The sequence below is a fragment of the Catellatospora sp. NPDC049133 genome (genome assembly GCF_040648455.1).
Lineage (GTDB): Bacteria > Actinomycetota > Actinomycetes > Mycobacteriales > Micromonosporaceae > Catellatospora > Catellatospora aurea.
The window spans coordinates 354,236-465,749 of sequence record NZ_JBEZDT010000001.1 but is presented as its reverse complement, the minus strand read 5'-3'; the positions used below and the strand labels follow the sequence as shown (position 1 = coordinate 465,749).

Annotated in this window: 103 protein-coding genes and 1 pseudogene (1 of these 104 only partly in view); 62 read left to right on the top strand and 42 right to left on the bottom strand. The window is 71.7% G+C overall.

Annotated elements, in window-relative coordinates; genetic code table 11:
- Nucleotides 1–100 precede the first annotated feature (100 nt).
- Nucleotides 101–727 carry a DUF2238 domain-containing protein gene (locus AB0B35_RS02140; protein ID WP_361039597.1) on the bottom strand — a complete coding sequence of 209 codons (627 nt, stop codon included), beginning with the start codon at nucleotides 725–727 and terminating at the stop codon, nucleotides 101–103.
- Nucleotides 728–792: 65 nt separating this feature from the next.
- On the opposite strand from AB0B35_RS02140, the gene AB0B35_RS02135 reads away from it, so the two are divergent.
- On the top strand, nucleotides 793–1,653 hold the full coding sequence (locus AB0B35_RS02135; protein ID WP_361039595.1) for a GNAT family N-acetyltransferase: 861 nt from the start codon (nucleotides 793–795) through the stop codon (nucleotides 1,651–1,653).
- A gap of 247 nt (nucleotides 1,654–1,900) precedes the next feature.
- Nucleotides 1,901–2,071: a hypothetical protein gene (locus AB0B35_RS02130; RefSeq protein WP_361039592.1), complete on the top strand. Its 171-nt coding sequence runs from the start codon at nucleotides 1,901–1,903 to the stop codon at nucleotides 2,069–2,071.
- 118 nt (nucleotides 2,072–2,189) lie between these two features.
- Here AB0B35_RS02130 and AB0B35_RS02125 read toward each other — a convergent pair whose 3' ends face one another.
- From AB0B35_RS02125 to AB0B35_RS02115, 3 genes are read right to left on the bottom strand one after another with little or no spacing between them, the layout of a single operon-like run.
- Complete coding sequence (locus AB0B35_RS02125) at nucleotides 2,190–2,831, bottom strand: hypothetical protein (protein ID WP_361039589.1); 642 nt, start codon at nucleotides 2,829–2,831, stop codon at nucleotides 2,190–2,192.
- 58 nt (nucleotides 2,832–2,889) lie between these two features.
- Nucleotides 2,890–3,627 (bottom strand): alpha/beta fold hydrolase, encoded by a 738-nt coding sequence (locus AB0B35_RS02120; protein ID WP_361039586.1) that lies wholly within the window; start codon nucleotides 3,625–3,627, stop codon nucleotides 2,890–2,892.
- A gap of 35 nt (nucleotides 3,628–3,662) precedes the next feature.
- On the bottom strand, nucleotides 3,663–3,959 hold the full coding sequence (locus AB0B35_RS02115) for an antibiotic biosynthesis monooxygenase family protein (RefSeq protein ID WP_361039583.1): 297 nt from the start codon (nucleotides 3,957–3,959) through the stop codon (nucleotides 3,663–3,665).
- A 57-nt stretch (nucleotides 3,960–4,016) separates the two neighbouring features.
- Between AB0B35_RS02115 and pnuC the strand changes: the two genes are divergently transcribed.
- The 3 genes from pnuC (at nucleotide 4,017) to AB0B35_RS02100 (ending at nucleotide 6,980) form a co-directional block, all read left to right on the top strand.
- Entirely contained in the window at nucleotides 4,017–4,646 is a 630-nt protein-coding gene (gene pnuC, locus AB0B35_RS02110; RefSeq protein WP_361039580.1) for a nicotinamide riboside transporter PnuC, read from the top strand.
- Nucleotides 4,643–5,722 carry an AAA family ATPase gene (locus AB0B35_RS02105; RefSeq protein WP_361039577.1) on the top strand — a complete coding sequence of 360 codons (1,080 nt, stop codon included), beginning with the start codon at nucleotides 4,643–4,645 and terminating at the stop codon, nucleotides 5,720–5,722. The genes pnuC and AB0B35_RS02105 overlap by 4 nt, the downstream gene beginning before the upstream one ends.
- 247 nt (nucleotides 5,723–5,969) lie before the next feature.
- Complete coding sequence (locus AB0B35_RS02100) at nucleotides 5,970–6,980, top strand: TerC family protein (protein ID WP_361039574.1); 1,011 nt, start codon at nucleotides 5,970–5,972, stop codon at nucleotides 6,978–6,980.
- 156 nt (nucleotides 6,981–7,136) lie between these two features.
- Here the strand turns inward: AB0B35_RS02100 and AB0B35_RS02095 are convergent, their stop codons facing one another.
- From AB0B35_RS02095 to AB0B35_RS02085, 3 genes are all read right to left on the bottom strand, one after another.
- The gene (locus tag AB0B35_RS02095; RefSeq protein WP_361039572.1) at nucleotides 7,137–7,850 is read right to left on the bottom strand and encodes a C40 family peptidase; all 714 of its coding nucleotides are present in this window, start codon (nucleotides 7,848–7,850) and stop codon (nucleotides 7,137–7,139) included.
- Nucleotides 7,851–7,866: 16 nt separating this feature from the next.
- Nucleotides 7,867–8,955, bottom strand: coding sequence for a dipeptide epimerase (locus AB0B35_RS02090; protein WP_361039570.1), 1,089 nt, complete (start codon nucleotides 8,953–8,955; stop codon nucleotides 7,867–7,869).
- A 69-nt stretch (nucleotides 8,956–9,024) separates the two neighbouring features.
- Nucleotides 9,025–9,861 carry a serine hydrolase gene (locus AB0B35_RS02085; RefSeq protein ID WP_361039568.1) on the bottom strand — a complete coding sequence of 279 codons (837 nt, stop codon included), beginning with the start codon at nucleotides 9,859–9,861 and terminating at the stop codon, nucleotides 9,025–9,027.
- A gap of 64 nt (nucleotides 9,862–9,925) precedes the next feature.
- Between AB0B35_RS02085 and AB0B35_RS02080 the strand changes: the two genes are divergently transcribed.
- On the top strand, nucleotides 9,926–10,585 hold the full coding sequence (locus AB0B35_RS02080) for a hypothetical protein (RefSeq protein ID WP_361039565.1): 660 nt from the start codon (nucleotides 9,926–9,928) through the stop codon (nucleotides 10,583–10,585).
- A gap of 129 nt (nucleotides 10,586–10,714) precedes the next feature.
- Here the strand turns inward: AB0B35_RS02080 and AB0B35_RS02075 are convergent, their stop codons facing one another.
- Complete coding sequence (locus AB0B35_RS02075; protein WP_361039562.1) at nucleotides 10,715–11,371, bottom strand: lysoplasmalogenase; 657 nt, start codon at nucleotides 11,369–11,371, stop codon at nucleotides 10,715–10,717.
- 312 nt (nucleotides 11,372–11,683) lie between these two features.
- A complete protein-coding gene (gene typA / locus AB0B35_RS02070; protein WP_360529267.1) occupies nucleotides 11,684–13,546 on the bottom strand; it encodes a translational GTPase TypA in 1,863 nt (620 codons plus the stop codon).
- Nucleotides 13,547–13,657: 111 nt separating this feature from the next.
- Between typA and AB0B35_RS02065 the strand changes: the two genes are divergently transcribed.
- From AB0B35_RS02065 to AB0B35_RS02045, 5 genes are all read left to right on the top strand, one after another.
- On the top strand, nucleotides 13,658–14,935 hold the full coding sequence (locus AB0B35_RS02065) for a glucosaminidase domain-containing protein (protein WP_361039559.1): 1,278 nt from the start codon (nucleotides 13,658–13,660) through the stop codon (nucleotides 14,933–14,935).
- Nucleotides 14,936–15,061: 126 nt separating this feature from the next.
- Nucleotides 15,062–18,031 (top strand): ABC transporter permease, encoded by a 2,970-nt coding sequence (locus AB0B35_RS02060; protein ID WP_361039557.1) that lies wholly within the window; start codon nucleotides 15,062–15,064, stop codon nucleotides 18,029–18,031.
- On the top strand, nucleotides 18,028–20,958 hold the full coding sequence (locus AB0B35_RS02055) for an FtsX-like permease family protein (protein WP_361039554.1): 2,931 nt from the start codon (nucleotides 18,028–18,030) through the stop codon (nucleotides 20,956–20,958). The genes AB0B35_RS02060 and AB0B35_RS02055 overlap by 4 nt, the downstream gene beginning before the upstream one ends.
- Nucleotides 20,955–21,779: an ATP-binding cassette domain-containing protein gene (locus tag AB0B35_RS02050; RefSeq protein WP_360529255.1), complete on the top strand. Its 825-nt coding sequence runs from the start codon at nucleotides 20,955–20,957 to the stop codon at nucleotides 21,777–21,779. The genes AB0B35_RS02055 and AB0B35_RS02050 overlap by 4 nt, the downstream gene beginning before the upstream one ends.
- 206 nt (nucleotides 21,780–21,985) lie before the next feature.
- The gene (locus AB0B35_RS02045) at nucleotides 21,986–22,378 is read left to right on the top strand and encodes a VOC family protein (RefSeq protein ID WP_361039551.1); all 393 of its coding nucleotides are present in this window, start codon (nucleotides 21,986–21,988) and stop codon (nucleotides 22,376–22,378) included.
- 6 nt (nucleotides 22,379–22,384) lie between these two features.
- On the opposite strand, the gene AB0B35_RS02040 is transcribed toward AB0B35_RS02045, so the two are convergent.
- The 3 genes from AB0B35_RS02040 to AB0B35_RS02030 all read right to left on the bottom strand — a co-directional run bounded on the left by AB0B35_RS02040 (nucleotide 22,385) and on the right by AB0B35_RS02030 (nucleotide 24,221).
- Nucleotides 22,385–23,065, bottom strand: coding sequence for a DUF6082 family protein (locus tag AB0B35_RS02040; RefSeq protein WP_361039549.1), 681 nt, complete (start codon nucleotides 23,063–23,065; stop codon nucleotides 22,385–22,387).
- Between the two features lie 74 nt (nucleotides 23,066–23,139).
- Entirely contained in the window at nucleotides 23,140–23,346 is a 207-nt protein-coding gene (locus AB0B35_RS02035) for a DUF397 domain-containing protein (protein ID WP_361039546.1), read from the bottom strand.
- An 11-nt stretch (nucleotides 23,347–23,357) separates the two neighbouring features.
- Entirely contained in the window at nucleotides 23,358–24,221 is an 864-nt protein-coding gene (locus AB0B35_RS02030) for a helix-turn-helix transcriptional regulator (protein ID WP_361039543.1), read from the bottom strand.
- Between the two features lie 189 nt (nucleotides 24,222–24,410).
- Between AB0B35_RS02030 and AB0B35_RS02025 the strand changes: the two genes are divergently transcribed.
- Nucleotides 24,411–24,608, top strand: a complete 198-nt coding sequence (locus AB0B35_RS02025; RefSeq protein WP_361039540.1) for a hypothetical protein — start codon at nucleotides 24,411–24,413, stop codon at nucleotides 24,606–24,608.
- 190 nt (nucleotides 24,609–24,798) lie between these two features.
- A complete protein-coding gene (rsgA, locus tag AB0B35_RS02020; RefSeq protein ID WP_361039537.1) occupies nucleotides 24,799–25,857 on the top strand; it encodes a ribosome small subunit-dependent GTPase A in 1,059 nt (352 codons plus the stop codon).
- Between the two features lie 134 nt (nucleotides 25,858–25,991).
- On the opposite strand, the gene AB0B35_RS02015 is transcribed toward rsgA, so the two are convergent.
- Nucleotides 25,992–26,663: a hypothetical protein gene (locus tag AB0B35_RS02015; RefSeq protein WP_361039535.1), complete on the bottom strand. Its 672-nt coding sequence runs from the start codon at nucleotides 26,661–26,663 to the stop codon at nucleotides 25,992–25,994.
- 206 nt (nucleotides 26,664–26,869) lie between these two features.
- Entirely contained in the window at nucleotides 26,870–27,613 is a 744-nt protein-coding gene (locus AB0B35_RS02010; RefSeq protein ID WP_361039532.1) for a 3-oxoacyl-ACP reductase family protein, read from the bottom strand.
- A 116-nt stretch (nucleotides 27,614–27,729) separates the two neighbouring features.
- On the opposite strand from AB0B35_RS02010, the gene AB0B35_RS02005 reads away from it, so the two are divergent.
- From AB0B35_RS02005 to secG, 12 genes and pseudogenes are all read left to right on the top strand, one after another.
- Nucleotides 27,730–28,320 carry a TetR/AcrR family transcriptional regulator gene (locus AB0B35_RS02005; protein ID WP_361039529.1) on the top strand — a complete coding sequence of 197 codons (591 nt, stop codon included), beginning with the start codon at nucleotides 27,730–27,732 and terminating at the stop codon, nucleotides 28,318–28,320.
- Nucleotides 28,321–28,669: 349 nt separating this feature from the next.
- Nucleotides 28,670–31,504 (top strand): annotated as a pseudogene (uvrA, locus tag AB0B35_RS02000) (excinuclease ABC subunit UvrA); the annotation flags it as partial.
- 342 nt (nucleotides 31,505–31,846) lie between these two features.
- Nucleotides 31,847–32,311 carry a Rieske (2Fe-2S) protein gene (locus AB0B35_RS01995; protein ID WP_361039527.1) on the top strand — a complete coding sequence of 155 codons (465 nt, stop codon included), beginning with the start codon at nucleotides 31,847–31,849 and terminating at the stop codon, nucleotides 32,309–32,311.
- Nucleotides 32,312–32,414: 103 nt separating this feature from the next.
- Complete coding sequence (uvrC, locus tag AB0B35_RS01990; RefSeq protein ID WP_361039524.1) at nucleotides 32,415–34,451, top strand: excinuclease ABC subunit UvrC; 2,037 nt, start codon at nucleotides 32,415–32,417, stop codon at nucleotides 34,449–34,451.
- A gap of 231 nt (nucleotides 34,452–34,682) precedes the next feature.
- Nucleotides 34,683–35,531, top strand: coding sequence for an RNase adapter RapZ (gene rapZ, locus AB0B35_RS01985; protein WP_361039675.1), 849 nt, complete (start codon nucleotides 34,683–34,685; stop codon nucleotides 35,529–35,531).
- Nucleotides 35,528–36,496 (top strand): uridine diphosphate-N-acetylglucosamine-binding protein YvcK, encoded by a 969-nt coding sequence (yvcK, locus tag AB0B35_RS01980; protein WP_361039522.1) that lies wholly within the window; start codon nucleotides 35,528–35,530, stop codon nucleotides 36,494–36,496. Before rapZ ends, yvcK begins: the two co-directional genes overlap by 4 nt.
- Nucleotides 36,497–36,564: 68 nt before the next feature.
- Nucleotides 36,565–37,545: a DNA-binding protein WhiA gene (gene whiA / locus AB0B35_RS01975; RefSeq protein WP_120315989.1), complete on the top strand. Its 981-nt coding sequence runs from the start codon at nucleotides 36,565–36,567 to the stop codon at nucleotides 37,543–37,545.
- Between the two features lie 312 nt (nucleotides 37,546–37,857).
- Entirely contained in the window at nucleotides 37,858–38,862 is a 1,005-nt protein-coding gene (gap, locus tag AB0B35_RS01970) for a type I glyceraldehyde-3-phosphate dehydrogenase (RefSeq protein ID WP_120315988.1), read from the top strand.
- Nucleotides 38,862–40,058, top strand: a complete 1,197-nt coding sequence (locus tag AB0B35_RS01965; RefSeq protein ID WP_361039519.1) for a phosphoglycerate kinase — start codon at nucleotides 38,862–38,864, stop codon at nucleotides 40,056–40,058. The genes gap and AB0B35_RS01965 overlap by 1 nt, the downstream gene beginning before the upstream one ends.
- Complete coding sequence (gene tpiA / locus AB0B35_RS01960; protein WP_361039516.1) at nucleotides 40,058–40,837, top strand: triose-phosphate isomerase; 780 nt, start codon at nucleotides 40,058–40,060, stop codon at nucleotides 40,835–40,837. The genes AB0B35_RS01965 and tpiA overlap by 1 nt, the downstream gene beginning before the upstream one ends.
- A 277-nt stretch (nucleotides 40,838–41,114) precedes the next feature.
- Nucleotides 41,115–42,857, top strand: a complete 1,743-nt coding sequence (locus tag AB0B35_RS01955; RefSeq protein WP_361039513.1) for an ABC transporter substrate-binding protein — start codon at nucleotides 41,115–41,117, stop codon at nucleotides 42,855–42,857.
- A 76-nt stretch (nucleotides 42,858–42,933) separates the two neighbouring features.
- Nucleotides 42,934–43,200: a preprotein translocase subunit SecG gene (gene secG, locus AB0B35_RS01950; RefSeq protein ID WP_203696709.1), complete on the top strand. Its 267-nt coding sequence runs from the start codon at nucleotides 42,934–42,936 to the stop codon at nucleotides 43,198–43,200.
- A 67-nt stretch (nucleotides 43,201–43,267) separates the two neighbouring features.
- On the opposite strand, the gene pgl is transcribed toward secG, so the two are convergent.
- The 6 genes from pgl to tkt form a co-directional block, all read right to left on the bottom strand.
- Entirely contained in the window at nucleotides 43,268–44,026 is a 759-nt protein-coding gene (gene pgl, locus AB0B35_RS01945; protein ID WP_361039672.1) for a 6-phosphogluconolactonase, read from the bottom strand.
- 112 nt (nucleotides 44,027–44,138) lie between these two features.
- Nucleotides 44,139–45,134 (bottom strand): glucose-6-phosphate dehydrogenase assembly protein OpcA, encoded by a 996-nt coding sequence (locus AB0B35_RS01940; RefSeq protein WP_360529213.1) that lies wholly within the window; start codon nucleotides 45,132–45,134, stop codon nucleotides 44,139–44,141.
- A gap of 34 nt (nucleotides 45,135–45,168) precedes the next feature.
- Complete coding sequence (gene zwf, locus AB0B35_RS01935; protein ID WP_360529605.1) at nucleotides 45,169–46,704, bottom strand: glucose-6-phosphate dehydrogenase; 1,536 nt, start codon at nucleotides 46,702–46,704, stop codon at nucleotides 45,169–45,171.
- 12 nt (nucleotides 46,705–46,716) lie between these two features.
- Nucleotides 46,717–48,363, bottom strand: coding sequence for a glucose-6-phosphate isomerase (locus AB0B35_RS01930; RefSeq protein WP_361039511.1), 1,647 nt, complete (start codon nucleotides 48,361–48,363; stop codon nucleotides 46,717–46,719).
- 67 nt (nucleotides 48,364–48,430) lie between these two features.
- Nucleotides 48,431–49,546, bottom strand: coding sequence for a transaldolase (gene tal, locus AB0B35_RS01925; RefSeq protein ID WP_360529207.1), 1,116 nt, complete (start codon nucleotides 49,544–49,546; stop codon nucleotides 48,431–48,433).
- A gap of 3 nt (nucleotides 49,547–49,549) precedes the next feature.
- The gene (gene tkt, locus AB0B35_RS01920; protein WP_361039508.1) at nucleotides 49,550–51,628 is read right to left on the bottom strand and encodes a transketolase; all 2,079 of its coding nucleotides are present in this window, start codon (nucleotides 51,626–51,628) and stop codon (nucleotides 49,550–49,552) included.
- A gap of 317 nt (nucleotides 51,629–51,945) precedes the next feature.
- On the opposite strand from tkt, the gene AB0B35_RS01915 reads away from it, so the two are divergent.
- The 3 genes from AB0B35_RS01915 (at nucleotide 51,946) to AB0B35_RS01905 (ending at nucleotide 54,371) form a co-directional block, all read left to right on the top strand.
- A complete protein-coding gene (locus AB0B35_RS01915) occupies nucleotides 51,946–52,848 on the top strand; it encodes a heme o synthase (RefSeq protein ID WP_360529602.1) in 903 nt (300 codons plus the stop codon).
- 217 nt (nucleotides 52,849–53,065) lie between these two features.
- Nucleotides 53,066–53,386 (top strand): hypothetical protein, encoded by a 321-nt coding sequence (locus AB0B35_RS01910; protein ID WP_360529201.1) that lies wholly within the window; start codon nucleotides 53,066–53,068, stop codon nucleotides 53,384–53,386.
- A gap of 82 nt (nucleotides 53,387–53,468) precedes the next feature.
- Nucleotides 53,469–54,371, top strand: a complete 903-nt coding sequence (locus AB0B35_RS01905) for a hypothetical protein (RefSeq protein WP_361039670.1) — start codon at nucleotides 53,469–53,471, stop codon at nucleotides 54,369–54,371.
- A gap of 169 nt (nucleotides 54,372–54,540) precedes the next feature.
- Here AB0B35_RS01905 and AB0B35_RS01900 read toward each other — a convergent pair whose 3' ends face one another.
- Nucleotides 54,541–55,260: a hypothetical protein gene (locus tag AB0B35_RS01900; protein ID WP_361039506.1), complete on the bottom strand. Its 720-nt coding sequence runs from the start codon at nucleotides 55,258–55,260 to the stop codon at nucleotides 54,541–54,543.
- Between the two features lie 76 nt (nucleotides 55,261–55,336).
- Complete coding sequence (locus AB0B35_RS01895; RefSeq protein ID WP_361039667.1) at nucleotides 55,337–56,275, bottom strand: COX15/CtaA family protein; 939 nt, start codon at nucleotides 56,273–56,275, stop codon at nucleotides 55,337–55,339.
- Between the two features lie 178 nt (nucleotides 56,276–56,453).
- Between AB0B35_RS01895 and AB0B35_RS01890 the strand changes: the two genes are divergently transcribed.
- The 12 genes from AB0B35_RS01890 (at nucleotide 56,454) to AB0B35_RS01835 (ending at nucleotide 66,018) form a co-directional block, all read left to right on the top strand.
- Nucleotides 56,454–57,230 (top strand): ArsR family transcriptional regulator, encoded by a 777-nt coding sequence (locus tag AB0B35_RS01890; RefSeq protein ID WP_361039504.1) that lies wholly within the window; start codon nucleotides 56,454–56,456, stop codon nucleotides 57,228–57,230.
- Complete coding sequence (gene sufB, locus AB0B35_RS01885; RefSeq protein WP_360529192.1) at nucleotides 57,227–58,648, top strand: Fe-S cluster assembly protein SufB; 1,422 nt, start codon at nucleotides 57,227–57,229, stop codon at nucleotides 58,646–58,648. The genes AB0B35_RS01890 and sufB overlap by 4 nt, the downstream gene beginning before the upstream one ends.
- Nucleotides 58,648–59,790: a Fe-S cluster assembly protein SufD gene (sufD, locus tag AB0B35_RS01880; RefSeq protein WP_360529189.1), complete on the top strand. Its 1,143-nt coding sequence runs from the start codon at nucleotides 58,648–58,650 to the stop codon at nucleotides 59,788–59,790. The genes sufB and sufD overlap by 1 nt, the downstream gene beginning before the upstream one ends.
- A complete protein-coding gene (locus AB0B35_RS01875; protein WP_360529186.1) occupies nucleotides 59,787–60,122 on the top strand; it encodes a non-heme iron oxygenase ferredoxin subunit in 336 nt (111 codons plus the stop codon). Before sufD ends, AB0B35_RS01875 begins: the two co-directional genes overlap by 4 nt.
- On the top strand, nucleotides 60,119–60,898 hold the full coding sequence (sufC, locus tag AB0B35_RS01870) for a Fe-S cluster assembly ATPase SufC (protein ID WP_155386815.1): 780 nt from the start codon (nucleotides 60,119–60,121) through the stop codon (nucleotides 60,896–60,898). Before AB0B35_RS01875 ends, sufC begins: the two co-directional genes overlap by 4 nt.
- A gap of 16 nt (nucleotides 60,899–60,914) precedes the next feature.
- A complete protein-coding gene (locus AB0B35_RS01865; RefSeq protein WP_360529182.1) occupies nucleotides 60,915–62,207 on the top strand; it encodes a cysteine desulfurase in 1,293 nt (430 codons plus the stop codon).
- A gap of 2 nt (nucleotides 62,208–62,209) precedes the next feature.
- Nucleotides 62,210–62,662 carry a Fe-S cluster assembly sulfur transfer protein SufU gene (gene sufU / locus AB0B35_RS01860; protein ID WP_120315971.1) on the top strand — a complete coding sequence of 151 codons (453 nt, stop codon included), beginning with the start codon at nucleotides 62,210–62,212 and terminating at the stop codon, nucleotides 62,660–62,662.
- Nucleotides 62,662–63,075, top strand: a complete 414-nt coding sequence (locus AB0B35_RS01855) for a metal-sulfur cluster assembly factor (protein ID WP_361039501.1) — start codon at nucleotides 62,662–62,664, stop codon at nucleotides 63,073–63,075. The genes sufU and AB0B35_RS01855 overlap by 1 nt, the downstream gene beginning before the upstream one ends.
- 163 nt (nucleotides 63,076–63,238) lie before the next feature.
- Nucleotides 63,239–63,694: a hypothetical protein gene (locus AB0B35_RS01850; RefSeq protein WP_361039498.1), complete on the top strand. Its 456-nt coding sequence runs from the start codon at nucleotides 63,239–63,241 to the stop codon at nucleotides 63,692–63,694.
- A 42-nt stretch (nucleotides 63,695–63,736) separates the two neighbouring features.
- Nucleotides 63,737–64,477, top strand: a complete 741-nt coding sequence (locus AB0B35_RS01845) for an N-acetyltransferase (protein ID WP_361039496.1) — start codon at nucleotides 63,737–63,739, stop codon at nucleotides 64,475–64,477.
- 157 nt (nucleotides 64,478–64,634) lie between these two features.
- Complete coding sequence (locus AB0B35_RS01840; protein WP_361039493.1) at nucleotides 64,635–65,264, top strand: LysE family transporter; 630 nt, start codon at nucleotides 64,635–64,637, stop codon at nucleotides 65,262–65,264.
- 4 nt (nucleotides 65,265–65,268) lie between these two features.
- Nucleotides 65,269–66,018 carry an HAD family hydrolase gene (locus AB0B35_RS01835; RefSeq protein WP_361039490.1) on the top strand — a complete coding sequence of 250 codons (750 nt, stop codon included), beginning with the start codon at nucleotides 65,269–65,271 and terminating at the stop codon, nucleotides 66,016–66,018.
- Nucleotides 66,019–66,066: 48 nt separating this feature from the next.
- Here AB0B35_RS01835 and AB0B35_RS01830 read toward each other — a convergent pair whose 3' ends face one another.
- Both AB0B35_RS01830 and AB0B35_RS01825 read right to left on the bottom strand, forming a co-directional pair.
- Nucleotides 66,067–66,717: a TMEM175 family protein gene (locus AB0B35_RS01830; RefSeq protein WP_361039487.1), complete on the bottom strand. Its 651-nt coding sequence runs from the start codon at nucleotides 66,715–66,717 to the stop codon at nucleotides 66,067–66,069.
- Between the two features lie 11 nt (nucleotides 66,718–66,728).
- Nucleotides 66,729–67,412 carry a DNA alkylation repair protein gene (locus AB0B35_RS01825; protein WP_361039485.1) on the bottom strand — a complete coding sequence of 228 codons (684 nt, stop codon included), beginning with the start codon at nucleotides 67,410–67,412 and terminating at the stop codon, nucleotides 66,729–66,731.
- A 59-nt stretch (nucleotides 67,413–67,471) separates the two neighbouring features.
- Here AB0B35_RS01825 and AB0B35_RS01820 point away from each other — a divergent pair, with 59 nt between their 5' ends.
- Both AB0B35_RS01820 and AB0B35_RS01815 read left to right on the top strand, forming a co-directional pair.
- The gene (locus tag AB0B35_RS01820; protein ID WP_361039482.1) at nucleotides 67,472–68,509 is read left to right on the top strand and encodes an aminotransferase class V-fold PLP-dependent enzyme; all 1,038 of its coding nucleotides are present in this window, start codon (nucleotides 67,472–67,474) and stop codon (nucleotides 68,507–68,509) included.
- Nucleotides 68,506–69,138: an acVLRF1 family peptidyl-tRNA hydrolase gene (locus AB0B35_RS01815; protein WP_361039665.1), complete on the top strand. Its 633-nt coding sequence runs from the start codon at nucleotides 68,506–68,508 to the stop codon at nucleotides 69,136–69,138. Before AB0B35_RS01820 ends, AB0B35_RS01815 begins: the two co-directional genes overlap by 4 nt.
- Nucleotides 69,139–69,232: 94 nt before the next feature.
- On the opposite strand, the gene AB0B35_RS01810 is transcribed toward AB0B35_RS01815, so the two are convergent.
- A complete protein-coding gene (locus AB0B35_RS01810) occupies nucleotides 69,233–70,261 on the bottom strand; it encodes a neutral zinc metallopeptidase (RefSeq protein WP_361039480.1) in 1,029 nt (342 codons plus the stop codon).
- A gap of 152 nt (nucleotides 70,262–70,413) precedes the next feature.
- On the opposite strand from AB0B35_RS01810, the gene AB0B35_RS01805 reads away from it, so the two are divergent.
- Nucleotides 70,414–72,012, top strand: coding sequence for an ABC-F family ATP-binding cassette domain-containing protein (locus tag AB0B35_RS01805; RefSeq protein ID WP_361039477.1), 1,599 nt, complete (start codon nucleotides 70,414–70,416; stop codon nucleotides 72,010–72,012).
- Between the two features lie 101 nt (nucleotides 72,013–72,113).
- Here the strand turns inward: AB0B35_RS01805 and AB0B35_RS01800 are convergent, their stop codons facing one another.
- On the bottom strand, nucleotides 72,114–73,427 hold the full coding sequence (locus AB0B35_RS01800) for a hypothetical protein (protein ID WP_361039474.1): 1,314 nt from the start codon (nucleotides 73,425–73,427) through the stop codon (nucleotides 72,114–72,116).
- 137 nt (nucleotides 73,428–73,564) lie between these two features.
- On the opposite strand from AB0B35_RS01800, the gene AB0B35_RS01795 reads away from it, so the two are divergent.
- From AB0B35_RS01795 to AB0B35_RS01785, 3 genes are all read left to right on the top strand, one after another.
- Nucleotides 73,565–73,792 carry a helix-turn-helix domain-containing protein gene (locus AB0B35_RS01795; protein WP_120315961.1) on the top strand — a complete coding sequence of 76 codons (228 nt, stop codon included), beginning with the start codon at nucleotides 73,565–73,567 and terminating at the stop codon, nucleotides 73,790–73,792.
- Between the two features lie 45 nt (nucleotides 73,793–73,837).
- The gene (locus tag AB0B35_RS01790) at nucleotides 73,838–74,590 is read left to right on the top strand and encodes an enoyl-CoA hydratase/isomerase family protein (protein WP_360529145.1); all 753 of its coding nucleotides are present in this window, start codon (nucleotides 73,838–73,840) and stop codon (nucleotides 74,588–74,590) included.
- Nucleotides 74,591–74,863: 273 nt separating this feature from the next.
- A complete protein-coding gene (locus AB0B35_RS01785) occupies nucleotides 74,864–76,768 on the top strand; it encodes an ABC transporter ATP-binding protein (RefSeq protein WP_361039663.1) in 1,905 nt (634 codons plus the stop codon).
- Between the two features lie 196 nt (nucleotides 76,769–76,964).
- Here the strand turns inward: AB0B35_RS01785 and AB0B35_RS01780 are convergent, their stop codons facing one another.
- The 5 genes from AB0B35_RS01780 to AB0B35_RS01760 form a co-directional block, all read right to left on the bottom strand.
- On the bottom strand, nucleotides 76,965–77,393 hold the full coding sequence (locus AB0B35_RS01780) for a hypothetical protein (protein ID WP_361039471.1): 429 nt from the start codon (nucleotides 77,391–77,393) through the stop codon (nucleotides 76,965–76,967).
- The gene (locus AB0B35_RS01775; RefSeq protein ID WP_361039468.1) at nucleotides 77,390–78,229 is read right to left on the bottom strand and encodes a DUF692 domain-containing protein; all 840 of its coding nucleotides are present in this window, start codon (nucleotides 78,227–78,229) and stop codon (nucleotides 77,390–77,392) included. Before AB0B35_RS01775 ends, AB0B35_RS01780 begins: the two co-directional genes overlap by 4 nt.
- Nucleotides 78,226–79,152 carry a TIGR04222 domain-containing membrane protein gene (locus tag AB0B35_RS01770; RefSeq protein ID WP_361039465.1) on the bottom strand — a complete coding sequence of 309 codons (927 nt, stop codon included), beginning with the start codon at nucleotides 79,150–79,152 and terminating at the stop codon, nucleotides 78,226–78,228. The genes AB0B35_RS01775 and AB0B35_RS01770 overlap by 4 nt, the downstream gene beginning before the upstream one ends.
- Nucleotides 79,153–79,199: 47 nt before the next feature.
- The gene (ddaH, locus tag AB0B35_RS01765; RefSeq protein WP_361039462.1) at nucleotides 79,200–79,958 is read right to left on the bottom strand and encodes a dimethylargininase; all 759 of its coding nucleotides are present in this window, start codon (nucleotides 79,956–79,958) and stop codon (nucleotides 79,200–79,202) included.
- Nucleotides 79,959–80,428: 470 nt separating this feature from the next.
- Nucleotides 80,429–81,001, bottom strand: a complete 573-nt coding sequence (locus tag AB0B35_RS01760) for a helix-turn-helix domain-containing protein (RefSeq protein WP_360529127.1) — start codon at nucleotides 80,999–81,001, stop codon at nucleotides 80,429–80,431.
- Nucleotides 81,002–81,211: 210 nt separating this feature from the next.
- On the opposite strand from AB0B35_RS01760, the gene AB0B35_RS01755 reads away from it, so the two are divergent.
- The 4 genes from AB0B35_RS01755 (at nucleotide 81,212) to AB0B35_RS01740 (ending at nucleotide 85,521) form a co-directional block, all read left to right on the top strand.
- Nucleotides 81,212–82,690, top strand: a complete 1,479-nt coding sequence (locus AB0B35_RS01755; RefSeq protein WP_361039460.1) for a DUF2637 domain-containing protein — start codon at nucleotides 81,212–81,214, stop codon at nucleotides 82,688–82,690.
- Nucleotides 82,691–82,773: 83 nt separating this feature from the next.
- A complete protein-coding gene (locus AB0B35_RS01750) occupies nucleotides 82,774–83,442 on the top strand; it encodes an HAD family hydrolase (protein ID WP_203699328.1) in 669 nt (222 codons plus the stop codon).
- A 303-nt stretch (nucleotides 83,443–83,745) separates the two neighbouring features.
- Nucleotides 83,746–84,675 (top strand): RIO1 family regulatory kinase/ATPase, encoded by a 930-nt coding sequence (locus AB0B35_RS01745; protein WP_361039457.1) that lies wholly within the window; start codon nucleotides 83,746–83,748, stop codon nucleotides 84,673–84,675.
- A gap of 243 nt (nucleotides 84,676–84,918) precedes the next feature.
- Nucleotides 84,919–85,521: a hypothetical protein gene (locus tag AB0B35_RS01740; protein ID WP_361039455.1), complete on the top strand. Its 603-nt coding sequence runs from the start codon at nucleotides 84,919–84,921 to the stop codon at nucleotides 85,519–85,521.
- A gap of 20 nt (nucleotides 85,522–85,541) precedes the next feature.
- On the opposite strand, the gene AB0B35_RS01735 is transcribed toward AB0B35_RS01740, so the two are convergent.
- Nucleotides 85,542–86,501: a pirin family protein gene (locus AB0B35_RS01735; protein WP_361039453.1), complete on the bottom strand. Its 960-nt coding sequence runs from the start codon at nucleotides 86,499–86,501 to the stop codon at nucleotides 85,542–85,544.
- 155 nt (nucleotides 86,502–86,656) lie between these two features.
- Nucleotides 86,657–89,395 (bottom strand): aconitate hydratase AcnA, encoded by a 2,739-nt coding sequence (acnA, locus tag AB0B35_RS01730; protein WP_361039450.1) that lies wholly within the window; start codon nucleotides 89,393–89,395, stop codon nucleotides 86,657–86,659.
- A 138-nt stretch (nucleotides 89,396–89,533) separates the two neighbouring features.
- Between acnA and AB0B35_RS01725 the strand changes: the two genes are divergently transcribed.
- The 3 genes from AB0B35_RS01725 to AB0B35_RS01715 all read left to right on the top strand — a co-directional run bounded on the left by AB0B35_RS01725 (nucleotide 89,534) and on the right by AB0B35_RS01715 (nucleotide 91,959).
- Nucleotides 89,534–89,896 (top strand): glyoxalase, encoded by a 363-nt coding sequence (locus tag AB0B35_RS01725; protein ID WP_361039448.1) that lies wholly within the window; start codon nucleotides 89,534–89,536, stop codon nucleotides 89,894–89,896.
- A 285-nt stretch (nucleotides 89,897–90,181) separates the two neighbouring features.
- Entirely contained in the window at nucleotides 90,182–90,826 is a 645-nt protein-coding gene (locus AB0B35_RS01720; RefSeq protein ID WP_361039446.1) for a LysE family translocator, read from the top strand.
- A gap of 128 nt (nucleotides 90,827–90,954) precedes the next feature.
- Nucleotides 90,955–91,959 (top strand): pirin family protein, encoded by a 1,005-nt coding sequence (locus AB0B35_RS01715; RefSeq protein ID WP_361039444.1) that lies wholly within the window; start codon nucleotides 90,955–90,957, stop codon nucleotides 91,957–91,959.
- 89 nt (nucleotides 91,960–92,048) lie between these two features.
- On the opposite strand, the gene AB0B35_RS01710 is transcribed toward AB0B35_RS01715, so the two are convergent.
- On the bottom strand, nucleotides 92,049–92,222 hold the full coding sequence (locus AB0B35_RS01710; RefSeq protein ID WP_360529100.1) for a hypothetical protein: 174 nt from the start codon (nucleotides 92,220–92,222) through the stop codon (nucleotides 92,049–92,051).
- A 258-nt stretch (nucleotides 92,223–92,480) separates the two neighbouring features.
- On the opposite strand from AB0B35_RS01710, the gene pulA reads away from it, so the two are divergent.
- Nucleotides 92,481–98,228, top strand: coding sequence for a pullulanase-type alpha-1,6-glucosidase (gene pulA / locus AB0B35_RS01705; protein WP_361039441.1), 5,748 nt, complete (start codon nucleotides 92,481–92,483; stop codon nucleotides 98,226–98,228).
- A gap of 103 nt (nucleotides 98,229–98,331) precedes the next feature.
- Here pulA and AB0B35_RS01700 read toward each other — a convergent pair whose 3' ends face one another.
- Together AB0B35_RS01700 and AB0B35_RS01695 are read right to left on the bottom strand one after the other, a co-directional pair.
- Nucleotides 98,332–98,916 (bottom strand): hypothetical protein, encoded by a 585-nt coding sequence (locus AB0B35_RS01700; protein ID WP_361039438.1) that lies wholly within the window; start codon nucleotides 98,914–98,916, stop codon nucleotides 98,332–98,334.
- A gap of 288 nt (nucleotides 98,917–99,204) precedes the next feature.
- Nucleotides 99,205–100,650, bottom strand: a complete 1,446-nt coding sequence (locus AB0B35_RS01695; protein WP_361039435.1) for an aminopeptidase P family protein — start codon at nucleotides 100,648–100,650, stop codon at nucleotides 99,205–99,207.
- Nucleotides 100,651–100,722: 72 nt separating this feature from the next.
- Between AB0B35_RS01695 and asnB the strand changes: the two genes are divergently transcribed.
- The 4 genes from asnB (at nucleotide 100,723) to AB0B35_RS01675 (ending at nucleotide 104,420) form a co-directional block, all read left to right on the top strand.
- The gene (asnB, locus tag AB0B35_RS01690) at nucleotides 100,723–102,738 is read left to right on the top strand and encodes an asparagine synthase (glutamine-hydrolyzing) (RefSeq protein ID WP_361039433.1); all 2,016 of its coding nucleotides are present in this window, start codon (nucleotides 100,723–100,725) and stop codon (nucleotides 102,736–102,738) included.
- A 178-nt stretch (nucleotides 102,739–102,916) separates the two neighbouring features.
- Nucleotides 102,917–103,402 carry a hypothetical protein gene (locus tag AB0B35_RS01685; protein WP_361039430.1) on the top strand — a complete coding sequence of 162 codons (486 nt, stop codon included), beginning with the start codon at nucleotides 102,917–102,919 and terminating at the stop codon, nucleotides 103,400–103,402.
- A gap of 9 nt (nucleotides 103,403–103,411) precedes the next feature.
- Nucleotides 103,412–103,846, top strand: a complete 435-nt coding sequence (locus AB0B35_RS01680; RefSeq protein WP_361039427.1) for a hypothetical protein — start codon at nucleotides 103,412–103,414, stop codon at nucleotides 103,844–103,846.
- Nucleotides 103,833–104,420 carry a hypothetical protein gene (locus AB0B35_RS01675; RefSeq protein WP_361039424.1) on the top strand — a complete coding sequence of 196 codons (588 nt, stop codon included), beginning with the start codon at nucleotides 103,833–103,835 and terminating at the stop codon, nucleotides 104,418–104,420. The genes AB0B35_RS01680 and AB0B35_RS01675 overlap by 14 nt, the downstream gene beginning before the upstream one ends.
- A 1-nt stretch (nucleotide 104,421) precedes the next feature.
- Here the strand turns inward: AB0B35_RS01675 and AB0B35_RS01670 are convergent, their stop codons facing one another.
- Nucleotides 104,422–105,273 (bottom strand): MBL fold metallo-hydrolase, encoded by an 852-nt coding sequence (locus AB0B35_RS01670; protein WP_361039421.1) that lies wholly within the window; start codon nucleotides 105,271–105,273, stop codon nucleotides 104,422–104,424.
- Entirely contained in the window at nucleotides 105,270–105,656 is a 387-nt protein-coding gene (locus AB0B35_RS01665) for a hotdog domain-containing protein (protein WP_203694549.1), read from the bottom strand. The genes AB0B35_RS01670 and AB0B35_RS01665 overlap by 4 nt, the downstream gene beginning before the upstream one ends.
- Before the next feature lie 180 nt (nucleotides 105,657–105,836).
- On the opposite strand from AB0B35_RS01665, the gene AB0B35_RS01660 reads away from it, so the two are divergent.
- Nucleotides 105,837–106,463: a hypothetical protein gene (locus tag AB0B35_RS01660; protein ID WP_361039418.1), complete on the top strand. Its 627-nt coding sequence runs from the start codon at nucleotides 105,837–105,839 to the stop codon at nucleotides 106,461–106,463.
- Here AB0B35_RS01660 and AB0B35_RS01655 read toward each other — a convergent pair whose 3' ends face one another.
- The 4 genes from AB0B35_RS01655 to AB0B35_RS01640 all read right to left on the bottom strand — a co-directional run bounded on the left by AB0B35_RS01655 (nucleotide 106,464) and on the right by AB0B35_RS01640 (nucleotide 108,780).
- Nucleotides 106,464–106,634 carry a hypothetical protein gene (locus AB0B35_RS01655; RefSeq protein WP_361039415.1) on the bottom strand — a complete coding sequence of 57 codons (171 nt, stop codon included), beginning with the start codon at nucleotides 106,632–106,634 and terminating at the stop codon, nucleotides 106,464–106,466. It abuts the gene before it with no gap.
- A gap of 68 nt (nucleotides 106,635–106,702) precedes the next feature.
- Complete coding sequence (locus AB0B35_RS01650; protein ID WP_361039412.1) at nucleotides 106,703–108,034, bottom strand: PH domain-containing protein; 1,332 nt, start codon at nucleotides 108,032–108,034, stop codon at nucleotides 106,703–106,705.
- Nucleotides 108,031–108,561, bottom strand: a complete 531-nt coding sequence (locus AB0B35_RS01645; protein WP_361039409.1) for a PH domain-containing protein — start codon at nucleotides 108,559–108,561, stop codon at nucleotides 108,031–108,033. The genes AB0B35_RS01650 and AB0B35_RS01645 overlap by 4 nt, the downstream gene beginning before the upstream one ends.
- A gap of 18 nt (nucleotides 108,562–108,579) precedes the next feature.
- Nucleotides 108,580–108,780 (bottom strand): acetone carboxylase, encoded by a 201-nt coding sequence (locus AB0B35_RS01640; protein WP_361039406.1) that lies wholly within the window; start codon nucleotides 108,778–108,780, stop codon nucleotides 108,580–108,582.
- 294 nt (nucleotides 108,781–109,074) lie between these two features.
- Between AB0B35_RS01640 and AB0B35_RS01635 the strand changes: the two genes are divergently transcribed.
- The 3 genes in view from AB0B35_RS01635 to AB0B35_RS01625 are tightly spaced (each overlapping or abutting the next) and all read left to right on the top strand, a layout consistent with a single transcriptional unit that may run on beyond the window.
- Nucleotides 109,075–110,115 carry a MoxR family ATPase gene (locus AB0B35_RS01635; protein WP_361039660.1) on the top strand — a complete coding sequence of 347 codons (1,041 nt, stop codon included), beginning with the start codon at nucleotides 109,075–109,077 and terminating at the stop codon, nucleotides 110,113–110,115.
- Complete coding sequence (locus AB0B35_RS01630; protein ID WP_361039403.1) at nucleotides 110,112–111,059, top strand: DUF58 domain-containing protein; 948 nt, start codon at nucleotides 110,112–110,114, stop codon at nucleotides 111,057–111,059. The genes AB0B35_RS01635 and AB0B35_RS01630 overlap by 4 nt, the downstream gene beginning before the upstream one ends.
- Nucleotides 111,056–111,514, top strand: partial view of a VWA domain-containing protein gene (locus tag AB0B35_RS01625; protein ID WP_361039400.1) — the beginning only. The gene runs 501 nt beyond the window's last position; 459 of the gene's 960 nt are visible here — the first part of the coding sequence; its start codon is at nucleotides 111,056–111,058; its stop codon lies beyond the right edge, outside the window. Before AB0B35_RS01630 ends, AB0B35_RS01625 begins: the two co-directional genes overlap by 4 nt.

Genomic DNA, 111,514 nt, shown 5'->3' with positions numbered 1-111,514 from the left:
CCACAACGCCAGCGCCTGCCCCAGGGCGTCACACCCCCCCGGGCGGGCCTACATCTTTTTTGATGTGCCCACATCAAAAAAGATGTAGGCCCGCACAGTCCTATGCCTCCCGGCCGGGCCGCAGCGCGGCGGCAGTCGCGCCCAGGGCCGCGCCGAGCAGGGCCAGGGCCATGTCCTTCTGGGCATCCCACAGGTCACCCTGCTGGCCGTTGTAGGCCTCGGCGGCGTCCGGGGCCAGGGTCAGCGCGATGCCCCACTCGAACAGCTCGTACAGCGCGCCGGTCGAGACGATCACCTGCACCGCGTGCAGCCAGGCCCGGCCGCGCCCCGCGCCGCGCTCGCGCCAGGCGAGGACCAGCGCGGGAGCCAGCAGCAGCCCGTATCCGAAGTGGACCAGCCGGTCGAAGTGGTTGCGCCCGCCGGACGGGGCGATCCCGGTGACCGCCTGCCACCACTGCTCGTACGGGACGTACGAGTAGATCCAGCGGGCGGCCACCGTGTGCAGCGTCAGGAATACCAGCACCAGCACGAACGAGCCGAGTGGCAGCCGCAGCCGCCGTTGCGCGAGCAGCAGCCCGGCCACGGCCAGCACGGTGAGACTGTGGTGCAGTGCCTGCTCGACGGGCCAGCGGGGCCGCCACCACGACACGGCGACGATGACGGCGAAGACCAGCAGCGCGACCAGGTGGCCGCGGGGCAGCCGGGCGGTCGGGGAGGGGGTGTCCACGGCTGTCCATGCTGACAGGGCAAATCCAGTGCCGCCCGTCCCGAACTCGTCTAGGCTCGCGTCCCGTGACCGACGCTGACGCTCTCTTCGCCCCGCTGGCCGCCGACGCCGTGCCGGCCGTGTCCCGCTTGGCCGCCCGGTGCCTCGCCGTCGACGGCGGCCTGCCGCTGGCCGCGGGCGAGGGCTTCACCGGACGGCGGTACGCCGCCGAGGGCGGGCTCGCCATCGGCGCGTACGACCCGGACGGCACGCTCGTCGCCGCCGCCGCGATCCGGCCCACCGGCAGCACCGTCACCGGCACCGCGCTGGTCGACCCGGCCGCCCGCGGGCGCGGCCTGGGGGCCGCCGCGCTGGACTGGTGCCTGGCCGGGGCGGAGGTCATCGAGACCGAGTCGCTGACCGACGCCGCCGCGGCCCTGTTCGCCGGCCGCGGGCTGACCCAGACCTTCGCCGAGGACGTGATGCGCCACGACCTCAAGGAGATCCCCGACATCCCACCGCCCGACGGCGTACACCTCGTCGGCTGGGCCCCGGACACGGTGAGCCGGTTCCACGCCGCCTACCGGGCGGCGTTCGCGGACCGGCCCGGCTTCCCGGACTGGGACCTGGACCAGTGGACCGGCTGGCTGGTCGACGACGACTTCCGGCCGCCGTGGTCGCTGCTCGCGGTCGGCCCCGACGGCAGCGACCTCGGCTTCGTGGTCTGCGGCGACGGCTGGCTGGTGCAGGTCGGCACCACGCCCGCGGCGCGCGGCCAGGGCGTCGGCGCGGCCCTCACCGTCGCCGCGTTGCGGGCGGCCGCCACGGACGGCGCGTCCGAGATGCTGCTCGACGTGAACGTGAACAACCCCGGCGCGGCCACGCTCTACCACCGCCTCGGCTTCACCACCCTGGGCCGCCGCGCCCGCTTCGCCCGCCCGGCCTGACCCCGCCGGGTCGCGGCGTGGAGCCCATGCGCGGCGAATGAGGCGGGTGAAAGGTTTCGGCATCGACGATGCGGCAATAGGAGTGGCAAGGGCGGGCTGATTCCGCGACAGGCGATCGATGTGGATCGCCGTTCTCCTCGCGGGGTCGGCGCGACGCCCACATGCAGTGGGGCGGTTCGTGAACCGCGTACTCCGGGCTGCTTCGCTGCCGGTGTCGGCGCCCTCGGCAGACACCGAGGAGGTTTCGATGACCGAAGCCAGGCACAGCCGCGCGCAGTCGCCGGACGAGGCGGTAGCGGCGCGATCGCTGATGGCCGAGCAGCGGCGCATTGCCGCCGAGACGGGCTGGAGCACGTCCGGCGATGCCCTGCAGGCCGTCCGCAACCATCTGGTCGCCGTCATGGCGGCGACCAGATGACCGGTCCGCGGCGGGCAGAACGGTCCGCACGCGGCCGAGACCGTCGCGGGAGCCGATACGTCGGCTCCCGCGACGGCGTTTCGGCCATGTCGCCGTAGCGGGGACGGGTGGTGGCCGGTCAGATCCGGACGCGGGCCGCGTCGATCCAGGCGAGCACCCCGTGGGCGCGACTGCGGGCAGCCGCGGTGCGGGCCTGTTCGAGCAGCTCCGCCGCCTCCTCGTCGCGGCCCTCTTCGTAGGCGAGCTGGCCCAGTGCCAGTTGCGCCGCCGCGAGGCCCGGCAGGAATCCCAGTTCCTGGCGGATCCGGGCGGACTCCTCCAGCTTCTCCCGGCCACTCGCGCGGTCGCCCGCCTCCAGGTCGGCGAAGCCCAGGTGGCGCACCGCGTACGACCGCGTCAGCTCGTCACCGCTGTGCTGGGCCAGGTCGTAGGAGCGCTGCAGCAGCGGCCGGGCGGTGTCGGCGTCGTCGCGCACCACCTGGTGGAAGCAGCCGAGCCAGAACAGCGCCTCGCACTCGCCGCGCGCGTCGCCGAGCCGGGCGTAGAGTTCCGCGGCGCGCTCGAATGCGGGCAACTCGCCCGGGTCCTCCTCGCGCCGGTGCAGGAAGTCGGCGTGCAGCAGGCGGCCGCGGGCCAGCGACAGGTCGGCTTCGAGGCTGTCCAGGTCGCGGTGGGCGGGCTCGGTCGCCGTGGTGTCGCCGCCGAAGACGGCGTTCTCGTACGACTCGCCGGCGCGGGTCAGTCGTTCGTCCCCGTTCATGTCCACCAACCTAGTTGGACGGACGGTGCGCGCGCAGCCCCTGAATGAGCTGCCCGGATCAGTTCCGGGCGCGCGCGAGCGCCCATGCGCCGATGCGTTCCAGCAGCTCGTCGGGGGCGGCGTTCTCGGCGTGGCCGAAGCCGGACTCCAGCCACAGCTCCTTGGGCTCGGCGGCGTTGCCGTAGAGCTGCTCGGCGTGCTCGACGGGGAAGTACGCGTCGGCGTCACCGTGCACGACCAGCAGCGGGATCGGGGCGATCAGCCCGGCCACGGCGTACGGCGGGTCGGGCACCGGGTTCCAGCCGCCGGACGCGATCCGGGTGCGCAGCGCGACCCGGCCGACGAGCCGTCCCAGCCGCCGTTCCAGCACCCAGTGCACCCGCCGCATCGGCGGGGTGCCCCGGTAGTACCAGCGGGCCGGCCCGCTGACGGCCACCACGGCGTCGACGCCGCGGTGCAGCGCCGCGTGCCGGACCACGACGGACGCGCCCATGGAGAAGCCGACGGTGACGATGCGGCGGTAACCCAGCTCACGGGCCCAGGCGACGGCCGCCTCGACGTCGTGGATCTCCAGGTCGCCGACCGTGGACAGGCCGCCGGAACGGCCGTGGCCCCGGAAGTCGAAGCTGATCACACCGGCGTTCCGGCCGAAGACCCCGGCGGCGCGGCGGACGGCCTCGCGCCGCCAGGAGCCGGTGAAGCCGTGCGCGACGACGATCGCCAGCCCGGGGTCACCCGGGTCGTGGTGGGCGTCGATCCGTACGCCGTCGGCGGTGGTGAGGGTGCGGTCGGTCATGTCGGCGGTGCGCAAGCGGCCGGGCTCAGCGCGCGTCACTCACCGGCCAGGTCGGCGTAGTGCTCGACGAACGGCGGCTTGGCGAAGAACGGGCTGAGGATCGTGCGCCACTGGGTGAAGCGGTCCGTGTTGCGGAAGTTCTCCACGTGCGCCTCGACCGACTCCCACTCGACCAGCAGCACGAAGCGCGACGGCGACTCGACACCGCGGGTCATCCGCGTGGTGAGGCACCCCTCGGTGTCGGCGAGAATGGGCCGGGCCTGCGCGTACGCGGCGGCGAAGCCGTCCTCCTGGCCGGGCAGGACGTCGATCTGGGCGATCTCTAGCACCATGTCGATGATCCTCGCACGGCCGTCCGGCCCTGGCATGGGTGCCCTAGGGTGTCGCCCATGCTCGACTGGCTGCTCAGCACCGCTCTCACCGTGGCCGGCACGCCGATGACCTGGGCCGAGGTGCTCGGCTTCGGCACCGGGGTGCTCAACGTGTGGCTGCTGGTGCGCCAGAACGTCGCCAACTGGGCCGTCGGCATTCTCAACGTGGTGCTGTTGGGCGTGGTGTTCGTCACCTACGGCCTGTACGCCGACGCGAGCCTGCAGGTGGTCTACGTGGCGCTGGGGCTGCTCGGCTGGTGGCAGTGGCAACGCGGCGGGGAGCGCGGCGGCCGGCTGGAGGTGTCGCGGACCACCCGCGGCGAATGGACGGTGCTCGCGGTGGCGGGCGTGGCGGCGACCGCCGGGCTGTGGCTGATGCTGGACCGGGTCACCGACTCGACGGTGCCGCTGCCCGACGCGCTGACCACGGTGCTCTCGCTCGTCGCGACGTACCTGCAGACCCGCAAGAAGCTGGAGAGCTGGTGGATCTGGATCATCGCGGATCTGATCTACATCCCGCTCTACCTCTACAAGGACCTGTGGCTGACCGGAGCGCTCTACGTGGTGTTCCTGGGCCTGTGCGTGGCGGGCCTGCTGGCCTGGCAGAACGCGCTGCGGGCCCGGGTGGCCGAACCGGTGGCGGCATGACCCGCCCGTATGCCCACGGCATGGTGGTGGGCAAGTTCTACCCACCGCACGCCGGCCACCACCTGCTGATCCGGACGGCCGCCGCGGCCTGCGCGGCCGTCACCGTGGTGGTCGCGCCGTCGCGGCAGGAGTCGATCCCGCTGGACACCCGGCTGGACTGGCTGCGCGAGGAGCACGCGGACACCCCGTGGGTGCGCTTCGCGGGCCGCTACGACGACCTGCGGGTCGACTACGACGATCCGGCGGTGTGGGACGGGCACTGCGCCGTGTTCCGCGAGGCGGTCGGCGACCGCCCCGTGGACGCCGTGTTCAGTTCGGAGAAGTACGGCGACGAGCTGGCCCGCCGGTTCGGGGCGGTGCACGTGGAGGTCGACACGCCCCGCGTGGCCTGCCCGGTGTCGGGCACCGCGGTGCGCGCCGACCCGGTGGCGCACTGGGACCTGCTGTCGGCCCCGGTGCGGGCCTGGTTCACCCGCCGGGTGGTCGTGCTGGGGGCCGAGTCGACGGGCACCACCACGATGGCCGCGGCGCTCGCGGAGCACTACGCCGCGCGCGGCGGGGTCTGGGCGTCCACCCGCTGGGTCGCCGAGTACGGCCGGGAGCTGACCGCCCGCAAACTGGACCTGCTCCAGGCGGCCGATCCGGCGGCCACGGTGTTCGACGTGACCTGGGACCGTGCCGACTTCGTCGAGGTGGCACGGGCGCAGTCGGCCGCCGAGGACGCGGCCGCCCGGTCGGGCTCGCCGCTGTTGATCTCCGACACCGACGCCCTGGCGACCCAGGTTTGGGAAGAGCGTTACCTGGGCAGTTCGTCATCGCAGGTGCGCGCGCTGGCCCGGCGTCCTGATCTGTACCTGTTGACCTCGCCTGTCGGGGTCGCCTTCGACGACGACGGGCTGCGGGACGGGGAGCACCTGCGCGGCTGGATGACCGGCCGGTTCCGCGAGGTGCTCGCGGGCTCGGCCGCGCCGGTCGTGGAGTTGTCCGGATCACACGAGGTGCGGTTGAGGACGGCGGTGGCGGCGTGCGAGCAGGTGCTGAGCGCGGGCTGGAGGCTGGCTGCACCACTTGGCTGACCTGGCCGGATGTCCCGGATGACCCGATCGTCCGCCCGTGCGGGCGACCCCGTCTGGGTTTACAGGTTCGCGTGGTAAACAATAGAGAGACGCGGGAGGGGAGTATCCCTCACGACGGTGTCGTCAGCACGGCTCCCCCCGGCCACCATAGGCCTGGTGTGATCCCGGCATCGTCGGTCATCGGTGGCACACCGGTGGCAGGAGAGACCTCCGGGGCAAAAATGATGCCGACCGGAGGTCTGTTCATATGAACGTGTCCACTTGGGAATGGGCCGCCACCCTGATCGGGTTGCTGGCGCTGCTGACCTTCGACTTGATGATCATCGGGCGGCGCCCGCATGAGCCTTCAATGAAGGAGGCCACCGGCTGGGTGGTCTTCTATGTCGCACTGGCCTGCGCGTTCGGCGCCTGGATCTTCTACAACCACGGCTCGCAGTACGGCCAGGAGTTCTTCGCCGGCTGGGTCACCGAGTACAGCCTCTCCGTGGACAACCTGTTCGTCTTTGTGATCATCATGAGCCGGTTCGCGGTGCCCCGGATCTATCAGCAGAAGGTGCTGCTCATCGGCATCGTGCTGGCGCTGATCATGCGTGGCGCGTTCATCGCGGCAGGCGCTGCGCTGGTGTCGCGGTTCGTGTGGGTGTTCTACATCTTCGGCGTCTTCCTGATCTACACCGCGTACACGCTCACCAAGCACGGTGAGAGCGACGAGTCGGACTTCAAGGAGAACGCGCTGATCCGGTGGAGCCGCCGGGTGCTGCCGATCAGCAAGGAGTACAACGAAGCGAAGATGACCGTGGTGCAGAACGGCAAGCGCTTCTTCACCCCGATGCTCATCGTGATGATCGCCATCGGCACGACCGACCTGATCTTCGCGCTCGACTCCATCCCCGCGATCTTCGGCCTGACCAAGGAGCCGTTCCTGGTCTTCACCGCGAACGTGTTCGCCCTGATGGGCCTGCGCCAGCTGTACTTCCTGCTCGGCGGCCTGCTGGACCGGCTGGTCTACCTGTCGCTCGGCCTGGCCGCGGTGCTCGGCTTCATCGGCGTGAAGCTGATCATGGAAGCCCTGGCCGGCAACAACGTCCCGTTCATCAACGGCGGCGAGCCCATCACCGCGGTCCCGCACATCAGCATCGGCGTCTCGCTGGGCGTGATCATCGGCATCCTGGCCATCGCCACGGTCGCCAGCCTGATCAAGTCCTCCCGCGAGGCCAAGAACAACCACGAGGAGAAGTCCCCCACCCCGGTGGGCTGACCCGCGTCCGCACCCCAGAGAGCCCCGCCCCGGTCCGCCGGGCGGGGCGCTCTTATGCCCATGATCGCGATGATCTTGCGTGAACTGTTCCCGCTATGACCGCTTCGCTCGTGTCGTACCCACGGTTCGCACAAGATCGTCGCGGGGTGGGGGAGGTCAGGGGGTGAGGCGGCCGGCGCTGACCAGGGTGGCGACGCGGTTGGGGCGGAGTTGTTCTTCGACGACGGCGTAGGCGTCGCCGCAGGCGTGGAGCATGTGGCGACGGCCGTCGGGGGTCGGTGGGGTGGTCACGAAGCCGACGTGCTGGATGCGGCCGTCAGGGCGGGAGAAGAAGTAGAGGTCGCCGGGGCGTTCGGCGCCCAGCGGCACGTCGGCGGCGGCGGCGTGCTGGTCGTAGGCGTCGCGGGGCGTGGTCACGCCGAGCTGGCGGAAGGCCAGGTGGACCAGGCCGGAGCAGTCGATGCCGTACGGGGTCAGCCCGCCCCAGACATAGGGGACACCGAGCCAGGCACGGGCCACCTCCAGCGCGGCGAGGCCGTCGACCTCCGTGCCGCCGTCGGCGGACTCGCGCACGCTGAGCTGGTCCAGCGGCAGCCAGCCGGGGTAACCGCGTGGGTCGAGCCTGGCTGCGGGCTGCGCGGTGGCGACCACGCGGGCCCAGCCGTCGCGGATCTCCTCGATCAGCACCGGCTCGCCGTGCAGCAGCTGGGTGAGCACGCCGTCGTACAGGCGGCCGGTGTCGTCGAGGCCGGCCGCCCAGGACCGGAGGTCGCACTGCGGGCCGAGGGCCGCCGCGTCGACGCCCGGGCGAGGCGCGTCGGGGCGGGACCAGAGGGTCGCCACCGGGGCGGTCACCGTGGCGATCTTCATGCGGACACCTCGCGAATCACTCGGCCGAGCCCGGACTCGGCAGCGACACACCCAGGCCGGGGGCGTCGGGCAGGACCACCGTGGCGCCCTCGTAGCGGATGCCGCCGGAGACCGGCGAGGCCGACAGCCACCAGGCCGCGTCGAGGTCGCTGACGACCGTGGTCGGATGGGCCGCGACCAGGCTCGCCGCCGCGCCGATGCCGACCGGGCCCTCCATCATGGAGCCCACGCAGGTGCCCAGGCCGTGGGCGGTGGCCAGCTCCAGCAGCGTACGGGCCACGGTGAGCCCGCCGCTCTTGGCGAGTTTCACGTTGACCAGGTCGGCCGCCCGGCGGCGGATCACCTCGACCAGGTCGCGCAGGCCGAACACCGACTCGTCCGCCATGATCGGCAGGTCGGCGCGGGCGCTGACCCAGGCCAGGCCGTCCAGGTCGTGCCGGGCGACGGGCTGCTCGACCAGCTCGACCGGCAGGTCCAGCGCGGCGATGCGGTTGACGATGGTCACCGCCTCGCGCGGGGTCCAGCCCTGGTTGGCGTCCAGGCGCAGCCTCAGGCCGGGCTCCAGGGCGTCGCACACGGCGCGGATCCGGGCCAGGTCGCCTGCGGCGTCGGTGCCGACCTTGAGCTTCAGCACGGTGAAGCCTTCGGCCAGGCGCTGCTTGGCGGCGACGGCCAGCGCGCCCGCCTCGCCCGCGGACAGCGTCACGTCGGTGGGCACCGTCAGGTTCGTGCCGCCGAGCAGGCGTACCAGCGGAATGTCCAGACGGCGCGCGGCCAGGTCGTGCAGGGCGATCTCGACGGCCATCTTGGCGGCCTCGTTGCCCACCACGGCGCGGGCCATGTCGCGGCAGCGGGCGGCCAGGTCGTCGGGGTCGCGGCCCAGCAGCAGCGGGGCCATCATCTCCTCGACGCAGGCCTGCGAGCCGGCCAGGCTCGCCCCGGTCACCGCCCAGACCTGCGGGGCCTCGCCGAAGCCGGACCGCCCGTCGGCGTCGACCACCTCCACCAGCAGCGTCTCCACGGCGGTGGCCCGGCGCAGCGCGGTCACGAACGGGGTGTGCAGCGGCGCGGAGATCCGGCGCGTGCGAACTGCGGTGATCGACACGCTTTCGACCCTACTTCTGAAGCGGATGCTGCAGAAGCACCGATCGGTAACGACTGACCAGGGTGGCGGTCAGTTCGCGCCGAGCTGCGCCCAGCTCGCCGCCGCGATGCGGCCGAGCAGCGCGCAGGCGTCCGCGTCGGACACCTCGCCGGTGGTGCAGGCCGCCAGCAGGTACGGCGCGGCGTCCGGCGGGAAGATCAGCGCGCTGCTGTGCCGCTCACCGGTGACCCAGCCGTTCTTCAGCGCCACCCGGGTGCCCGCGGGCAGGCCCAGGTGCAGGTCGTCGCGGCACTGCTGGGCGGTCAGCACGTCGATCATCGCGGCGGACCCGGCGGCCGACGCCAGCCGCTCGTCGGCCAGCGCGCCGAACAGCGCGGCCAGGTCGGCGGCGGTGACCTCGTTGCTGATCCCGCTCTCCCGCGCCGGGTAGTCCTCGATGCCGCGGTCGGTGTGCGCCCGGGACGCGCCCGCGACCTGCCACACCTCGTTGACCTGCGCGAACGCCTGCTCGTTGGGGCCCAGCGCGCCGAGCACCAGGTTGGTGGCGAGGTTGGACGAGCGCACGATCATCCGCTCGATCAGCCAGCGCAGCGGCGCGCTGCCGCCGAGCCGGTCCCACACCTGCTGGTCGCTGTCGTACGCCGGGTCGTTGGTGTAGACCGGGGTGCCCGGCGCGGCGGAGCGGTGCTCGTTGTGCACGGGGATCTCGGCGTCCAGGTCGAGCCGGCCGGCCTCGGCGGCCCGCCAGGCGGCCGCCATCACCCCGACCTTCATGGTGCTGGCCGCGTAGTGCAGGTGGTGCTCGGCGCGCGCGAACACCGCGGACCCGTCGAGCGGGCCGCACCAGACCGAGGCGGTGCCCGGGAAGGCGTCGAGTTCGGGCGTGAGGCTCTGCAGCGTGATCACGGTTTGGCAGCGTACCCACTTCCGGGGCGGCGGCATGCCCCGGGCTGCACTAGAGTCCCGCGCCGTGACCGAACTGATCCCCTCATACCTCTCTTCACCGGTGCAGCAGCCGGACCGCACATACCGCTGCCAGAACTGCGGCTGCAGCCCGGCCGCGGAGATGACCTTCCGCGGCCACCGCGGCTTGATCATCATGATGCAGTTCCTCAAGGAGCGCGGGACCTACTGCCGCACCTGCGGACTGGCGATCTTCCGCACCATGACCAGCCGCACCCTGGTGCAGGGCTGGTGGGGCTGGGCGTCGTTCATCATCACGCCGTTCATCCTGCTGATGAACCTGTTCGCGCGCCGCAAGCTGGACCGGCTCACCGAGCCGGTCCCGGCCCCCGACGGCTCGTCGGGTGTGCCGTGGAACCCGGGCAAGCCCGTCTACCAGCGGGCCACCATCGTCGGCCTGCTCGTCCCGCTGGCTCTGGTGGGGCTGGTCGCGGTCGCCGTCGTGGCCGGTGACCCGGCGAACAAGATCGGCAAGTGCGTCGTCGCCAGCGGCTCCGACGTCGAGTTCGTCGACTGCGGCCAGCCGAACCAGGGCATGGTGACGAAGGTCGTCGGCGACGAGAGCCAGTGCCCGTCCGACACGATCGGCGTCGTGGAGGAGACCCACACCCGGCGCGGCCGGACCACCAGCGTCGACATCTACTGCCTCGCCGCCGACCCGTCCTGACGGCTCCGGGCGTCGCGCTTGTCATAGACGCTGGCCTATGGCATCGACTGTCCGTCCCGCGGAGTCGACGTCATAGGCCAGCGTCTATGAAATTCGGGCCGGGGCCGTGTCGTGCGGCCCCGTACGCGGTCAGGCCGGGCGGCGCTCGGCCCAGCCGGTGGCCAGCAGGAACTGCGCCGCGATGTAGGTGACCATCACCCAGACCGGCGGGCCGGGGATGGTGAACGCGTCGGCGACGCGCACCGCGATCAGCAAGTCGGAGATCAGGAACAGGCCGCCGCCGAGCGCGGTGCGCCAGCCGAAGGCCGACGCCAGCGCGGCGGTCGACGACAGCAGCGTGCCGTAGACGGCCATCGGCACGGCCAGCCCCGCCTCGGACAGCGCGGGCCACAGCCAGGTCAGCGCGCCGACCAGGAAGATCGCGTACCCGATCGGGACCAGCAGCATGGGGAACCGGCGCACCCGGGCGAGCGCCCCGTTGCGGACGAAGGTCGTCACGTAGCAGACGTGCGCGGTGCCGAACAGCGCCATGCCGGTGATGAACGCGGTGCTGCCCTCGAACTGCAGTGCCACGTCACCGGCCCAGGAGAACAGCAGCGCGGCCAGGATGCCGGTGGTCGGCGGCACGCCCTTGCCTCGCTGGTTCAGGAAGTACCACAGCGCCAGCAGGGGCAGCAGCAGCGGCTTGGTCGCCCAGTCCAGCGGCTTGCTCCCGATACCGGCGGCGAGGATGTTGAGCACCGAGGCGAGGCCGAAAAGCCCCAGCACCAGCCGGTCTGCGCGCATTGTGGATCTCCCGAGGGTCGAGGGTCCGCGCAGCATACCCACCAGTAGCCCTCGCCCGACACCCCCGCCCCGGCCCGCCCCGCGCCTCGGGTTGATCATGAACTTATGGCACGGCTCGACGGCGAGTCGTGCCCATAACTTCATGATCGATCGTGGTCGCCGGCGGCGCCGGGGCCCGTACCGTAGATGATCATGAGGTTGTGGCAGTGACGCGCCGTTGACCCGTGCCATAAGTTCATGATCAACGCGACGGGGAAGGCCCCCGCTGCGCGTGGGGCGCGGCGGGGGCCTTGGCGGTTGGTGCGGGGTGGGTCAGGCGTGCTTGCGGCGGGCGGCGATGCGGCCGCGCTGGGTCTGGTCGAGGATGACCTTGCGGATGCGTACCGCGGCCGGGGTGACCTCGACGCACTCGTCCTCGCGGCAGAACTCCAGGGCCTGCTCCAGGGAGAGCTTGCGCGGCGGGATCAGCTTCTCGGTCTCGTCCGAGGTGGAAGCCCGCATGTTGGTGAGCTTCTTTTCCTTGGTGATGTTGACGTCCATGTCGTCGGAGCGCGAGTTCTCGCCGACGATCATGCCCTCGTACACCTCGACGGTCGGCTCGACGAACAGCGTGCCGCGCTCCTGGAGGTTGGTCATCGCGAACGCGGTCACCACGCCCGAGCGGTCGGCGACCAGCGAGCCGTTGTTGCGCGTGCGCAGCTCGCCGAACCACGGCTCGTACTTCTCGAAGACGTGGTGCAGGATGCCGGTGCCGCGGGTGTCGGTCAGGAACTCGGTCCGGAAGCCGATCAGGCCGCGGGCCGGGACCAGCCACTCCATCCGGATCCAGCCGGTGCCGTGGTTGACCATCTGCTCCATGCGGCCCTTGCGGGTGGCCAGCAGCTGGGTGATCACACCGAGGTGCTCCTCGGGAGAGTCGATGGTCAGGCGCTCGACCGGCTCGCACAGCTTGCCGTCGATGTCCTTGGTGACCACCTGCGGCTTGCCGACGGTCAGCTCGTACGACTCACGGCGCATCTGCTCGACCAGGATGGCCAGCGCCAGCTCGCCGCGGCCCTGCACCTCCCAGGCGTCGGGGCGCTCGGTCGGCAGGATGCGCAGCGACACGTTGCCGATGAGCTCCTTGTCGAGCCGGTCCTTGACCATGCGCGCGGTGACCTTGGCGCCCTTGACCCGGCCGACCAGCGGCGAGGTGTTGGTGCCGATGGTCATCGAGATGGCCGGCTCGTCGACGGTGATCAGCGGCAGCGGGATCGGGTTCTCCGCGTCGGCCAGCGTCTCACCGATCATGATGTCGGCGATGCCGGCGACGGCGATGATGTCGCCGGGGCCCGCCTCCTCGGCCGGCTTGCGCTCCAGCGCCTCGGTCATCAGCAGCTCGGAGATGCGCACGTTCTGCTGGGTGCCGTCGGTCTTGCACCAGGTGACGGTCTGGCCCTTGCGGATGCGGCCCTCCCGGACCCGGCACAGCGCGAGGCGGCCCAGGAACGGCGAGGCGTCGAGGTTGGTGACGTGCGCCTGCAGCGGCGCGCCCTCGGTGTAGGTCGGCGCCGGGATGGTGTCGAGCAGCGCCTGGAACAGCGGCTGCAGCGAGTCGCTGTCGGTGGGGACCTTGCCGTCCTCCGGCTGGGTCAGCGAGGCGATGCCGTCGCGGGCGCAGGCGTACACGATCGGGAAGTCGATCTGCGACTCGTCGGCGTCGAGGTCGAGGAACAGCTCGTAGGTGTCGTCCACGACCTCCTTGATCCGCGCGTCGGGCCGGTCCACCTTGTTGATGACCAGGATGATCGGCATGCGGGCCTTGAGCGCCTTGCGCAGCACGAAGCGGGTCTGCGGCAGCGGGCCCTCGGAGGCGTCCACCAGCAGGATGACGCCGTCGACCATGGTCAGGCCGCGCTCGACCTCACCGCCGAAGTCGGCGTGGCCGGGAGTGTCGATGATGTTGATGGTGACCTGCTCGCCGCTCTCGCCGACGTACTTGACGGCGGTGTTCTTGGCGAGGATCGTGATGCCCTTCTCCCGCTCCAGATCGCCGGAGTCCATGACCCGGTCAGCGGCCGCGGCGCGCGCGTGGAAGGCGCCGGCCTGCGTGAGCATGGCATCGACGAGCGTGGTCTTGCCGTGGTCGACGTGGGCGACGATCGCGACGTTACGGAGATCGGGGCGGGTAAGCATGGCTCCATTGTCCGGCAGGCGTGATCCAAAATAGCGGTCGGGGTCGTTCGGGTGGCGGGTATCACCCGGATGAATGGGTGTCTTTCGCGCCTAAGTTCCGTTATTGGTGGTATGTCGGCCACGCCGCGTACGGTCCTGCGCACCGCTCTGTTGACGCCCTTCCTGCTGCTCGCCGCGATTCCGGCCCCGCTGGCCGCGGCGGCGGCCCCCCGCGCCGTGCCCGCCGCGGCGGTGCCGGCCGTGTCCGGTGGGCTGCCGGCCGCGATCGCCGATCCGACAGCGCCGAGCGCGCGCATCAACACCGACGGCGGCGTGGTGAGCGTGCGGTCCGGCCCCGCCACGGACAAGCGGGCCATGGCCTCCCTCGGCGACGACACCCGGGTCGCGGTGCACTGCAAGGTGTGGGGCGAGCAGATCACGGGCACCGAGCGGCGCTCGGCGTACTGGATGCGCGTCGGGGCGGACCGCTACCTGCCGGACGCGTTCCTGGCCTGGCCGGCGGCCCGGCCCGAGGTGGCCTGGTGCGGGTCCGGCAGCACCGGCGCGGTCACCGCGCGGGTCGCCACCGGCGGCTCGGTGCTCAACATGCGCCGCGAAGCGGGCACGGGCGCGGCGCGGCTCGGCACGGTCGACGACGGTCAGGCGCTGGCCGTGCTGTGCCAGGCCACCGGGGAGCAGGCCGCCGGTTCGGCCGTCTGGCTGCGGCTGGCCGGCGGCCGGTACGTCGCCGAGTCGTTCGTGCGCTGGTCACCGCAGCGGCCCTGGCTGCCCTGGTGCGGGCAGGAGCCCGTGCGGGTGCCGCCTACGTCGTCGGGCGACTTCGTCGAGCAGGCGTCCGCCCCGGCGCAGGCCGCGGCGCGTACGAGCGGCGTACCCGCCTCGGTGCTGGTGGCCCAGGCGGTCGACGCGTCGGACTGGGGCCGGGCCGCGCCCGCCCGCCGCGACCACAACTACTTCGGCACGGCCTGCGCCGCTCCACCGGAGATCCGCCCGGCCGCGGCTGACGGGCAGCCCGCCGAGAACCCCTCGAACGGGGCGGCGTCGCCTGGAGCCCCGCACCGGTCCGCAGGCCCGCAGCCGGGAACTGCTGCGCAGCCGGGCGCGAATCCGCGGGCCGACGCGCGGCACGCGGCCGTCATGCTGGGCTGCCGGGCCTACGAGGGGACCTCGCTGCGGGCGTACCGCGATGAGGCCGACTCGTTCGCCGACCACGCGGCGCTGCTGGCCCGCGTGCCGCAGCACGTCCGGGCGCTGGGCCACGCCGGTGACCCGGAGCGCTTCGTGCGGGAGTTGCAGGCCGCCGGATATCCGGGCGGGGCCCGCCACGCCGACCGGATCATCGACCTGATGCGCCGCTACGACCTCTACCGGCTGGACGCCGTGCGTTAGCCAGTCACCCGTCCGGGCGACCCGCCACCAGCCGATCGGCCACAAACGGCACGCGGCGTCAACCGCCTGTCGGGCCTTGATCGCTTATGGCATGGCGGTCACCACGGGTTCGGGCAGAGGTTGGCGATGGTTCGGCTGGTATTGAGCGCGATCCGGGAGCGGCTGGGCGAGACGGCGCTGCTGGGTGTGCTGGCCGCGCTGGTGGTGGCCGTGGGTGTGGCGGGTCCGCTGTACGCCGACGCCGCCGCCCGCAACGTTCTGGCCGCCTCCGCGGCGGCGGCCACTCCGGGCGAGCAGAGCCTCACCGTCACCGTGGAGATGACCGCCCGCAACGGGATCGCGGCCGCGCTCGCCGAACTGCGCGGCTCCATCGCGGTGGTCCCGGCGGGCCCTGGCGTGCGCGAGATCCGGGGCGGCTACCGCCGCGGCGCGGTCACCCCCCGGGAAGCCGGTGCGCCGATCGAGATCCTGCTCGCCGCCCGCGACGACGTCTGCGCGCACCTGGCCCTGACCGGCTCCTGCCCGGCGCAGCCGGGCGAGGTGGCGCTGGCCGCGACGACCGCGCGCCGGCTCGGGCTCGCCGCGGGCGACACGTTCGCGTTCCAGGTCCAGCCCACGGCTCCACCGGCCACGCTGCGGGTGACCGGGGTGTACGACGTGGACGGCGCCGGGGGTGGGCTCACCGACCCGTACTGGGCGGGCCGGCGCGAGCTGACCCCGGTGCCCCTGCGCGTGGAGAATCCGGTCTTCACCGTGCCCGACACCCTGCAGACGCTCGGCGCAGACACCTTCCAGGCGACCCTCGACCACGTCGCCGACCTCACCGCGATGAGCCCCGACGACGTCGACGCCCTGGCCCGGACGCTGCGCTCGGCCGAGGAGCCGGGGCGTGGCATCGCTGTCACCGGAGGCCTGTCGCGGCTGCTCCCGCAGATCATCGCGGACCGTGACAAGGTCGCCGTGCCCGTGGTGGTCGGGGCCGTGCTGCTGCTCGGGGTCGCCTGGTGGGTGCTGCTGCTCGGGGCCGGCCACGCGGCCGCCGAACGGCGTACCCAGGCGGTGCTCGGGGCGCTGCGTGGCGCGCCGGCCCGGCACCGGGCCGCGCTGACGGCCGGGCCCGGGGTGCTGACCGTGCTGGTCGCCCTGCCGGTCGGGCTGGTTCTGGGCCGGCTGCTGGCACAACTGCTGGCGTGGGCCACCATGTCCGCGCCGGGGCCGGTGCCGCTGTCGGCGACCGCGCTGGCGGTGGCCGGCGGGCTCACCCTGGCCGTGCTGGTCAGCGTGGTGTTCGCGCAGGTCCGGGTGCACCGGGGCGGCGTGCTCGACGCGCTGCGGCAGGTGCCCGCCCGACGCGGCGCGGCAGGCGGTGCCGCGGTCGTCGTCGTGGTGGTCCTTGCCGTCGCGGCGACCTGGCAGCTGCGCAACGGCGACGCCGAGGTGCTCGGTCTGGCCGAGACGGTGCTGCCCGCCGCCGCGCCGGTGCTCGTCCTGGTCGCGGCGGGACTGGTCGCCGCGCGGTCGGTGCGCCCGCTGGCGGGCCTGCTCGGCCGGGCCGCGCTGCGGGTGGGACGGGTGGGCACGGCGCTCGGCGCCCTGTCGGCCGCGCGCCGGCCCGGCATGGACCGGCTGGTCGCCCTCGTCGTCATCGTGGTGGCGCTGCTCGGCCATGCCGCGTACGGCTGGCAGGCGCTGCAGGCCGCCGAGCAGGAGCAGGCCCGGCTGGCGCTGGGCGCGGCCGAGGTGGTCCGGGTCCGCGCGCCGTCCCGGGCCGCGCTGCTGCACCTGGTGCGCGAGGCCGACCCGGCGGGCGACTGGGCGATGGCGGTGGCCCGTCAGGAGTCGTCGACCGGCACGACCGTCGCCGTCGACGCCGCCCGCCTGGCCCGGGTCGCGTACTGGCCGTCCGGCGCCGGTGTCGCGGCCGACCGGGTGGCGCGGCAGTTGCGCCCGCCCGCCAATCCCTCGGTCCGGATCACCGGGGCGACACTGCTGCTCGACCTCACCATGCCGGACACGATGCACATCGACCTTCCGCTGACCGCTGTGCTGGACGGGCCGGGCGGCGAGCCGGTCACCGCCACGGCGGCCGTCGTCCCCGGTTCGGGACGGCACACGCTGCGGCTGGACGTGCCGGTGTGCGCGGGCGGCGGCTGCCGGCTGGCCTGGTTGAGCTTCCGCCTCGACCCCGGCGGCCTGGTGCTGCACGGCATCGCCCAGGCCGCCCCGGACGCGGTGGTCGCCGACGCGGCCGCGATGACCGACCCGGCCCGCTGGCGGACCACGATCGGCGCGGCGGGGGTGACCCTGTCGCCACTGCCCGGCGGGCTGTCGGTCGACTACGAGCCGGTCGACCCGCGCTACCCGGACCCGGAGGTGCGGGTGCAGGTCGCCGACGTGCCGCTGCCGGTGCCCGCCGTGCTGGCGGGGGAGGAACGGCTCGCGCACGACCGCACCGTGGTCCGCGGCGAGCTGCTCAGCCCGCTGCGCCGCCCCGTCGACGTGGTCGCCGCGGCACCCGCCCTGCCCGGGGTCGGCACGCAAGGGCTGCTGGTCGACCTGGAGTACGCCGACCGGGCGAACGACAGCACCGACAACATCGCCGACCTGCAGGTATGGCTCGCGCCGGACGCTCCCGCCGACGCGGTGGACCGGCTGCGCGCCACCGGCCTGGTGTTCGTGTCGGCGGAGACCGCCGCGCAGCGCACCGAGCAGCGGCTCGCCGTCGGGCAGGGGCCGGGTTCGCGGTTCCGCTTCGGCGCGGCTCTGCTGGCGGTGCTGCTGGTGATGGTGGCGGTGGTGCTGGTGGGCGCCGTCGACGGGCCGCGGCGCGGGGCCGAGCTGGCCGCGCTGCGGACGCAGGGCGTGCCGCAGCGTTCGGTGCGCCGGGCCACCCGCAGCGGCTACCTGCTGATCGTCGCCGCGGCGGCCGCCGGTGGCGGGCTGCTCGGCGGGGCGGCCGCGGACGACTCGCCCGCCTCATCGGTGTTGCCGATCTCCGTGCTGGTGGCAGCGGGTCTGCTGCTGACCGCCACGGCGTACGTCGTGGGCACCCGGCTGTCCCGGGTCACCGGACTGGACCTGGAGGACGGCCGATGACGACGCTGCTGTGGGAGATGATCCGCGAGCGGCGCGCCGCCGCCCTGATCACGTTCCTGCTCACCCTCGCCGCGGCCGCGGCCGCCGCCGGTGGCCCGGTCTACCACGCCGCGGCGGCGCAGTCGCTGCGGCTGGACCAGATCGCGCAGGCCCCGGTGACCGAGCGCGTCCTGACGGCCTCGCAACTGACCAGCGCCGACGAGGCGACCGAGGCCCGGTCCACCACGCTGCCCTACGTCGCGCACATGCGCACCGTGTACGGGCTGCAGCTGCAGGGCGCGGCCGGCGGAGCACAGGCGACCGACGCCCTGCTCGCGGCGCGCAGCGGGGTGTGCCGGGAACTGGCCGTGACCGCGGGGCGGTGCGCGGTCGCCGACCGGGAGGCGGTGCTGCCCGACGGCGCGCTGGAGCTGCTGGGCGTACGCCTCGGCGGGGTGCTGGCGTTCAGCGCCCCGGGCGGGGACCCGGTGCGATTCACCGTCGTGGGCACCTACCGCCGCCCGGACGCCGCCGACCCGTACTGGGCCGACCGGGTCTCGCTGCTAGGCGTCGAGCAGCCGGTGCTGTTCGTCACCGACCGCTCGCTGGAAGGCTTCGGCGGCCAGGCGACCAGGACCGTCGACCTGGTGGCCGAGCCCGCGGCGTTCGCCGACACGGCGGGGCTGGCCGGGCGGATCGAGGAAGCGTTCAAGCAGCTCAGAGCCGGGGGGTACGCCGGGAGCACGCTGATGCCCGACCTCGGCGAGCGCATCGAGCAGGGCGACCGGATGCTGGCGGACACGGTCACCGTGGCCGCCGTGCCGCTCATTCTGATCTGCTGGTTCGTGCTGTTCCTGGCCGTCGCCGCCGGCGTCGACCAGCGGCGTGAGGAGCTGGGCCTGGCCGCGTTGCGCGGCACGCCCGGCCGGCTGCGCTGGGCGCTGCCGTTCGGCGAGGTGGCCGTGCCGGTGCTGGCCGCCGCGGTGCCCGGCCTGCTCGCCGGGTACGCGGCCACGGCGGCGCTGGTCAAGGTGGTGCTGCCCGGCAGCACGGTGCAGTGGGACGGAACCTCGCTGCGCTACACCGCGCTGGCGGTGCTCGGGGCCCTGCTCGCGGGTGCGTTCGCCCAGGTCGGCGCGTTGCGTACGCCGGTGCTGGGGCTGCTGCGGCGCAGCGGCTCCCCGCGGCGGGGCCGGTTCGCGACGGCGCTGGAGGTGGCCGTGGGCAGCCTCGCCGCGGTCGCCGGTTACCAGGCCGCCGCGGCGGGCGACGCGGGCGGCATCGGCCTGCTCGCGCCGGTCTGCCTCGGGCTCGCCTGCGGTCTGCTCGGGGCTCGGCTGCTGCCCCTGGTGGCGGCGCGGGTGGCGCGCTCGGCGCTGCGGCGGGGCCGCTGGCGCACCGGTCTGGCCGGGTTCGCGCTGGCCCGGGTGCCGGGCACGGGGCGGCTGGTGGTGCTGGTGACGGTCGTGTTCGGGCTGCTCGGCTTCGCGGTCACCGCGTACGACACGGCCGGGCGGGCCTGGGACGAGCGGGCGCGGGTGCAGACCGGCGCGGCCCGGGTGGCCGTGGTGCAGAACGCGTCCGCGGTGCAGCTGCGCTCGGCCGTGGACGCGGCCGACCCGGACCGGCGCTTCGCGATGGCGGTCGCCCGGTACAAGGGCAACCAGCTGCCGAACATCATCGCGGTGGACACCACGCGGCTGGCGCGGGTGGCGAACTGGCCCGACAGTGCCGGCATGGCACCCGGTGCGGTGGCCGGCCTGCTGCGGCCGGTCGAGCCGACAGCGATCATGTTCCGCGCGCGCAAGCTGGTCGTCGAGGTGACCGTGGACAGCCCCGACCCCGAGCTCTCGCTGCAGCTGCGGGTGCTGGTGATCTCGGACCGCGGGCTGCGGCACGACCTGCGCATGCCCGGTCTGCGGCCCGGCCCGCAGCGGCTCGAAGCAGACGCCACACTCTGCGACCCGGAGCCGTGCCGCCTGGACGAGATCCAGCTCCAGAACATGCGGACCGACCAGCCCCGCTTCGACGCCACCATCCACGCGATCCGCGACGAGACCGGCCGGGTGCTGCTGGACGCCGCCGCGCTGGGCGACGTGCGGCGTTGGTCGCAGCCGCCCGCCAGCGCGGCCCGCCCGGTCCCGGCACTGCGGGGCACGCCGGAGGGCCTGCGGATCTCGGTCGACTCCGCGGTCGCCGCGGACATGCGGCTGTCCTCGGCGGCGCTGCCCGGCCCGCTGCCGATGGCGGTCACCGGCCCGCTGCGCTCGCCGCTGCTCACCGCCACCGGCGGCATGGAGCTGCCGGTGACCGCGGTCGCCACGCTCGGCGCGGTGCCCCGCTTCGGGCCGCAGGGCGCGCTGCTCGACTTCGACGTAGCCGAGTACGTGCTAGGCCGCGGCACCGCGCTGACCCAGCCGGAGGTGTGGCTGTCCGCCGACGCGCCCGCCGACGCCGTGGACCGACTGCGCCGGGCCGGGCTCACGGTGTCTGAGGAGTACACCGTGGCGCAGCGGCGCGCGCAGATCAGCGCCGCGCCTCGGCTCGGGCTGTGGTTCGCGCTGGCGGTGGCCGCGTTCGCGGTGCTGTTGGCCGCGATCGGGCTGCCCGCCCTGGCGATGTTCGAGCGGCCCGGTGGCGACAGCGGGCTGTCGGTGCTCGGCGAGCAGGGCGTCCGGACCCGTACCCTGCTGCTGGTCTCGGCCGGCAGCCGGAGCGCGCTGGCGCTGGCGGCAGCCGTGGCGGGCCTCGGCTCGGCGGCGCTGGCCTGGGCGCTGGCGCGCACGGTGCTGCCGGTCTTCTCCGACGGCGACACCACGTTCACCCCGCCCGTGCTGCCGGAGCCCGGCGCGGTCGCGGGACCGGTGGCCGCCGCGTGCGCGGTGCTGCTGTTGGGCTGCTGGTCGGCGGCGCACGTGGTGCGTCGGCGCAGGGAGGAGGAGCAGTGACGGGACTGGCCGTGCGGTGCCGCCGGGTGCTGCACATCTACCGGGCCGACGGCGGCGACGTGGTCGCGCTGTCCGGCGTGGACCTCGACATCGCGGCGGGGGAGAAGCTCGCCCTGGTCGGGCCGTCGGGTTCGGGCAAGTCGACGCTGATCGCGCTGCTGTCCGGCCTGATGCGGCCCAGCGCCGGGCAGGTGCGGATCGGGCCGGTCGACATCGGCCGGGTCAGTGACGCCGAGCTGGCCCGGATGCGGGGGACCGACCTGGGCGTGGTGCTGCAGGGGGCGCGGCGCAACCTGCTGCCGTACGCCTCCGTGCTGTCCAACATCTGGCTGGCCCAGCGCCGGGCGGCGCAGGTGCGCCCGGCCGACGTGGAGCGCCCCGAGCGCATCCTGTCCCTGCTCGGGCTGGTCGGCATGGGCCACCGCCGGGTGCGCGACCTGCCGCCAGGAGCCGCGCAGCGGGTCGCCATCGCGGTCGGCGTGGCCGCCTCGCCTGGCCTGCTGCTCATCGACGAACCCACCAGCCGCCTCGACCGCGAGGCCCGTGACGAGGTGCTCGACGCGCTCGACACCATCAACCGGGAACGCGGCACCACCATCGTGGCGGTCACCCACGACCCGGACGTCGGCGCGCGCCTGGGCCGGGCGGTGACCATCCGGGACGGCCGGGTCGGCGCGGAGGGCCGCGAGGGCCGCGAGTTCGCCGTGGTCGCCTCCGACGGCACCGTGCAGCTCCCGCCGGAGGTCCTGGAGAACGTGCCCCCCGGCACGCTGCTCGTGGTCGAGCAGGGTGACGGCCGCCTGAGCCTGGTCATCGAGTGACGGTCCACCCGCCGCGCCGCGGTCCAAGATCGTTCGATTTGCCTGGCACACGTGGGTAAGCGGGCCCAAGATACGCACAGGTGCCCGGCAAGCCGGATGATCATGGCGGCGCGAGGCCCGGTACGCGTCGGATGACCTTGGGCGGGGGTGGGCGTTCCGGGGCAGGGGTGGGCCGGGGGCGGTAGCGTCGCTGGTGGGAGGTCGAGATGTCGGGTGCAACGGTGATTCCCACGCTGCGCTACCGCGACGCGGTGGCCGCGATCCGGTTCCTGCGGGACGCTTTCGGGTTCCGGGAGGTGCTGGTGGTGCCGGGCGCGGACGGCACGGTCGCGCACGCCGAGTTGACCCACGGCACCGGCATGGTCATGGTCAGCTCGACCACCGACGGCGGGGACGGCCGCACGCCGTTCGAAGCCGGTCCGGCCTGGCTGTACGTGATCGTCGAGGACGTCCAGGCGCACCACGACAAGGCCGTGGCCAACGGTGCGGAGATCGTCTCGCCGCCGAAGGCGGAGGAGTACGGCGGCAGCAGCTACACCGCCGCCGACCCCGACGGCAACCAGTGGACGTTCGGGTCCTACCGGCCCGAGGGTTGGTGAAGTACGTCAGCTCTTGTGCCTGCCGACCTGGAGCGGCTGTTCGGCCGGATCCGTTCCGGGCGCAGCCGCGCTCTCTGTGTTCGCGGTCGCTTTGCGGTATTCGTCGTCGACGATTGCCACGAATTCGCGAGTACGCCTCGACCCGCGAAGTGCCCTGCGATACGGGCCGGCCACATGCCAATAGCGTCGACCTGGGTCACGCTTGAACAAGGCGGCGGTAAGTTGCCGCAACTCATCCTCGGGTAGTTCGTCCACCTTGTGGAGCATCGACCAGAACGACACGATCTGGTTGACATAAACGTGCTGACGGTGTTCGTCGTGGCTGTAGGACGGGGGTACCACCTCACCCCAGCACTCCAGCAGCGACGGGTCGTCGAAGGCCATCGCGTACAGATTGAGATGGAAACTCCGGCGCGTCTGTTCGCGGTTCAGCTTGTTGTCGCGAGCCTGCATCATCAACGAGACGGCCACGCCGCCGAGCGTCAGGGCGCCGATCAGGGTCGCTATCGCTCCGAAGGTTTCGGCGACATCGCTCATCCTGGCCCAGTCGGTGTTCGGCATGTCGCCGAGATAGCTGAGAGCGAACGGTGTCGCGAGAAGTAGGACCATGGTTGCCGTCGACAGGAGAACGGCGACGGCAACCCGGCCATAGGGTGATCTGAAAGTGCCACGAAGACCCAGTCGCACATCGACTCCTCTGACTCGCGGTAATCGCTTGTCCGAGAGGGTATCGATCGATGTCTAGTGTGGGCGATGGTTGGTCAGCGGTCGAACTCGCCCGCCTTGGTGCCCTCCAGGAAGGATCGCCAGTCACTCAGGGAGAAGAGTAGGACGGGCCCGACCGGGTGCTTCGAGTCGCGCACTGCCACCGATGTCTGGACCTGTGCGACTTCCACACAGTCACCCTGGGCTGCACCACTGCGGGTGCTTTTGCGCCACCCAGCGCCTGACAGGTCGACATCGCGCATAGGTCGTCTCCTCAAACATGCTCAGCAAGACTCTGCGCAACGGCGAGGATCCGTTGACGTGACAGTTGTGGACTGAGCGCCGCCGCACAGAGATGGTCGAAAACTAGGCTATATCGTGCGATATCGCGCGTGTCATCCAGGTAGACGGTTCCACCGAAGCCTTCGAGGTAGACGGTGTCCGGGTCGCGGTGATCCGGAAAGCGCATGACCCTGAACGTGCCGGTCATGGCCTCGTACTCGCCGTGCTCAAACGGCAGGACCTGCACGGTGATGTTCGGCCGCTCGCATGCCGCCGCCAGCGCATCCAGCTGATCTTTCATGGTCGCCACGCCGCCGATGTGGCGGTGCAACGCTGCTTCGTCGAGTACCACCCAGAACTCCGGCGGATTCGGCCGGTACAGGATTTCCTGCCTTGTCAGCCGAATGCCGACCCGGCGCTCCACCTCCTCGTCCTCATCCGGGCTGGCCGTTCGAATCAGCGCGCGTGCGTAGTCCTCTGTTTGCAGAAGTCCGGGTATCAGCGTCAGCTCGTTGCCTCGAATCGATGCTGCTTCGGATTCGAGCTGAATCAGCTTCAAATACGGGTGGGTGAGTTCGCCATACTGAAGCCACCAGCCGCCCCGGCGCTTGGACTCGCGGGCCAGCTCGATCAGCTCCTCGCGCTGGCCGGCGTCGTCGAGGCCGTACAGGTCCAGCAGCACCAGCAGGTCGCTGCGGCGTACGCCGACCTCGCCGTTCTCGATGCGGCTCAGTTTCGAGGGGGAGCAGTCGAGGGCGGGGCCGACCTGCTGGTGGGTCATGCCGGCGCGTTCGCGCAGCTCCCGCAGGGCCACCCCGAGGCGGCGGCGGCGTAGCGAGGTGCCCGAGGTCGCCACGGCCCTCCTTCGACCTGATCATCCATTGCCGACAGTGCGAGGAACAGTCTGCTGCCGTCCCGTCGGCTCAGGCAAGGGGACGCCACGAGCGGGCGATCTGGAGACTTCTTCGCGCGCCGGGTTGCAACTTGCATCTCGCGCGTGCACTGTGGAGTCAGAGCCCTGGTGACGGTTGTGCCGGGAGGCGACGTGCACACTGGACGCATCACTGACGCGCAGGCGGCGGGATACCGGCGGATGCTGCGCGACCACCTGCCCGATCCCGGGGCGCCCGGGGCCGCCTGCCGGCTGTGCCACCGCCCCGGCTGCGCCGACTACCACTACGCGTACCGCACCCTGCTCGTGGCCGGGCGGTCGACGGCGGTGGACGCGCCACCCGGAGAATGACCCGGCCGGGTGACGCCCGAAATCGCGTGGCCCGGCCCCGGCGGCACGCGTACCGTGGCAGCGAAGGTGAGGACAGCTCGCCACGATGACTTCGAGGGAGGTGGCGACATGTCTGTCGAGGTATCCAGCACGCCACCCTCCCGGATGGCGTGACCCCCGTTCCACTCGCGCATCCATGACAAGGAATCCGATGACAGTCTCCCTGTCGTCCCTCGGCTGGGACGACCACTTCGCATCCGCGTACCCCCTGTTCGACCGGCCGGACCACGTGCCGGGCCGGGTGGTGCGCGCCGACCGCGGCGTCTGCACGGTGCTGACCGCCGCCGGCACGGCCCGGGCCGGGCTCGGCGGGCCAGCCATGATCGCGGCCGCGGCCGACCCGGTCGCGCTGCCGTGCGCCGGTGACTGGGTGGCGCTGCGGCACTGGCCGGACAACCGCACCACCATCGAGGCGGTGCTGCCCAGACGCAGCGCGATCGTGCGCCGCACCGCCGACAAGGACGCCACCGGCCAGGTGCTGGCCGCCAACGTCGACACCGCCGCGGTGATCGCCTCACCCGACCCGCTGCCCGAACCGTCGACCATCGAGCGCCTGCTCGCGCTCGTCTGGGACTCGGGCGCGCGGCCACTGCTGATCATCACCAAGGCCGACCTGGTCGCCGACCCGGACGCGCTGGCCGATCAGCTCGCCGAGCTGGCCCCGGGCGTCGAGGCGATCGCGGTCAGCGCCGAACACGGCACCGGCCTGGACGCGCTGCGCCCCCTGGTCGCCCACGGCCGCACCCTCGGACTGGTCGGCGCGTCCGGAGCGGGCAAGTCGACGCTGGTCAACGCCCTGATCGGGGCGACCGTGATGCAGACCCAGGCGATTCGCAAGGTCGACGGCAAGGGCCGGCACACCACGACGTACCGCGCGCTGGTGCCGGTGCCCGGCGGCGGGGCGGTGCTGGACACCCCCGGCATCCGCGCGGTCGGCCTGCTCGACGGCGAGCAGGGCCTCGACCGCACCTTCGCCGACATCGTCGCGCTGATCGAGCAGTGCCGCTTCCACGACTGCGCGCACGAGAGCGAGCCCGGCTGCGCGGTGCGCGCGGAACTGGCCGACGGCGGCCTGTCCGCGCGCCGCTGGGAGAGCTGGTGCAAGCTGCAACGCGAGCTCGCGTTCGAGTCCCGCCGCGCCCGCGCCCGCCGCACCGGCCGCGGCGGCCCCGCCACCCGCCCCGCCCACTGGAACTTCCGCTCCCGCTGACGAGACACCCCCGCACGCCGACCCGGACCGACGTCCGGCCGGGCGGCGTGCAGTTTCGGGGAAACTGCGGCTATCGGCGCACGGATTCGTGCAGTTTCCTGGAAACTGCGGCGGTGCGAAGATCGGGGGCGGGGTCAGGGCAGGTTGATGAGGGGGGCCGCGCCGGGGGCGGGTTCGAGGCAGTAGTAGTGGTAGAGCTTCTCGACGTAGGGGCCAGGGCAGTCCTGCCAGGTGTTCTCGATGCTGGTGATCACCGCGTCGTGGTCGCCGTCGCAGCGGACGAAGTCCGCGCTGTCGACGTGCAGGACGCGGTCGAACTTGACGCAGCCGCCCACCACGTCGAGTTTCTCCGCCGACGGCAGGTCGGCCAGCGCCACGAACGCGATCACGGCGGCCAGGACGGCGGGGGCGAACCAGGACTTGAACCGGTGGAACACCGGTCGGGTCGGCAGCAGCGGTGCCAGGTTCGACTCGGGTTGCCCCGGGCGGGGGACCGGCTTGTCCAGGGCGAGCACGGTGCGCCGGCCGATCAGGTTGCGGATCAGGGCCAGCGGCGCGAGCACGAACGAGACGGGGCTCCACAGTCCGCTGGTGATCGTCTCGGCGGTGGCGTCGCGCATCTTGGCCAGGCCGCAGTCGCGGCAGAATGGACCCTGGATCCGGTTGAAGCGCACGTAGAGCACCAGACCGACGTGCCGGTAGAAGGTCACCTCGGTGGCGGGAACGTGGCCGCAGACCACGCAGTCGGGCTTGGCCGGCCCCGTCTCGGGCCGGCCGGTGAGCTGCGAGTCGATCAGATCCGTCACGATCGCGAATGGTATGCGCTGCTGAGGGCCTACGCACACCCGTATTCGGACATCGGTCGAAGGCGGGCGGCAGTGCGCGTCGCGCTCGGCTCGGGCCTGCCGGGGCGTGATCGCCGTTTCAGGTCACTTTCCGAGGTGCGACCGCAGCCGCAGATCATGACCGGAAACAGCGATCTTCACGGAGCCCGGCAGGCCCCGGCGGTGGGTCAGGCGAGGAAGCCGCCGTCGATGTCCAGCGTCGCGCCGGTGACGTAGCCGGCCTCGGGGCCGGCCAGGTAGGCGACCGCGGCCGCGACCTCGTCGGCGGTGCCGTAGCGGCCGACCGCGAGCGCGGGCAGCAGCGCGCCGGACATCGGCCCGTCGGCCGGGTTCATGTCGGTGTCGACCGGGCCGGGCTGTACCGTGTTGACGGTGATGCCGCGCGGGCCGACCTCGCGGGCCAGGCCCCGGGTGAAGCCCGCGACCCCGGCCTTGGTCAGCGCGTACAGGCTGCCGCCCGCGAAGGGCATGCGGTCGGCGTTGACGCTGCCGATGGTGATGATCCGGCCACCCTCGCCCAGGTGGCGCAGCGCCGCCTGGCTGGCGTGGAACACCGCGTGCAGATTGACCCCCACGGTCTGGTCGTACACCTCGTCGGTCAGCTCGCCGATCGGCCCGAACCCGACCACGCCCGCGTTGTTGACCAGGATGTCGAGCCGCCCGGACCGCCGCGCGACCTCGTCCACCACCCCGCGCACCGCGTCCCGGTCGGCCGAGTCGGCCCGTACCGCGTACGCCGTGCCGCCTTCGGCCTCGATCTCCTTGACCACCGTCGCGGCCGCGTCGGCGGAGGACTGGTAGGTCACCGCCACGGTGGCTCCCTCGCGGGCCAGGCGGCGGGCGATCCCCGCGCCGATGCCGCGCGACCCGCCGGTCACCAGGGCCACCTTGCCGTTCAGTTGCTGCGTCATCACTCACTCGCTTCCTCGTTCGAATTCTTGAGTACTCATTCAATATGGCACCGGGAGCCGAGGTTTGCCACGTGATATATTGAACATTCACTCAAAAAATTGCCGGAGGTGGCGAGATGGCGGTGGGCAGGCCGCGGGAGTTCGACCTCGACCGGGTGCTGGGGGCCGCGCTCGACGTCTTCTGGGCCAAGGGCTACGAGGGCACCACGATGGCCGACCTGACCGTGGCCACCGGGCTGAAGCCCGGCAGCGTGTACGCCGCCTTCGGCTCCAAGGCCGGCATGTTCTCCCAGGTGCTCGACCGCTACGAGGAGTCGGTCTTCCAATACGCCCGTGACGCGGTCAGGGAGCGGACGGTGCGCGAGGTGGTCCGGCACTGGCTGGAGGGCGTGGCACGGGCCACCACCGGCCCGGACACCCCGCCGGGCTGCCTGCTGGTGCACGGCGCGCTGGCCGCCGGGGACGGCGCGGCCGCCATCCGGGCCGAGCTGGCCCGCCGCCGTGACAGCGGCGAGCAGCTCCTGGTGACGCGGCTGGAGCGGGCGCGCGCCGAGGGCGACCTGCCGGCCTCGGTCGATCCACAGGCGGCGGCGGGCTTCGTCTTCGCGCTGTCCTCCGGGCTCGCGGTCGACGCCGCGGGCGGCGCGGACCGCGAGCGGCTGCTGCGCACCGTCGAGCTGGCCCTGCACCGGCTGCCCTGGGAGTGACCCGCGACGGGGTCGGCCGAGCCGGGGGTGACCGGCGCCACCCGGGAATCGGCGACGGGCGTCGCTCTGTTCACACTCCTGGGTGACCAGCTCGGGGGGCTCCCGTGCGCCGAACGGGTGGTTCGGGCCGCCTGCGGCGGCTCGCGGGACAGCCGCGAATCGCCGGGTTAGCACGTGTGTTCGTGGCGCGAAACGAGAATGTCGGGGGCCGGGGCTAGAGTTGCCCAGGCACGCGACTGCACTGCGTGCTGAGCGTGTCGTGCTGCCCCGACCCATGCCCTGAGCTGGGCCGTCGCCGTGGCGGACCGCCCGAAGACATCGCCGAAAGACCGTGTGGGGAGAGCCTCCTGTGAGCGACCGACTGATCATCCGTGGGGCGCGCGAGCACAACCTGCGCGATGTGAGCCTGGACCTGCCGCGCGAGGCGATGATCGTGTTCACCGGGCTGAGCGGCTCCGGAAAGTCGAGCCTCGCCTTCGACACGATCTTCGCGGAGGGGCAGCGGCGCTACGTCGAGTCGCTGTCGTCGTACGCCCGGCAGTTCCTGGGCCAGATGGACAAGCCCGACGTCGACTTCATCGAGGGCCTGAGCCCCGCGGTCTCCATCGACCAGAAGTCGACCTCGCGCAACCCGCGCTCGACCGTGGGCACCATCACCGAGGTGTACGACTACCTCCGCCTGCTCTTCGCCCGCGTCGGCCAGCCGCACTGCCCCGTCTGCGGCCACCTGATCAGCCGGCAGAGCCCGCAGCAGATCGTCGACCGGGTGCTGGCCATGGCCGAGGGCACCCGCTTCCAGGTGCTCGCGCCGGTGATCCGCGGCCGCAAGGGCGAATACCTCGACCTCTTCTCCGACCTGCAGAGCAAGGGCTTCGCCCGGGTACGGGTCGACGGCGTGGTGCACCCGCTGGGCGAGGTGCCGAAGCTGGCCAAGCAGAAGAAGCACGACATCGAGGTGGTCGTCGACCGCCTCGCCGTCAAGGAGAGCTCCAAGCAGCGGCTCACCGACTCGGTGGAGACCGCGCTGGGCCTGGCCGGCGGCATCGTGATCATGGACTTCGTCGACCTGCCCGAGGACGACGAGCACCGCGAGCGCAAGTTCTCCGAGAACCTGGCCTGCCCCAACGAGCACCAGCTCGGCATCGAGGACCTGGAGCCGCGGGTCTTCTCCTTCAACTCGCCGTACGGCGCGTGCCCGGAGTGCACCGGCCTGGGCACCAAGAAGGAGGTGGACCCGGAGCTGGTCATCCCCGACCCGGAGAAGAGCCTCGGCGAGGGCGCGATCTCCCCGTGGGCGGGCGGCCAGACCCAGGAGTACTTCTCCCGGCTGCTGGAGGCCCTCGGCGAGGAGAACGGCTTCGACATGGACACCCCGTGGCGGGCCATCACCGCGCGGGGCCAGAAGCTGATCCTGCACGGCGCGGAGAACCAGGTGCACGTGCGCTACCGCAACAAGTACGGCCGCGAGCGCTCGTACTACTCCGGCTTCGAGGGTGTGATCCCGTGGCTGGAGCGCCGCCACTCCGACACCGAGAGCGAGTGGTCGCGGGAGAAGTACGAGGGCTACATGCGGGAGGTGCCGTGCTCGGTCTGCTCGGGCACCCGGCTCAAGCCCGAGGTGCTGGCGGTGACCCTGGACGGGCGCAACATCGCCGAGCTGTGCGCGCTGTCGGTCGGCGAGGCCGCGGTGGTGCTGGCCGGGCTGGAGCTGGACGACCGGCAGCGCTTCATCGCCGAGCGGGTGCTCAAGGAGATCAACGCCCGGCTGCGCTTCCTGGTCGACGTCGGCCTGGACTACCTGTCGCTGAACCGGCCGTCGGGCTCGCTGTCCGGCGGTGAGGCCCAGCGCATCCGGCTGGCCACGCAGATCGGCTCCGGCCTGGTCGGCGTGCTGTACGTGCTGGACGAGCCGTCGATCGGCCTGCACCAGCGGGACAACCACCGGCTGATCGAGACCCTGGTGCGGCTGCGCGACCTGGGCAACACCCTGATCGTGGTGGAGCACGACGAGGACACCATCCGCACCGCCGACTGGGTGGTGGACATCGGTCCGGGCGCGGGCGAGCACGGCGGGCGCATCGTGCACAGCGGGCCGTACGACAAGCTGCTGGTCAACGAGGAGTCGGTGACCGGGGCGTACCTGTCGGGCCGCAAGGAGATCGCGACCCCGGCGCACCGCCGACCGGCGACCCCGGGCCGCGAGCTGACCGTCGTCGGCGCGCGCGAGCACAACCTGCGCAACGTGTCGGTGGCCTTCCCGCTGGGGCAGTTCATCGCGGTCACCGGCGTGTCCGGGTCGGGCAAGTCGACGCTGGTCAACGACATCCTGTACACGGTGCTGGCGAACCAGATCAACGGGGCGCGCATGGTGCCGGGCCGGCACACCCGGGTCACCGGTCTCGAGCACGTGGACAAGGTCGTGGGTGTGGACCAGTCGCCGATCGGGCGCACCCCGCGCTCGAACCCGGCGACCTACACCGGCGTGTTCGACAACATCCGCAAGCTGTTCGCCGAGACGACCGAGGCGAAGGTGCGCGGCTACGGGCCGGGGCGCTTCTCGTTCAACGTCAAGGGCGGGCGCTGCGAGAACTGCGCCGGCGACGGCACGATCAAGATCGAGATGAACTTCCTGCCCGACGTGTACGTGCCGTGCGAGGTGTGCAAGGGCGCCCGGTACAACCGGGAGACCCTGGAGGTGCACTACAAGGGCAAGACCATCGCCGAGGTGCTGGAGATGCCGATCGAGGAGGGGGCCGAGTTCTTCCAGGCCATCCCCGCGATCCACCGCCACCTCAAGACGCTGGTCGACGTCGGCCTGGGCTACGTGCGGCTGGGCCAGAGCGCGCCGACCCTGTCCGGCGGCGAGGCGCAGCGCGTGAAGCTCGCCTCCGAGCTGCAGAAGCGCTCCACCGGGCGCACCGTGTACGTGCTCGACGAGCCGACCACCGGCCTGCACTTCGAGGACATCCGCAAGCTGCTGCTGGTGCTGCAGGGACTGGTCGACAAGGGCAACACGGTGATCGTGATCGAGCACAACCTCGACGTGATCAAGTCCGCGGACCACCTGATCGACATGGGCCCCGAGGGCGGCCACCGCGGCGGCACCGTGCTCGCCACCGGCACCCCGGAGCAGCTCGCGGCCGTCGCGGAGAGCTACACCGGCCAGTTCCTCAAGCCGATGCTCGCCGCGCACGCCCCCGCCCCGGTCACCCCGCCCCGCGCCCGCAAGGCCCGCACCAAGGCCGCCGTGGCCTGACCCGGCCACACCCCGCACGACCCGTCCCGGCGACCACCTCCGCGGTCGCCGGGACTTTCCGCGCGCCCCGTCGCCGCGTGCGTCCTGCCAAGATCGCCCGACTTGCCTGGCAAGTGGGCGAAAGCGGGCTCAAGATACGCCCAGGTGCCGGGCAAGTTGGGCGATCTTGTTGGCGCTGGGTGAAGAAAATAGTTGAACTCGCAGCTAAATTTCAGAACGGGCCGCTAGGTTGATCCAGAGAAAACCTCACCTACACCTGGAAGGCCTCTCATGAGTGACGTGACGACCTCCGGCGCGACCTCGCGCCGGGTCCTGCTGGCCTCCGCGGGCGTCGTCGGCGCCGGTGCGCTGCTCGCCGCGTGCGGCTCCGAGGCCCCGGCGACCGAGCCGACCGGCGGGGCGACCGACCAGGGCGCCCCCGGAGCCAGCGGCGCGGCCGTCGGCGCGGGCACGGTGCTCGGCAAGGCCGCGGACATCCCGGTCGGCGGTGGGGTGATCTTCAAGGAGCAGGGCGTCGTCGTCACCCAGCCCACGGCGGGCCAGTACGCCGCCTTCAGCGCGATCTGCACCCACCAGGCCTGCCCGGTGAGCCAGGTGGAGGCCGGGAAGATCAAGTGCCAGTGCCACTTCAGCGAGTTCTCGATCACCGACGGCTCGGTGCTCCAGCCGCCCGCCCCCCGCGCGCTGGACAAGAAGGAGATCAAGGTCGAGAACGGCGAGATCAAGCTCGCCTGAGCATGCCCGGCCCGCCGGGCTGCCGGATCTCATGTGGACCCGCGTCCGGTCCCCGGATTGCGGGCCGGGAGGCGTGTCGGACTGATCGTCTAGGCTTGGCGGCGTGGCTGATCCGTCCCAGTACCGGCCCGCGCCGGGCACGATTCCCGACGCGCCCGGTGTGTACCGGTTCCGCGACGAGCAGGGCCGGATCATCTACGTCGGCAAGGCCAAGAGCCTGCGCAGCCGGCTGAACTCCTACTTCGCCGACGTCTGGACGCTGCACCAGCGCACCCAGCAGATGGTCACCACCGCGGCCGGCGTGGACTGGGTCGTGGTCGGCACCGAGGTCGAGGCGCTCCAGCTGGAGTACTCCTGGATCAAGGAGTACGACCCCCGCTTCAACGTGAAGTACCGCGACGACAAGTCGTACCCGTACCTCGCGGTCACCCTCGACGAGGAGTATCCGCGGCTGCTGGTCATGCGCGGGGCCAAGCGCAAGGGCGTGCGCTACTTCGGGCCTTACTCGCACGCCTGGGCCATCCGGGAGACCCTCGACCTGCTGCTGCGCATCTTCCCGGCGCGCACCTGCTCGGCCGGGGTGTTCAAGCGGGCCGGCCAGATCGGGCGGCCGTGCCTGCTCGGCGACATCGGCAAATGCTCCGCGCCGTGTGTCGGCCGGGTCAGCGCCGCCGAGCACCGCGGCATCGTCGAGGACTTCTGCGACTTCATGGCCGGGCGCACCGACACCATGCAGCGCCGCCTGGAGAAGCAGATGCACGAGGCGTCGGCGGCGATGGAGTACGAGCGCGCCGCGCGCCTGCGCGACGACCTGATCGCGCTGCGCCGGGCCATGGAGAAGCAGTCGATCGTGCTGTCCGACGGCACCGACGCCGACGTGGTCGCCTTCGCCGACGACCCGCTGGAAGCCGCGGTGCAGGTCTTCCACGTACGCGACGGGCGGGTGCGCGGCCAGCGCGGCTGGATCGTGGACAAGACCGAGGAGCTGAGCATCGGCGACCTCGTGCACCACTTCTGCACCCAGATCTACGGCGGCGAGACCGGCGAGGCCGACGTGCCCCGCGAGCTGCTCGTGCCGGAACTGCCCGCCGACGCCGACGCGCTGACCGACTGGCTGTCGCAGCACCGGGGTTCGCGGGTGACCATGCGGGTGCCCCAGCGCGGCGACAAGAAGACGCTGATGGAGACCGTCGCGCGCAACGCGCTGCAGGCGCTGGCCCAGCACAAGCTGCGCCGGGCCGGTGACCTCACCGCCCGCAGCAAGGCCCTGGAGGAGATCGAGGACGCGCTCGGGCTGGCCGCGGCCCCGCTGCGGATCGAGTGCTACGACATCTCGCAGATCCAGGGCACCGACGTGGTGTCCAGCATGGTCGTCTTCGAGGACGGCGTGCCGAAGAAGTCCGACTACCGGCGCTTCATCATCAAGGGCGCGACCGACGACGTTTCCGCGATCAGCGAGGTGATGCGGCGGCGGTTCGCCCGCTACCTGGCCGAGGGGCCGGTGGACCCGACCGAGGAGGCCGCCGCCGGCCGGCCGAAGCGCTTCGCGTACCCGCCGCAGCTGGTCGTGGTCGACGGCGGTGCGCCGCAGGTCAACGCCGCGGCCGCGGTGCTCACCGAACTGGGCGTCACCGACGTGGCCATCTGCGGCCTGGCCAAGCGGCTGGAGGAGGTCTGGCTGCCCGACGACTCGATGCCGATCATCCTGCCCCGCACCGCCGAGGGCCTCTACCTGCTCCAGCGGGTCCGCGACGAGGCGCACCGCTTCGCCATCCGCTTCCACCGCGAGCGGCGCTCGGCCCGGATGACCACCTCCGACCTCGACAGCGTGCCCGGCCTGGGCGAGATCCGCCGCAAGGCCCTGCTGCGCCACTTCGGCTCGCTCAAGCGCCTGGCCGCGGCGAGCGTCGACGAGATCGCCGAGGTCCCCGGCATCGGCCCGCGCACCGCGGTCGCGGTGCTGACGGCGCTGGGCGTGTCGCCGGAGGCGGCCCCGGCGGCAGCCGCCACGCCCACCACGGAGGCTGTGCCCACGCCGCCGGAATCGGCGCCGGTGGCGCCCGCGCCGACGGTGCCGCAGGCCACGCCCGCCCCGGGTGCGGCGCTGGCCACGGCGGAGGAACCGGGCACGCCTGGCTAGGATGTTCTCTCGTTGCCGACATCCTTCGGCAACGTGCCCGCCCGCCGCCTGAGGTTCGCTGGACCCGGTGGCCGTCGCGGGCGGCCGCCCCGGCAGGCGGCGACGACAGCAGTGGGGGCACACGTGAGCGTGGACACACCGGCCCGGCGCAGTACGCCGGGCGAGCGCGGTGAGCAGCAGGGCGAGCCCAGGGGGAGCGGGGACGAGTCCGGCGAGGGCCCGGCCACGAACCTGGTGGTGGTGACCGGCGTCTCCGGCGGCGGGCGCAGCACCGTGGCCCGCGCCCTGGAGAACGTCGGCTACTACGTGGTCGACAACCTGCCGCAGGCGCTGCTGGTGCAGCTCGCCGAGCTGGCCGCGAAGGCCGGCGGCGCGGCCCGGCACACCGCGATGGTGCTCGACGTGCGCAGCCGCGTCTTCTCGACCGACCTCGCCGGCGCGATCCGCGACCTGCGCGAGAAGGGCTTCTCGCCGCGGGTGGTCTTCGTCGACGCCGACGACGAGGTGCTGATCAGGCGGTTCGAGAGCGTACGCCGATCGCACCCGCTGCAGGGCGACGGCCGCCTGTCCGACGGCATCGCCGCCGAGCGCTCGCTGCTGGCCGAGGCCCGCGAGCAGGCCGACGTGCTCATCGACACCTCGCACCTGAACGTGAACCAGCTCCGGGCCCGGGTCGAGGAGCTGTTCGCCAGCCCTGAGGCGCTGCGGCTACGGGTCACGGTGCTGTCGTTCGGCTTCAAGTACGGCCTGCCCCCGGACGCAGACTTCGTGCTGGACGCCCGCTTCCTGCCCAACCCGTACTGGGTGCCCGAACTGCGCGAGCACACCGGCCGCGAGGAGGACGTCAGCCGGTACGTGCTGGGCCAGCGCGGGGCGAACACGTTCGTGGAGACGTACGCGCGCCTGGTGACCGCGACCGCGCCCGGCTTCGAGCGGGAGGGCAAGCGCTACCTGACCGTGGCCGTCGGCTGCACCGGCGGCAAGCACCGCAGCGTCGCCATCGCCGAGGAACTGGCCAAGCGGCTGCGCGAGCTGCGCGTTGTCGCCCATGCCCAGCACCGCGACCTGGGACGCGAATGAGCGAGGTCGGTTTCAGGCCGCAGGCGGGCGGCGACCGGATCCGGGTGGTGGCGTTCGGCGGGGGGCACGGGCTGAGCGCGAGCCTGCGTGCGCTGCGCGCGACCGGGCTGCCCCTGGAGATCACCGCGGTGGTCACCGTTGCCGACGACGGCGGCTCCAGCGGCCGGATCCGCGCGGGCCGCGACGTACTCCCTCCGGGTGATCTGCGGCAGGCGCTGGCCGCCCTCGCCGGGGACGACGATCTCAGCGACCGCACCGCCCGGCTGATGCAGTACCGCTTCGGCGGTGCCGACGAACTGGCCGGGCATCCGGTCGGCAACGTGGTGCTGTGCGGCCTGATGGAGCAGCTCGGCGACCCGGTCGCGGCGCTCGACCTGGCGGGGGCGATGCTGCGCGCGGTGGGCCGGGTGCTGCCGATGTCGAACAAACCGCTGGGCATCGAGGCTGACCTGTTCGTCGACGGCCGGCAGGTCACCGTGCGTGGCCAGCACCAGGTCGCGGTCGCCCAGGGGCGGGTGCTGGAGGTCCGGCTGGAGCCGCCGGAGCCCGACGCGTGCCCGCAGGCCCTGGCGGCGATCGCCGACGCGGACTGGTTGGTGTTCGGGCCCGGGAGCTGGTACACCAGTGTCATCCCGCACCTGCTGGTGCCGCAGCTGGCAGCCGCGGTCACCGCGAGCGCGGCACGTCGGCTGGTGACCCTGAACCTGGCGGCGGACTCCGAGACGGTGGGCCTGTCGCTGCCTGATCACCTGGGCGCGCTGGGTCGGTACCTCCCGGACCTCAAGGTCGATATTGTTCTGGTCGACAGGAATGCCGTGGGAGACCCCGAACCGGTCGCGAATGCGGCAGAATCACTCGGTGCTCGCATCGCGATCGCTCCGGTGGCCGTCCAGGACGGCACCGCGCGACACGATCCGGTCCGATTGGGCCGCGCACTGGTGCCACTCTTGGCCACCGCTCGTTAAGCACGTACGACAAACCGCACGACACAATCAGGCATCACAGCCGCGACCGGCCACGAGGTGACGACACGATGGCGATGACCGCTGCGGTCAAAGACGAGCTCAGCCGGGTCGACGTGCCCAAGCCGTGCTGCCGGCGCGCGGAGATGGCGGCACTGCTGCGCTTCGCGGGCGGGCTGCACATCGTCTCGGGCCGCGTCGTGGTGGAGGCGGAGCTGGACACCGGAGCGGTGGCCCGGCGGCTGCGCACCACCATCGCCGACCTGTTCGGCTACCCGAGCGAGGTGCACATCCTCGCGTCGGGCGGGCTGCGTAAAGGCAGCCACTACATCGTGCGCATCGTCAAGGACGGCGAGGCGCTGGCGCGCCAGACCGGCCTGCTGGACGTGCGCGGGCGGCCGGTGCGGGGCCTGCCGCCGAACGTGGTCTCGGCGAGCGTGTGCTGCGCCGTGGCCGCCTGGCGCGGGGCGTTCCTGGCGCACGGCTCGCTGACCGAGCCCGGCCGCTCCTGCGCCCTGGAGATCACCTGCCCGGGTCCGGAGTCGGCCCTGGCGCTGGTCGGCGCGGCCCGCCGACTCGGCATCACCGCCAAGGCCCGCGAGGTGCGCGGCGTCGACCGCGTCGTGGTCAAGGACGGCGACGCGATCGCCGCCCTGCTCACTCGTATCGGCGCGCACTCCAGCGTGCTGGCCTGGGAGGAGCGCCGGGTGCGCCGCGAGGTCCGCGCGACCGCGAACCGCCTGGCCAACTTCGACGACGCGAACCTTCGGCGTTCGGCGCGGGCGGCGGTCGCCGCGGCGGCCCGGGTCACCCGCGCCCTGGAGATCCTCGCCGACGACGCCCCCGGCCACTTGACCAGCGCGGGCCGCCTGCGCCTGGAGCACCGCCAGGCCTCCCTGGAGGAGCTGGGCGCGCTGGCCGACCCGCCGCTGACCAAGGACGCCATCGCCGGCCGCATAAGGCGTCTGCTCGCCCTCGCCGACAAGCGCGCCCGCGACCTGGGCATCCCCGACACCGAGGCGGCCGTCACCGCCGAGATGCTCACCGTCTGAGCCGCCGTCCCCGAGATCGCCGCGACCCGCCCGGGTCGCGGCGATCTGCGTTTCGGCGTACCCGCGTGGCGATCTTGGGGGTGGGGTCGTTGTGGTTTCGTGTGACAGGGGACACGGGGGTGAAACAAAGACCCCGGCGGGGATGTCTGCCACAGCTCAGCTAGGGTCGGAACCGTACGGCGACGCTGCCGGCAGCTCGGCCGCGACGCCGTCCGCCAGGTGTGTTGGCGGCGTGACCGGGCGAGTGACCTATCGGCCGCCGCACTGGGCGAACTGCCGCCAGTCGGCGCACATGGCGAGGAGATGGGACCTGTGACCATCCGGGTTGGCATCAACGGCTTCGGCCGGATCGGGCGTAACTTCTACCGGGCGCTGCTCGCGTCCGGCGCGGACATCGAGCTGGTGGCCGTGAACGACCTGACCGACAACGCGACGCTGGCGCACCTGCTCAAGTACGACTCGATCCTGGGCCGCCTGCCCTACGAGGTGAAGGCGACCGAGACCGAGCTGACGGTCAACGGCAAGTCGTTCAAGGCGTTCGCCGAGCGCGACCCGGGCAAGCTCCCCTGGGGTGACCTGGGCGCGGACGTCGTCATCGAGTCGACGGGCCTGTTCACCGACGCCGCCAAGGCGAAGGTGCACGCGGACAACGGCGCCAAGAAGGTCATCATCTCGGCTCCGGCCAAGGGTGAGGACATCACGATCGTGCTCGGCGTGAACGGCGACAAGTACGACGCCGCCAAGCACACGATCATCTCGAACGCCTCCTGCACCACGAACTGCCTCGCCCCCATGGCGAAGGTCCTGAACGACACGATCGGGATCGAGAAGGGTCTGATGACCACGATCCACGCGTACACCCAGGACCAGAACCTGCAGGACGGCCCGCACAAGGACCTGCGTCGCGCCCGCGCCGCGGCCCTGAACATCGTGCCGACCTCGACCGGCGCCGCCAAGGCGATCGGCCTGGTGCTGCCGGAGCTCAAGGGCAAGCTGGACGGCTTCGCGCTGCGCGTGCCGATCCCGACCGGCTCGGCCACCGACCTGACCTTCACCGCCGCTCGCGAGACGTCGGTCGAGGAGGTCAACGCCGCGATCAAGGCCGCGGCCGAGGGCCCGCTCAAGGGCATCCTGGTGTACACCGAGGACGAGATCGTCTCCTCGGACATCGTGACCGACCCCGCCTCCTGCATCTTCGACGCCGGCCTGACCAAGGTCATCGGCAACCAGGTGAAGGTCGTCGGCTGGTACGACAACGAGTGGGGCTACTCGAACCGCCTGGTGGACCTCACCAAGCTCGTGGGCGCCTCGCTGTAATGCGCGGCCTCGACGAATTGCTCGCCGAGGGTGTCTCGGGTCGGCGCGTGCTCGTGCGCGCCGACCTGAACGTGCCCTTCGTCAAGGACAGCCCCGGGACGATCGCCGACGACGGCCGGATCCGGGCGGTGCTGCCGACCATCACGGCGCTGCGGGACGCGGGCGCCTCGGTGATCGTCATGTCGCACCTGGGCCGCCCCAAGGGCGAGCCCGACCCCAAGTACACGCTCGCGCCGGTCGCGACGCGCTTCGCCGAGCTGCTGGGCTCGCCGGTCACCTTCGCCGGTGACACGGTCGGCCCGTCGGCGCAGGACGCGGTGGCGGCGCTGACCCCCGGCGGCGTGGTGCTGCTGGAGAACCTGCGCTTCAACGTGGGCGAGACCAGCAAGGACGACGCCGTGCGCGGCGCGTTCGCCGACCAGCTGGCGGCGTTCGGCGACGTGTACGTCGACGACGCCTTCGGCGCGGTGCACCGCAAGCACGCCAGCGTCTACGACGTCGCCTCCCGGCTCCCGCACTACGCGGGCGGCCTGGTGCTGCGCGAGGTCGAGGTGCTCAAGCGGCTCACCGAGAACCCGGCCACGCCGTACGTGGTGATCCTCGGCGGCTCGAAGGTCTCCGACAAGCTGGCCGTGATCGAGGCCCTGCTCGGCAAGGCAGACAAGCTGCTCATCGGCGGCGGCATGTGCTTCACCTTCCTCAAGGCCCAGGGCCACGAGGTGGGCGCGTCGCTGCTGCAGGAGGAGATGCTCGACACCTGCCGCGACCTGCTGGCCCGCGCCGGCGACCGGATCGTGCTGCCGACCGACGTGGTGGTGGCCGACAAGTTCGCCGCCGACGCCGCGACCGACACGGTCGCCGCGGACGCGATCCCGGCCGGCTGGCTCGGCCTGGACATCGGCCCCGAGTCGGTGGCCCTGTTCACCGAGGCGCTGTCCGGCGCGAAGACGGTCTTCTGGAACGGCCCGATGGGCGTGTTCGAGCTGGCCCCGTTCGCCAACGGCACCCGGGGTGTGGCCGAGGCCATCACCAAGGTCGACGGCTTCACCGTGGTCGGCGGCGGCGACTCGGCCGCGGCCGTGCGCGCGCTCGGCATCGACGAGGCCGCGTTCGGCCACATCTCCACGGGCGGCGGCGCCTCCCTGGAGTACCTGGAGGGCAAGTCGCTGCCCGGTCTCGAAGCCCTGGAGGCGTGATGGCAGAGGTCAAGCGCCGGCCCCTGATGGCCGGCAACTGGAAGATGAACCTCAACCACCTCGAAGCCATCGCGCTCGTGCAGAAGCTGGCCTTCAGCCTGACCGAGAAGCAGCTCGAGGACGTCGAGGCCGCGGTGCTGCCGCCGTTCACCGACATCCGCAGCGTGCAGACGCTGGTGGACGGCGACCGGCTGCTCATCAAGTACGGCGCGCAGGACATCTCGGCGCACCCCTCCGGCGCGTACACCGGGGAGATCTCCGGCGCGATGCTGGCGAAGCTGGGCTGCTCGTTCGTGACGGTGGGCCACTCGGAGCGCCGGCAGTACCACAACGAGTCCGACGCGCTGGTCAACGCCAAGGTCAAGGCGGCGCTGGCCAACGAGATCACGCCGATCCTGTGCGTGGGCGAAGGCCTGGACATCCGCGAGAAGGGCGAGCACGTCGAGTACACGCTCGCGCAGCTCGACGGCGGCCTGGCCGGGCTCACCCCGGCCGAGGTGGAGAAGGTCGTGGTGGCGTACGAGCCGGTCTGGGCGATCGGCACCGGCAAGACCGCCACGCCCGAGGACGCCCAGGAGGTCATCGGGGCGATCCGCGCGCAGCTGGCCAAGACCCAGGGCGAGTCCACCGCGCAGGCGGTGCGGGTGCTCTACGGCGGCTCCGTGAAGGCGGGCAACGTCGCCGCGATCATGGCGCAGCCCGACATCGACGGCGCGCTGGTCGGCGGGGCGAGCCTCGACGCCGACGAGTTCACCCGGCTCGTGCGCCTCGGTCTCTGAGCCACCGGTACGAACCTGCTCCGCCCCCGCGGCTCCGGCCGCGGGGGCGGACCTCGTCTATGGCCGGACCGCCTGACGTACACGCTAAGTGATCTTTCGGATGCCCGCAGTCCTGCTTTGTTGCGATCTGACTCCCGGCTGCCGCGCCGGTCCCCGTAGTGCCTAGAGTGTGCGCGTGGCCGGGCGACCGAGACGTCGTGCGGCTGCGAGCGGTTCACCCCCCGACCACCCCTGAGATCCTTGGCGGGCCACCCCCACGCCCGCTGGGAGGACGACGATGCCATACCTCAAGCACCGCATGCGGCAGATCACCGCCGCCGCCGTCGCGGTCATGGCGCTCGGCGCCGCCTCCGCCTGCGACTCGGCGGCCGACGCCAACGACACGGTCTCCACGGGCGGCACCCTGCGCGTCGTGTTGCCGCAGCTCCCCGAGCACCTGGACCCGCAGCGCATCGCGGCCGCGATGGACAACAACATCAGCCGCCTGATGTCGCGCACCCTGACCACCTACAAGGCCGAGTCCGGCGCGGCCAGCAGCGAGCTGGTGCCCGACCTGGCCACCGACCTCGGCCGGCCGAGTGAGAAGAACACGGTCTGGGAGTTCAAGCTGCGCGAGGGGGTGAAGTGGGAGGACGGCTCGCCCGTCAACTGCTCGCAGGTCAAGTACGGCGTGGAGCGCAACTTCGCGGCGCTGTTCGACTCGGGCCTGCCCTACGCGGAGCTGATGCTGGCCGACAACGCCACCCCGTACGAGGGCCCGTACAGCGGCAAGGGGCTGGACTCGGTGGTCTGCGAGGACACCCGGACCATCAAGTTCAAGCTCAAGCAGCCGGCCGGCGACTTCAACTACACGGTGGCGCTGCCGATCTTCTCGCCCGCCAAGCAGGGCGCCGACGGTGACAAGGACGCCTACGACAAGCGTCCGCTGTCCAACGGCCCGTACCGCATGGAGCCGCGGTCCGGCGACAAGGGCTTCACGCTGGTCCGCAACGAGCACTGGTCGTCGAGCCTCGACTCGGTGCGCAAGGGCCACCCTGACAAGATCGTCTTCGTGGTCGACTCCAACGACCCGGCCGTGACCAACGCGCTGATCCAGGACCAGGGCGCCGACCGCAACACGATCATGTTGCAGAGCAACGTGGCGCCGAACTTCCTGCAGCAGGTCATCAACGACCCCAAGCTCTCGCAGCGGGTGGCGACCGGCCCCAGCGGCTCGGTGCGCTACTTCGCCATCAACACGGTCATGGTGCCGAACCTGGACTGCCGCAAGGCACTGGCGTACGCGTTCAACAAGCGCAAGTACCGCCAGGCCATGGGCGGCTCGGTGATCGGTGAGCTGGCCACCTCGATGATCCCGCCGAACCTGGCGGCGCACGCCAAGTTCGACCACTACGGCACCCTCACCGACAGCGACGGTGACGAGGACAAGGCGCTCGCGCTCATCGACAAGGCGCGCAAGGACGGCAAGCCCTGCCCCGAGAAGATCTCGGTCTCGCTGCCGGAGAACGACACCATCGCCCGCTACGTCAAGACGATGGTCGACGCCTACGTGCGCATCGGCATCAAGGTCGAGCTCAAGCGGCTGCCGGCGGACCAGTACTGGGGCCGCATCGCCGACGTGGGCCACGGCAACCACCTGGTCTACGCGGGCTGGATCCCGGACTGGGCGAACGGCTCGGCGGTCATCCCGCCGCTGTTCGACGGCAAGCTGGTCAAGCCCACCGGCGAGCAGAGCGGCTCGAACTACTCGTTCCTGAACGACTCGGACGTCAACAAGGCGATCGCCGACGCGCTGGCCGAGCAGGACCTGAACCGGCAGTACAAGCTGTGGGGCGAGATCGACAGCAAGCTGTCGGAGATGGCCGTGACCATCCCCGTGCTGTACCCGAACTCGATCCGCATGTACGGTTCGAACGTCGCGGGGGCCTTCATCCACGCCCAGTTCGGCGCGCCCGACCTGGCGTCGCTGGGCCTGAAGGACCCCTCGATCCCGGTGGATGTGACCTCCTCGGCCTCCTAGCCGGTACGATGGACCGCTATTGTTGACCGACACCCAAGGCCGCGCGAGCGGCCACCGAGCCTAAGGACACCTGCTCATGCCGATCGGCTTCGCCTACACGTTGATCGTGTTGCTGATCATCACCAGCGCCCTGCTGACGATGCTGGTCCTGCTGCACCGGGGCAAGGGCGGCGGCCTGTCCAGCATGTTCGGCGGCGGTGTGTCGTCGAGCCTGGCCGGGTCGTCGGTGGCGGAGAAGAACCTCGACCGCTACACCGTGCTGGTGGGCATCGTCTGGTTCGCCTGCATCGTGGGGCTCGGCCTCTGGCTGAAGCTCGAAATGGCCGCCGGCGCCGTCGGCTGACGAACGCAAGCACGCGAAAGGGCGGCTGACCTTCGGGTCGGCCGCCCTTTCGGCGTTACTCGGCTGATCAGCGCGGGGCGAAGTGCGCCGGGGCGTTCGCCGCCGCCGCCCGGTCGAGCAGCCAGACGGTGCGCGAGACGCCGTGCACCCGGGCGGCCGGCAGCAGCGCCGGCCCGGTCAGCGCCGCACCGACGGACTCGGCCTTGTCCGGCCCGGCGGCGATCAGCCAGACCTCGTCGGCGGTGTCCAGGGCGGGGATGGTGAGCGTGGTGCGCAGCGGCGGCGGCTTCGGGCTGTCCCGGACCGCGCAGACCGGCCCGGGTTCGGCCGAGCTCGGGTGGCCCGGGAACACCGACGCCACGTGGCCGTCCTCGCCGACGCCGAGCAGCACCAGGTCGAAGCGCGGCAGCGCGCCCCCGTCGGGCGCGTGCCGGGCCAGCTCCGCGGCGTACCGCGCGGCCGCCAGTTCCGGGTCTGCGCCGTCGGGGCCGTCCGAGGGTGGCATCGGGTGCACCCGCGCCGGGTCGAGCGGCAGCGAGTCCAGCAGGGCCGCGCGCGCCTGGGTCTCGTTGCGGTCCGGGTCCCCGGCGGGCAGGAAACGCTCGTCCCCCCACCACAGGTTGACCCGGGACCAGTCGACCGCGTCGCGGGCCGGGGCGGCCAGCACGGCCCGGTACACGGCCGCCGCGACCCGGCCGCCGGTCAGCACGACGTCGGCCGTGCCCCGCGCGGCCTGCGCGTCCTGTATCCGCACGACGAGCCGTGCGGCAACCGCTGTGGCCAGCAGGTCCGCGTCGGCGTGCACGACCACGGTCGGTGCCGGCACGGACCCGTCGGCGGCATGCGCGCCGGGTGCGGTGTCCGTGCTCATGCCTTCTCCTCGCTTCGCTCGTCGGCGGCATGGACACCGGGCCTCTGATTCGCTCGCTGACGCTCGCTCATGCGGCCACCGGTTCCCACGCCGGGTCCTGCCAGATGTGGGTACGGGTGGACGCCCGGTCGCCGAGGTTCTCGATTCCCGTCGCCGCGGCCAGCGCCGCCGCGTACGGCTGGTCGGCGTCGAGGCGCTGCAGCTCCTCGGCCAGCACCTCGCCCAGGCGGCGTTCCACCAGCGGCAGCACCTGGTCCAGCGAGCCGGACTTGCGCAGCAGGGCCATGCCGTCGCCGGTGCTGTGCAGGCTCAGCGAGCCGCCGTCGGCCAGCGCGAAGTCGACCCCGTGCAGCGGGCCGGAGACCTCGGCGAGCTGCACCGGGACGCCCATCCGGGCCATGATCCAGCCGCGCAGCAGCGCGCCCAGCGGGTCGCCCGCGGCGGCGTGCACCGTCGCCGACAGCGCGCCCGCCGACGCGGTGTCGAAAGCGCCCGCGATCAGCGAGCGCCAGCCGGTCAGCCGGGTCCAGGACAGGTCGGTGTCGCCGGGGGCGTAGTCCAGCGCCCGCTGCCGCAGCGCCGCGGCCGGGTCGGGGCACTGGGCGATGTCGGTGACCCGGCGCTCCGCGACGACGCCCAGCGGGTCGTATGCGATGTGCTCGGGCGGGCAGCCGTGCCACCAGGTGACCACCGGCACGTCCGGGGCCAGCAGCGGCATGACCACCGACTCGCTGTGCAGGGCGAGCCGGCCGTGCATCCGCATGATCACGGCCTCGCACGGTCCGAGCCGCCCGCCGACGACGATCTCGGCGTCGAGCCGGTTCTTGGCGTTGGCGGTCGCCGCGTCGACGCCCGCGACCGGGCCGCGGCTGACCACGAGCAGGCGGCAGGGGTGCGACGCGGCGGCGATGGTGGCCGCGTCCTCGACCTGGCGCACCCGGCCCTCGTCCACGATGACGACCAGGTTGAGGGCGAGGCCGCTGGCGACGCCGCCCGCGTTGCGCCGCTCCGAGGCGAGCTTGCGCACCACCTCGTTACCGGTGGTGTCCCACAGGGCTAGCATTCCGTCCCACTTCCCAGCGTGATCAACAGCTCGCTCATGCCCGCCGCCAGGTGCGGCCCTCGCGGGCCAGCATCTCGTCGGCCTCGCGCGGACCCCACTCGCCCGCCCGGTACGTTGCGGGCTTGGTGCCCGCCCAGGCGTCCTCCAGCGGGTCGATGATGCGCCAGCCCTCCTCGACCTCCGCCGCGTCCGGGAACAGCGTCCGGTCGCCGAGCAGAACGTCGAGGATGAGTCGCTCGTACGCCTCGGGGCTGGACTCGGTGAAGGCCTCGCCGTAGGCGAAGTCCATGGTGATGTCGCGCAGCTCCATCTGGGTGCCGGGCACCTTGGAGCCGAACTTCAGCATCACGCCCTCGTCCGGCTGGACCCGGATGACCAGCTGGTTGTTGCCCAGCAGCTCCACGTCCTCGGGGTAGAACGGCAGGTGCGGGGCCTTCTTGAACAGCACCGCGACCTCGGTGACCCGCCGGGGCAAGCGCTTGCCGCAGCGGATGTAGAACGGCACGCCCGCCCAGCGGCGGTTCTGGATGGTCAGCCGCACCGCCGCGTACGTCTCGGTGTCCGAGTCCGGCGGGACGTCCGACTCCTCCAGGTAGCCCGGCACCCGGGCCCCGGCGACCCAGCCGGTCAGGTACTGCCCGCGCACGGTCTCGGCGGCCACGTCCTTCGGCGGCACGGTCGCCCGCAGCACCTTGAGCTTCTCCGCGCGGATCTCGGAGGCGTCGAACGTGGTCGGCTCCTCCATGGCGACCAGCGCCAGCAGCTGCATCAGGTGGTTCTGCATGACGTCGCGGGCCGCGCCGGTGGCGTCGTAGAAGCCGGCCCGGGTGCCGATGCCGACGTCCTCGGCCATGGTGATCTGCACCGAGTCGACGTACTTGGAGTTCCACAGGGGCTCGAACAGCGAGTTCGCGAAGCGCAGCGCCAGGATGTTCTGGACCGTCTCCTTGCCCAGGTAGTGGTCGATGCGGAAGACGTCCTCCGCGCTGACCACGTCGTCGACCAGGTCGTTGAGCGCCTTGGCCGACTCCAGGTCCTCGCCGAACGGCTTCTCCACCACGACCCGCCGCCAGCCGCCCGACTTGGCGTTGTCGGCCATGCCGGTGCGCTCCAGCTGCTTGAGCACGGTCGGGAAGGCGGCCGGGGGGATGGACAGGTAGAACGCGGCGTTGCCCATGATGCCGTGCGAGTCGCGCAGCTCGTTCAGGCAGTCGTGCAGCCGGTCGAAGGCGGCGTCGTCGTCGAACGCGCCGCCCACGAAGCGGAAGTTGCCCGCCAGCCGGGCCCAGACCTCCTCGCGCCACGGGGTCCGCGCGTGCTCCATGGCCGCCGTGCGGGCCACGTTCTCGAAGTCGCCGTCGCCCCAGTCACGCCGGGCGAAGCCGGCGATCACGAAGCCGGGCGGCAGCAGGCCGCGGTTGGCCAGGTCGTACACGGCCGGGATGAGCTTCTTGCGGGCGAGGTCGCCGGTGACCCCGAAGATGACGAGCGCGCAGGGCTCCGGGATCCGCGGCAGTCGGCGGTCCTGGGGGTCCCGCAGCGGATTGCGCCGCTGCGGGTCGGACGACACGGTCACGTGACGTCACCTCTCCTTGTCCGGCTGGAGCCGGGCCGCGGCGTCCAGCAGCTGGGCGATGCCCTTGGCCCGGTCGGTCAGGTGCAGGTGCAGCAGCGGGCGGTCGCGCCCGGCGAGCGCCTGCCGATCGCCCGCGGCCTGCGCCGCCTGCAGCCGACCGAAGGTGTACGGCTTGCCCGGCACTGCCAGGTCCTCGGCGGCCTCGCCGGTGATCTGCAGGAACGCGCCGTTCTGCGGGCCGCCCTTGTGGTACTGGCCGGTCGAGTGCAGGAAGCGCGGGCCCCAGCCGAACGTCACCGGGCGGCCGCTCGCGCTCGCCAGCAGCTCGCGCAGCTTGGCGGTGTCCGCGTCGGCGAACCGGTCGAGGTAGGCCATCACGGCGACGTAGCCGTTTTCGCCCGTGGCCCCGAGCAGGGCGCGCAGCGCGTCTTCCAGGGAGCTCGCGTCGCCGTACCCGACGACGGCGCCCTCGGTGAACGACGGTGTCGCCGCCGGTAGGCCCGCCTCCAGGATCTTGTTCGTGTTCTGCTTGGACTCGGTGACGTTGGGCTGGTCGAACGGGTCGATGCCGAGCACCCGTCCGGCCACCGCGGTCGCGACCTCCCAGCACAGGAACTGCGCGCCGAGCGGCCCGTTGACCGAGACGTGCGGCACGACGCCGCTGCCCGGCACGGCGCCGACGCCCAGCGACCCGCCGACCGTGGCGGTCAGCACGTCGGAGCCGGTCGCACCGGCGCTGATCGGGGTCTCCACCACGACCGGCAGGATGCCCTTGCCGTCCTTGCCGGTGGACTCGGCGATCAGCTGCTCGGCCCAGTCGCCCAGGCCGGTGATGCCGCTGCCGTCGTCCACCAGCGCGATCTTGTCGCGGCCCGCCAGGGCTGCCGCGCCCATCGCCGCGCCGAGCAGGAACGCCGGGTTGTCGAGGTCGCCGGTCAGCGTGGTCGCGAACTCCTCGGCCTGGTCCAGCAGTTCGGCCACGTCCACCCCGGTCAGCGCCGTCGGCACCAGGCCGAACGCGGTCAGCGCCGAGTAGCGGCCGCCCACGTCCGAGTCGGCCAGCAGCACGGTCGCGCCCATCTCGCGGGCGGTCGCCTCCAGCGGCGAGCCGGGGTCGGTGACGACGACGAAGCGCCGGCCGGCCTCGGCCGGGCTCAGCCCGGCGTCGAGGAACGCCTGCAGGTACGCCCGGCGGTGGCTGTCGGTCTCCACGGTGCCGCCGGACTTGCTCGACACCACCACCACGGTGCGGTCCAGCCGGTCGCGCAGCGCGGCGGCGACCTGGCCGGGGTCGGTGGTGTCCAGCACGGTGAGCCGCTTGCCCAGGGTGAGGGAGATCACCTCGGGGGCCAGCGAGGAGCCGCCCATGCCGGCCAGCACCACGTGGTCCAGGTCGCCCAGCTCGTCGTGCAGCTCGGCGAGCTGCGGCAGCAGCGCCCGGCTGCGCTGGAAGGTGTCCACCCAGCCGAGCCGGATCGACGCCTCGGCCTCGGCGGCCGGGCCCCACAGCGTGGCGTCCTTGGCCGCCAGCTTCGCGGGCACCCCGTCGGCCAGCAGCTGCGCCAGCACGGGCTCGGCCGCCTCGGCGACCTCGCGGGACACCCGCACGGTCAGCCCGCCGCCGAACACGACTTCCTCAAAGTTGTCCGTCACGCCTTCTCCTCGCTGCGCTCGTCGGCGGCGTGTCCTACCTGCACCATGGTTCGCTCGCTGCGCTCGCTCACGCCTGCTCCAGCTTCGCCTGCACGCCCGCGAGCAGTTCCTTCCAGCTGGCGTCGAACTTGGCGACACCGTCCCGCTCCAGGAACTCCACCACGTCGTCGTAGTCGATGCCGACCTCGCGCAGCGCGTCGAGGGTCATCTCGGCCGACTGCAGGTTGCCGGTGACCGTGTCGCCGGGCACCTTGCCGTGGTCGGCGAAGGCCTTCATGGTCTTCTCCGGCATGGTGTTGACCGTGTTCGGCGCGATCAGCTGCTCGATGTAGAGCGTGTCCGGGTAGGCCTCGTTCTTGGTGCCGGTGGAGGCCCACAGCGGCCGCTGCGGCTTGGCTCCGGCGGCCTTGAGAGCGGCCCAGCGCTGGCCGTTGACGACGTCCAGGTGCGCGCCGTACGCCAGCCGGGCGTTGGCGACCGCGGCCTGCCCGCGCAGGGCGAGCGCGTCCGGAGTGCCGATCTTCTCCAGCCGCTTGTCGATCTCGGTGTCGAAGCGCGATACGAAGAACGACGCCACGGACTCGATCTTCGAGATGTCGTGCCCGTTGGCCTGCGCCTGCTCCAGGCCGGTCAACCAGGCGTCCATCACCGCGCGGTAGCGCTCCAGCGAGAAGATCAGCGTCACGTTGACGCTGATGCCCTCGGCCAGCGCCGCTGTGATCGCGGGCAGGCCGGCCAAGGTCGCCGGGATCTTGATGAACAGGTTGGGCCGGTCGACCAGCCACCACAGCTGCTTGGCCTCGGCGATGGTCGGCTCGGTCTGGTCGGCCAGCCGCGGGTCGACCTCGATGGACACCCGGCCGTCGGCCCCGCCGGAGGCGTCGAACGCCGGGCGCATCACGTCGCAGGCCCAGCGGATGTCGTACGTGGTGAGCATGCGCACGGCCTCGTCGACCGTGACGCCGCGCACCTTCAGGTCGTGCAGCTGCGCGTCGTAGTCGTCGCTGCCCGCCAGCGCGCCCGCGAAGATGGTCGGGTTGCTGGTCACACCGACGACGTGCGACTCGTCCTGCAGCTTGGCCAGGGCGGTGTGCTTGCCGCCCTCGGTCAGCCGCTCACGGGAGATGTCGTCGAGCCATACCGCGACGCCCGCGGCGGAGAGCTCGCCCAGTGGATCAGTCATGTGTCACTCGCCTGCCTTGTTCAGGGAGCGGCGGGCCGCGGCCGCGACCGCCTCCGGGGTGAAACCGAACTTCTCGAACAGGGTGGCCGCCGGGGCGGACGCGCCGTAGTGCTCCAGGCTCACCGACTCGCCGGCGTCGCCGACCAGGTCACGCCACGACATGGCGATACCGGCCTCGACGCTCACGCGGGCCTTGACGTTCGCGGGCAGCACGGACTCCCGGTACCCCGCGTCCTGGGCGCGGAACCACTCCTGGCACGGCATGGACACGACCCGGGTGGGCACGTCCTCGTCCTCCAGCAGCTCCTGGGCCTTGAGGCAGATCGAGACCTCGGAGCCGGTGCCGATGAGGATCACCTGCGGCGTGCCGGTGGAGGCCTCCTCCAGGATGTAGCCGCCGCGCTCGAAGCCGGTGATCTTCGCCGGGTCGAGCGTGGGCACGTTCTGCCGGGTCAGCGCCAGCGCGGTGGGCCGGTCGCTGTGCTCCAGCGCCATGCGCCAGGCGTGCGCGGTCTCGTTGGCGTCGGCCGGGCGCACCACGTCCAGGCCGGGGATGGCGCGCAGCGCGGTGAGCTGCTCGACCGGCTGGTGGGTCGGGCCGTCCTCGCCGAGGCCGATCGAGTCGTGCGTCCAGACGTACGTCACCGGCAGCTTCATCAGCGCGGCCAGGCGCACCGGCGGGCGCATGTAGTCGGAGAAGACCAGGAACGTGCCGCCGTACACGCGGGTGCCGCCGTGCAGGGCGATGCCGTTCATGATCGAGCCCATGCCGTGCTCGCGGATGCCGAAGTGCAGCGTGCGGCCGTACTCGTCGCCGGGGAACTCCTTGGTGGCGAACTCGGCCGGGACGAACGACGGCTCGCCCTTCATCGTGGTGTTGTTGCTCTCGGCCAGGTCGGCCGAGCCGCCCCACAGCTCCGGCAGCACCGGCGCGAGCGCGTTCAGCACCTGGCCGGACGCGGCCCGGGTGGCCAGGCCCTTCGGGTCGTGCGGGAAGGACGGCAGCGCCTTCTCCCAGCCCGCGGGCAGGGTGCGGGTGCTCATCCGGTCGAACAGCGCCAGCCGCTCCGGGTTGGTCTTCGCCCAGTCGTGGAAGGCCTCCTCCCACTGCTCGTGCAGCAGGCGGCCGCGCTCGGTCACGGCGCGGGTGTGCGCGATGACCTCGTCCTCGACCGGGAACGCGACGGCCGGGTCGAAGCCGAGCAGCTCCTTGACCGCGGCGGCCTCGTTCGGGCCCACCGCCGAGCCGTGGATCTTGCCGGTGTTCTGCTTGGTCGGCGCGGGCCAGCCGATGATCGTGCGCAGCGCGATGAAGCTGGGCCGGTCGGTGACCGCCTTGGCGCGCTGGATCGCCGCCCACAGCGCCGGGATGTCCTCGTGGTAACCGGTGTCGCCGCCGGTCCAGTCCACCCGCTCGACGTGCCAGCCGTACGCCTCGTAGCGCTTGCAGACGTCCTCGGACTTCGCGATGAGGGTGTTGTCCTCGATCGAGATCTCGTTGTCGTCGTAGAAGACGATGAGGTTGTCCAGCTTCTGGTGGCCCGCGATCGAGGAGACCTCGTGGGTCACGCCCTCCTCGATGTCGCCGTCCGAGCAGATCACGTAGATGTGGTGGTCGAACGGGCTGGTGCCGGGGGCGGCGTCCGGGTCGAACAGGCCGCGCTCGCGGCGCGCCGCCATCGCCATGCCGACGGCGTTGCCCAGGCCCTGGCCCAGCGGACCGGTGGTGGTCTCCACGCCGCGGGTGTGCCCGTGCTCGGGGTGGCCCGGGGTCAGCGAGCCCCACTGGCGCAGCGCCTGCAGGTCCGACAGCTCCAGGCCGTAGCCGGCGAGGAAGAGCTGGACGTACTGGGTGAGGGAGGAGTGGCCGGCGGACAGCACGAAGCGGTCGCGGCCGGTCCAGTCCGGGTCGTTGGGGTCGAGCCGCATGGCCCGCTGGAACAACAGATAAGCCAGGGGCGCGAGGCTCATCGCGGTGCCCGGGTGGCCGTTGCCGGCCTTCTCGACGGCGTCCATGGCCAGGACGCGGGCGGTGTCCACCGCGCGGCGGTCGATGTCAGACCAGATCAACTGCTCGGTCACAGCTGTGCTACTCCTAGCGGCTCGTTTCCGTCACGCCAGGCCGTGGAAGGTTCGCCACGCCCAGGGGCTCCGGCAGGTACAAAGCATCGTCGTCCGGGCGGCCACGGTGTCGCCGGCGTCGGTGTTGACCCTACTCATACCGCGCACGACGCATGTGCGAACCCGTCCATTCCGCGCGTGGTGGCGCGCCCGCAGGGGTTGACCAGCGTTGCCGTACCCTGTTGCGGGTGAGCACGCTCGCCGCAGAGTCGCCTGAGGCGGCCACCGTAGATCTCCCGTCCCCCCGCACCGCCGCGATCCCGGTCCAGCCGGGCGCGGTGGCCCGTGCCGCGCTGCTGCAGCAGCGCAAGGCCAGATGGGCCGTGGTGGGGGCATACGTGTCGCTCACCAAGCCGCGCATCGTCGAGCTGCTGCTCATCACGACGATCCCGGCGATGATGCTGGCCGCGCAGGGGCTGCCGTCGATCTGGCTGATGCTGGTGGTGCTGGTCGGCGGCTCGTTCGCGGCCGGCGCGGCCAACGCGATCAACTGCTACATCGACCGCGACATCGACCCGCTGATGGGCCGCACCTCGCGCCGCCCGCTGGTCACCCACAAGATCTCGCCGAAGAACGCCCTGGTGTTCGGCCTCACTCTCGCGGTCGCCTCGACCGTGCTGATGGCGGCGTTCACCAACTGGCTGGCAACCGCGCTGACCGTGGCGGCGATCGTCTACTACGACGTGATCTACACCGCGTGGCTGAAGCGCACCACGCCGCACAACACCTTCTGGGGCGGCGTGTGCGGGGCGATGCCGGTGCTCATCGGCTGGGCCGCGGTCACGAACTCGCTGGCCCCGGCGGCCTGGCTGCTGTTCGGCGTCGTCTTCTTCTGGCAGATGCCGCACTTCTACGCGCTGGCGATCCGGTTCAAGGACGACTACGCCAAGGCCGGCATCCCCATGCTGACCGTGGTGGCGACCCCGCGTCGCGTCGCGATCGAATCCGTGGTCTACTCCTGGCTCACGGTGGCCGTGTCGCTGGCGGTGTGGCCGCTGGGCATGTCGTCGGTGTACGGCGTTCCCGCGCTGATCTGCGGCGGCTTCTTCATCCTGGAGGCCCACGGCCTGTACAGCCGCACGGTCAAGGGTGAGGACGTCAAGCCGATGCGGCTGTTCCACTGGTCCACGGCGTACCTCACGATCGTGTTCGTGGCCACCGCGGTCGACGTGTTCATCTGAGCGGTTCTTACCTGTTTCGGCCGGACACGCCCTTTTTCGGTAACGAGTGTCGGCCAGCTGACTGATTTCTGTCCGTTCTGTGACGCATTGACGATGCTATTTCCGGGCGAACCCGGACAGTCGATCTCTGTACATCGGGTTGCGATCACGTAACAGGAATCACAAAAGCTCATCACCATCCCTCCACAGGACACCCGTTCTGCTTATCGTGCTTGGCATGGCAGAAGGTTCAGATACGACGACGACCATCGAGCACCCCACCGCCACGCTTGTGGCGGGCCTGCGCGCTTTCGCGAGCGAGCACGGGGGAGCGAAGGGAGTCGTCGAGTACGTCGGACGGCGCGGTGCGCGCATCGTGCTGGTGGGCAATGACGGGGCATGGGGCGACCGGATGGCCGCCAGCACCGACATCGCCCGAGCCGCCTGCGAGAAGGCCGGCATCACCGTGGAGAACGAGTGGGAGCGCGAGCTGATCGAGCTCATGCGCCCCACGAACGACCTCTGGCGTTCCATGTCCAAGCGAGTCATGGCGCGCTGAGGTTCTTTCAGATCCCGCGTTATATTCGGATCTTGTGAGCACATCCCTTGACCACGCGACCCGGGCCCAGGCCCGGGTCGCCCTGGTTTCTGAAGCAGGTTCCACCCCGGCCGGAGGGCGCCCGCGCGTCGCGATCGTGACCTGCGCCGAGATTCCGCTGCTGGAGGCGGACGACCAGTTGGTGCTGCCCGCGCTGGCGGCCCTGGGCGTCGACGCCTCGCCGGTCGTCTGGGACGACCCCGCGGCCGACTGGTCCGCGTACGACCTGGTCGTGCTGCGCTCCCCGTGGGACTACGCGCAGCGCCACGACGAGTTCCTCGCCTGGGCTGCCGGTGTGCCCCGCCTGGTGAACCCGGTCGGGACGGTGGCCTGGAACACCGACAAGCGCTACCTCGCCGAGCTGGCCGCGGCCGGGCTGCCGGTCACCCCGACGACCTTCCTCGCTCCCGGCGACACCTGGACGCCCCCGTCCGGCGACGGCGAGTACGTGATCAAGCCCGCGGTCAGCGCGGGCAGCCGCGACACCGGCCGCTACGGCCCCGGTGACGCCGCGCAGGCCGTCGCCCACGTCCGCCGCCTCCAGGCCGCCGGCCGGATCACCATGATCCAGCCGTACCTGCCCGCCGTGGACTCGTACGGCGAGACCGCCCTGCTCTTCTTCGCCGACCCGGAGACCGGCCGCCTGGCCTACAGCCACGCCATCCGCAAGGGCCCCATGCTCACCGGCCCCGACGAGGGCCTGGAGACCCTGTACAAGCCCGAGGAGATCACGCCCCGGGTGCCCACCGCCGCCGAGCGCGCCGTCGGCGAGGCCGTCGTGGCCACCCTCCCCACCGGCCTGGTCTACGCCCGCGTCGACCTCATCCCCGACGAGCGAGGCAACCCGCTGCTCATCGAACTGGAACTCACCGAGCCGTCGGTCTTCATGCTCCACGACGAGGGCTCGGCTGCCCGGCTGGCCGCCGCCATCTGCTGGGCCATCTGACCCGGCCCCGCGCCGTCGCGGCGCCCCGCTCCACCGCGTGGCCGCCGCAGTCCGCCCAAGATCGTCCGACTTGCCTGGCACCTGTGCGTATCTTGACGCCGTATTCGCCCACGTGCCTGGCAAATCGAACGATCTTGGTGTGGTCGACGCCCCGGCCGAACCAATCGGGTCAGTGGGGGGTGCGGGAGAGGAAGTCGCGGAGGCCGGCGCCTGGAGGGTCGTCGGGGTGGGCGGCGAGGCCGCGTTCGGCCCAGGAGCGGGCGGCGAGCGGGTCGCCGATGTCGGCGAGGGCGCGGGCGAGGCGGCCGTACTGGGCGGCGTGTTTGAGGTCGCCGCCGATGACCTCGATGAGGGTGGGGACGTCGCGTTCCCAGCGGGCGAGGCGTTCTACGGCGTCGCGGGCGGACAGGTCGCCGGGGTCGGCGGCCCAGCGGCGGCGGACCACGGCGCGGTAGTGGTCCAGGCCGCCGGGGCCGAGGGCGGGGCCGTACGCCCAGATGTCGACGGGGCACCAGCGGCCGGTGTCGAACTGCACGGTGACCAGCCAGTCGGCCAGGTCGACGGGGTCGGGCGGGGACTGGCGGCACGCTTCGGCGTGGGTGGCCAGCAGGCGGTTGAGCAGGTTGTCCAGGGCGCCGGAGGCGTCGTCGGCGTGGTCGAGGGTGCTCAGCAGCAGTTCGACGGCGTGGGCGAGGGGTTCGCGGGCGACGGCGGGCCGGCCGGTGCGCACCAGGGTGGCCAGTTCCTCGGCGACGTGCGCGGCGCTCTCGGCGTGCCGGACGCTCGCCCAGTAGTCGAGGTCGCCGGTGGTGGTGAAGGTCCGGGTCACCACGCCGGGAAGGGAGTCCTCGGGGTGGGCCTGCGGCGCGCGGCGCAGAGAGGTGGGCACCCCGTCATCATCGCTCCGACGGGCGGTCCGTGAGGCCCTCGCGCGACCGGTTGACGACCGGATCGGAATCTGGCGGTTACCGGACGGTGACCAATGTCCGGTTCGTTTCGTCGCTGGTCACACTGGACGCGCTCCCATCACCCGTGGCGGCGTCGAACCCGGTGCGCCAGACCACGGCCAGCGTCGCGACCCACACCGCGCAGGCCCCGGCCATGTGCGCGCCGACCAGGATGGCGGGCAGGTGGGTGAAGTACTGCACGAAGCCGATCACGCCCTGGGCCAGCAGCACGGCCAGCAGGGTCGCGCCGGTGCGGGCCATCGCCGGGGCGCCGACGGCGCGGGCGGCGAACCAGCACGCGACGGCCAGGCCGAGCATCAGGAAGACGGCGTCCACATGCAGCTGCGAGATCATCTCGGGGTTCAGGCCGGTGCGGTGCGCCTTCTCGTCGCCGGCATGCGGGCCGCTGCCGGTGACCACGACGCCGATCACGATGACGACGGCGGACGCGGCGGTCAGCGCCCAGGTGAGCGGGCGCAGCCGGTCCGCGGCGGGCTCGGCGGGCAGGGGAGCGGTGCGCCGCCAGAGCAGGTACGAGCCGCCGATCATCGCGGCGGACAGCAGGAAGTGCAGGCCGACGACGTACGGGTTGAGGTCGGTGAGCACCGTGATGCCGCCGACCACGCCCTGCCCGGGGATCCCGAGGGCGAGGATCACCGCGGGGCGGCGCAGCCGGGCGTGCCGCCACACGGCCACGACGAGCAGGATGGCGATGGCGGACAGCACGAAGGTGAGCAGCCGGTTGCCGAACTCGATCGCGCCGTTGATCCCCATCGCCTTGGTGGCGGTGTACGAGTCCTCGGTGCACTTGGGCCAGGTCGGGCAGCCCAGGCCGGAACCGGTCAGCCGGACGGCGCCGCCGGTGATCACGATGCCGATGTTGCCGATGAGCCCGGCCAGGGCCAGCCGTCGGCGGGTCACCGGTTCGGCGTCGAGCAGGTGCCGAGCGCCCGGCACTCGCTCCAGGACCCGGGTTACCCGGGGCACGAATCCGGCTGCTTCGACGGTCTCGACATCACGCACGAACCGATGGTAGGCGCGTGTTCCGGACGCGCCGAGTTAGGGCAGCCTGGGTGTCAGGGGTCACGCCGGGGGCGGTTTGCGCACGTCGAACTAAATAAGTAACACTGGTGTAGTGAAAAAGGGCGGGGTGATCACAGAGGCATCCGACCGCCGCGTGGGCCATCCTGCCACGCGCGGCCGGGTGATCGAACTGCTCGCTCAGGGCCCCGCGACCGCGGCGGCGCTGAGCGAGGAACTCGGTCTCAGCCCGGCCGGGGTGCGCCGCCACCTCGACGCCATGTACGCCGAGGGCCTGGTCAGCGCCCGCGAGCAGGTGATCCGCGGCCCGCGCGGCCGGGGACGCCCCGCCAAGGTCTTCTCGCTCACCGACGCCGCCCGCGACGGGCTCGGCCGGCACGCCTACGACGGGCTGGCCACGGCCGCGCTGCGCTGGATCGCCGAGCGCGGCGGCGAGCGCGAGGTGGCCGCCTTCGCCGCGGCCCAGATCGCCTCGCTGGAGCAGCGCTGCGAGGACGCCGTACGCGACTCGGGTGATGATCCTCTCGCCCGCGCGGAGGCGCTCGCGGAGGCGCTGACCGCCCAGGGATACGCTGCGAGCGCGTCCACGATCGCCACCGGCGGGCAGCTGTGCCAGCACCACTGCCCCGTCGCGCACGTCGCCGCCGAGTTCCCGCAGCTGTGCGAGGCCGAGACCGAGGTGATCGGTCGCCTGGTCGGCACGCACGTGCAGCGGCTCGCGACGATCGCGCACGGCGACGGGGTGTGCACCACTCACATACCTCCGAAGTTGGCCCGTCCCGGAGCGCCGCCAGGTGGCGCGCCGGCTCCGGCGGGCCGGACCGAACTTGTTCAGATCCACGATGGCGTCACGATGAGGACGGACTCATGACCGAGCAGATCACCACGACCGAGGACCAGCTCGCTGGCCTGGGCAAGTACGAGTACGGCTGGGCCGACCCGGACCTGGCCGGGAGCAACGCACGGCGCGGTCTGAACGAGGCCGTGGTGCGCGACATCTCGGAGAAGAAGAGCGAAGCCGACTGGATGCTCGACCTGCGGCTGAAGGGCCTGCGCCTGTTCGGCCGCAAGCCCATGCCGAACTGGGGCGCGGACCTGTCGGGCATCGACTTCGACAACATCAAGTACTTCGTGCGCTCGACCGAGAAGCAGGCGGCGAGCTGGGAAGACCTGCCCGAGGACATCAAGAACACGTACGACAAGCTCGGCATCCCCGAGGCGGAGAAGCAGCGCCTCGTGGCCGGTGTCGCCGCGCAGTACGAGTCCGAGGTCGTCTACCACGCGATCCGGGAGGACCTGGAGCAGCAGGGTGTGCTGTTCCTGGACACCGACACGGCGCTCAAGGAGCACCCGGAGCTGTTCAAGGAGTACTTCGGCACCGTCATCCCGGTGGGCGACAACAAGTTCGCCGCGCTGAACACCGCGGTGTGGTCGGGCGGCTCCTTCATCTACGTGCCGCCGGGCGTCAACGTGGAGATCCCGCTGCAGGCCTACTTCCGGATCAACACCGAGAACATGGGCCAGTTCGAGCGGACCCTGATCATCGTCGACGAGGGCGCGTACGTGCACTACGTCGAGGGCTGCACCGCGCCGATCTACTCGTCGGACTCGCTGCACAGCGCGGTCGTCGAGATCATCGTGAAGAAGAACGCGCGCTGCCGGTACACGACCATCCAGAACTGGTCGAACAACGTCTACAACCTGGTCACCAAGCGCGCCGTGTGCCACGAGGGCGCGACCATGGAGTGGGTCGACGGCAACATCGGTTCCAAGGTCACCATGAAGTACCCGGCCGTGTTCATGGTCGGCGAGCACGCCAAGGGCGAGGTCCTGTCGGTCGCCATGGCCGGTGAGGGCCAGCACCAGGACGCCGGCGCCAAGATGGTGCACGCGGCCCCGCACACCTCCAGCACGATCATCAGCAAGTCGATCGCCCGGGGCGGCGGCCGCACCTCGTACCGCGGCCTGGTCCAGGTCATGGAGGGTTCGCACCACAGCAAGAGCACGGTCAAGTGCGACGCGCTGCTGGTCGACACCATCTCCCGCTCGGACACCTACCCCTACGTCGACATCCGCGAGGACGACGTGGCGATGGGCCACGAGGCGACCGTCTCCAAGGTGAGCGACGACCAGCTCTTCTACCTGATGAGCCGGGGCCTGTCCGAGGACGAGGCCATGGCGATGATCGTGCGCGGCTTCATCGAGCCCATCGCCAAGGAACTCCCGATGGAGTACGCGCTGGAACTGAACCGACTGATCGAACTGCAGATGGAAGGCGCCGTCGGCTGATGAGCACCGAAGTTATCGCACCGCCCAAGACCAAGTCGCAGGCGTTGCGCTCGTTCCACGTGGCCGACTTCCCGGCACTTACCGGACGCGAGGAGGAGTGGCGCTTCACGCCGCTCAAGCGCCTGCGCGGCCTGGCCGCCGGGGACGTAACCGCCGTGGCCGCGCCCAAGCACGAGCACGGCGAGCTGCCCGCGGGCGTCACCGTGTCGACGGTGTCGCGCTCCGACGCGCGCATCGGCGGGGTGCTCACCCCGTTCGACCGGATCAGCGCCTGGGCGTACGAGAACGCCGCCGACGCGCTGCTGGTCGAGGTCGCCAAGGAGACCGTGCTCGCCGAGCCGGTGTTGCTGCGGCTGAACGGCCACGGCGCGGACGGCGCGGCGGCCGCCCACACCTACCTGGCCGTCGGCGCGTTCGCCGAGGCCACGGTGGTGCTGGAGCAGACCGGCAGCGTCACGCTGGCCGACAACGTGGAGATCGCGGTCGCCGACGGCGCGAAGCTGACCCTGGTCACGGTCGCCGACTGGGCCGCCGACGCGGTGCAGGCGCAGCACGTCAAGGTCAAGCTCGGCCGCGACGCGAAGATCCTGCACGTGCAGGTGTCGCTCGGCGGTGATCTGGTGCGCCAGTTCACCAGCGTCGACTACACCGGCCGCGGCGGCGAGGCCGAGCTCTACGGGCTCTACTTCGCCGACGGCGCGCAGCACATCGAGCACCGCCTGCTGGTGGACCACTCGGTGCCGGACTGCCGCTCGTACGTGGGCTACCGCGGCGCGCTGCAGGGCGACGGCGCGCACACGGTCTGGGTCGGCGACGTGCTGATCCAGGACCAGGCGACCGGCACCAGCACCTACGAGGTCAACCGCAACCTGCTGCTGTCCGACGGGGCGCGGGCCGACTCGGTGCCGAACCTGGAGATCGAGACCGGCGAGATCGTCGGCGCGGGCCACGCCTCGGCGACCGGCCGCTTCGACGACGAGCAGCTGTTCTACCTGATGGCCCGGGGCATCCCCGAGGCCGAGGCCCGCAAGCTGGTCGTGCGCGGCTTCTTCGCCGAGCTGCTGGGCAAGATCCCGGCCGAGGACCTGCGCGAGCGCCTCGGGGCGGCGATCGAGGAGCGGCTGGAGAAGGCGGGATCGTGACCGATTTCGTTAGGGCCTGTGCCGCCGACGAGGTCGCCAAGGGTGCGGCGCTCGCGGTGGACCTCGCCGGCACGCCGGTGGTGGTGGTGCACGCGGAGGACGACGGCTTCTACGCCGCGTACGACGAGTGCTCGCACGCCGCCGTGGCGCTGTCCGAGGGCGAGGTCGACGGCTGCACGCTGGAATGCTGGCTGCACGGCTCGCGTTTCGATCTTCGTACCGGTGAGCCGACCGGCCTGCCCGCCACCGAACCCGTACCCGTCTTTCCCGTCGAAGTCCGTGACGGTGATGTCTACGTCAGCATGACGCCAAGCAATGGAGTGACCCGATGAGCAAGTTGGAGATCCGCGACCTTCAGGTGTCGGTGAAGCTGCCCGAGGGCGAGCTCAAGCCGATCCTGCACGGGGTCACGCTGACCGTGGAGTCGGGCCAGACGCACGCCATCATGGGCCCCAACGGCTCCGGCAAGTCGACCCTGGCCTACTCGATCGCGGGCCACCCGAAGTACGAGATCACCGGCGGCACGGTGACCCTGGACGGCCAGGACGTGCTGGCGATGACCGTGGACGAGCGCGCCCGCGCGGGCCTGTTCCTGGCCATGCAGTACCCGGTCGAGGTCCCCGGCGTGTCGGTGGCCAACTTCCTGCGCACCGCCAAGACCGCGATCGACGGCGAGGCCCCCAAGCTGCGCACCTGGGCCGGCGAGCTGAAGGGCTCGATGGAGAAGATGGGCATGGACCCCGCCTTCGCCCAGCGCAACGTCAACGAGGGCTTCTCCGGCGGTGAGAAGAAGCGGCACGAGATCGTGCAGCTGGAGCTGCTCAAGCCGAAGATCGCGATCCTCGACGAGACGGACTCCGGCCTGGACGTCGACGCGCTGCGCGTCGTCTCCGAGGGCGTGAACCGCGTCAAGGAGAACAACGACAGCGGCGTGCTGCTGATCACGCACTACACCCGGATCCTGCGCTACATCAAGCCGGACTTCGTGCACGTGTTCGTCGCGGGCAAGATCGTCGAAGAGGGCGGCCCGGAGCTGGCGGACAAGCTCGAGGCCGAGGGTTACACGCGCTACGGGGCGGACGCCGACGCGGCCGTCGCGGCTGCCTGAGGGAGCTGAGCAGAAGATGACCGCCCTGACCATCCCGGCCGGGATGCCGCAGTACGACGACAAGCCGCGCTTCGACGTGGAGCGCGTGCGCGCCGACTTCCCGATCCTGGGCCGGGAGGTCAACGGTCACCCGCTCGTCTACCTCGACAGCGGCAACACCTCGCAGAAGCCGCGCCAGGTCATCGACGCGGTGGCCCGGTACTACGCCGAGCACAACGCCAACGTGGCCCGTTCGGTGCACACGCTGGGCACCGAGTCGACCGAGGCGTACGAGGGCGCGCGCGCCAAGGTCGCCGCGTTCATCGGCGCGCCGAGCGTCGACGAGGTGGTGTTCACCAAGAACGCCACCGAGTCGCTGAACCTGGTCGCGCACGCGTTCGGCCCGCACGCGCGGGACGAGCGCTTCCGGCTGGGCCCCGGCGACGAGATCGTGATCTCGGAGATGGAGCACCACTCCAACATCGTGCCGTGGCAGCTGCTCTGCGAGCGCACCGGCGCGACGCTGCGGTGGTTCGGCCTGACCGAGGCCGGCCGCCTCGACGAGTCGAACCTCGAAGAGCTGGTCAACGAGCGTACGAAGATCGTCTCGATCGTGCACATGTCGAACGTGCTCGGCACCGTCAACGCCACCTCGCGCATCACCGCGCGGGTGCGCGAGGTCGGCGCGCTGCTCATGCTCGACTGCTCGCAGTCGGTGCCGCACCTGCCGATGGACGTCGTCGACTACGACGTGGACTTCATCGCGTTCACCGGGCACAAGATGCTGGCCCCGACCGGCATCGGCGTGCTGTGGGGACGCGGCGAGCTGCTCAACGCCATGCCGCCGTTCCTGGGCGGCGGGTCGATGATCGAGACGGTGAAGATGACCGGCTCGACCTTCGCCCCGGCCCCGGCCCGGTTCGAGGCCGGCACCCCGCCGATCGCGCAGGCGGTCGGGCTGGGCGCGGCGATCGACTACCTGACCGAGATCGGCATGGACGCGATCGCCTGGCACGACAAGGAGCTGACGGCGTACGCGCTGGACGCCCTGGACACCGTGCCGGGCCTGCGCATCTACGGTCCGCGGGTGCCGGTCGGACGCGGCGCGACCATCTCGTTCACGCTCGACGGGATCCACCCGCACGACGTGGGCCAGGTGCTCGACTCGCTCGGCGTGCAGGTGCGGGTGGGCCACCACTGCGCCAAGCCGATCTGCGACCGGTTCTCCGTGCCCGCGCTCACCCGGGCCTCGTTCTACCTCTACACGACGACCGACGAGGTCGACGCGCTCGTGCGCGGCCTGGATCAGGTGCGGAAGGTCTTCGCTTAGTCATGCAGCTCGACCAGCTCTACCAGGAGATCATCCTGGACCACTACAAGCGCCCGCAGGGGCGCGGGTTGCGCGAGCCGTTCGCGGCCGACGTGCACCACGTCAACCCGACCTGCGGCGACGAGATCACCCTCCGGGTCGCCCTGGACGGGGAAACCATCAGCGACATCTCGTACGACGGCCAGGGCTGCTCCATCAGCCAGGCGTCCGCGAGCGTGCTGTACGAGCTGCTCAACGGCCGCAAGGTCGACGACGCGCTCGCGGTGCACGCCGCGTTCGTCGAGCTGATGGGCGGCAAGGGCCAGGTCGAGCCCGACGAGGAGGTGCTGGGGGACGCGGTCGCGTTCGCCGGCGTCGCCAAGTACCCCGCGCGGGTCAAATGCGCGCTGCTGTCCTGGATGGCGTTGAAGGACGCGGTCGCGCAGGCCGTCGCCCTCGAGAAGGAGGAAGTGTGATGAGCGAGACCGACATCGTCGACAGCGCCGTGGAGTCCGTGCGCGCCGAGGCCGCGCCGGTCGAGGCCGCCGCGCCGAAGTCCGGCAAGAAGGCCGAGGTGGACGACGTCCGCGAGGCCATGAAGGACGTCGTGGACCCCGAGCTGGGCATCAACGTCGTCGACCTGGGCCTGGTGTACGGCGTGCACATCGACGACGAGAACGTCGCCACCCTGGACATGACGCTGACCTCGGCGGCCTGCCCGCTGACCGACGTCATCGAGGAGCAGACCCGCGCCGCGCTGTGCACCGGCCCCGGCGGTGGCCTGGTCAACGACATGCGCATCAACTGGGTCTGGCTGCCGCCGTGGGGCCCCGACAAGATCACCGACGACGGCCGCGACCAGCTCCGCTCGCTCGGCTTCAACGTCTGACCGACGTCCCCGAAAGGGCGCCCACCCGTGAGGTGGGCGCCCTTTTCGCGCGACCCGCCCCAAGGTCATCCGACTTGCCTGGCACCTGGGCGTATCACGCTTCATGATTCGCCCACCTGCCGGGCAAGTCGAGTGATCATGGCCGGCCGCCTACGCTCGGGGCGTGGGGAGTGTGCCCGAGGGGCCGTCGGCGGAGTTGCAGGCATGGACGTGTGCGGTGTGTCCGGCGCAGGAGCTGGCTCCGGGGCGGTTCGACGTGGTCGCGCGGCCGGGGCCGGACAGCCGTTACGAGCCCGCGATCGGGTGGCGGGTGGACGGGTCCACCGGAGCGCCCACCTGCGTGCACCCGTACCGCGTGGGGCTGCCGCCGGGCGCGTACGCCACCGGGGGTGTGCCCCTGCCACCGCGGGCCCCGCAGCCGCCCGACCCGCGTGACCTGGTCCTGCCCGACGACCCCACGCTGCTGGAGGCGTGGTTCGTCGCGGTGCTGCGCGACGCCGAACCGGCCCGGATGCGGGCCGCCCTGGCGCGGGCGGAGCAGGTCGCGGGTGAGCGGTTCCCGGGGCGGGTGGTGGTCGCGGCCGTTCGCCGGGTGATGTCCACCGAACTCGCGAGATAATGCGGTTGATCGTCCACCGGCAGGCGGAGGAGGCTCGCGGTCATGCACATCGCCACCCTCGACCAACGCCCCGACCTCGTCGACGCCCTGTGGGACATGCCCACGGTCTGGCCCGAGTTCATGCGCCACGACCCCATCTCGAACCTCTACTACGGCCTGTGCACCGAGCAGTGGCCCGAGTACATCCTGGTCGCCGAGGACCCCGACGAGCCCGGCCGGCTCGTCGCCAAGGGCCACAGCGTGCCGTTCTTCCTGCCCGAGGGCGACGAGCTGCCGATCGACGGCTGGGACGGCGCGCTGCGCCGGGCAGTGCGCGCCCGGGTGGCGGGGGACAAGCCGAACATCGTCTCCGCGATCGAGATCGCGGTGCGCCCCGACCGGCAGGGCACCGGGCTGTCCGCGCTGATGCTGGCCGCGATGCGGGACAACGCGGCCCGGCTGGGCTTCGCGGACCTGGTCGCGCCGGTGCGGCCGAACGGGGCCAAGGACCCCGACGAGCCCATGACGTCGTACGCGTACCGCACGCGCGACGACGGCCTGCCCGTGGACCCGTGGCTGCGCGTGCACGTGCGCGCGGGCGGCGTCATCGAGAAGATCGCCACCCGGTCGATGGTCATCCCGGGCACCTGTGCGGAATGGCGCGAGTGGACCGGGCTGCCGTTCGACACCACCGGGCCGGTCCACGTGCCGAAGGCGCTCACCCCGGTGCACGTCGACGCCGAGCACGACTGGGCCGTGTACGTCGAGCCCAACGTGTGGATCCGGCACCGCACCGGGGCCTGAGACATCGACGAGAAAACAGGTCGCAGGCAGGATCGGCAAGGCCCAGAATGTTGCGCATGACGACTACCTGCCTGCGCCTCGCGCCCCTGTCCGCTTCGGCGGAAGGACGGCGTCGACAGCAGCGTGGGCCCGTGGCCGGAACGAGCCGCCCGCAGTCGTGAGCGCCGCCCTCGTGGGCGGTCTGCTGGCGGGGTACGGCGTAGCCGTGCCCGTCGGCGCGATCGCGCTGCTGCTGATGAGCCTCACCGCCCGCACCTCGCTGCGGATCGGCGCCGCCGCCGCACTGGGCGTGGCGGCCGCCGACGGGATCTACGCCCTTGTCGCCGTTCTCGGCGGAGCCGCCCTGGCCCGCTGGATCGAACCGATCTCCACTCCGCTGCGCTGGATCGCGGTGGCCGTGCTGCTCTACATCGCGGGCCACACCGCGTGGAGCGCGATCCGGCACTACCGCGACCCGGCGCGGGCCCGCGAGACGAAACTGCTGGACACCCCGGGCCGGGCCTTCCTGGCACTGCTCGGGCTGACCCTGCTCAACCCGATGACGATCGTGTACTTCGGCGCGCTCGTCCTCGGGGGTCAGCAGGCGATGGACGGGCTGACCGGGCCGGAGGGCGCGGTGTTCGTGACCGCGGCCTTCCTCGCCTCGGCGAGCTGGCAGCTGACCGTCGCCGCGGGCGGCGCGCTGGTGGGCAAGGTGCTCGCCACGCCCCGGGGACGCCTGGTCACGGCCCTGGTGTCCAGCCTGGTGATCTCGGTCCTCGCCGTGGCGCTCGTCGTGGCAGAGTAGGCCCATGCTGCCTACCCCCTCCGCTCTGCTGCTCGACTTCGGTGGGGTGATCGTCGAATCCGGACGGTCACCCCTCCCGGAGGACGCCACCCCTCGGCACGCCGACCTCGTCCGGCGCGTCCACCGGCTCACCGGCGGCGCGGTCGGCGAGCAGGAGATCCGCGACGCGCTGGACAGCGCGAAGAAGGCCCGCTCGCGGATGCGCGAGAACACCGAGGAGTGCCTGGAGATCAGCCACGAGCAGCTCTGGGGGGAGCTCATCGCCGTTGAGTGGCCGGCGGTGGCGCGCGCGACGGTGCTGGTGCACGCCAGCGACCTGACCAGGCAGTGGGCGCGGCGCGACGACTGGCGGCTGCGGCCCGGCATCGCCGACCTGCTGGACTTCACCGTGGGCCGGGGCATGCCGGTCGCCGTGGTCAGCAACACGCCCTGCGGCCAGGCGCACCGCGAGGCGCTCGACGAGTTCGGGCTGACCGGCGCGATCGCCGCCCAGATCTACAGCGACGAGCTGGGCGTGTACAAGCCGCATCCGAGCATGATCTGGGCCGCCGCGCGAGACCTGGGCGTTGCCGCGGCCGACTGCTGGTACGTCGGCGACCAGCCGCACCGCGACGTGGTGTGCGCCCGGCGGGCCGGGGTGGGCGCCGCCATCCTCATGCCCGAGGGCGAGCCCCGCGAGGTCGGCGACAACACCCCCGACGCGACCGTCGCCGACGGCACCGAGCTCCTCGCCCTCCTCCGCCAGTCCCTCTAGCAAGGAAGGGCACCTTCACATCGCCATGCGTTGTAGAAGGTGCCCCTCCTAACCTTTCCGGTGGTCGGTAGCAGCTCCGGGGTGGTGGCGGTGGGCTCGGCGCTCCGCCGCGGCCTGCACCAGGGGCATCAGCGCCAGCAGCGGCAGCGCCAGGTTGGCGAGGAAGAGGGCCGCGACCAGGGTGGCCACCATGGCGCTGGTCGCGATCACGCCCCGGCGCACCGCACGATCCACCGCCTCGGCCCGCCCGGGGCGCTGCAGCGGCACCCGATCGCGGATGCGCAGCGACAGCAGCAGGCCGCTCAGCGCGATGAACACCAGGTTGACCATGTACAGCAGGGTCGCCCCGCGCCCCTGGTTCACCTCGTACGTCAGCACCGCCGTGGGCACCGGCAGGAACACCACGCCCAGCAGCCACATGCTGTTGAGCAGCATGATGCCCTCGCCGACGTCGACGAGGTTGTCGAACACCCGCCGGTGCACCATCCAGAACAGCGACACCACCGCGAACGACATCACGAACGCGGCGAAGTCACCGGCGTGCTCGCGCACGAGGTCGCGGACCGACTCGGTCTGCGCGTCGCGGGCGGTGTCGACCAGCGGCAGCACCAGCAGGGTCAGCGCGATCGCGACGACTCCGTCGGTGTACGCCGTCAGCCGGACCAGCGAGCGGGACTCCTGCACACCTCTGGTTACCACAACGGCGCTGGTCAGCTCAGGTGCTTGAGCGCTTCCCGGCGGGACAGCCCGGACAGCTCGGCAGCGTGCGCGGCGACGAACGCGCGCACCGCCGCCGGATCGGTCTTGCCGTACTCCCGCAGCGCCCAGCCGATCGCCTTGCGCACGAAGAAGTCCGGGTGCCCGGCCTGCGCCGCGCAGTAGCGCAGCAGCCGCGGAGCGTCGGTGGCCGCCTTGTACGTCAGCTGGTGCAGGATCGCCGTGCGCACCAGCCACAGGTCGTCGTCGGCCGCCCAGGCATCCATCGTCGTGACCAGACCCCGGTCCCGGGCCACCAGCGGGCCGACCACGTGCGCGGCGAGCGCGTCGACGGTGTCCCACCAGGGTTTCCCGGTGATCAGGCACCGCGCCGTGTCGAGGAACCCGCTGTCCAGCACCCGGGCGTGCCGGCGCAGCAGCACGCACGCGGCGTACTGGTACTCGCGCTCGTCGCGCGTCCAGCACGTCAGCGCGACCTCACGCAGCGTCGCCGCGTCGGGGCGGGGCTGCCCGGCCAGCGCCGCCCGTAGCACCTGCTGCACCGCCGGGGCGGGCACGCCCAGGAACGGGAACCGGTCACGCATGTACGCCCGCATCGCGGTGGCCCGCACGGGGTCGGCGGCGGCGGCCAGCCGCTCGTCCAGCCGCGCCATCAGCTCGACGGCTCCCGACGCCATGCCACCTCCCGTGTATTGGCCTGCGGTGATCGCCCACCACCGGTGGAATACTGCGAATCATGGACAGTATCGACCTCGCCTCCCTGTGGTCCGCGGAGCCGGGCTACCTGAACACGGCCAGCTTCGGGCTGCCACCGGACCGGGCCTGGGACGCCATGCAGGCGGCGCTGGCCGACTGGCGGGCGGGCCGCACCTCGTGGGAGGGATGGGGCGAGTCGACCGAGCGCGCCCGGCAGTCGTACGCCCGGATCATCGGGGTCGACGCGGCCGACGTGGCGGTCGGCGCGCAGGTGTCGCAGCTGCTGGCCCCGGTCGCCGCGGCCGTGCCCGACGGCGCGACCGTGCTGGTCCCCGAGCTGGAGTTCACCTCGGCGGTCTTCCCGTGGGCGGTGCACGCCGACCGGGGCGTGACCGTGCGCACCGCGCCCGCCGACCGGCTCGCCGAGCGCATCGACGCGAGCGTGGACGTGGTCTCGTTCGGGCTGGTGCAGTCGTCGGACGGGGCGGTCGTCGACTACGCGGCGGTCGTCGCCGCGGCCCGCGCCGCGGGCGCGCTGGTGGTCGTGGACGCCACGCAGGCCTGCGGCTGGCTGCCGTTCGACGGCTCGCTGGCCGACGTGGTGGTGACCGTCGCGTACAAGTGGCTGATGTCGCCGCGCGGCACCGGTTTCGTCTACCTGAACCCGGCGGTGCGCGAGCGCACCCGCCCGCTGGCCGCCAACTGGTACGCCGGTGAGGACGTGCACAGCTCGTACTACGGCCTGCCGCTGCGCCTGGCCAAGGACGCCCGCGCCTTCGACATCTCGCCCGCCTGGCACGCCTGGGTCGGCACCGCGCCCGCGCTGGAGATCGTCGAGGAGATCGGCGTGCCCGCGATCCACGCGCACGACGTCGGCCTCGCCAACAGCTTCCTGGCGGGCCTCGGGCTGCCGCCCGGCGACAGCGCCATCGTCACCGTGGATGTGCCCGGCGCGGACGCCAAGCTGGCCGCCGCGGGCATCCGCACCGCGGTGCGCAACGGCCGGATCCGCGCCTCGTTCCACGCGTACACCACGCAGGCCGATGTGGACGCCGCGCTGAACGCCCTGGTGGGCTGATGCCCGCCAAACCCGCCGCGGGCGGGGGCCGCTGGGCCGACGTCGAACCGCGACGGCTGCGCCGCTGGCTGGACGGTTTCTACTCGCGCCACGACGGGGCCGAGGAGGAGGGCCTGAAACTGGTCGCCGCCAACGGGGACACCGCCGAGCTGCTGCCGCCGCCCGGCGTCGGCCCGGTCGCCGACGTGGACGCGCTGCTGGAGGCGCTGGCCGTGCCGCGGCGGCTGGGGCTGCTGCTGGCCCGGCGCAACGCGGTCGCGGTCGGCGTCGCCGACGGCGACGAGCTGATCAGCTCCAAGGTGGACACGTTCTACGTGCAGGGCCGCACCGCCGCGGGCGGCTGGTCGCAGCAGCGCTACGCCCGCCGCCGGGAGAACCAGGCGTCCGGCGCGGCCCGCGACGCCGCCGACATCGCCGCGCGCATCCTGCTGCCGTACGCGGACAGCATGGCGGCCCTGGTCTGCGGCGGCGACCGGTCCACGGTCGACGAGATCCTCACGGACCGCCGCCTCGCCCCCCTGCTCCCGCTCCGCCACGACCGCCTCCTCGACGTCCCCGAACCCCGCCACGCCGTCCTCGTCGAGGCCATCCCCGCCGCCCACGCGATCCGCATCCACCTGGTCCCGTAACGGAAAGATCATCCGACTTGCCTGGCACCTGTGCGTATCTTGAACCGCGATACGCCCGATTGCCTGGCAAGTCGGATGATCTCGAACGGCGCCGTCAGCCGGCGAAGGTGTTGCACTGGCGGGGGTCGCCGGTGCGGTAGCCCTGGTTGAACCATTGCTGGCGTTGGGCGGAGGAGCCGTGGGTGAAGGCTTCCTGGTTGATGCGGCCGGTGGCCTTCTGCTGGATGGCGTCGTCGCCGACGGCCGCCGCGGCTTCCAGGGCCTGGTCGATGTCCTGCTGGGTGATGGACTTGAACAGGGGCTGGCCGGTCGCGTCGGTGGTCTTGGCGGCGGAGTTGGCCCACACCCCGGCGTAGCAGTCGGCCTGCAGCTCCATGGCGACGGAGTACTTGTTGGCGTTGGCCGGGTCGCGCTGCTGGGCGCGGCGCACCTGCGCCTCGGTGCCGAGCAGGGTCTGGATGTGGTGGCCGTACTCGTGGGCGAGCACGTACGCCTGGGCGAACTGGCCCTTGGCGCCGAACCGGCTGGCCAGCTCGTCGTAGAAGCTCAGGTCGATGTAGACGTGGTTGTCGCCGGGGCAGTAGAACGGGCCGACGCCGGCGGTGGCCGGCCCGCAGGCGGTGTCGACCGAGCCGGTGAAGAACCGGGTGGTCGCCGGCTGGTACTGCTGGCCGAGGTACTGCGGCATCGCGGAGCGCCAGTACGCCTGGATCGAGTTGATGTAGAGCAGGTTGCGGCAGGCCGGGTTGTCGAACCGGTTGGGGTTCGACTTGTCGCACTGCTGCGCCAGCGTGGTGCTGTTGACGTCGTTGGGCCCGGGCTGCTGGCCCTGCTGCTGGGGGGTGAGCCCGCCGACGCCGCTGAACAGGCTGGAGCCGCCGCCGGTGCAGATGAGGAAACCGACGCAGAGCGCGCCGACCAGCAGCACCGCCATGCCGATCTTGCTGCGCATGAGCAGCGGCAGCAGCCCCGCGAGGCAGCCCGCGCCGCCCATGCCGCCGCCCCCGCCGCCTCCGCCGCCCATGGGCGGGAAGTTGAAGCCGCCTCCGCCGCGCCCGCCCCCGGCGCCGCGCATGTCCTCGACCTGTGACGGGTCGAGTTCGGCGTTTTCGTTGATGCTCACGTTCGCCAGCGTAGGCAGTTTTGTGGCGAATCACACCCAAAACAGGTCGTCTCCGGGGTAAATGCCGTGGCAGGGCGGGTCGGGGTGCTCGGTAGACTGGAGGCTCCTTCCCGAAGCCACCCGGTGGCCCACCCCTGACCTGGGAGCAATTCATGATCACGGCCACCGGTCTGGAACTACGCGCGGGCGCGCGCATCCTGCTGGGGGACACCACCCTGCGCGTGCAGCCCGGCGACCGTATCGGTCTCGTCGGGCGCAACGGGGCTGGCAAGACCACCACGCTCAAGGTCCTCGCCGGCGAGGGCTCCCCGTACGCCGGCAAGATCGACAGTCGCGGGCCGGTGGGTTACCTGCCGCAGGACCCGCGCACCGGCGACCTGGACATCACCGCCAGCGACCGGGTGCTCTCCGCGCGCGGCCTGGACGTGCTGCGCAACGAGATGAAGGAGCTGGAGGGCAAGCTCGCCGACGACGAGCGCTTCATGCGCCGCTACGGCCAGCTGGAGGACCAGTTCTCCGCACTCGGCGGCTACGGCGCCGAGGCCGAGGCCGCCCGCATCTGCTCGAACCTGGGCCTGCCCGACCGGGTGCTCCAGCAGACGCTGGGCACGCTGTCCGGTGGCCAGCGCCGCCGTGTCGAACTGGCCCGCATCCTGTTCCGCGACGCCTCGGAGACCGGCGGCGGCATCCTGCTGCTCGACGAGCCGACCAACCACCTCGACGCCGACTCCATCACCTGGCTGCGCGGCTTCCTCGCCGGGCACAAGGGCGGCCTCATCGTCATCTCCCACGACGCCTCGCTGCTGGAGGCGGTCGTGAACAAGGTGTGGTATCTCGACGCCAACCGCTCCGTCGTCGACGCGTACAACATGGGCTGGAAGACGTACCTGGAAGCCCGGGAGACCGACGAGCGCCGCCGCAAGCGCGAGCGGGCCAACGCGGAGAAGAAGGCCGGCGCGCTCATGGCGCAGGCCGACAAGCTGCGCGCCAAGGCCACCAAGACGATCGCGGCGCAGAACATGGCCAAGCGCGCCGAGAAGATGATCTCTGGCCTGGACGAGGTGCGCGCGACCGACAAGGTTGCCAAGGTGCGCTTCCCCACCCCGGCGGCCTGCGGCAAGACCCCGCTGACCGCGGAGGGACTGTCCAAGTCGTACGGATCGCTGGAGATCTTCACCGACGTCGGCGTCGCCGTGGACCGCGGTTCCCGCGTGGTCATCCTGGGCCTCAACGGCGCCGGCAAGACCACCCTGCTGCGCATGCTCGCCGGCATCCTGCAGCCGGACACGGGCGAGGTCAAGGCGGGCCACGGCCTGCGCCTGGGCTACTACGCCCAGGAGCACGAGACCCTCGACGTCGACCGAACCATCCTCGACCACATGCGCTCGGCCGCCCCCGAGCAGACCGACACGGAGCTGCGCCGCATCCTGGGCGCGTTCCTGTTCAGCGGGGACGATGTGGACAAGCCCGCGGGCGTGCTGTCCGGCGGCGAGAAGACCCGCCTGGCCCTGTCCACCCTGGTCTGCTCCGGCGCGAACGTGCTGCTGCTCGACGAGCCCACCAACAACCTGGACCCGGTCAGCCGCGAGCAGGTCCTCGACGCCATCGCCCGCTACCCCGGCGCGATCGTCCTGGTCACCCACGACCCCGGTGCCGTAGCAGCCCTCAAACCCGACCGCGCCATCCTCCTGCCCGACGGCGACGAGGACGCCTGGTCCGACGACCTCCTCGAACTCGTCGAACTCGCCTGAGGCAAAGGAAGGGCACCGTCGGCTCGCGTCATTGAGACGAGCAGCAGCTCGGCTTGACGCTATGCGTTGCAGAAGGTGCCCTTCTTGACATCTCAGGCCCGCTACCAGGGCGTCGACAGGACGGCCTCGATGATCATCGCGGAGAGGGCGCCGACGCCGACGAGCAGCAGGGGAGCGGGGACCGGGTCGCCGCCGGGACGTTCGGGAGCGACGGCGGCGATGGTGAGCCAGGGGAAGTACGGCAGCCACGCGTGCTCCACCCCGCCCCGGGCCAGCCCCGCCCCGACCGAGAACAGCACCGCCCCGGACGCGCCCACCAGGAACGGCCAGCCGGGGGTGTTGCGCACCTTGCGCAGGCTCGCGAAGATGGGCGGCCCGACCGCCAGCAGCAGCGCGCACACGCTGATCAGGCCCCACCACAGCGCCGAGCGGTGCGGCTCGATGCGCGCGGCGAAATCGGCGTACGCCGTGCCCAGCCCGTCGGTCCAGGTGAAGCCCAGCTTGGCCGCGCCGAGCACCGGCAGCAGCACCCCGAGCCCGGCGAACATGTTCAGGGCGGCCCGTCGCCGGGCGAAGTTCAGGAACACCACGGACAGCCCGAGCCACGCGACGGCGTACGAGAACAGCGCGGCCGTGCCCAGCAGCAGCCCGGCCAGCACCGCCCAGGCCGCCGCACGCCAGCCGTGGCGGCGGGTGGCCCGCACCCCGGCCAGCGTCATCGCCGCGCCGATGGTGGCCACGACGGCGTCCATCGACACCGCGGTCCACACCGCGTACGGCGCGAGCGCCAGCACCGGCGCGTACGGCCGCGCGGCGGCCTCGCCGCCCATGTCCCGCACCGCGGCCAGCACCATCGGCACCGACAGCGCCCCGATCGCGGTCACCAGCAGCGCCAGCGCCAGATGGTCGGTGACCCCGAGCCGCTGCACGGCCCACAGCACCAGCACCGGCGCGGGCGGGTGGCCCCGCGTGGCGGCGGTGTGCTCGGCCGACCGGTCGGTGAAGCTGCGCAGGTACGCGAGCGGGTCGTCGCCGACCTCCTGCACGTCGCCGAGGTAGCTGTCCGGGGTCAGCGAGCGGGTCAGCCCGTCCGCGCCGTCGACGAGCGCGAGCGAGACGGCCCAGGCGAAGAACGCCACCGTCGCACCGGTGCTGACCGCCCACCACGGCAGTCGATGGATCCAGCCGCGCCAGGCGGCGCCGAGCACGCCCACCGCGACGATCGGCGCCAGCAACGACATCGGCGACAGTTCGAAGCGGTAGCGGCCCAGGAACGGCGCGCTCGCGGTGCCCAGCCGGGCTCCGGCGCGCACCGCGAGCCAGGTCGCGAGCAGGCCGATGCTCACCAGCACGAACCAGCCGAACAGGTCTCGGCGTTCGCGGTTGAGGGCGCTGCGGGGGTCGACGGTGGTCACGGCGAGACACGCTATCGGGTACCCGACAGCACCGTGCGTGTCGGTTGGCATGGAATTGATATCTAGCGCATGATCGTCGGAGGCGGTCTAATAGGTTGGACCGCAAACCGCATCGTCCGGGACGTGAGGATTTCAACATGGCAGCCACCGGCACAGCTACCACCACCGAGAAGGGTCGCCGGATCGTCGGGACCGAACGCCAGACGCTCGCCAAGGACCTCGTGAAGCGCTACACGTCGGGTGAGTCCATCCGCGCGCTGGCCGCGTCGACTGGCCGTTCGTACGGATTCATCCACCGGGTGCTCACCGAGTCCGGAGTCGCGCTGCGTCAGCGCGGCGGAGCCCGTCGGCGCAAGAAGGCATGATCCGCCCGCACCACGCAGAGCTTGGGGAGCCGGTTGATGTCTGAGATGGCAGCGGCCGGCTTTCGCATCAGCCAGGACGGTCCGGTCGCGACGGTGACATTGGACCGCCCGGAGGTGCGCAACGCGCAGACCCCCGAGCTCTGGGCAGGTCTGGCCGATGCCGCACGGGGGCTCGCCGGCGATGTGCGCGTCGTGGTCGTACGCGGGGAAGGGCGGTCCTTCTCCGCGGGCCTCGACCTGAAAGTGGTGCAGGGCGGCGAGTTCCAGCAGCTCGCCACCGTCAGCCCGGAGGAGTGCGCGGATCGGATCGCCGATTTCCAGCAGGCCTTCTCCTGGCTCCGCCGACCCGATCTCATCACCATCGCCGCGGTGCAGGGCCACGCCATCGGCGCGGGCTTCCAGCTCGCGCTCGCCTGCGACCTGCGGATCGCGGCCGACGACGCCCTCTTCGCGATGGCGGAGGTGACGCTGGGGCTCGTGCCGGACCTCACCGGCACCAAGCGCCTGGTCGAGCTCGTCGGTTACGCCCGCGCGCTGGAGCTGTGCGTGACCGGCCGCCGCGTGAACGCCGCCGAGGCGGACCGGATCGGCCTGGTCAACCTCGTGGTGGGGCGCGACGAACTGGACGCGGCCGCCGCTGATCTGGCCAACGCCGTGCTGGCGGCTCCGCGGGACGCGGTCGTCGAGATCAAGGCACTGCTGGCCGCGGCGGGCGGCCGGAGTTTCCCGGAGCAGGAGCGCGCGGAGCGCGAGGCGCAGACCCGCCGCATCCGTGATCTGGCCGGCCTGGGCGAGTGACATTCCGGCGGTATCTGTTCCGCCGTCCCTTTCCGGAGCGCTGAGCCACTCTTTCGGGCGTCATACCGACGGCTGATTCGTCATGGTGGAAAGACGACCGCCTTCTCCTTTCCGGGGGATGGGCGGCATCCGGTCGCGTGCCATTGTTCCGCCCGGCGGAATAGTTAATGAGCCGGGCTAAGGAATTTTCGTTCGGCACGCCACGTTGAGCGGCACGTCTGGTCTTTCACAGCAGGAGGTTCACCGGTGAGTTATCCGGGTGGGGGCGGCGGCATGGAGACGCTCATGCGGTCCATGCGCCGGGGGCAGAGCGTCGAGAACCGCAAGATCGGCAAGCCCACCGCGAAGCGGATCCTGTCCTTCGCCCGGCCGTACCGCCGGGAGATCGCCTACTTCCTGGTCACCATCGTGGTCGGCGCGGTCATCGGCGTGGTCACGCCGCTGCTGGCGGGCCGGGTCGTCAGCGCGATCACGCCGAAGGACGGGGTCATGGCCCCCGACGCGGGCCGCACCGTCATCACCATCGCGGTGGTCATCGCGGCGCTCGCCCTGCTCAGCGCGGGGCTGTCGCTGGTCGAGCGGTTCTACTCGGCGCGCATCGGCGAGGGCCTCATCTTCGACCTGCGCACCCAGGTGTACGACCACGTGCAGCGCATGCCGGTGCAGTTCTTCACCCGGGCGCAGACCGGCGCGCTGGTCAGCCGGCTCAACAACGACGTGCTGGGCGCGCAGCGCGCGTTCACCTCGACGCTGTCCGGCGTCGTCGGCAACATCATCCAGCTCGTGCTGACCGTGCTGGTCATGCTGACCCTGTCCTGGCAGATCACCGTGCTGTCGCTGATCCTGCTGCCGGTGTTCATCCTGCCCGCGCGCCGGGTCGGCCACCGGCTGGCCGAGATCACCAAGGAGTCGTACGACCTCGGCGCGAAGATGAACGCCACCATGACCGAGCGCTTCGGGGTCGCCGGGGCGCTGCTGGTGAAGCTGTTCGGCCGTCCCGAGACGGAGTCGACCCGTTTCGCCGAGCGGGCCGGCCGGGTCCGCGACATCGGCGTGCAGAGCGCGATGTACTCGCGCACCTTCTTCGCCGCCATGATGCTGGTCGCCTCGCTGGCCCAGGCGCTGGTCTACGGCCTGGGCGGCTGGTACGCCGTGCGGGGCAGCCTCGACGCCGGCGACGTCGTCGCCCTCGCCCTGCTGCTCACGCGCCTCTACGGGCCGATCACCGCGCTGTCCAACGTACGCATCGACGTGATGGGCGCCCTGGTCTCCTTCGACCGGGTCTTCGAGGTGCTCGACCTGCCGCCCGCGATCGCCGAGAAGCCCGGCGCCGTCGACGTGCCGAAGGGCGCGTCGAAGATCGAGTTTCAGGACGTGGAGTTCCGCTACCCGACCGCGGCCGAGATCTCGCTGGCCTCCCTGGAGGACGTGGCGACGCTGGAACGCACCGCCACCGCGCCGGTGCTGCGCGGCGTCTCGTTCATCGTGGAGCCCGGCCAGATGGTCGCGCTGGTCGGCAGCTCGGGCGCGGGCAAGTCCACCACCTCGATGCTGGTCAGCCGGATGTACGACGTCACCAGCGGCACCGTGCTCGTCGGCGACGTCGACGTGCGCGACGCCACCCTGCAGTCGCTGCGGGACACCATCGGCGTGGTCACCCAGGACGCGCACCTGTTCCACGAGACCATCGCGGAGAACCTCCGCTACGCCAAGCCTGACGCCACCGACGACGAGCTGTGGACCGCGCTGGCGGCCGCGCAGATCGACACCCTGGTCCGGGCCACCCCCGATGGGCTGGACACCGTGGTGGGCGAACGCGGCTACCGCTTCTCCGGCGGCGAGAAGCAGCGCATCGCCATCGCCCGCCTGCTGCTGAAGGCCCCGTCGATCGTCATCCTCGACGAGGCCACCGCCCACCTGGACTCCGAGAGCGAGGCCGCCGTGCAGCAGGCCCTGTCCACCGCCCTGGCGGGCCGTACCGCCCTGGTCATCGCCCACCGCCTCTCGACGGTCCGCGAAGCCGACCAGATCCTCGTCCTCGACGACGGCCGCATCGTCCAACGCGGCACTCACGAACAACTGCTCGCCTCCGGCGGCCTCTACGCCGACCTCTACCGCACCCAGTTCGCCGCGGCGGATTCCCCCCGCCCCACCCACCTCGCCGACACCCCCGCCTGACCCACCCACCCACCCACCTGCCGCAACCGCACTGCCGCGTTGATCATGAACTTGTGGCACGGTTCGGCGGCGTGTCATGCGCACAACTTCATGATCACTTGGCGCTCGGCGGGCCGTTGTCGTCGATCATGAGGTTATGGCGACGACTCGCCGGTGACCCGTGCCATAAGTTCATGATCAACCCAGGTGGACGGGGTCAGGGGCGGTAGGTGAGGGTGCGGCCGCGCCAGCGGACGAGCAGCTCGCCGGCGTGGAGGCGGGCGGCGGGGCCGCGGCGGGGGCGGGGGGCGGTTTCGCCGTCGTACGCCCAGAGCAGCTCGCGGAGGGCGAGTTCTCGCCGCGCCGCGGCGTCGCGGGGTGGGACGGCGCGGGCGAAGTCCCAGCCGTCGCGCAGCGACCCCTGCGGCGCGCGCCCCGCGGCCCAGGCCGAGAACATCCGGATCCACTGCCCGGGACCGGCCGACGCGGCCAGCCGGGGCCACGTGCGCGCGACGTCCTCGGCCCGCTTGCGCAGCAGCGCGGTCTGCGTCGCGGCCACCGCCCCGATGTCGAAGCCCACGGGCACGGCGGCTCCGGCCACCAGCGCCCGCACCAGCTCCTCCTGCCGCCGCGCGAGGCCGGTCATGCGCGAGCCGCGCCGGTGATCGCCGGGTAGCCGGTCGTCGCGGACAGCGCGTCCAGCTCGGCTCGCAGGGCGGCGGCGGGTGGGTAGTGGCCGTCGCGTTCCAGCAGGATCGCGGGCGGGCGCTGCCGCGCGCACAGCTCGCCCAGCAGTTCGAGGACCTCGCCGGGCACCGGGTCGGTGTGCGTGTCGTGGTACCGCCCCTCGTGCAGGCGGCCGCCGGCGACGTGGACGTACGCCATGCGCTCCAGGGGGAGCCGGGTCAGCAGGTCGGCGGGGTCCTCGCCCCGGTTGAGCGCGTTGGCGTACACGTTGGCGATGTCGAGCAGCAGCAGGGCGTCGGTGCGTTCCAGGATCTCGGTGAGGAACTCGGCCTCGGTCAGCTCGTCGTCGGGCCACTCGAACAGCGCCGCGATCGGCTCCAGCGCCAGCGGCACGTCGAGTTCGGCGGTGGTCCGCGCGACGTTGGCGACCACCGCGTCGACGGCCTCGCGGCAGCGCGGCAGGGGCAGCAGGTGACCGGCTTCGACCCCGCCCGCCCGGACGTACGCGATGTGCTCGCTGACCAGCGGCGCGTCGACGGCGCGGGCGGCCTGTGCCAGGTGCTCGACCCGGTGCGGGTCGACCGGTTCGGCCCCGCCGAGCGACAGTTTCACGCCGTGCGGCACCACCGCCACCCCGGCCGCGAGCAGCCGCGCCAGCGCCTCGGGCGGCTCACCGGAGTGCGGCAGCGACTCGGCGATGACCTCGACGAAACGCAGGCCGGGCAGCTCGGCGACGAAGCCGGAGATCTCGGGGCGCCAGCCGATGCCGACGCCCCGCCCGGCCAGCGGCGTCATCCGCCGCACCCGCCTCCGCCGCCGCAGCCACCCCCGCCACCGCAGGAGGAGCCGCTGCTGCAGGAGGAACCACCGCTGTCGCCGCCGCTCGAACCGCCGCCGTCGGAGCCGCCGTAGAACGGGCCGTAGGAGCCGCTGGTGTCGTCGCGCTCCGGGATCTCGGTCTCCCCGGCGAAGGCCGGGTCGGCGGCCCACAGCACGGCGGTGCCGAACAGGCCGACGGCCAGCGCGGTCTGCGCGGGACCGTAGGTGTCCCAGGCGGGCCGTGACGCCGGGCGCAGGTGGTTGAAGTGGCGCTTGGCCTGGAACAGTGCGTTCTCGGCGGCCTTGGTGCGCCGCGGCTTGCGCGCGAACAGCACGAGGCCGAGGATGCCGACCGGGATGACCAGCAGCACCAGGAACATCACCGGGCGGTCGTTGGCGATCCCGGCGATGATCCGGACCACGCCCACCGCGAACAGGGCGAGCAGCAGCAGCGGGCCGCGCCGGGCGCGGGACACCACGTCGGGGCCGACGGTGAGGCCACCGCGGCGCAACTCCTCGCCGATCGCGGCCAGCGCCTCGGCCACGGAGCGGTCGGTGTGCAGCTCCTTGGCCCGCTGGCCGTTGCCGACGGCGTGCAGGACGGCCGCGTCCAGCGGGGTCGCGCCCGGTGGCAGCCCGCCCGTGCGGGTGAGCCGCCCGGCCTCGTCGGCCGCCACGACGCCGCTCTGGCGCAGGAAGGTCAGCGAGGAGTACACCGCCAGTGCCGCGCCGCCGTTGAGGTAGGCCGTGTGCTGCGGCGACAGCTGGTCCACGCGGACCTGGCCGGGTCCGGCGAACAGCCGGGACCGGTGGATCAGCGTGCCCACCAGCACGACCACCGCGGCGAGCGCGAACAGCAGCAGGAAGGTGGGACCGGGGATGCCCCAGGTGTCCGCCATGGGAGCTCCTTCGACGAGGGAGCCCTCATGATGGACCATCGGGGCAATCAGCGGGAGACCAGCACGCTCAGGCAGGTGACGCAGCCTTCGAGCTTCTCGAACTCGCCGATGTCCACCACGACCGGGGTGAACCCCAGATCCCCGAGCAGTTCCGCGGTACGCGGCGCGGACGCGGCCAGCAGCACCCGGTCGCCGCCGAGCGGCACCACGTGGCAGCCGCCCTCCTCCTCGACCGGGCGCACCGCCGGGAACAGGCCGGTCGGCACCAGGTGGGGCAGGGCCAGAAAGGTGCCGTCGGGCAGCGCGGTCACCGCGGACTTGAGGTGCAGCACCTCGCCCAGCGGCACCGCGACCACGGTACGGCCGAGCGGTGTGAGCAGCGCCCGCAGCTGCCGGATGCCCTCGGCGTTGGTACGCCCGCCGCGTCCGACGTAGACGGTCGTGCCGACCTGGAGCACGTCGCCGCCCTCCAGGGTGCCCGGCTCCGTGATGCGCGCGGTGCGCAGCCCCAGTTCCAGCACGGCCTGCTCGACCCCGGCCACCTCGCCGCGGCGGGCCGGGGCCCCGGGGTGGGTCAGCACGGCGAGGTCGTCGACGACCACCACCGCGTCCTCGACGAACACCGAGTCCGGGCAGTCGTCGGCGGCCGGGGCGGGGTAGACCTCCCAGCCGGCCGAGGCCAGCGCGTCGGCGTACGCCATGTGCTGGGCGCGGGCCAGGGACAGGTCGATCTCGCTGCGGCCGATGTGGGTCACGATGCCGTCGGCGAGCCGGGAACCGGGCTCGCGGACCAGGGCGGTTCTCATTTCTTACGCATTACCAGGAAGACCACCAGAGCGACCACCACCACCGTCGCACAGCAGACGGTGCCGCCGAGGAGCAGATGCCAAGGTTTGAGGGCGCCCATGGGGTGGCACTGTAGCGCCCGGATGCCCGCCAGAAAATATCTTGTCGATCCCTGGATCTCGTGGATAGTGTCGGCGGTACACGGGAAAGGAGGTGGTCCAGCTTTGAGTAGCTACAGGACACGTGAGGTGGCTGCCCGCTAGGCGGCTGTCATCGACTGCACTTCTGTCGATACCTGAAGGTTCGACTGGAGCGTCGAGGCCGTGTGTCAGCGGCCCTGGCGAATCCAAGGGAGCCACCCGATTCCCGGGGGAATGTCCGGTTTGTCCAGCCGGCCCGCGCACCCGCGCGGAACCCCCGGGTTTCGTCATTTCCGGAGCAGGTCACGCTGTTGCGCCGGCGGCGGGGCGGAAACGCCCGAACGTCCGCTTCAGCGGCGGCGGACCGTCTCCTCGATCAGGTCCAGCACCGGGCCGAAGTCGTCGGCCGAGCCGCCCATCGCGAGCCGCTTGACCAGCCCGTCGTACGCCAGCTCCAGGAAGTGCGCGAGCACGTCGATCGGCACGTCCTCGCGCAGCACTCCCGCACTCGCCTGGCGCTGCAGGCGCTCGCGGGTCGCGGTGTCGATCGCCTCGCTGTGCTGGGCCCACCGCTTGGCGAACGCCGGGTCCGTGCGCAGCCGCCGGGCCACCTCAAGCTGCGTGCCGAGCCAGCCGGCCGCGTCGGGGTCCTGGGCGTGGGCCAGCAGATCCCGCATCACCTGCACCAGGCCGTTCGCGGCGACGGTGGCGGCCATCTCGACCGCGTCGTCCTCGGCGACGGCAAGGAACAGCGAGTCCTTGTCGCGGAAGTGGTGGAAGATCGCGCCCCGGGACAATCCGGTCGCCTGCTCCAGGCGGCGCACCGTGGCGCCCTCGTAGCCGTAACGGGCGAAGCAGGCACGGGCCGCGGCGAGGATCTCGTGGCGGCGCGCGTCGAGTTGATCCTGACTCACCCTGGGCACATGCCGATCTTCGCAGGTCGGCCCCGCGCACGCAATCCGTACGTACGGCTTGACGGCCGGTGACAGATCTCGGACGCGATGCGCGCGAAACCCGCGCATGGAAGAATCCTCCGCGTCCGGCGCGCGTTGAGCGTCGGGGACAGTATGGCGACGCCGTGCGAAACGCCTGCAGGCCAACAGGTCTGCGGCCCGCCGGGGAAGGTGCGACCTGTGGACCTGGAGCTGTTGACCACCACCTACGTGGACACGTGGGTGATGGTCCTGGTGGTCTCGATCCTGACGATCTCCCTGCTGGTCGGGGTGCCGCTGGCCCGCTCGGCCGGGCGGCGGCGCGGCATCCGGCTGGCCAACCCGGGGGCGTACGCCACCCGGGCGGACAAGGCCAAGGACACCGGCCTGTTCCTGGCCGCGCTGATCCCGACGCTGCTGGTCTGGCTCGCCGTGATGGGCGTGTCCTTCATCGGCCTCACCGGCTTCGCCAACGACGTCATGGGCTGGGACCACTGGACCAACATCCTGGTGCCGCTCAGCCTCGACGGCATCAGCATCTCCTTCGGCGCGTGGGCGTTCGTCGCGGTCAAGCGCGGACGGCACCCCGGCCGGGCGTACAAGATCGTGCTCGCCGCCGCGACCGTGTCGGCGACCCTGAACTTCGTGCACGGCCGCGACAAATGGTCCATCTGGGCGGGCCTCTACCTGGCGTTCCTGTCCTTCGCGGGCATGGCGATGTTCCACGAGCTGCTCGACCAGTTCATGGCCGGCTACGACGACGAGGTGGCGCTCAAGACCCGCTACCCGCGCTTCGGCCAGCGCTGGTTCTACGCGCCGATCTCCACGTTCGCGGCCCGCCGGGCCTGGATCGTGCACCCGCCCGCGGAGGGCATGCGGCCCAGCGTGCGCAACGCGCTGACGCACCTGGAGGACACCCGCGAGGCCAAGCGCCAGCGCCGCCTGTACGGCGCGCAGCTGGTCCGTGAGGAGCAGCAGGCCAAGCTGGTCGAGGTGCACGCCCGAGCCGAGGTGCGCCGGGCCCGCTCGGCGAGCTGGCGCTCCGGGGCCGCACCGGGCTCGTCGCCGCAGGTGCCGCACCTGCCCGTGCCGCACCAGTCCGCGCCGATCCCGCAGAACGGGCACCAGCCGAACGGGCACCAGCCGAACGGGCACCAGCCGAACGGGCACCAGCCGAACGGGCACCAGCCGAACGGGCACCAGACGAACGGGCACCAGACGAACGGCTACCAGGCCTACCCGCCGCAGGCGGTGTACCAGCCGACCCCGCAGCCGGAGGACTTCCCCGAGCCGCCGCCGGCGGCCCGCGAGCCGGAGCCGGACCCGGTTTCCCAGGACCTCGTTCCCGAACGTGACGAGCGGGGCACGATCCTGGGCCGGGACCTGCGGGCCACCCTGGAGTCGGCGTGGAGCGCCCCGACCGGCCGCGAGCCGATGGGCCACCGGCCCCTGTCGGACACCAGCGAGATCACCTCACGCGGCATGCTCAACCACCTCCAGGAGCCGGTCCAGCGGATGATCACCGAGGCGCTGTCGCGCGGTGAGCAGGTCAGCCCGGCCTTCGTCCGCGAGTGGACGGCCCAGGAGTACGGGCGCACGCCGAGCGAGAACTGGGCTCGGAACCAGATCAAGGCAGCTCGCCAGCGGGACACCATCGGCGTGGACGCGGATCTGGCGTGACCAGGCATCGATTTCGTTACCGCGAGGTTTCCCGCACAAAGGGGGGCTTCACCAGCGTGTCCTGAGTCACGTAAGGTGCCCGCGTGCCTCTGTTGCTGTTGGACCTCGACAACACACTGGTCGACCGCGAGGGCGCCTTCCGGATGTGGGGTACTCGGTTCCTGTCCGAGATCAGCGCCCCGCCGTACGACATCGACTGGTTGGTGGACGCCGACGCGGACGGCCTGACCTCGCGCTGGGACCTGGCCGACGCGATCCGCGACCGCTATCGACTGCGCAACTCCGTCGTCGACCTGGTGGAGGAGTTGCACGAGGGGCAGATCGAGGCCACCCGGCTGGACCCGATGGTGGGCGCCGCGCTGCGCATCGCCGCCGAGGCCGGCTGGGTGCCGGTGATAGTCACCAACGGCGAGACCCGCCAGCAGGAAGCCAAGATCCGGCGTACCGGCCTGGACCGCTTCGTGGCCGACTGGGTGGTCTCGCAGGAGGTCGACTGCCGCAAACCCAACCCGCGCATCTTCGAGATCGCCGCGGAGCGGGCCCGGATGCGGCTGCGCGGCGCCTGGATGATCGGCGACAGCCCCGAAGCCGACATCGGCGGCGCGACCACGATCGGCATCCCCAGCGTCTGGATCCACCGCGGCCGCCAGTGGACCGAACGCCGCTTCGGCCCCACCCGCATCGTCGAAGGCGCCATCCAAGCCGTGGCAGCCGTCCTCGCCGCCGACCCACCCCACCGCATGGCCCGCTGAGGTCCCACGCCTCCCGCGCCTCCCGCGTTGATCATGAACCTATGGCACGGGTCGACGGTGTGTCGCTGCCACAACTTCATGATCAGCTAACGGTGGGGTGCGGCTGGAGCGGTGTGATGCGGGTCGCTGCGGAAAATCGGTTGACAGGATCAGCGGGTCGGCGGAAGACTCGTCCGCGTTGTGCGAGATCCCGGGAATCGGCCCGGGTCGGGAGAGAAGGGGGTTGAGCCGAATGGTTGCCGTCGCTGTGCGCTGCGCGCATTCCGCCTCTTTCTTCTTCTCTCCGACCGAGGAGCTTTTCCAGTGCGAGAGCACGACTTTCCGCGCTCCGGCCGCGTCAACCGCCGGAACCGTTTCGACGACGACGAACTGACCTTCGAGAAGTCGTACGCCGAAGAAGTCGAGTGGGACGAGACCCCCGACAAGCCCGAATTCGGTGACCGCTGGTCCACCTGGGACCTGTCGACGCCCACCGAACGCGGGCCGGAGCCCCACCCCGACTGGCTCGTCACCGAGCTGGCCGCGGTCGACGTGGAGCGCGGAGTGCTGAAGACCGGCAAGGAGGCCGACGTCTTCCTGCTGCACCGCCACGTTCCCGGCACCGAACGCGGCTGCCTGCTGGCGGCCAAGCGCTACCGCAGCCATGACCACCGCATGTTCCACCGCGACGCGGGCTACCTGGAGGGCCGCCGGGACAAGGAGTCCCGGGTCAACCGGGCCATGGCCAACCGCAGCGCGTTCGGCAAGGAGGCCATCGCCGGCCAGTGGGCGGCGGCCGAGTTCGGCGCACTGGCCCGGCTGTGGGAGATCGCCCGGCAGCTCGACGTCGCGCCGTTCACGCCGTACCCGGTGCAGATCCTGGGCACCGAGGTGCTGCAGGAGTTCATCGGCGCGCCCGACGGCACCGCCGCGCCGCGGCTCGCCCAGGTGCGCACCGACGAGGCCGGGCTGGCCGACCTGTGGGCGCAGCTCGTGCTGGGCCTGACGGTGCTGGCCCGCGCGGGGTACGCGCACGGCGACCTGTCGCCGTACAACATCCTCGTGCACGAGGGGCGGCTGGTCATCATCGACCTGCCGCAGATCGTGGACGTGGTGGCCAACCCGCAGGGCAAGCGGTTCCTGACCCGCGACGTGCACAACGTGGCGACGTGGTTCACCGCCCGCGGCCTGACCGGCCTGGACGAGGCGGCCCTGACCGCCGAACTCCTCGCCGAAGCCGGCATGCGGACCTGACCCCGCGTGAGGCCCGGCCGCGCCGTCGCGCACGGCGCACGGCGCACGGCCGTGATCGTTGGACTTGCCTGGCAATCGGGCGAAAGGGCGTTCAAGATACGCCCGGTTGCCAGGCAAGTCGGCGGATCTTTGGCTGTTTTCGCGCCGCCACGCGCCGCGACGCCGTGTTCGTGCCATGTCGTGAGAGCGGTGGGTGGCTGAACGGGTCTTGTGATGATCGCGGCGGGCCGCGATGATCACCCGATGTCGTCGTTCACGTACACCGCCCCGTTCCGGTTCGGCCGGCTGACCATGTCCATGCTGGCCGTCGGGGTGCTCGCGGCCGTCGCGGGCCTGCTGCCGGGCCTGAGCGAGGACGTCAAGGTCGTGCTGGTCGCGGGCGGGCCCGCACTGGCGGGCACGCTGCTGGCGCTGTACCTGCCGCTGATCCTGGGCGGCAAGCCGGGCCTGCGGGTCGACGCCGACGGCGTCCTGTTCGGCGGGCGTCCGCTGATCTACGCCCGGACAAGCGCGTTCGTACCCTGGTCGGCGATCAGTGAGATCTACCTGTTCCGGGTGCACCAGGGCCTGTTCGTCACCACGTACGTCGGGGTACAGGGCGTCGACGGGGTCGCGCCGCTGCGGCCGTCCATGCCGGCCAGCGTGGCCGCCACGATCTGGCACGTGCCGACCGAGGTCGTGCTGGCGAGCCGGCCGGCGTTCGGCTGGCAGCTGGACAAGGCAGCGCTGACCACGGCGGCGGGCTACTTCGCACCCGGCGTGCCGGTGATCGACCTGACCGAGGCGGCTCCGATGCAGCGCCAACTTCGCGAGACGCCGCCGACCTTCGGCCCGCCGTCGGTGTGACCCGCGCCGCGCCGGGTAGGTCAGCGGACGCGGCCGCGGGGTTTGAGCTGGGCGTTGGGCAGCACGGGGGCGGGCAGCGGCGCGCCGTCGTAGCCGGTCACCGCACCGAAACGCGGGTCGGCCGCCATCCACTGCTCGCGCGCGGCGGCGACGTCGTCGTGGCTGCGCCCGACGAAGTTCCACCACATCACGATCTCCTCCTCGAACGGCTCGCCGCCGAGCAGCAGCACCCGGGCCGGTCCGTCCGCGGCCAGGTCGAGGGCGGTCCGCTCACGGCCGAGGTAGAGCAGGGTGCCGGGCTCCAGGGGTACGCCGTCGACGAGCGCGGCGCCGTCGAGCACCAGCGCCGCGTACTCGAAATCGCCGCGCAGCGGCAGGGTGATCGCCGACCCTGCGGCCAGTGCGGCTTCCGCGCCGACCAGCGGGGTGTACGCCGTCGCGGGCGACACCGCGCCCGCCAGTTCGCCCATGATCACCGTCAGGGCGGCCCCGTCCAGCTCGACGACGGGCAGGTCGGGGTGGTGCTCGAAGGCCGGGGCGACCGAGCGCGCCGCGTCCGGCAGGGCGACCCACAGCTGCACGCCGTGCAGCGGTTCGGCACGCGGGACGGGCGACTCCTCGGAGTGCGAGATGCCGTGCCCGGCCGTCATCAGGTTGAGCTGGCCGGGCCTGACCAGCGCCTTGCTCCCGACGCTGTCGCGGTGCAGCACCTCGCCCTGGACCAGCCAGGTGACGGTCTGCAGGCCGGTGTGCGGGTGGGGCGCGACGCGCATGTCGTGGTCGGCGGGGCCGTACTGGTCGACGAAGCACCACGCGCCGACCATGCGCCGGTCCTTGTGCGGCAGCGTACGGCTGACCATCATGCCGCGCGGCCCGCCCAGCACGACCTCACGCCCCGGGAGCAGCTCGTGGGTCGGCCCGTCCGGCACCGGCTCGTGCCCGCAGGCGGTCTCGACAGGCGCCGTCTCAACGTTGCTCATTCAACTAACTGTACTGCTGGCAGCCGCCGGAGGCGGCTGCGGCGTTCGGCCTCTCCGCCGAACGCGGTGCTCCTCGCGGCCGGATGTGAAGGAAGGGCACCTTCTACAACGCATAGCGTTAAGAAGGTGCCCTTCCTTGCCCTCACGCGGACTGGTCAGCTCGCGAGCATCCGGCGGAGGACGTACTGGAGGATGCCGCCGTGGCGGTAGTAGTCCGCCTCACCGGGGGTGTCGATGCGGACGACCGCGTCGAAGGTGACCCCGGTGTCGGTGGTGACCTTGACCGTCTTCGGGGTGGTGCCCTCGTTCAGGGCCTCCACGCCGGTGAAGGTGAAGGTCTCGGTGCCGGTCAGGCCGAGCGAGTCGGCGGTCTGCCCGGCCGGGTACTGCAGCGGCAGCACACCCATGCCGATGAGGTTCGAGCGGTGGATGCGCTCGTACGACTCGGCGATGACGGCCTTGACGCCCAGCAGCGCCGTGCCCTTGGCGGCCCAGTCCCGCGACGAGCCGGAGCCGTACTCCTTGCCCGCCAGGATGACCAGCGGGATGCCCGCGGCCTGGTAGTTCTGGCTGGCGTCGTAGATCGTGCTGACCGGGGCGTCCGCGACGGTGAAGTCACGGGTGAAGCCGCCCTCGGTGCCGGGCGCGATCTGGTTGCGCAGGCGGATGTTGGCGAAGGTGCCCCGGATCATCACCTCGTGGTTGCCGCGGCGGGAACCGTACGAGTTGAAGTCCTTGCGCTCCACGCCGTGCTCGGCCAGGTACTTGCCCGCCGGGGAGTCCGCCTTGATGGAGCCGGCGGGGGAGATGTGGTCGGTGGTCACCGAGTCGCCCAGCTTCGCCAGCACCTTCGCGCCCGCGATGTCGCTGACCGGCCCCGGCTGCGCGGCCATGCCCTCGAAGTACGGGGGCTTGCGCACGTACGTCGAGTCACCGGCCCAGGCGAACGTGTCACCGGTCGGCGTCGGCAGGCCCTGCCAGCGCTCGTCGCCCGCGAACACGTCGGCGTAGTCCTTGGTGAACATCTCCGCCGAGATCGAGGCGTTGATGGTCTCCTGCACCTCGGCCGGGGTCGGCCAGATGTCGCCCAGGTAGACCGGCTTGCCGTCCGGGTCCACGCCCAGGGGGTCGCGGACCAGGTCGATGTCCATGGTGCCGGCGATGGCGTACGCCACGACCAGCGGCGGGGACGCCAGGTAGTTCATCTTGACGTCGGGGTTGATCCGGCCCTCGAAGTTGCGGTTGCCGGACAGCACCGACACCACCGCGAGGTCGGCCTCGTTGACCGCGGCGCTGATCTCCTCCGGCAGCGGGCCGGAGTTGCCGATGCAGGTCACGCAGCCGTAGCCGACCAGGTGGAAGCCGAGCTTCTCCAGGTACGGCACGAGGTCGGCCTTGTGGTAGTAGTCCATGACGACCTTGGAGCCGGGCGCCAGCGTGGTCTTCACCCACGGCTTGGCGCGCAGGCCCCGCTCGACGGCCTTCTTGGCCAGCAGCGCCGCGCCCAGCATGACCTGCGGGTTCGACGTGTTGGTGCAGGAGGTGATCGAGGCGATCACGACCGCGCCGTGGTCGAGCTGGTAGGTCGTGCCGTCGGCCGCGGTCACCGGCGTCGGGTTGCTGGCCCGGAACGTCGTGTGCGACGGGGAGTCCGAGGCCGGGAAGCTCTCCTGGCCGGCCTCGTCGGTGTCGTCGTCCTTGACGTAGTCGGGCAGCACCGAGCGGAACGCGGTCTTGGCGTTGGTCAGCTCGACCCGGTCCTGCGGGCGCTTCGGGCCGGCGATGCTCGGCACGACGGTCGCCAGGTCCAGCTCCAGGTACTCGGAGTAGGCCGGCTCGACCGACGGGTCGTGCCACAGCCCCTGCTGCTTGGCGTACGCCTCGACCAGCGCGATCTGCTCGGCGGGGCGGCCGGTCAGCTCCAGGTAGGCGATGGTCTCCGCGTCGATCGGGAAGATCGCGCAGGTGGAGCCGAACTCGGGGCTCATGTTGCCGATGGTGGCCCGGTTGGCCAGCGGCACCGAGGTCACGCCGGGGCCGTAGAACTCGACGAACTTGCCGACCACGCCGTGCTTGCGCAGCTGCTGGGTGATGGTGAGCACCAGGTCGGTGGCGGTCGCGCCCGAAGGCAGCTCGCCGAACAGCTTGAAGCCGACGACCTTCGGGATCAGCATGCTGACCGGCTGGCCGAGCATCGCGGCCTCGGCCTCGATGCCGCCGACGCCCCAGCCCAGCACGCCCAGGCCGTTGACCATCGTGGTGTGCGAGTCGGTGCCGACCACGGTGTCCGGGTAGGCCTGGCCGTTGCGCGGCATGATCACGCGAGCCAGGTGCTCGATGTTCACCTGGTGCACGATGCCGGTGCCCGGCGGGACGACCTTGAACTCGTTGAACGCGGTCTGGCCCCAGCGCAGGAACTGGTAGCGCTCCTGGTTGCGGCCGTACTCGATCTCGACGTTGCGCTCGAAGGCGTCCTGGCGGCCGAACACGTCGGCGATGACCGAGTGGTCGATGACCAGCTCGGCCGGGGCCAGCGGGTTGACCTTCGAGGCGTCGCCGCCCAGGTCGCGGACGGCCTCGCGCATGGTGGCCAGGTCGACCACGCAGGGCACGCCGGTGAAGTCCTGCATGAGGACGCGGGCGGGCGTGAACTGGATCTCCACGCTGGGCTCGGCGGTCGGGTCCCAACCACCCAGCGCGCGGATGTGGTCGGCGGTGATGTTGGCGCCGTCTTCGGTGCGGAGGAGGTTCTCCAGCAGGATCTTCAGGCTGAAGGGCAGCCGCTCGTGGCCCTCCACCTTGTCGATCTGGAAGATCTCGTAGCCCGCGTCACCGACGCGCAGCTCACTCTTGGCACCGAACGTGTCGAGGCTCGCCACGTCGTACTCCTTCACAGCGGGTCTGTTACCACCTGAGTCTTTCGCAGAGGCCGACGCGTGGGCAGGTAAGGCAAGGCTTACTGCCTGCGGCGGCGTCACTCAAACCGTACGTCCGTCTTGTTTAACGCGCAAGTCCGTGCCAGACTCCGGGATGTGATTCACCACGTACAGGTCGCCTGCCCCCGGGGCAGCGAGGACGTGCTGCGCGGCTTCTACGTCGGCGTCCTCGGCATGACCGAGAAACCCAAACCTCCGGCGCTCGCGGTCCGCGGCGGCTGCTGGTTCATCGACGAGTACGGCAGCGAGCTGCACCTGGGCGTCGAGGACGACTTCCGCCCCGCCCGCAAGGCCCACCCCGCCCTGCTCCGCCCCGACCTCGACAGCCTCGCCACCCGCCTGGAGTCGGCGGGCTACCCCGTGACCTGGGGCAACGACGAGGTCCCCGGCATCCGCCGCTTCCACACCGAAGACCCCCACGCCAACCGCCTCGAATTCGTCCTGGTCGACCCCGCCTGACCACCTGATCGAGACCACCCGACCGCCTCATCGAGACGGCCTGACCGCGTCGATCATGAACTTATGGCCGTGTTCGACGGTGTGTCGCTGCCATAACTTCATGATCGATCTCATCCGATCTCGGCGGACCGGGCGGTGTGCCGAGCGGCCCGCGGGGTGGAACGGCCGGCGGGGTGCCGGGTGCCGGCGCGCCGAACCGCCCGCGGGGGCGGCGGTTCGGCGCGCAGGCCACCTGACACGGATTGGTGCTCCACCGGCGGCGTCGCGCGGTGGGACGATCCGGTCATGATCTCTTCGGGCGCGGTTCTCGGGGTGTTCGCGGTGGCGCTGGCCATGGTGCTCACCCCGGGGCCGAACATGATGTATCTCGTCTCGCGCAGCATCACCCAGGGACGGCGGGCGGGGCTGGTCTCGCTGGCCGGCGTCGCGGCGGGCTTCCTCGTCTATTTGACGGCCACGAACCTGGGGCTCTCGGCGCTGTTCGTGGCGGTGCCGTCCCTGTACCTCGCGGTGAAACTCGCCGGTGCGGCGTACCTCGGCTGGTTGGCTTTCCAGGCGCTGCGGCCCGGCGGTGTGTCGGTGTTCGAGCCGGCGGCGCTGCCGCCGGACTCGAACCGGCGGCTGTTCACGATGGGGCTGGTCACCAACCTGCTCAACCCCAAGATCGCCATCTTGTACCTGTCGCTGATCCCGCAGTTCATCGACCCGGCGGCTGGGCACGTGCTGGCGCAGGGGTTCCTGCTCGGCGCGGTGCAGATCGTCGTCGCGGTCACCGTCAACGGGCTGATCGCGCTGGCCGCCGGCACGATCGCGGGTTTCCTCTCCGGCCGCCCGGTATGGCTGCGCGTCCAGCGCTACCTGATGGGCACCGTCCTCGGCGTGCTCGCCGTCCGCATGGCCACCGACCACACCCGCCCCACCCTCGCCTGACTGCCCCGCCGTGCCCCGCGCCGCCGCCGGCGCGGCGCGGGCGGGCGGGCATGTGACCGGGAATGTTGGACGATCGTTGACTGTTCAACTATCTTGTCAGGGGAACGCTAGTACAGAGGGAGGGCGTCATGCCTGCCGTTACCGTCGATGACCTGTTGGTGCTGCCCCGGGTGCCCGTGCCGGGCGAGGCCGCGGTCGAGCGGAAGGTCACGTCGGTGACCGCCGCGCCGTCGGGCTTCGAGGGGGAGGGGTTCCCGGTCCGCCGCGCGTTCGCGGGCGTCGACCTGAAGGCCCTGGACCCGTTCATCCACATGGACCAGATGGGTGAGGTCGAGTACGCACCCGGTGAGCCGAAGGGGACCCCATGGCACCCGCACCGGGGCTTCGAGACGGTCACCTACCTGCTCGACGGCATCTTCCGGCACCAGGACTCGCACGGCGGCGGCGGGCTGATCTCCGACGGCGACACCCAGTGGATGACAGCCGGCAGCGGCCTGCTGCACATCGAGGCGCCGCCGGAGGAGCTGGTCATGTCGGGCGGCCTGTTCCACGGCTTCCAGCTGTGGGTCAACCTGCCCGCCAAGATGAAGATGTCGCCGCCGCGTTACCAGGACATCCGGGCCGGTCAGGTGTCGCTGCTCAGCTCGCCCGACGGCGGGGTGCTGCTGCGCGTCATCGCCGGAGAGGTGGCCGGCTACTCCGGACCGGGCATCACGCACACCCCGATCGCGCTGGTGCACGCCACTCTCGCACCGGGGGCGCAGCTGCGGCTGCCGTGGCGGCCGGACTTCAACGCGCTGGTGTACACGCTGGCCGGGTCGGGTTCGGTCGGCGCCGACAAGCGGCCGGTGAAGCTCGGCGACCTCGCGGTGTACGGGGCCGGTGACGTGATCACCATCGAGGCCGACGCGTCGCAGGAGAGCCGCAACGCGGCCGGCATGGACGTGCTGATCCTCGGCGGCCTGCCGATCCGCGAGCCGGTGATGGCGTACGGCCCGTTCGTGATGAACACCAAGGCCGAGCTGATCCAGGCGTTCGAGGACTACCAGGCGGGCAAGCTGGGCGTGATCCCGAGCGAGCCGCGCCGGGTCGACGTCGGCGAGGGTGACCACCCGGGACACGACGTCCTCTGAGCAGGGCCTTCGGGCCGTAAAGGTTAAGAAGGGCACCTTCTTCAACGCGGAGCGTTAAGAAGGTGCCCTTCCTTGCTCTCGGGCCGTCGTCACGGGACCGGGGGCAGGGGCGGGAGGCCGGGGACGGGGAGTTCGGGCAGGCCGGGTACGGGCGGGAGGCTCGGGTCGACGGGCAGGCCGGGTGCGGCGCCGCCGAGCACGATGGAGATCAGGCTGGCCAGCAGATCGTTGATGCTGGTCAGCAGTTCGGTGATGGCATCCATGGGACCCACCTTCCGGTAGCGGTCGCGGAGGTGTATCGACCGATTAGGACTATTTGATAGCTAATACCCGACATGTGGCAAGGGTGGCCCCGCTTCTGGAGGACCACGGTTGGGGGAGGGTGTCGGCGGCGATCTTTCAGCGTCCTGCCGTTTACACGTCAAAGATTGCAAGGCCTTGCGGAAACATTTCAGTTACCCGTATGTTGCCGCTGTTGCTCGTGTGACGCCCCCGACACTTCACCCTCCCGGAGAAGGCCCATGGCAGCCCTACGCGCCCTCGTGCGCCCCGCGGCACTGCGCAGACAGTTGAGAAATCCCCGCACTCTCCTCATCGGACTGCTGGCACTGGTGCTGGCCGCGGCCCCGTTCGTGGTGATCCGCTCGCTGACCGGCGGCGGCCCCGCGCAGTGGGTGCAGGCCGGTGACACCTACTGGGCCGACGAGCCCGCCGCGGCGGCGCTCGCCGCGGCCGGCACGCCGCGCCGCCAGGCGGAGCAGTTCTACTTCGTGCTGCCGGACCGCTTCGCCAACGGCGACACCCGCAACGACAAGGGCGGGCTGTCCGGCGACCGGCTCAAGACCGGCCTGGACAAGACCGACAAGGGCTTCTACCACGGCGGCGACCTGGCCGGTCTGATGGACCAGCTCGACTACATCGAGGGCCTGGGCACCACGGCGATCTGGCTCGCCCCGGTGTTCCAGAACCGCCCTGTGCAGGGGACCGGCACGGACGCCTCGGCCGGCTACCACGGCTACTGGATCACCGACTTCACCCAGGTCGACCCGCACTTCGGCACCAATGCGGACCTGAAGAAGCTGGTCAAGCTCGCACACCAGCGCGGCATCAAGATCTACCTCGACGTCATCGTCAACCACACCGCCGACGTCATCGCGTACGAGGAGAACCAGTACTCGTACGTGGACAAGAAGACCAGCCCGTACACCGACACCGCGGGGCGGGCCTTCGAGGACGTCAACTACGCCGACGGCAGGAACGGCTTCCCGAAGACGGACCGCTCGTCGATGCCGTACACCCCGGTCTTCAAGAGCGCCGCCGACGCCAAGGCCAAGACGCCCGCCTGGCTGAACGACCCGACGATGTACCACAACCGGGGCGACTCCACCTTCTCCGGCGAGAACAGCACCTACGGCGACTTCTTCGGCCTCGACGACCTGTGGACCGAGCGGCCCGAGGTGGTCCGCGGCATGACCAAGGTCTACTCGGACTGGATCGAGTCCACCGGTGTGGACGGCTTCCGCCTGGACACCGCCAAGCACGTGAACATGGAGTTCTGGCCGCAGTTCAGCCAGGGCATCGCGGTCGACGCCCGCAAGGCCGGCAAGCCCGACTTCTTCATGTTCGGCGAGGTCTACTCGGCCGACCCGAACATCATGTCGAGCTACGTGCGGCAGGGCCGCCTGCAGGCCACGCTCGACTTCGGCTTCCAGGCCGCCGCGCAGGGCTTCGTCACCGGCGGCTCCGGCCAGGGCCTGGGCGACCTGTACGCCGCCGACGGCCTGTACACCTCACCCGGCACCGACGCGTCCACCCTGCCCACCTTCCTCGGCAACCACGACATGGGCCGCATCGGCACGTTCATCAGCAACGTCGAGGCCGACGCGACGATCGCCCTGCAGCGCGACCGGCTCGCCCACGAGCTGATGTTCCTGACCCGCGGCCAGCCGGTCGTGTACTCGGGCGACGAGCAGGGCTTCACCGGCAACGGCGGGGACAAGGACGCCCGCCAGGACATGTTCGCCAGCCAGGTCGCCGACTACCTCGACGACGACCTGCTCGGCACCGACCGCACCCACGCGGCCGACCAGTTCGACACCGCGCACCCGCTCTACCGTGCGATCGCCGAGCTTGGCGCGCTGCGCAGGGCGCACCCGGCGCTGCGCGACGGCGTGCAGGTGACCCGGCACGCGGGCGACGGCGTGTTCGCCTTCTCCCGCATCGATCCGGCCCAGCGGGTCGAGTACCTGGTGGCGTCGAACAGCGGCACCGCCCCGAAGACCGTCACCGTGGACACCGCCACCGCGAACGCCGTGTTCGGGCAGCTCTACCCCGCTGCGGGCAACGGCCCGACGGCCGGGGCGGACGGCAAGGCGACGATCACCGTGCCCGCGCTGTCGAGCATCGTGCTGCGCGCCGACCGGGCCCTGCCGAGCGCCGCCGACCCGCAGATCACCATCACCGCCCCGGGTTCGGGCGCGGAGGTCGCCACCCGCGCCGCCGTCACCGCCCAGGTCACCGGCGACCCGCTCGCCACGGTCACGTTCGCGGCGCAGGTCGGCGACGGCCCGTGGAAGCTGCTCGGCACCTCGAAGGCGGTCGGCGAGCACACCGTGTTCCACGACCTCACCGGCCTGGCCGGTGGCACGGCAGTCACCTACAAGGCCGTAGCACGCGACGGCGCGGGCCGCACCGCGTCCACGACCAGCGCCATCACCGTGGCCTCGCCGGCGCAGGCGGCGCAGCGCGAGTACGTGCTGGTGCACTACCAGCGCGGCGACGGCGACTACGACCCGTGGGGCCTGTACACCTGGGGCGACGTCGACGGCTCGATGCAGCACCCGTGGCCGCAGGGCCAGCCGTTCGCGGGAGAGGACTCGTACGGGCGCTTCGCCTGGGTGAAGGTCAAGCCGGGCGCTACCAACGTCGGGTTTCTCGTGGTCAACGGCTCCGGAAGCAAAGACGTCGAGGCTGACCGCAGCGTCGACCCGAGCCGGGTCGGCGAGATCTGGCTGAAATCGGGCGACGCGACGATCTACCCCTCTCGCGCTGCGGCCACCGGCAAGGTGGACATGCATTACCGCCGGGCCGACGCGAACTACAGCGGCTGGGGCCTGCACCTGTGGGGTGACGGACTGGCCGCCGGAGCGGGCACGGACTGGTCGAGCCCGCGCCAGCCGGACGGCACCGACGCTTTCGGCGCACACTGGAGTGTGCCCGTCGGTGACGCCACCAAGCCGGTGAACTTCATCGTGCACCGGGGCGACGAGAAGGACCCGAACGCCGACCTCGCCATGGACATGGGCGTCGGCGAGGCGTGGATCGCGTCCGGCGACGGGACCGTGCACACCAGCCGGGCCGCCGCCGAGAAGACCGCGGTCCTGCACTACCGCCGCGCTGACGGGAACTACACCGGCTGGGGCCTGCACCTGTGGGACGGCAACGCCAACCCGGTCGAGTGGGGCAGTCCGATGCTGCCGACCGGCACGGACGCGTTCGGCGCGTACTGGCGCATCCCGCTGGTGGACGGCGCGACCGGGGTGAACTACATCATCCACAAGGGCGACGAGAAGGACCTGCCCGCCGACCAGCGGCTGGACTTCGCGACGTTCGGCAACGAGGCCTGGATCCTGTCCGGGCAGCAGGCCTACCTGCGGCCGTCGGTCAAGGGCGCGGCGCTGGACATCGACCTGAGTAAGACGTACGCCCACTGGCTGGACCGCGGCACCATCGCCTGGAACAAGCACGACCCCGACGGCAAGGTGTACGACCTGGTCGTGGCCCCGAACGGCGGGCTGTCCGTGGTGGACGGCGCGCTGGCCGGCGACTTCACGAAGATCCGGCTGTCCGCGTCCGGCGGCCTGTCCGAGGCGCAGCGCCAGAAGTTCCCGCACCTGTGGGCGTACGGCGCGTTCGAGGTGAACGCCACCCTCGCGAGCATCAAGAACGCGCTGCGCGGGCAGCTTGTGGTGACCGAGAGCGACCACGAGGGCACGCTGCTGTCGGCGACCGGGGTGCAGATCCCGGGAGCGCTGGACGACGTGTACTCCGCAGCGGCCAAGGCGGCGCTGGGCCCGGTGTTCGCCAAGGGCAGGCCCAGCCTCGCGCTGTGGGCCCCGACGGCGAAGGACGTGCAACTGGAGCTGTTCGACAGCCCGTCGGCGACACCGCAGACCGTGTCGATGCTGCGGGACGACAACACCGGCGTGTGGAAGGTGACCGGGTCGAGTGACTGGTCCGGCAAGTACTACCGGTTCCGGGTCAGCGTGTGGCAGCCCGCCAAGGCGCAGGTCGTCACGGCGTCGGTGACGGACCCGTACGCCGTTGCGTTGTCGGCGAACTCGACGCACAGCCAGCTGATCGACGTGGCGAAGCTGCCCGGCGCGGCGGTGAAGGCCCCGTCCTACACGGGCCGGGCGCAGATCCAGGAGCTGTCGGTGCGCGACTTCTCGGTCGCGGACACGACGGTGCCGCAGGACAGGCGCGGCACGTACGCCGCGTTCACCGACCCGCAGACCGCGGGTATGCGGCACCTGAAGTCACTGGCCGACGCCGGGGTCTCGCACCTGCACCTGCTGCCGGTGTTCGACTTCGCGACGATCCCCGAGAAGCGGACCGACCAGCAGCAGCCCGCCTGCGACCTGCCGTCGCTGCCCCGGGACTCGTCCGAGCAGCAGGCCTGCGTGGCGGGAGTCGCCGCGACCGACGGCTACAACTGGGGCTACGACCCGCTGCACTACACCGTGCCCGAGGGCGGCTACGCGACCGACCCCGAGGGCAAGGCGCGCAACGTCGAGTTCCAGTCCATGGTGGACGGCATCCACCGGGCCGGGCTGCGCGTGGTGCTGGACGTCGTCTACAACCACACCTCGGCGGCGGGCGACGACCCGAAGTCGGTGCTGGACCGGATCGTGCCCGGCTACTACCACCGGCTGCTGGAGGACGGGGCCGTGGCCACCTCCACCTGCTGCGCCAACACCGCGCCCGAACACGCGATGATGGGCAAGCTGGTCGTCGACTCCCTGGTCACCTGGGCGAAGACGTACCGGGTGGACGGGTTCCGGTTCGACCTGATGGGCCACCACCCGAAGCAGAACCTGCTCGACGTCCGTGCGGCGCTGGACCGGCTGACCCTGGCCAAGGACGGCGTCGACGGCAAGGCGATCCTGCTCTACGGCGAGGGCTGGAACTTCGGCGAGGTCGCCAACGACGCCCGGTTCGAGCAGGCCACCCAGGCGAACATGGCGGGCACCGGCATCGCCACGTTCAACGACCGGCTGCGCGACGCCGTACGCGGCGGCGGCCCGTTCGACGACAACCCGCGGCTGCAGGGCTTCGCGTCCGGGCTGTTCACCGACCCGAACGGCGATGCGGTCAACGGCACTGCCGCCGAGCAGAAGGCCCGGCTGCTGCACCAGCAGGACCAGATCAAGGTCGGCCTGACCGGCAACCTGGCCGGGTTCACCTTCACGGACTCGGCCGGCAACCAGGTCAGCGGCGCGGAGGTGGACTACAACGGCTCGCCGGCCGGGTACACCAAGGCCCCGGCGGAGGCTGTCACCTACGTCGACGCGCACGACAACGAGATCCTGTTCGACGCGCTGGCGTACAAGCTGCCCGCGGACACCCCGGCGCTGGACCGGGCGCGGATGCAGGTGCTGGCGCTGTCGACGGTGGTGCTCAGCCAGGGCACCGGGTTCGTCACCGCGGGCTCTGACCTGCTGCGCAGCAAGTCGCTGGACCGCAACTCGTACAACTCCGGCGACTGGTTCAACGCCATCCGCTGGGACTGCGCGAGCGGCAACGGGTTCGGGCTCGGCCTGCCCCCGGCGGCCGACAACGAGAGCAAGTGGGCCTACGCGAAGCCGCTGCTCGCCGATCCGGCGCTGGTGCCGACGTGCGAGGCGATCGGCCTGGCCGGGGACCGGTTCGCGGAGCTGCTGCGGGTCCGCGCGTCCAGCCCGCTGTTCTCCCTGCGTACGCAGGCCGAGGTGCAGCAGGCGGTGTCGTTCCCGCTGTCCGGGGCCGCCGAGACCCCGGGCGTGATCACGATGGTGATCAAGAAGGACGGCAAGACGGTCGTGGTGGTCTTCAACGCCACCACGTCGAGCACCACGCAGACGGTCGCGTCCCTGAAGAACGCGCGCCTGGCCCTGCACCCGGTGCTGGCCACCTCGGCCGACCCGCTGGTCCGGCAGTCCGCCTTCACGTCGTCCACCGGCGCGTTCACGGTGCCCAGCCGTACCGTGGCGGTCTTCGTCACGAAGTGACGCAAGCAAGGAAGGGCACCTTCACATCGCTATGCGTTGTGGAAGGTGCCCTTCCTATCGCCGGGGTACGGCGCGAGCCGCAACGAGGCTGGTCCGGGCCGGGTCAGGGGCAGCCAGGGCCGATGGACGGGCGGATGCACGTGTCGGTGCCGGTGCCGCCGTCGTTGGTGTTCGTGCCGTCGCCACCGTTGAGCAGGTCGTTGTCGGCTCCGCCGAACTGGTTGTCGTTGCCGGCCCCGCCCAGCAGGTAGTCCTCGCCGTTCCCGCCGATCAGGACGTCGCTGCCGGCGTCACCGCGCAGGTAGTCGTTGCCGTCGGCCCCTTCGAGGGTGTCCGCGCCGTCGCCGCCGACGAGGTAGTCCGCGCCCGCGTTGCCGCACAGCAGGTCGTCGCCGCCACGGCCGTCGATGTAGTCGTTGCCGCCCAGGCCGAAGACCACATCCGGGCCCGAGGTGCCGATGATGTAGTCGGCGCCGTTGGTGCCGACCCGGGTCGGCGTGGCGGTCGCGCAGGTCACCAGAGCCGCGGCCCGCTGCGCGGTGCTCGCCACGTCGTCAGGCGCGAGTGCGTCGGCCGTGGTCGGCCCGGCCAGACCGCCCGCCACCAGTCCGGCCGCGACCATCAATCCTGTCGCCAGCGTGCGCACCCAAGTGCGGCGGCCCTGGAAATCTTCACTCTTCGCGAGCATCGCTCACCCCCGGACGGACCGTTCACGCCGGGTGATGACCTGCCCCGCGCAGGTCGGCGTGTGTCTTAGCCGTCCGATGTGCTCCAACGCGAAGCTTCTGACCAGGTTACGGCCATGATCGGAACACCTGTGCGGGCGGGCTGCCGCCCTCGTCGCCCACTCCCACGGCAAGGGCGGGCACCCCGTGGAGGGATGCCCGCCCTTGCCCTGCCCTCGTCGATCATGAAGTTGTTCCCATGACACGCCGTCGAGCCGTGCCATAAGTTCATGATCAACGCGTTTCGGGGGTCAGCCGGGGAGGCGGGGGCCCTGGTCGCGTTGGGTGGCGAGCCAGGTTTCGACCTCGGTGGAGGTGCGGGGGAGGCCGGCGGAGAGGTTGACGGCGCCGTCCTTGGTGACCAGGACGTCGTCCTCGATGCGGATGCCGACGCCGCGGAGTTCGGCGGGGACCAGTTCGTCCTCGGGCTGGAAGTACAGGCCGGGCTCGACGGTGAGGACGTAGCCCTCGTCGAGCGCGCCGTCCTTGTACGCCTCGTGCCGGGCGTGGGCGCAGTCGTGCACGTCGATGCCGAGCATGTGGCCGAAGCCGTGCAGGGTCCACCGGCGGTAGACGGTGGACTCCTTGGACATCGCCTCTTCGACGCTGACCGGGAGGATGCCCAGGTCGTGCAGGCCCTCGGCGAGCACCCGCATGCAGGTGGTGTGCACGTCGGCGAACTTGACGCCCGGCTTGATGAAGTCCATGCCGGCCTGCTGCGAGGCGTGCACGATGTCGTACACCTGGCGCTGCAGCGGGGTGAACGTGCCGCTGACCGGCAGGGTCCGGGTCACGTCGGCGGTGTAGAGGTTGCGGTTCTCCACGCCCATGTCCAGCAGCAGCAGCTCGCCCGGGGTCGTCCGGCCGTCGTTGCGGATCCAGTGCAGCACGGTGGCGTTGCCGCCCGCGCCGACGATCGAGCTGTAGCCGACGGTGTTGCCGTCGTGGCGGGCGCGCAGGCCGAACACGCCGTCGATGAGGCGCTCGGAGACCGGCCGGTCGGCCGGGATGATCCGGGCCACGTCCTCGAAGCCGCGCACGGTGGCGTCGATCGCGTCCTGGAGCTGGGCGATCTCCCACTCGTCCTTGACGAGTTTCATCTCGGAGATGGTCCAGGCCAGCTCGCGGTCGCGCTCCGGGTTCGTCGGCCGGACCAGGCCGTCGACGTGCGGGTCGAGGCCGCGCAGCACCCGGGTGCGGCCGGGGGCGAGGTCGTTGAGCACGTCGGGCAGCGTGTCCAGGTGGGCGGTCTCGACGCCCAGCTCGGCGGACTTCTCGCGCAGCGTGTGGCGGCGGCCGATCCACAGCTCGCCGTAGCGGCGGTCCTTGAAGAACTCGTCGGTGTCGCGCGGGGAGCGGGGGCGCACGTACAGCACCGCGTCGTGGCCGGAGCCGTTGGGGCGCAGCACCAGCACGCTCTCCGGGTCGTGCTCGCCGGTCAGGTAGACGAAATCGCTGCCCGGGCGGTACGGGAAGTCGGTGTCGTTGGCCCGCACCATCTCGTGCCCGGACGGGATCACCAGCGTCTCGCCGGGGAACGCCGCGGACAGCGCCGCGCGGCGCTTGGCGTGGTTGGGGGCCTCCGCCCGCAGGGTCACCGGGAGCTCGGTGTCGCTCCATCCGGTGCGCATGAACTGCAGGAACTTCTCCGGGTACGCAGGGTCGTGCGACTCGGTGCCCTTCTTCTCTTCAGTCATATTGCCGCCTCCGAGCATGGTCTTCGTGTGTTCCGAGCCTATCGCCCGCCGGTAGCTGGCATGATTGCCCACGTGTGTGGACTTTTGGCCTTTTTCAGTAGTCAGGGCACGGTTGATGCGTACTCAGGCCCCCTCGGCGAGGCCCTGGAACGGCTCCACCACCGGGGCCCCGACGACACCGGGCTGGACGTCGTCGACACCGACGCGATCTTCGCGCACAAGCGGCTGGCGATCATCGACGTCGAGTTCTCCAAGGAGCCGCTGCCCTGGTCGCCGCCCGGCCCCGACAGCGCCGACTCCGCCGAGGCCCGCTACCTGCTCACCTTCAACGGGGAGATCTACAACTACCTGGAGCTGCGCCAGGAGCTGATCGACGAGTACGGCGCGAAGTTCGCCACGCAGGGTGACGGTGAGGTCATCGTGGCGGGATACCACTACTGGGGCGAGGCGGTGCTGGACCGGCTGCGCGGCATGTTCGCCTTCGTGATCTGGGACCGGCAGGAGCGGCTGGCCTTCGGCGCGCGCGACGCGTTCGGCATCAAGCCCCTGCACTACCTGCAGACCGTGGACGGGCTGTTCCTGGCCAGCGAGAAGAAGGCGCTGCTGCCGTTCGCGCCCAGCGCCGCCGCGGGCAACGCCGGCATCGACCCGGTGCAACTGTCGCACCTGCTGACCTTCCAGTACGTGCCGGAGCCGCACACGCTGCACCACGGCATCGAGCGCATCGGCTCCGGTGAGTGCCTGACCTGGCGGCCCGGCCCGGCCGGCGAGCGCACCGGCGGGGAGCTGACCAAGCGCCGCTGGTTCCGGCCGGTGCTGCGGCCCCGGCTGTCGATCGACGACCCGAAGCGCCTGTTCGCGCAGATCCACGAGACGCTGCGGGAGAGCGTACGGCTGCACATGCGCTCCGACGTGCCGGTCGGCGCGTTCCTGTCCAGCGGCATCGACTCCACCGCCGTGGTGGCGCTGGCCCGGGAGTGGAACCCGAACATCCTGACCTTCACCGTCGGCTTCGACGTGCCCGGCTACTCCGAGATCGACGTGGCCCAGGAGTCGGCCCGGCACCTCGACGTCACCACCATCCCCACCAAGATCGGCGCGCGGGAGATGATGGAGGCGCTGCCACGCATCGTCTGGCACCTCGACGACCCGGTCGCCGACCCGTCCCTGGTCCCGCTCTACCACGTGGCGCAGACGGCCGCGAAGCACGTGACCGTGGTGCTGTCCGGCGAGGGCGCCGACGAGTTCTTCGGCGGGTACGGCATCTACCGCGAGCCGCTGTCGCTGGCCCCGCTGACCCGGCTGCCGCACTCGTTCCAGCGCGGCCTGCGGGCGGTCTCCAAGGCGATCCCGCGGGGCATGCGCGGCAAGAGCTACCTGGAACGGGGCACCACCCCGCTGACCGAGCGCTTCTCCGGCAACTCGCGGATCTTCACCGAGGACGCCGAGATCCGCCGCCTGCTGCGCCGCCGCGAGTCGGTCGAGGCGGCGGCCCGCTTCACCGACGTCACCGCGCCGCTGTACGCCGAGGCGGCCGCCGACGGCCTCGACGACGTGGCCACCATGCAGTACGTCGACATCCACACCTGGCTGCGCGGCGACGTGCTGGTCAAGGCCGACCGCATGTCCATGGCGCACTCGCTGGAGCTGCGGGTGCCGTTCCTGGACCGCGAGGTGTTCGCGGTGGCCTCGAAGATCCCGCTGGAGCTGAAGGTGCCGCCGCGCTCCAACGCCACGAAGTACGCCATGCGCAAGGCGCTGGAGCAGGTCGTGCCGCCCGCCATCGTCAACCGCCCGAAGCTGGGCTTCCCGACCCCGACCCGGGTCTGGCTGGCCGGCGAGATGTACGACTGGGCCCGGGAGATCCTGCACACCTCCGGCGCCGACGACCTGCTCGACCTGACCTATGTGGACGGCCTGCTCAAGGAGCACCGGGCCGGGGGCGCGGACAACTCCCGCAAGATCTGGACGGTGCTCGTCTTCTGCGTCTGGCACTCCATCTTCGTCGCCCGCACCCTCGATCCGGGCGTGGGCCGCAACGAATCCGCTCTGCTGACGAAACCCGTCGTCGGCTCGATGGTTTCCTGACTGCCGCTAGTGGCTCGTCCCGGCGGTCCGCCTGAACGGCAGACCGCCGAGGACTCCCCACCAGCGTTACGTCCGTGCCATGCTTGCTCTGACAACCGACGCCGCAATCGCGTCCGCGGTGTCACACCGTCCAGGTGGGACACCGCACGCGATCGGCGGAGCCGTCAGGGGAGGCGGGATGGCGCAGCCGGTCCTGGTGCGAGTCTCGTCCCTGCTGAGACCCGACGCGCTCGTGGCCGCCCGGGGGCTGTGGCGCGTGCCGGGGCCCCCGCGGCTGTTGCACGCCGACGTCGCGGCCCTGCCGGACAGCGCGCTGCCCTGGCTGTGGGACGTGGTCGAGGAGTTCGGCCACGACGCCGACCTGACCGTGCTGAGCAGCGCCGACGTGCTCGCTCGGCACCCAGCGGTTCCGCCGCTGCGGGCGGCGCGGCGGCTGCGCGCCCTGGGCCGGGGCGCGGTGCTGCTGGCGTGCGGCCCGGCGGTGTCGATCCTGATCTGCGACGACCCGGACGCCCGCCCCCGCGCGGACGGGCCCGCGGACATCCTGATCGGACTGCCGTTCACGCCGACGTTACCGAATCTGCAGGCAGCGTTGGGTTTCAGCGGTGTGCCGTGGGACGCACCGGGCTGGTTGGATCTAGCGGAGAAAGCCGCCGCGGCCTAAGGTGCCTTCGTGCCCCTCGTACCAAACGACGACGACACCGTGCCCGAAAACCTTTTCGCCGTACTGCGCCATGCGGTGCTCGACGGCCCCGGATCGACGCCGTCACGGGTGCGCCACGTCGTCGCGCACGCGAAACTCGACGAGGTCTCGCACGAGCTGCGCGGCTACGTGGACACGATGCGCGAGCACGCCTGGCGCAGCACCGACGAGCAGGTGCGCGAGCTGCTGGCCGTGGGCTGGTCGGAGGACCAGGTGTACGAGCTGACCGTGGCCGTGGCGCTGGGCGCCGGGCAGCGGCGGCTGGACGCGGGACTCGCCGCGATCGCGCAGGCGCAGCAGCGCTCGTCCGGCGAGCAGGCCCCGGCCGTGCGGGCGGTGCCCGTCCAGTCGGCGGCGGCGCTCGCTGCCACTCAGGCGGAGGTGACCCGGCATGCGGCTGCCTAGCCTGGGCCGGTCCTGGCGCTTCAGCGACCGGGTCAAACTGAAGATGATCAGGATCGCCAGCGGACGTCCGCCGGCCGACATCCTCAAGATGCTGCACTACCGCCGGGAGTTCTTCGGCGAGCCCTTCACCGCCTGGGTGCACCGGGTGCTGCGCGGGCCCTCCGAGTGGAGCATCGGCGAGCGCGAACTGATGGCCACCTTCGTGTCGAACCTCAACCACTGCCGCTTCTGCGCGGGCAGCCATGGTGCGATCGCCGACGCGACGCTCGGGCCGGAGGTCACCGCAGCGGTGCTCGACGACTGGCGCACCGCCCCGGTGCGGCCGTCGCTGCGTGCCGCGTTCGCCCTGCTGGAGGCGCTCACCCTGCGCCCGGACGAGGTCGGCCCGGAGCTGGTCGAGGCGGCGTATGCCGAGGGCGTCACCGAGCAGGGGGTGCGCGACGTGGTGCACGTCTGCGCGATCTTCTGCACCATCAACCGGGTCGCCGACGCGGTCGACTTCGCGATCCCGGACGACAAGGGCTTCCAGGGCGACGCGTATCAGCTGCTCAAGCGCGGATACGCGATCAGCTGAGCTAGCCGATCGTGTTCGGCGTGGCCGCGTCCAGCTGGGCGTAGCCGCGCCGGACCGCGTGTTCGGCCTCGCGCAGCCCGGCCTCGCCCCAGCGAGCCAGCGAGCTGGCGGCGGCCACCTTGGCCACGTCGCCGCTGTCGCCGTGGGCGTCGCGGATCAGCCAGTCCAGGGCGGCCAGCTCGTCGTGGGCGATGGTCAGGAACTCCGCGTCGACGATCTCGCCGTGGCCCGGCACCACCACCGTGTCCGGCCCGGCCGTGCGCGACAGCGCGAGCAGCGTCTCCGGCCAGTCCAGCGGGAACGAGTCGGCGAACCCCGGCGGGGCGCCCTCCTCGACCAGGTCCCCGGCGACGAGCACGTCGTCCACGCGTACCACCAGGTCGCCGGCGGTGTGGCCGCGGCCGTGCCAGGACAGGCGCACCTGCCGGCCGCCGATGTCGATCAGGTCCTCGCGCTCGACCGGGCTGTCCGGCGCGCGCAGCACGACCCGGCCCAGTTCGCGGGCGATCCGCTCGTCGTCGGCCAGCAGTTCCTGCTCCCAGGAGCGCTGCCACTCGCGGCCGTGCTCGCGCAGCTCGCGGACGCACTCGCGGTGGCCCCAGATCGGGGTCGCGGGCCCGGCCAGGGTCGCGTTGCCGAAGCAGTGGTCGAAGTGGAAGTGCGTGTTCACGATGCCCAGCGGCTTGGTGGTGACCCGCAGCACGGCCTCCTGCAGCTCCCGGGCCTGGGATTCGGTGGACAGGGTGTCCACCAGCAGCGCGCCGGTCTCCCCGGTGATCAGCGTGCAGTTCACCCGCAGATACGGGTACACCAGCACGAACACCCCGTCCGCAAGCTCGGTGAACTCGGTCATGACGTCGTCGCCTTCTCCACGAAGCGGTGCCGGTCCACCAGGACCCGCTCCACCCGACCCTCCGCCGCGACGGTCTCGCCGTCGCGCACGGTCACCTCGAAGGTGAGCTTGCGGCCGTCGACCTTCGTCAGCAGCGCCTCCGCCACCACGGTACGGCCTACCGGCGTCGCCGACCGGTGATCCAGCTCGACACGCGTCCCGACCGTGGTCTGCCCGGATTCCAGCACCCGCGCGGTCGCCGCGACCGTGGCCGCCTCCGCCAGCGCGACCACCCGCGGCGTGCCCAGCACCGGGACGTCGCCCGAGCCCAGCGCCTGCGCCGTGTCCGCGTCACTCACCGTCAACTGCACCTTCGCCGTCAGGCCTGCCGTGAGCTGCTGCATGCGCCACAGCCTAGGCGTTCGCCCGGCCGCCCGCACGCGCGCGACACCGCCCGCCGAACCTGCCGATCGCGGGCGGCATCGCGTGAGCTGGACGCACTCGGGCGGCCCTGGTCACCCGTGTCACCCTGCCGGGGCGGCAGGATCGGCGGCCACGCGGCACAGTGGCGGTACACATTGGAGGTGGCGGTGCTGGTCGACTTCGACGGGGAGCTGCTGGAGGTGGTAGCGGCCGGCGGGTTGGCCGCGTCGCACACGGAGCAGATCCGGCAGGCGGTCTACGACGGGCGCCTGCTGCGCTTCCCCGACCCGGCGTGGCGGTGCGCCTACCTGGGCGCGGGCGAGGAGAAGGCCTGCTTCGGCGTACGCGACGGCGACGGGCGCATGTTCGTGCTGGAGGTCATCGACGAGCGCACGTACCTCAACGGGCGCTTCGTGGGTGGGGTCTACTTCGGCGACCACCGGGTGCCCGGCCTGGCCGGGGTGCCCAAGTCGGCGCGGGCGACCGTGGGGCTGCGGTTCACCGGCCTGGTCAAGGCACGGCAGTGGGTGCACGGCCACGAGTGGGCGCGTTTCCCGTGGCGGCCGGACCGGCGCAGCCGCCTCGACGGGCTGCTCACCGGATACCTGCGGCTGGTGCTCGGCGGCCGCTACGAGCGCTACCGGCGGCGTTACTCCGACGTGCACGAGCGCAACGTGATGTTCGAGGTGCGCCCGGCGCGGGCCGGGGGAGTGCCGGTGCTCGTGCGAGACCTGTCTGGCCGCGTCCGGCTGGTGCGGGTCGGCCTGCAGCCGATCGACCTGCGCTGATCAGAGCGGGGCGACCCAGTAGAGCTGCTTGTGCCCGCGCGCCTCCATCTCGGCGGCGAGCTGCTCGGCCTCCGCACGCGTGTCGCACCGGCGCACCTCGTACCGGTTGCCGTTGTCGTCCTGCCGCCACACCACCCAGCGGTCCTGCTCGGCCTGCACTTCGTCCCCCAATCGCCGGACTCTGGCGCGATGAAACCGGTCGATGTCGGGAAGTGTAAGTCCACTTATAGTAAGTCGACTTACACTTCTGCGCGGGCCGCGCGGGCGCGGATGGTCAGGTCGTCGGCCCAGGCGAAGGCCTCGGCCAGCGGCCGGTGCGCGGCCGCGGCGGGGGTCGCGCCGGCGACGTCGACGTACACCGTGGCCAGGCCGAGGCGGCGCTGCCAGGGACCCTCGGTGACGCGGACGCTCTGGATCCGGGCGTACGGCACCACGGTCAGTTGCCGGGTCATCAGCCCGTCGACGGTGGCGAAGGCGTGCTCGGTCAGGCCCGCGGCGAGCACCCGGCGGCGCAGCGGAGCCAGCCAGCGGGCCCGGTGCGGCACCGGCGACAGGGGCAGCGCCGTGATGTCCAGCCCCGGCAGGGCCAGCGGCACCAGGGCCCGGGCGGTGTCCACGGTCGCCACGGGCAGCAGGCGGTCGGTCTCGGCCCGGCTCGGCTGGCCGTCGGCGCCCACCGAACTCTGCCCGGCGACCGCGAGGGTGACCCGCAGCCAGCCCTTGCCGCGCCACAGTAGCGGCCAGGTCACCGTCAGCGACTGGATGCGCCGCGGGGCGACCACCTGGCTGCGGGTCTCCAGCAGGCCGTGCCGGATGCGCAGGCGCTCGTCGGCGGCCCGGCCGATCCGGAAGTTCCAGAAGTTGAGGATGCGCATCACGGGCGCGCCGATGGTGCCCGCCACCGCGGTGACCATGCTCGCGACCGCGAAGACGCCGAAGTCGCTGTTGAAGGCCAGCTGGCCGACGATGTACAGGATGGCCAGCGGCGTGAACATCACCGGCGGGGTCAGGAACTGGCTGACCGTCACGTCGTTGTTGTCGACCCGGTAGAGGTCGGGCGGCTCGGGCTGCGTCGCGGACCGGGGCTCGGCCGGGGCCGTCTCGTCCGCCGGGGCCAGGGTCCGGGTGGCCAGCGCCAGCAGGCGGGTGCGCAGCACGTCGGCCTCGGCCAGGGGCAGGAACGCCAGCGGAGCCTCGGCCTTGCCGGCGCCGGCCACGTCCAGTTTCAGTTCGGCGAGCCCGGCCAGGCGGGCCAGCACCGGCTGCACGACCTCGATCGCCTGGAGCCGTTCCAGCGGCACCGCACGGGTGCGCCGGAACAGCACCCCCTCGTGGATGCGCAGCTCCCGGCCGACCACTTCATAACCGGTGAAGCGCCAGGCGACGGCGGAGTAGAGCAGCACCAGCACCAGCAGGCCGAGCAGGACCAGGGCGTACCGGCCGGGGCCGAGGTTCTGCAAGCCGCGCCAGGACACGGCGGCGATGACCAGGACCAGGGTCCGCACGCTCTTGAGCACCGGGCTGAGCGGGTGCAGCCGCTGCCGGGGCAGCATCTCGGCGGGTGTGGTCACAGGCCCTCACCGGCGTCCTCGCCCAGTGCGGCGAGCCGGTCGCGCAGGCGGGCGGCCTCGGCGGGCTCCAGGCCGGGGATGGTCGCGTCGGAGGCCGCCGCGGCGGTGTGCAGCTGCACCGTGGCCAGGCCGAACGAGCGCTCCAGCGGGCCGGCGGTGACGTCGACGTACTGCATGCGGGCGTACGGGACGATGGACAGGTGCCGGACCATCCTGCCGTGCCGGACGAGCAGGTCGCGCTCACGCTCGGCGTAGCCGTAGGAGCGGGCGGCGCGCACCGCCACCACGCCCCGCACGACGGTGAACACCAGCACGGCGACGGCCGCGAACAGGGCCCAGCTCGAACCGGTGAAGGCCCAGACCACGCCGCACACCGCGAGCAGGACCGCGGTGCTGATCGACACCCGGGTGAGTTCCAGCGCGACCAGGCGCGGCGAGACGGGACGCCAGGCGACCTCGCCCGGCCACGGGTCGAGGGCGCTGCGCGTCGCGGTGTGCACGGGTGCTTCGGAGCGCGGGTCGGTCACCGTTCCGACGATAGACGATCAGGCCAGCGGCAGCGTTTCGCGCAGGAAGCCCCGCGCGGACAGGAAGTCGGCCAGGGTCTGCCGGTGCTCGTCGCAGGCGAGCCAGCTCTTGCGCCGGTCCGGGTCGTGCAGCTTGGGGTTGTTCCAGCGCAGGTCCCAGAGGGCCGCGGCGCGGCAGCCCTTGCGTGAGCAGATCAGGGGAGCCTCGGCCTCGATCACGTCGTGGAGCCTACCCGCGCAACAAAAAAGCCCGAGCAGGGCTCGGACTGTGTTTGGCGTGCCGGGCGGCCACGGGGGAAGCCGCCCGGCAACGCACGAATATTAACCACGCGCCGGGCGCGGAGGGAAGAGTGGCGAGGCAACCGTTCGGATGAAATGAAAAGCCGACACCGCCCGGCTCCGGCAACCGATGGTTTCGCCGGAATAACGGCACTATGCCGCATAAGTCGGCTGTTCGTGCGAGGCTGGGGCAGATCAGGAACCCGTCGGTAACGAGGAGCCGTGGTGCAGCCCATCACCTACGACAACACCACCGGCCCCGCGCCGACCGGCAGCGCAGATCCCGTCGCCACCCCCGCGCAGGACGCGACGCTGCTGGAACGCGCACTGTTCGAGGTCAAGAAGGTGATCGTCGGCCAGGACCGGCTGATCGAGCGCATGTTCACGGCACTGCTCGCCCGCGGGCACTGCCTGCTGGAGGGCGTGCCCGGGGTGGCCAAGACGCTGGCCGTGGAGACTCTGGCCACGGTCGTGGGCGGCTCGTTCGCCCGGGTGCAGTTCACGCCGGACCTGGTGCCCGCCGACATCGTCGGCACCCGGATCTACCGCACCGGCAGCGAACGCTTCGACGTCGAGCTGGGCCCGGTCTTCGTCAACTTCCTGCTCGCAGACGAGATCAACCGGGCCCCGGCCAAGGTGCAGTCGGCGCTGCTGGAGGTCATGGCCGAGCGGCACGTGTCGCTGGGCGGGGTCACCCATACCGTGCCGGATCCGTTCCTGGTCATGGCCACCCAGAACCCGATCGAGCAGGAGGGCGTGTATCCGCTGCCCGAGGCGCAGCGCGACCGCTTCCTGCTGAAGGTGCTGGTGGGCTACCCGACCGACACCGAGGAACGCGAGATCGTGTACCGGATGGGTGTCGCGCCGCCGCGCGCGGTGCCGGTGCTCACCACCGAGGCGCTGCTCGGCCTGCAGGAACGCGCCGACCAGGTGTTCGTCCACAATGCACTGGTCGACTACTCGGTGCGCCTGGTGCTGGCCACGCGCGCCCCGGCCGAGCACGGCATGCCCGACATCGCCCGGCTCATCCAGTACGGCGCCAGCCCGCGCGCCTCGCTGGGCCTGGTGCGGGCCACCCGGGCGTTGGCGCTGCTGCGCGGGCGCGACTACGCGCTGCCGCAGGACGTGCTCGACATCGCCCCGGACATCCTGCGCCACCGGCTGGTGCTCAGCTACGACGCGCTGGCCGACGAGATCCCCGCCGACCACATCGTCGCCCGGGTGCTGGCCGCGGTGCCGCTGCCCTCGGTCGCCCCGCGGCAGCAGGCGACATGAGCGTGACCGCGGCCGCCCCCGAGCGGACCGGCGGCCAAGCCGCGCTGCGTCGGCTGCAACTGCTGGTCAACCGGCGGTTGGACGGACTTCTCCAGGGCGACTACCTGGGCCTGCTGCCGGGGCCGGGCAGTGAGGCGGGGGAGTCGCGGGAGTACCGGGCGGGCGACGACGTACGGCGGATGGACTGGCCGGTCACCGCCCGCACCACGGTGCCGCACGTGCGGCTGACCGTGGCCGACCGGGAACTGGAGACCTGGCTGGCCGTGGACCTGTCGCCCAGCCTCGACTTCGGCACCGCCCGCATGCTCAAGCGCGATCTGGTGCTGGCGGCGACCGCGGCGATGACCCACCTGACCGTGCGCGGCGGCAACCGGGTCGGCGCGGTGATCAACGCGGGCGGCTCCGAGCTGGTCCGCCGCCCGGCCCGGCCCGGCAGGCGCGAGGCGCAGGGACTGCTGCGCACGGTGGCGCGGCTGATCGACGAGGGCGGCGCGGCGCGGCGCGAGCCGCGTCCGGCCGACAGCCTCGCGCCGCTGATCGAGGCGCTGAACAGCCCGCCGCGCCGGCGCGGGCTGGCGGTGGTCATCTCGGACTTCCTCGACCCGCCCGAGCGCTGGGCCTGGCCGCTGCGCAAGCTCGCCACCCGGCACGAGGTGCTGGCCGTCGAGGTGCTCGACCCGTGCGAGCTGGAGCTGCCCGTGGCCGGGGTGCTGGAGCTGCGCGACCCGGAGACCGGCGCGGTGCACGAGGTCCAGACCGGCGACCGTGACCTGCGCCGCCGCTACGCCCAGGCCGCGCTGCGCCAGCGCGAGCTGGTCGCCGACGCGGTGCGCACCGCCGGGGCCCGGCAGGTGCGGCTGCGCACCGATTCCGACTGGCTGCTCGACCTGGTGCGGTTCGTGGCCGCGCAGCGACACCGCCGTACCCGCGGGGGGAGCCGATGATCCGTTTCCTGGATCCGATGTGGCTGCTGGCGCTGATTCCGGTGCTGGCCCTGGCCGGGGCGTACGCAGCCCGGCACCTGCTGCGGCGGTTCCGCCGCGACACCGCGCTGCCGTTCAGCAACCTGGAGCTGCTGCGCTCGCTGGTGCCCCGAGGGCTGGGCTGGCGGCGGCACGTGGCCGCCGGGCTGTTCCTGGCGGGACTGTTCTCGCTGGTGACGGCGTTGGCGAGGCCCTCGGTGGAGGTCGACGAGCCGCTGGAACGGGCGACCATCATCCTGGCCATCGACGTGTCGCTGTCGATGCAGGCCGACGACGTGACCCCGACTCGGATCGAGGCGGCGCAGGAGGCTGCCAAGCAGTTCGTGCAGGAGCTGCCCGGCTCGTACAACCTGGGGCTGGTGTCGTTCGCGAAGTCGGCGAACGTGCTGGTCTCGCCGGGCAAGGACCGTGCGGCG

Coding starts and splice junctions, on each gene's coding strand:
- AB0B35_RS02130 (WP_361039592.1), top strand. CDS start 1,901: ATGACCGAAGCCAGGCACAGCCGCGCGCAGTCGCCGGACGAGGCGGTA.
- AB0B35_RS02125 (WP_361039589.1), bottom strand. CDS start 2,831: ATGAACGGGGACGAACGACTGACCCGCGCCGGCGAGTCGTACGAGAAC.
- AB0B35_RS02120 (WP_361039586.1), bottom strand. CDS start 3,627: ATGACCGACCGCACCCTCACCACCGCCGACGGCGTACGGATCGACGCC.
- AB0B35_RS02115 (WP_361039583.1), bottom strand. CDS start 3,959: ATGGTGCTAGAGATCGCCCAGATCGACGTCCTGCCCGGCCAGGAGGAC.
- pnuC (WP_361039580.1), top strand. CDS start 4,017: ATGCTCGACTGGCTGCTCAGCACCGCTCTCACCGTGGCCGGCACGCCG.
- AB0B35_RS02105 (WP_361039577.1), top strand. CDS start 4,643: ATGACCCGCCCGTATGCCCACGGCATGGTGGTGGGCAAGTTCTACCCA.
- AB0B35_RS02100 (WP_361039574.1), top strand. CDS start 5,970: ATGAACGTGTCCACTTGGGAATGGGCCGCCACCCTGATCGGGTTGCTG.
- AB0B35_RS02095 (WP_361039572.1), bottom strand. CDS start 7,850: ATGAAGATCGCCACGGTGACCGCCCCGGTGGCGACCCTCTGGTCCCGC.
- AB0B35_RS02075 (WP_361039562.1), bottom strand. CDS start 11,371: ATGCGCGCAGACCGGCTGGTGCTGGGGCTTTTCGGCCTCGCCTCGGTG.
- typA (WP_360529267.1), bottom strand. CDS start 13,546: ATGCTTACCCGCCCCGATCTCCGTAACGTCGCGATCGTCGCCCACGTC.
- AB0B35_RS02065 (WP_361039559.1), top strand. CDS start 13,658: ATGTCGGCCACGCCGCGTACGGTCCTGCGCACCGCTCTGTTGACGCCC.
- AB0B35_RS02060 (WP_361039557.1), top strand. CDS start 15,062: ATGGTTCGGCTGGTATTGAGCGCGATCCGGGAGCGGCTGGGCGAGACG.
- AB0B35_RS02055 (WP_361039554.1), top strand. CDS start 18,028: ATGACGACGCTGCTGTGGGAGATGATCCGCGAGCGGCGCGCCGCCGCC.
- AB0B35_RS02045 (WP_361039551.1), top strand. CDS start 21,986: ATGTCGGGTGCAACGGTGATTCCCACGCTGCGCTACCGCGACGCGGTG.
- AB0B35_RS02035 (WP_361039546.1), bottom strand. CDS start 23,346: ATGCGCGATGTCGACCTGTCAGGCGCTGGGTGGCGCAAAAGCACCCGC.
- rsgA (WP_361039537.1), top strand. CDS start 24,799: ATGACAGTCTCCCTGTCGTCCCTCGGCTGGGACGACCACTTCGCATCC.
- AB0B35_RS02010 (WP_361039532.1), bottom strand. CDS start 27,613: ATGACGCAGCAACTGAACGGCAAGGTGGCCCTGGTGACCGGCGGGTCG.
- AB0B35_RS02005 (WP_361039529.1), top strand. CDS start 27,730: ATGGCGGTGGGCAGGCCGCGGGAGTTCGACCTCGACCGGGTGCTGGGG.
- AB0B35_RS01995 (WP_361039527.1), top strand. CDS start 31,847: ATGAGTGACGTGACGACCTCCGGCGCGACCTCGCGCCGGGTCCTGCTG.
- yvcK (WP_361039522.1), top strand. CDS start 35,528: ATGAGCGAGGTCGGTTTCAGGCCGCAGGCGGGCGGCGACCGGATCCGG.
- whiA (WP_120315989.1), top strand. CDS start 36,565: ATGGCGATGACCGCTGCGGTCAAAGACGAGCTCAGCCGGGTCGACGTG.
- AB0B35_RS01965 (WP_361039519.1), top strand. CDS start 38,862: ATGCGCGGCCTCGACGAATTGCTCGCCGAGGGTGTCTCGGGTCGGCGC.
- tpiA (WP_361039516.1), top strand. CDS start 40,058: ATGGCAGAGGTCAAGCGCCGGCCCCTGATGGCCGGCAACTGGAAGATG.
- AB0B35_RS01955 (WP_361039513.1), top strand. CDS start 41,115: ATGCCATACCTCAAGCACCGCATGCGGCAGATCACCGCCGCCGCCGTC.
- secG (WP_203696709.1), top strand. CDS start 42,934: ATGCCGATCGGCTTCGCCTACACGTTGATCGTGTTGCTGATCATCACC.
- AB0B35_RS01940 (WP_360529213.1), bottom strand. CDS start 45,134: ATGCTAGCCCTGTGGGACACCACCGGTAACGAGGTGGTGCGCAAGCTC.
- tal (WP_360529207.1), bottom strand. CDS start 49,546: ATGACTGATCCACTGGGCGAGCTCTCCGCCGCGGGCGTCGCGGTATGG.
- AB0B35_RS01910 (WP_360529201.1), top strand. CDS start 53,066: ATGGCAGAAGGTTCAGATACGACGACGACCATCGAGCACCCCACCGCC.
- sufB (WP_360529192.1), top strand. CDS start 57,227: ATGACCGAGCAGATCACCACGACCGAGGACCAGCTCGCTGGCCTGGGC.
- sufD (WP_360529189.1), top strand. CDS start 58,648: ATGAGCACCGAAGTTATCGCACCGCCCAAGACCAAGTCGCAGGCGTTG.
- sufC (WP_155386815.1), top strand. CDS start 60,119: ATGAGCAAGTTGGAGATCCGCGACCTTCAGGTGTCGGTGAAGCTGCCC.
- AB0B35_RS01865 (WP_360529182.1), top strand. CDS start 60,915: ATGACCGCCCTGACCATCCCGGCCGGGATGCCGCAGTACGACGACAAG.
- sufU (WP_120315971.1), top strand. CDS start 62,210: ATGCAGCTCGACCAGCTCTACCAGGAGATCATCCTGGACCACTACAAG.
- AB0B35_RS01855 (WP_361039501.1), top strand. CDS start 62,662: ATGAGCGAGACCGACATCGTCGACAGCGCCGTGGAGTCCGTGCGCGCC.
- AB0B35_RS01845 (WP_361039496.1), top strand. CDS start 63,737: ATGCACATCGCCACCCTCGACCAACGCCCCGACCTCGTCGACGCCCTG.
- AB0B35_RS01835 (WP_361039490.1), top strand. CDS start 65,269: ATGCTGCCTACCCCCTCCGCTCTGCTGCTCGACTTCGGTGGGGTGATC.
- AB0B35_RS01825 (WP_361039485.1), bottom strand. CDS start 67,412: ATGGCGTCGGGAGCCGTCGAGCTGATGGCGCGGCTGGACGAGCGGCTG.
- AB0B35_RS01820 (WP_361039482.1), top strand. CDS start 67,472: ATGGACAGTATCGACCTCGCCTCCCTGTGGTCCGCGGAGCCGGGCTAC.
- AB0B35_RS01805 (WP_361039477.1), top strand. CDS start 70,414: ATGATCACGGCCACCGGTCTGGAACTACGCGCGGGCGCGCGCATCCTG.
- AB0B35_RS01795 (WP_120315961.1), top strand. CDS start 73,565: ATGGCAGCCACCGGCACAGCTACCACCACCGAGAAGGGTCGCCGGATC.
- AB0B35_RS01790 (WP_360529145.1), top strand. CDS start 73,838: ATGGCAGCGGCCGGCTTTCGCATCAGCCAGGACGGTCCGGTCGCGACG.
- AB0B35_RS01785 (WP_361039663.1), top strand. CDS start 74,864: ATGGAGACGCTCATGCGGTCCATGCGCCGGGGGCAGAGCGTCGAGAAC.
- AB0B35_RS01780 (WP_361039471.1), bottom strand. CDS start 77,393: ATGACCGGCCTCGCGCGGCGGCAGGAGGAGCTGGTGCGGGCGCTGGTG.
- AB0B35_RS01775 (WP_361039468.1), bottom strand. CDS start 78,229: ATGACGCCGCTGGCCGGGCGGGGCGTCGGCATCGGCTGGCGCCCCGAG.
- AB0B35_RS01770 (WP_361039465.1), bottom strand. CDS start 79,152: ATGGCGGACACCTGGGGCATCCCCGGTCCCACCTTCCTGCTGCTGTTC.
- ddaH (WP_361039462.1), bottom strand. CDS start 79,958: ATGAGAACCGCCCTGGTCCGCGAGCCCGGTTCCCGGCTCGCCGACGGC.
- AB0B35_RS01740 (WP_361039455.1), top strand. CDS start 84,919: ATGTCGTCGTTCACGTACACCGCCCCGTTCCGGTTCGGCCGGCTGACC.
- AB0B35_RS01735 (WP_361039453.1), bottom strand. CDS start 86,501: ATGAGCAACGTTGAGACGGCGCCTGTCGAGACCGCCTGCGGGCACGAG.
- AB0B35_RS01720 (WP_361039446.1), top strand. CDS start 90,182: ATGATCTCTTCGGGCGCGGTTCTCGGGGTGTTCGCGGTGGCGCTGGCC.
- AB0B35_RS01715 (WP_361039444.1), top strand. CDS start 90,955: ATGCCTGCCGTTACCGTCGATGACCTGTTGGTGCTGCCCCGGGTGCCC.
- AB0B35_RS01710 (WP_360529100.1), bottom strand. CDS start 92,222: ATGGATGCCATCACCGAACTGCTGACCAGCATCAACGATCTGCTGGCC.
- pulA (WP_361039441.1), top strand. CDS start 92,481: ATGGCAGCCCTACGCGCCCTCGTGCGCCCCGCGGCACTGCGCAGACAG.
- AB0B35_RS01700 (WP_361039438.1), bottom strand. CDS start 98,916: ATGCTCGCGAAGAGTGAAGATTTCCAGGGCCGCCGCACTTGGGTGCGC.
- AB0B35_RS01695 (WP_361039435.1), bottom strand. CDS start 100,650: ATGACTGAAGAGAAGAAGGGCACCGAGTCGCACGACCCTGCGTACCCG.
- AB0B35_RS01685 (WP_361039430.1), top strand. CDS start 102,917: ATGGCGCAGCCGGTCCTGGTGCGAGTCTCGTCCCTGCTGAGACCCGAC.
- AB0B35_RS01675 (WP_361039424.1), top strand. CDS start 103,833: ATGCGGCTGCCTAGCCTGGGCCGGTCCTGGCGCTTCAGCGACCGGGTC.
- AB0B35_RS01670 (WP_361039421.1), bottom strand. CDS start 105,273: ATGACCGAGTTCACCGAGCTTGCGGACGGGGTGTTCGTGCTGGTGTAC.
- AB0B35_RS01665 (WP_203694549.1), bottom strand. CDS start 105,656: ATGCAGCAGCTCACGGCAGGCCTGACGGCGAAGGTGCAGTTGACGGTG.
- AB0B35_RS01630 (WP_361039403.1), top strand. CDS start 110,112: ATGAGCGTGACCGCGGCCGCCCCCGAGCGGACCGGCGGCCAAGCCGCG.